This window comes from Gluconobacter morbifer G707 (genome assembly GCF_000234355.1).
GTDB classification, from domain to species: Bacteria; Pseudomonadota; Alphaproteobacteria; order Acetobacterales; family Acetobacteraceae; genus Gluconobacter; species Gluconobacter morbifer.
On the sequence record NZ_AGQV01000010.1, the window covers coordinates 57,672 to 173,014 of the forward strand.

General features: G+C 56.6%; 113 protein-coding genes (2 of these 113 cut by a window edge). 22 read left to right on the top strand and 91 right to left on the bottom strand.

Features of this window, described 5'->3' with window-relative positions; all coding sequences use genetic code 11:
- The 3 genes from GMO_RS10470 to GMO_RS10480 all read left to right on the top strand — a co-directional run.
- A protein-coding gene (locus GMO_RS10470; protein WP_008852369.1) for a DUF4159 domain-containing protein crosses the window boundary here: on the top strand, positions 1-1,845 show its 3' portion. 894 nt of this gene lie to the left of the window's left edge; the window shows 1,845 of its 2,739 coding nt (coding positions 895-2,739); its start codon lies off the left edge, out of view; the stop codon is at positions 1,843-1,845.
- On the top strand, positions 1,842-3,878 hold the full coding sequence (locus tag GMO_RS10475) for a hypothetical protein (protein WP_008852370.1): 2,037 nt from the start codon (positions 1,842-1,844) through the stop codon (positions 3,876-3,878). The genes GMO_RS10470 and GMO_RS10475 overlap by 4 nt, the downstream gene beginning before the upstream one ends.
- Before the next feature lie 76 nt (positions 3,879-3,954).
- Positions 3,955-4,575 carry an ankyrin repeat domain-containing protein gene (locus GMO_RS10480; protein ID WP_040509465.1) on the top strand — a complete coding sequence of 207 codons (621 nt, stop codon included), beginning with the start codon at positions 3,955-3,957 and terminating at the stop codon, positions 4,573-4,575.
- A 75-nt stretch (positions 4,576-4,650) separates the two neighbouring features.
- Here the strand turns inward: GMO_RS10480 and GMO_RS10485 are convergent, their stop codons facing one another.
- From GMO_RS10485 to GMO_RS10500, 4 genes are all read right to left on the bottom strand, one after another.
- The gene (locus GMO_RS10485; protein ID WP_008852372.1) at positions 4,651-5,736 is read right to left on the bottom strand and encodes a site-specific DNA-methyltransferase; all 1,086 of its coding nucleotides are present in this window, start codon (positions 5,734-5,736) and stop codon (positions 4,651-4,653) included.
- The gene (locus GMO_RS10490) at positions 5,733-6,356 is read right to left on the bottom strand and encodes a ribonuclease HII (protein WP_008852373.1); all 624 of its coding nucleotides are present in this window, start codon (positions 6,354-6,356) and stop codon (positions 5,733-5,735) included. The genes GMO_RS10485 and GMO_RS10490 overlap by 4 nt, the downstream gene beginning before the upstream one ends.
- Positions 6,357-6,504: 148 nt before the next feature.
- Positions 6,505-7,170 (bottom strand): DUF4339 domain-containing protein, encoded by a 666-nt coding sequence (locus tag GMO_RS10495; protein WP_245528478.1) that lies wholly within the window; start codon positions 7,168-7,170, stop codon positions 6,505-6,507.
- 24 nt (positions 7,171-7,194) lie between these two features.
- Positions 7,195-7,485: a CsbD family protein gene (locus tag GMO_RS10500; RefSeq protein ID WP_008852375.1), complete on the bottom strand. Its 291-nt coding sequence runs from the start codon at positions 7,483-7,485 to the stop codon at positions 7,195-7,197.
- Positions 7,486-7,765: 280 nt separating this feature from the next.
- Between GMO_RS10500 and GMO_RS10505 the strand changes: the two genes are divergently transcribed.
- From GMO_RS10505 to GMO_RS10520, 4 genes are read left to right on the top strand one after another with little or no spacing between them, the layout of a single operon-like run.
- Complete coding sequence (locus GMO_RS10505; protein WP_008852376.1) at positions 7,766-9,100, top strand: efflux RND transporter periplasmic adaptor subunit; 1,335 nt, start codon at positions 7,766-7,768, stop codon at positions 9,098-9,100.
- A gap of 24 nt (positions 9,101-9,124) precedes the next feature.
- Positions 9,125-12,310, top strand: a complete 3,186-nt coding sequence (locus GMO_RS10510; RefSeq protein WP_008852377.1) for an efflux RND transporter permease subunit — start codon at positions 9,125-9,127, stop codon at positions 12,308-12,310.
- Positions 12,307-15,588 (top strand): efflux RND transporter permease subunit, encoded by a 3,282-nt coding sequence (locus GMO_RS10515; RefSeq protein ID WP_008852378.1) that lies wholly within the window; start codon positions 12,307-12,309, stop codon positions 15,586-15,588. The genes GMO_RS10510 and GMO_RS10515 overlap by 4 nt, the downstream gene beginning before the upstream one ends.
- Positions 15,588-17,129, top strand: a complete 1,542-nt coding sequence (locus GMO_RS10520; RefSeq protein WP_008852379.1) for an efflux transporter outer membrane subunit — start codon at positions 15,588-15,590, stop codon at positions 17,127-17,129. Before GMO_RS10515 ends, GMO_RS10520 begins: the two co-directional genes overlap by 1 nt.
- Positions 17,130-17,190: 61 nt before the next feature.
- Here GMO_RS10520 and GMO_RS13970 read toward each other — a convergent pair whose 3' ends face one another.
- The 48 genes from GMO_RS13970 to fzlA form a co-directional block, all read right to left on the bottom strand.
- The gene (locus GMO_RS13970) at positions 17,191-17,361 is read right to left on the bottom strand and encodes a DUF1328 domain-containing protein (protein ID WP_008852380.1); all 171 of its coding nucleotides are present in this window, start codon (positions 17,359-17,361) and stop codon (positions 17,191-17,193) included.
- Between the two features lie 52 nt (positions 17,362-17,413).
- The gene (locus tag GMO_RS10530; RefSeq protein ID WP_040509263.1) at positions 17,414-17,647 is read right to left on the bottom strand and encodes a hypothetical protein; all 234 of its coding nucleotides are present in this window, start codon (positions 17,645-17,647) and stop codon (positions 17,414-17,416) included.
- Positions 17,648-17,744: 97 nt separating this feature from the next.
- Positions 17,745-19,055, bottom strand: a complete 1,311-nt coding sequence (locus GMO_RS10535; RefSeq protein ID WP_008852382.1) for an MFS transporter — start codon at positions 19,053-19,055, stop codon at positions 17,745-17,747.
- A gap of 343 nt (positions 19,056-19,398) precedes the next feature.
- Positions 19,399-19,821 carry a 50S ribosomal protein L17 gene (rplQ, locus tag GMO_RS10540; RefSeq protein WP_008852384.1) on the bottom strand — a complete coding sequence of 141 codons (423 nt, stop codon included), beginning with the start codon at positions 19,819-19,821 and terminating at the stop codon, positions 19,399-19,401.
- Positions 19,822-19,849: 28 nt separating this feature from the next.
- Positions 19,850-20,869: a DNA-directed RNA polymerase subunit alpha gene (locus GMO_RS10545; RefSeq protein ID WP_008852385.1), complete on the bottom strand. Its 1,020-nt coding sequence runs from the start codon at positions 20,867-20,869 to the stop codon at positions 19,850-19,852.
- A 129-nt stretch (positions 20,870-20,998) separates the two neighbouring features.
- The gene (gene rpsK, locus GMO_RS10550) at positions 20,999-21,391 is read right to left on the bottom strand and encodes a 30S ribosomal protein S11 (RefSeq protein ID WP_007282744.1); all 393 of its coding nucleotides are present in this window, start codon (positions 21,389-21,391) and stop codon (positions 20,999-21,001) included.
- Positions 21,392-21,449: 58 nt separating this feature from the next.
- The gene (gene rpsM, locus GMO_RS10555) at positions 21,450-21,827 is read right to left on the bottom strand and encodes a 30S ribosomal protein S13 (RefSeq protein ID WP_008852386.1); all 378 of its coding nucleotides are present in this window, start codon (positions 21,825-21,827) and stop codon (positions 21,450-21,452) included.
- A 220-nt stretch (positions 21,828-22,047) separates the two neighbouring features.
- A complete protein-coding gene (locus GMO_RS10560; protein ID WP_008852387.1) occupies positions 22,048-22,629 on the bottom strand; it encodes an adenylate kinase in 582 nt (193 codons plus the stop codon).
- A complete protein-coding gene (gene secY, locus GMO_RS10565) occupies positions 22,626-24,002 on the bottom strand; it encodes a preprotein translocase subunit SecY (protein ID WP_008852388.1) in 1,377 nt (458 codons plus the stop codon). The genes GMO_RS10560 and secY overlap by 4 nt, the downstream gene beginning before the upstream one ends.
- 97 nt (positions 24,003-24,099) lie before the next feature.
- Complete coding sequence (gene rplO, locus GMO_RS10570) at positions 24,100-24,588, bottom strand: 50S ribosomal protein L15 (protein WP_008852389.1); 489 nt, start codon at positions 24,586-24,588, stop codon at positions 24,100-24,102.
- Between the two features lies 1 nt (position 24,589).
- Positions 24,590-24,778 carry a 50S ribosomal protein L30 gene (gene rpmD, locus GMO_RS10575; protein WP_008852390.1) on the bottom strand — a complete coding sequence of 63 codons (189 nt, stop codon included), beginning with the start codon at positions 24,776-24,778 and terminating at the stop codon, positions 24,590-24,592.
- Positions 24,771-25,346 carry a 30S ribosomal protein S5 gene (gene rpsE, locus GMO_RS10580; RefSeq protein WP_008852391.1) on the bottom strand — a complete coding sequence of 192 codons (576 nt, stop codon included), beginning with the start codon at positions 25,344-25,346 and terminating at the stop codon, positions 24,771-24,773. The genes rpmD and rpsE overlap by 8 nt, the downstream gene beginning before the upstream one ends.
- 12 nt (positions 25,347-25,358) lie before the next feature.
- On the bottom strand, positions 25,359-25,721 hold the full coding sequence (gene rplR / locus GMO_RS10585; protein ID WP_008852392.1) for a 50S ribosomal protein L18: 363 nt from the start codon (positions 25,719-25,721) through the stop codon (positions 25,359-25,361).
- Positions 25,721-26,257: a 50S ribosomal protein L6 gene (gene rplF / locus GMO_RS10590; RefSeq protein WP_008852393.1), complete on the bottom strand. Its 537-nt coding sequence runs from the start codon at positions 26,255-26,257 to the stop codon at positions 25,721-25,723. The genes rplR and rplF overlap by 1 nt, the downstream gene beginning before the upstream one ends.
- A 10-nt stretch (positions 26,258-26,267) precedes the next feature.
- Positions 26,268-26,666, bottom strand: a complete 399-nt coding sequence (gene rpsH / locus GMO_RS10595) for a 30S ribosomal protein S8 (protein ID WP_008852394.1) — start codon at positions 26,664-26,666, stop codon at positions 26,268-26,270.
- A 12-nt stretch (positions 26,667-26,678) separates the two neighbouring features.
- On the bottom strand, positions 26,679-26,984 hold the full coding sequence (gene rpsN / locus GMO_RS10600; protein WP_040509274.1) for a 30S ribosomal protein S14: 306 nt from the start codon (positions 26,982-26,984) through the stop codon (positions 26,679-26,681).
- Between the two features lie 132 nt (positions 26,985-27,116).
- Positions 27,117-27,680, bottom strand: coding sequence for a 50S ribosomal protein L5 (rplE, locus tag GMO_RS10605; RefSeq protein ID WP_008852396.1), 564 nt, complete (start codon positions 27,678-27,680; stop codon positions 27,117-27,119).
- 11 nt (positions 27,681-27,691) lie between these two features.
- Entirely contained in the window at positions 27,692-28,012 is a 321-nt protein-coding gene (rplX, locus tag GMO_RS10610) for a 50S ribosomal protein L24 (RefSeq protein ID WP_008852397.1), read from the bottom strand.
- Complete coding sequence (gene rplN / locus GMO_RS10615) at positions 28,012-28,380, bottom strand: 50S ribosomal protein L14 (protein ID WP_008852398.1); 369 nt, start codon at positions 28,378-28,380, stop codon at positions 28,012-28,014. The genes rplX and rplN overlap by 1 nt, the downstream gene beginning before the upstream one ends.
- 12 nt (positions 28,381-28,392) lie before the next feature.
- Entirely contained in the window at positions 28,393-28,665 is a 273-nt protein-coding gene (gene rpsQ, locus GMO_RS10620) for a 30S ribosomal protein S17 (RefSeq protein WP_008852399.1), read from the bottom strand.
- A 13-nt stretch (positions 28,666-28,678) separates the two neighbouring features.
- The gene (gene rpmC / locus GMO_RS10625) at positions 28,679-28,912 is read right to left on the bottom strand and encodes a 50S ribosomal protein L29 (RefSeq protein WP_008852400.1); all 234 of its coding nucleotides are present in this window, start codon (positions 28,910-28,912) and stop codon (positions 28,679-28,681) included.
- A complete protein-coding gene (gene rplP, locus GMO_RS10630; protein ID WP_008852401.1) occupies positions 28,912-29,328 on the bottom strand; it encodes a 50S ribosomal protein L16 in 417 nt (138 codons plus the stop codon). The genes rpmC and rplP overlap by 1 nt, the downstream gene beginning before the upstream one ends.
- A gap of 55 nt (positions 29,329-29,383) precedes the next feature.
- Positions 29,384-30,061 (bottom strand): 30S ribosomal protein S3, encoded by a 678-nt coding sequence (gene rpsC, locus GMO_RS10635; RefSeq protein ID WP_040509280.1) that lies wholly within the window; start codon positions 30,059-30,061, stop codon positions 29,384-29,386.
- Positions 30,062-30,064: 3 nt separating this feature from the next.
- Entirely contained in the window at positions 30,065-30,490 is a 426-nt protein-coding gene (rplV, locus tag GMO_RS10640; RefSeq protein WP_008852403.1) for a 50S ribosomal protein L22, read from the bottom strand.
- 2 nt (positions 30,491-30,492) lie between these two features.
- Positions 30,493-30,771: a 30S ribosomal protein S19 gene (rpsS, locus tag GMO_RS10645; RefSeq protein WP_007282725.1), complete on the bottom strand. Its 279-nt coding sequence runs from the start codon at positions 30,769-30,771 to the stop codon at positions 30,493-30,495.
- A gap of 16 nt (positions 30,772-30,787) precedes the next feature.
- Complete coding sequence (gene rplB / locus GMO_RS10650) at positions 30,788-31,618, bottom strand: 50S ribosomal protein L2 (RefSeq protein WP_040509289.1); 831 nt, start codon at positions 31,616-31,618, stop codon at positions 30,788-30,790.
- A gap of 16 nt (positions 31,619-31,634) precedes the next feature.
- Positions 31,635-31,931 (bottom strand): 50S ribosomal protein L23, encoded by a 297-nt coding sequence (locus GMO_RS10655; RefSeq protein ID WP_175282619.1) that lies wholly within the window; start codon positions 31,929-31,931, stop codon positions 31,635-31,637.
- Between the two features lie 41 nt (positions 31,932-31,972).
- Positions 31,973-32,587, bottom strand: coding sequence for a 50S ribosomal protein L4 (rplD, locus tag GMO_RS10660; RefSeq protein WP_008852406.1), 615 nt, complete (start codon positions 32,585-32,587; stop codon positions 31,973-31,975).
- Positions 32,588-32,598: 11 nt separating this feature from the next.
- Positions 32,599-33,282, bottom strand: a complete 684-nt coding sequence (gene rplC, locus GMO_RS10665; protein WP_008852407.1) for a 50S ribosomal protein L3 — start codon at positions 33,280-33,282, stop codon at positions 32,599-32,601.
- Between the two features lie 10 nt (positions 33,283-33,292).
- On the bottom strand, positions 33,293-33,601 hold the full coding sequence (gene rpsJ, locus GMO_RS10670) for a 30S ribosomal protein S10 (protein ID WP_007282720.1): 309 nt from the start codon (positions 33,599-33,601) through the stop codon (positions 33,293-33,295).
- A gap of 115 nt (positions 33,602-33,716) precedes the next feature.
- On the bottom strand, positions 33,717-34,907 hold the full coding sequence (gene tuf / locus GMO_RS10675; RefSeq protein ID WP_008852409.1) for an elongation factor Tu: 1,191 nt from the start codon (positions 34,905-34,907) through the stop codon (positions 33,717-33,719).
- A 114-nt stretch (positions 34,908-35,021) separates the two neighbouring features.
- A complete protein-coding gene (gene rpsG, locus GMO_RS10680) occupies positions 35,022-35,498 on the bottom strand; it encodes a 30S ribosomal protein S7 (protein ID WP_008852410.1) in 477 nt (158 codons plus the stop codon).
- Positions 35,499-35,510: 12 nt separating this feature from the next.
- Positions 35,511-35,882 carry a 30S ribosomal protein S12 gene (gene rpsL, locus GMO_RS10685; RefSeq protein ID WP_010502158.1) on the bottom strand — a complete coding sequence of 124 codons (372 nt, stop codon included), beginning with the start codon at positions 35,880-35,882 and terminating at the stop codon, positions 35,511-35,513.
- A gap of 388 nt (positions 35,883-36,270) precedes the next feature.
- Positions 36,271-40,587 (bottom strand): DNA-directed RNA polymerase subunit beta', encoded by a 4,317-nt coding sequence (gene rpoC, locus GMO_RS10695; RefSeq protein ID WP_008852413.1) that lies wholly within the window; start codon positions 40,585-40,587, stop codon positions 36,271-36,273.
- An 80-nt stretch (positions 40,588-40,667) separates the two neighbouring features.
- Complete coding sequence (rpoB, locus tag GMO_RS10700) at positions 40,668-44,840, bottom strand: DNA-directed RNA polymerase subunit beta (RefSeq protein WP_008852414.1); 4,173 nt, start codon at positions 44,838-44,840, stop codon at positions 40,668-40,670.
- 246 nt (positions 44,841-45,086) lie between these two features.
- Positions 45,087-45,461, bottom strand: coding sequence for a 50S ribosomal protein L7/L12 (rplL, locus tag GMO_RS10705; protein ID WP_008852415.1), 375 nt, complete (start codon positions 45,459-45,461; stop codon positions 45,087-45,089).
- Positions 45,462-45,527: 66 nt separating this feature from the next.
- Positions 45,528-46,052: a 50S ribosomal protein L10 gene (rplJ, locus tag GMO_RS10710; RefSeq protein ID WP_008852416.1), complete on the bottom strand. Its 525-nt coding sequence runs from the start codon at positions 46,050-46,052 to the stop codon at positions 45,528-45,530.
- 304 nt (positions 46,053-46,356) lie between these two features.
- Positions 46,357-47,049, bottom strand: a complete 693-nt coding sequence (gene rplA, locus GMO_RS10715; RefSeq protein ID WP_008852417.1) for a 50S ribosomal protein L1 — start codon at positions 47,047-47,049, stop codon at positions 46,357-46,359.
- A gap of 4 nt (positions 47,050-47,053) precedes the next feature.
- Complete coding sequence (gene rplK, locus GMO_RS10720; RefSeq protein WP_008852418.1) at positions 47,054-47,488, bottom strand: 50S ribosomal protein L11; 435 nt, start codon at positions 47,486-47,488, stop codon at positions 47,054-47,056.
- Positions 47,489-47,594: 106 nt separating this feature from the next.
- Complete coding sequence (locus GMO_RS10725; RefSeq protein WP_008852419.1) at positions 47,595-49,169, bottom strand: efflux transporter outer membrane subunit; 1,575 nt, start codon at positions 49,167-49,169, stop codon at positions 47,595-47,597.
- Between the two features lie 71 nt (positions 49,170-49,240).
- Entirely contained in the window at positions 49,241-50,524 is a 1,284-nt protein-coding gene (locus GMO_RS10730; protein ID WP_008852420.1) for an efflux RND transporter periplasmic adaptor subunit, read from the bottom strand.
- Positions 50,525-50,532: 8 nt separating this feature from the next.
- Positions 50,533-53,700 carry an efflux RND transporter permease subunit gene (locus GMO_RS10735; RefSeq protein ID WP_008852421.1) on the bottom strand — a complete coding sequence of 1,056 codons (3,168 nt, stop codon included), beginning with the start codon at positions 53,698-53,700 and terminating at the stop codon, positions 50,533-50,535.
- A gap of 170 nt (positions 53,701-53,870) precedes the next feature.
- Positions 53,871-55,307 (bottom strand): sensor histidine kinase, encoded by a 1,437-nt coding sequence (locus GMO_RS10740; RefSeq protein WP_008852422.1) that lies wholly within the window; start codon positions 55,305-55,307, stop codon positions 53,871-53,873.
- Positions 55,294-56,025, bottom strand: coding sequence for a response regulator transcription factor (locus tag GMO_RS10745; RefSeq protein WP_008852423.1), 732 nt, complete (start codon positions 56,023-56,025; stop codon positions 55,294-55,296). The genes GMO_RS10740 and GMO_RS10745 overlap by 14 nt, the downstream gene beginning before the upstream one ends.
- 89 nt (positions 56,026-56,114) lie before the next feature.
- Positions 56,115-57,347 carry a DNA recombination protein RmuC gene (locus GMO_RS10750; protein ID WP_040509310.1) on the bottom strand — a complete coding sequence of 411 codons (1,233 nt, stop codon included), beginning with the start codon at positions 57,345-57,347 and terminating at the stop codon, positions 56,115-56,117.
- Positions 57,348-57,395: 48 nt separating this feature from the next.
- Positions 57,396-57,641: a hypothetical protein gene (locus GMO_RS10755; protein WP_040509468.1), complete on the bottom strand. Its 246-nt coding sequence runs from the start codon at positions 57,639-57,641 to the stop codon at positions 57,396-57,398.
- Positions 57,642-57,753: 112 nt separating this feature from the next.
- On the bottom strand, positions 57,754-58,920 hold the full coding sequence (locus GMO_RS10760; RefSeq protein WP_008852427.1) for a BaiN/RdsA family NAD(P)/FAD-dependent oxidoreductase: 1,167 nt from the start codon (positions 58,918-58,920) through the stop codon (positions 57,754-57,756).
- A gap of 10 nt (positions 58,921-58,930) precedes the next feature.
- Positions 58,931-59,599, bottom strand: a complete 669-nt coding sequence (gene fzlA / locus GMO_RS10765) for an FtsZ-binding protein FzlA (RefSeq protein ID WP_040509315.1) — start codon at positions 59,597-59,599, stop codon at positions 58,931-58,933.
- A 77-nt stretch (positions 59,600-59,676) separates the two neighbouring features.
- Here fzlA and minC point away from each other — a divergent pair, with 77 nt between their 5' ends.
- From minC to GMO_RS10785, 4 genes are all read left to right on the top strand, one after another.
- The gene (gene minC, locus GMO_RS10770) at positions 59,677-60,411 is read left to right on the top strand and encodes a septum site-determining protein MinC (protein WP_040509318.1); all 735 of its coding nucleotides are present in this window, start codon (positions 59,677-59,679) and stop codon (positions 60,409-60,411) included.
- A 146-nt stretch (positions 60,412-60,557) separates the two neighbouring features.
- Entirely contained in the window at positions 60,558-61,373 is an 816-nt protein-coding gene (gene minD, locus GMO_RS10775) for a septum site-determining protein MinD (protein ID WP_008852431.1), read from the top strand.
- Complete coding sequence (gene minE, locus GMO_RS10780) at positions 61,370-61,660, top strand: cell division topological specificity factor MinE (protein WP_008852432.1); 291 nt, start codon at positions 61,370-61,372, stop codon at positions 61,658-61,660. Before minD ends, minE begins: the two co-directional genes overlap by 4 nt.
- 58 nt (positions 61,661-61,718) lie before the next feature.
- Positions 61,719-62,078 carry a YidB family protein gene (locus GMO_RS10785; RefSeq protein WP_008852433.1) on the top strand — a complete coding sequence of 120 codons (360 nt, stop codon included), beginning with the start codon at positions 61,719-61,721 and terminating at the stop codon, positions 62,076-62,078.
- Between the two features lie 62 nt (positions 62,079-62,140).
- On the opposite strand, the gene GMO_RS10790 is transcribed toward GMO_RS10785, so the two are convergent.
- Entirely contained in the window at positions 62,141-63,334 is a 1,194-nt protein-coding gene (locus GMO_RS10790; RefSeq protein ID WP_008852434.1) for an SMP-30/gluconolactonase/LRE family protein, read from the bottom strand.
- Between the two features lie 262 nt (positions 63,335-63,596).
- On the opposite strand from GMO_RS10790, the gene GMO_RS10795 reads away from it, so the two are divergent.
- Positions 63,597-66,023 carry a TonB-dependent receptor plug domain-containing protein gene (locus GMO_RS10795; RefSeq protein WP_083813659.1) on the top strand — a complete coding sequence of 809 codons (2,427 nt, stop codon included), beginning with the start codon at positions 63,597-63,599 and terminating at the stop codon, positions 66,021-66,023.
- Between the two features lie 64 nt (positions 66,024-66,087).
- Here the strand turns inward: GMO_RS10795 and GMO_RS10800 are convergent, their stop codons facing one another.
- The 6 genes from GMO_RS10800 to GMO_RS10825 form a co-directional block, all read right to left on the bottom strand.
- On the bottom strand, positions 66,088-67,101 hold the full coding sequence (locus GMO_RS10800; protein ID WP_008852436.1) for an SDR family oxidoreductase: 1,014 nt from the start codon (positions 67,099-67,101) through the stop codon (positions 66,088-66,090).
- Positions 67,102-67,254: 153 nt separating this feature from the next.
- Positions 67,255-68,256, bottom strand: coding sequence for a DNA polymerase III subunit delta (holA, locus tag GMO_RS10805; RefSeq protein ID WP_008852437.1), 1,002 nt, complete (start codon positions 68,254-68,256; stop codon positions 67,255-67,257).
- Positions 68,256-68,915, bottom strand: a complete 660-nt coding sequence (locus tag GMO_RS10810) for a hypothetical protein (protein WP_008852438.1) — start codon at positions 68,913-68,915, stop codon at positions 68,256-68,258. Before GMO_RS10810 ends, holA begins: the two co-directional genes overlap by 1 nt.
- Positions 68,916-68,919: 4 nt before the next feature.
- Positions 68,920-71,517 carry a leucine--tRNA ligase gene (leuS, locus tag GMO_RS10815; RefSeq protein WP_008852439.1) on the bottom strand — a complete coding sequence of 866 codons (2,598 nt, stop codon included), beginning with the start codon at positions 71,515-71,517 and terminating at the stop codon, positions 68,920-68,922.
- A gap of 8 nt (positions 71,518-71,525) precedes the next feature.
- Positions 71,526-71,975: a DUF3576 domain-containing protein gene (locus tag GMO_RS10820; protein WP_008852440.1), complete on the bottom strand. Its 450-nt coding sequence runs from the start codon at positions 71,973-71,975 to the stop codon at positions 71,526-71,528.
- Between the two features lie 203 nt (positions 71,976-72,178).
- Entirely contained in the window at positions 72,179-74,299 is a 2,121-nt protein-coding gene (locus tag GMO_RS10825) for a hypothetical protein (RefSeq protein ID WP_139064445.1), read from the bottom strand.
- Here GMO_RS10825 and GMO_RS14230 point away from each other — a divergent pair.
- Positions 74,298-74,561: a hypothetical protein gene (locus GMO_RS14230; RefSeq protein ID WP_139064446.1), complete on the top strand. Its 264-nt coding sequence runs from the start codon at positions 74,298-74,300 to the stop codon at positions 74,559-74,561. The two genes, GMO_RS10825 and GMO_RS14230, sit on opposite strands and share 2 nt — an antisense overlap.
- 610 nt (positions 74,562-75,171) lie before the next feature.
- Here the strand turns inward: GMO_RS14230 and GMO_RS10830 are convergent.
- A complete protein-coding gene (locus GMO_RS10830) occupies positions 75,172-75,486 on the bottom strand; it encodes a hypothetical protein (protein ID WP_008852443.1) in 315 nt (104 codons plus the stop codon).
- Between the two features lie 164 nt (positions 75,487-75,650).
- On the opposite strand from GMO_RS10830, the gene GMO_RS10835 reads away from it, so the two are divergent.
- The 3 genes from GMO_RS10835 to GMO_RS10845 are packed head-to-tail and all read left to right on the top strand — an operon-like array spanning position 75,651 to position 78,064.
- Positions 75,651-76,637 (top strand): AEC family transporter, encoded by a 987-nt coding sequence (locus GMO_RS10835; protein ID WP_008852444.1) that lies wholly within the window; start codon positions 75,651-75,653, stop codon positions 76,635-76,637.
- Complete coding sequence (locus GMO_RS10840) at positions 76,634-77,107, top strand: low molecular weight protein-tyrosine-phosphatase (protein WP_008852445.1); 474 nt, start codon at positions 76,634-76,636, stop codon at positions 77,105-77,107. The genes GMO_RS10835 and GMO_RS10840 overlap by 4 nt, the downstream gene beginning before the upstream one ends.
- A gap of 24 nt (positions 77,108-77,131) precedes the next feature.
- On the top strand, positions 77,132-78,064 hold the full coding sequence (locus GMO_RS10845; RefSeq protein WP_008852446.1) for a 2-hydroxyacid dehydrogenase: 933 nt from the start codon (positions 77,132-77,134) through the stop codon (positions 78,062-78,064).
- Positions 78,065-78,072: 8 nt separating this feature from the next.
- Here GMO_RS10845 and GMO_RS10850 read toward each other — a convergent pair whose 3' ends face one another.
- The 15 genes from GMO_RS10850 to edd form a co-directional block, all read right to left on the bottom strand.
- Entirely contained in the window at positions 78,073-78,831 is a 759-nt protein-coding gene (locus GMO_RS10850; RefSeq protein ID WP_040509330.1) for an NAD kinase, read from the bottom strand.
- Between the two features lie 256 nt (positions 78,832-79,087).
- A complete protein-coding gene (fliN, locus tag GMO_RS10855; RefSeq protein ID WP_050801474.1) occupies positions 79,088-79,393 on the bottom strand; it encodes a flagellar motor switch protein FliN in 306 nt (101 codons plus the stop codon).
- A 19-nt stretch (positions 79,394-79,412) separates the two neighbouring features.
- Positions 79,413-79,994 carry a hypothetical protein gene (locus tag GMO_RS10860; RefSeq protein ID WP_008852448.1) on the bottom strand — a complete coding sequence of 194 codons (582 nt, stop codon included), beginning with the start codon at positions 79,992-79,994 and terminating at the stop codon, positions 79,413-79,415.
- A 91-nt stretch (positions 79,995-80,085) separates the two neighbouring features.
- Positions 80,086-81,099, bottom strand: a complete 1,014-nt coding sequence (locus GMO_RS10865) for a flagellar motor switch protein FliG (protein ID WP_040509471.1) — start codon at positions 81,097-81,099, stop codon at positions 80,086-80,088.
- On the bottom strand, positions 81,099-82,757 hold the full coding sequence (gene fliF, locus GMO_RS10870; RefSeq protein ID WP_008852450.1) for a flagellar basal-body MS-ring/collar protein FliF: 1,659 nt from the start codon (positions 82,755-82,757) through the stop codon (positions 81,099-81,101). Before fliF ends, GMO_RS10865 begins: the two co-directional genes overlap by 1 nt.
- A gap of 160 nt (positions 82,758-82,917) precedes the next feature.
- Complete coding sequence (locus GMO_RS10875; RefSeq protein WP_040509335.1) at positions 82,918-83,655, bottom strand: flagellar hook assembly protein FlgD; 738 nt, start codon at positions 83,653-83,655, stop codon at positions 82,918-82,920.
- Positions 83,656-83,667: 12 nt separating this feature from the next.
- The gene (locus tag GMO_RS14235; RefSeq protein ID WP_139064447.1) at positions 83,668-84,963 is read right to left on the bottom strand and encodes a hypothetical protein; all 1,296 of its coding nucleotides are present in this window, start codon (positions 84,961-84,963) and stop codon (positions 83,668-83,670) included.
- Between the two features lie 179 nt (positions 84,964-85,142).
- Positions 85,143-85,427, bottom strand: coding sequence for a hypothetical protein (locus GMO_RS10880; protein ID WP_245528479.1), 285 nt, complete (start codon positions 85,425-85,427; stop codon positions 85,143-85,145).
- A gap of 74 nt (positions 85,428-85,501) precedes the next feature.
- Complete coding sequence (purH, locus tag GMO_RS10885; RefSeq protein ID WP_008852454.1) at positions 85,502-87,079, bottom strand: bifunctional phosphoribosylaminoimidazolecarboxamide formyltransferase/IMP cyclohydrolase; 1,578 nt, start codon at positions 87,077-87,079, stop codon at positions 85,502-85,504.
- Positions 87,076-87,639: a metal-dependent hydrolase gene (locus GMO_RS10890; protein ID WP_008852455.1), complete on the bottom strand. Its 564-nt coding sequence runs from the start codon at positions 87,637-87,639 to the stop codon at positions 87,076-87,078. The genes purH and GMO_RS10890 overlap by 4 nt, the downstream gene beginning before the upstream one ends.
- Positions 87,636-89,084, bottom strand: a complete 1,449-nt coding sequence (locus GMO_RS10895; protein ID WP_008852456.1) for an efflux transporter outer membrane subunit — start codon at positions 89,082-89,084, stop codon at positions 87,636-87,638. Before GMO_RS10895 ends, GMO_RS10890 begins: the two co-directional genes overlap by 4 nt.
- Positions 89,081-90,184 carry an HlyD family secretion protein gene (locus GMO_RS10900; RefSeq protein ID WP_008852457.1) on the bottom strand — a complete coding sequence of 368 codons (1,104 nt, stop codon included), beginning with the start codon at positions 90,182-90,184 and terminating at the stop codon, positions 89,081-89,083. The genes GMO_RS10895 and GMO_RS10900 overlap by 4 nt, the downstream gene beginning before the upstream one ends.
- Before the next feature lie 24 nt (positions 90,185-90,208).
- Entirely contained in the window at positions 90,209-91,762 is a 1,554-nt protein-coding gene (locus GMO_RS10905) for an MFS transporter (protein WP_040509339.1), read from the bottom strand.
- Positions 91,763-91,955: 193 nt separating this feature from the next.
- Positions 91,956-92,582, bottom strand: coding sequence for a bifunctional 4-hydroxy-2-oxoglutarate aldolase/2-dehydro-3-deoxy-phosphogluconate aldolase (gene eda, locus GMO_RS10910; RefSeq protein ID WP_040509342.1), 627 nt, complete (start codon positions 92,580-92,582; stop codon positions 91,956-91,958).
- 12 nt (positions 92,583-92,594) lie between these two features.
- The gene (gene edd, locus GMO_RS10915) at positions 92,595-94,442 is read right to left on the bottom strand and encodes a phosphogluconate dehydratase (RefSeq protein ID WP_008852460.1); all 1,848 of its coding nucleotides are present in this window, start codon (positions 94,440-94,442) and stop codon (positions 92,595-92,597) included.
- Between the two features lie 414 nt (positions 94,443-94,856).
- Here edd and GMO_RS10920 point away from each other — a divergent pair, with 414 nt between their 5' ends.
- Entirely contained in the window at positions 94,857-95,540 is a 684-nt protein-coding gene (locus GMO_RS10920; protein WP_008852462.1) for a YfdX family protein, read from the top strand.
- Between the two features lie 141 nt (positions 95,541-95,681).
- Here the strand turns inward: GMO_RS10920 and GMO_RS10925 are convergent, their stop codons facing one another.
- The 4 genes from GMO_RS10925 to aroQ are packed head-to-tail and all read right to left on the bottom strand — an operon-like array spanning position 95,682 to position 98,506.
- Positions 95,682-96,251, bottom strand: coding sequence for an NIPSNAP family protein (locus GMO_RS10925; RefSeq protein WP_008852463.1), 570 nt, complete (start codon positions 96,249-96,251; stop codon positions 95,682-95,684).
- Between the two features lie 10 nt (positions 96,252-96,261).
- Complete coding sequence (gene accC / locus GMO_RS10930; RefSeq protein WP_008852464.1) at positions 96,262-97,614, bottom strand: acetyl-CoA carboxylase biotin carboxylase subunit; 1,353 nt, start codon at positions 97,612-97,614, stop codon at positions 96,262-96,264.
- Positions 97,614-98,060, bottom strand: a complete 447-nt coding sequence (locus GMO_RS10935; protein WP_040509346.1) for an acetyl-CoA carboxylase biotin carboxyl carrier protein — start codon at positions 98,058-98,060, stop codon at positions 97,614-97,616. The genes accC and GMO_RS10935 overlap by 1 nt, the downstream gene beginning before the upstream one ends.
- Positions 98,057-98,506 carry a type II 3-dehydroquinate dehydratase gene (gene aroQ / locus GMO_RS10940; RefSeq protein ID WP_008852466.1) on the bottom strand — a complete coding sequence of 150 codons (450 nt, stop codon included), beginning with the start codon at positions 98,504-98,506 and terminating at the stop codon, positions 98,057-98,059. The genes GMO_RS10935 and aroQ overlap by 4 nt, the downstream gene beginning before the upstream one ends.
- Before the next feature lie 153 nt (positions 98,507-98,659).
- On the opposite strand from aroQ, the gene GMO_RS10945 reads away from it, so the two are divergent.
- Entirely contained in the window at positions 98,660-99,277 is a 618-nt protein-coding gene (locus tag GMO_RS10945; RefSeq protein ID WP_008852467.1) for a septal ring lytic transglycosylase RlpA family protein, read from the top strand.
- A 37-nt stretch (positions 99,278-99,314) separates the two neighbouring features.
- Here GMO_RS10945 and GMO_RS10950 read toward each other — a convergent pair whose 3' ends face one another.
- A complete protein-coding gene (locus tag GMO_RS10950; RefSeq protein ID WP_040509350.1) occupies positions 99,315-100,481 on the bottom strand; it encodes a YihY/virulence factor BrkB family protein in 1,167 nt (388 codons plus the stop codon).
- 383 nt (positions 100,482-100,864) lie between these two features.
- Here GMO_RS10950 and GMO_RS10955 point away from each other — a divergent pair, with 383 nt between their 5' ends.
- The gene (locus GMO_RS10955; RefSeq protein ID WP_040509473.1) at positions 100,865-102,004 is read left to right on the top strand and encodes a type III PLP-dependent enzyme; all 1,140 of its coding nucleotides are present in this window, start codon (positions 100,865-100,867) and stop codon (positions 102,002-102,004) included.
- A gap of 91 nt (positions 102,005-102,095) precedes the next feature.
- On the opposite strand, the gene GMO_RS10960 is transcribed toward GMO_RS10955, so the two are convergent.
- The 7 genes from GMO_RS10960 to GMO_RS10990 all read right to left on the bottom strand — a co-directional run bounded on the left by GMO_RS10960 (position 102,096) and on the right by GMO_RS10990 (position 107,037).
- Positions 102,096-102,290: a hypothetical protein gene (locus tag GMO_RS10960; protein ID WP_008852473.1), complete on the bottom strand. Its 195-nt coding sequence runs from the start codon at positions 102,288-102,290 to the stop codon at positions 102,096-102,098.
- Positions 102,290-102,847 (bottom strand): hypothetical protein, encoded by a 558-nt coding sequence (locus tag GMO_RS10965; RefSeq protein ID WP_008852474.1) that lies wholly within the window; start codon positions 102,845-102,847, stop codon positions 102,290-102,292. Before GMO_RS10965 ends, GMO_RS10960 begins: the two co-directional genes overlap by 1 nt.
- Positions 102,848-103,011: 164 nt before the next feature.
- Complete coding sequence (locus tag GMO_RS10970) at positions 103,012-103,494, bottom strand: molybdenum cofactor biosynthesis protein MoaE (protein ID WP_008852475.1); 483 nt, start codon at positions 103,492-103,494, stop codon at positions 103,012-103,014.
- The gene (locus GMO_RS10975) at positions 103,491-104,318 is read right to left on the bottom strand and encodes an NTP transferase domain-containing protein (protein WP_008852476.1); all 828 of its coding nucleotides are present in this window, start codon (positions 104,316-104,318) and stop codon (positions 103,491-103,493) included. Before GMO_RS10975 ends, GMO_RS10970 begins: the two co-directional genes overlap by 4 nt.
- On the bottom strand, positions 104,315-104,797 hold the full coding sequence (moaC, locus tag GMO_RS10980) for a cyclic pyranopterin monophosphate synthase MoaC (RefSeq protein ID WP_008852477.1): 483 nt from the start codon (positions 104,795-104,797) through the stop codon (positions 104,315-104,317). Before moaC ends, GMO_RS10975 begins: the two co-directional genes overlap by 4 nt.
- 19 nt (positions 104,798-104,816) lie before the next feature.
- Complete coding sequence (gene moaA, locus GMO_RS10985) at positions 104,817-105,863, bottom strand: GTP 3',8-cyclase MoaA (protein ID WP_175282613.1); 1,047 nt, start codon at positions 105,861-105,863, stop codon at positions 104,817-104,819.
- Positions 105,841-107,037 carry a molybdopterin molybdotransferase MoeA gene (locus GMO_RS10990; protein ID WP_040509362.1) on the bottom strand — a complete coding sequence of 399 codons (1,197 nt, stop codon included), beginning with the start codon at positions 107,035-107,037 and terminating at the stop codon, positions 105,841-105,843. Before GMO_RS10990 ends, moaA begins: the two co-directional genes overlap by 23 nt.
- A gap of 145 nt (positions 107,038-107,182) precedes the next feature.
- On the opposite strand from GMO_RS10990, the gene GMO_RS10995 reads away from it, so the two are divergent.
- Together GMO_RS10995 and GMO_RS11000 are read left to right on the top strand one after the other, a co-directional pair.
- Entirely contained in the window at positions 107,183-108,148 is a 966-nt protein-coding gene (locus tag GMO_RS10995; protein WP_008852480.1) for an XdhC family protein, read from the top strand.
- Positions 108,145-108,729, top strand: a complete 585-nt coding sequence (locus tag GMO_RS11000; RefSeq protein WP_008852481.1) for a nucleotidyltransferase family protein — start codon at positions 108,145-108,147, stop codon at positions 108,727-108,729. Before GMO_RS10995 ends, GMO_RS11000 begins: the two co-directional genes overlap by 4 nt.
- 43 nt (positions 108,730-108,772) lie before the next feature.
- Here the strand turns inward: GMO_RS11000 and GMO_RS11005 are convergent, their stop codons facing one another.
- The gene (locus GMO_RS11005) at positions 108,773-110,194 is read right to left on the bottom strand and encodes a mannose-1-phosphate guanylyltransferase/mannose-6-phosphate isomerase (protein WP_040509366.1); all 1,422 of its coding nucleotides are present in this window, start codon (positions 110,192-110,194) and stop codon (positions 108,773-108,775) included.
- Positions 110,195-110,426: 232 nt separating this feature from the next.
- Positions 110,427-111,683, bottom strand: a complete 1,257-nt coding sequence (locus tag GMO_RS11010; RefSeq protein WP_008852483.1) for a hypothetical protein — start codon at positions 111,681-111,683, stop codon at positions 110,427-110,429.
- Between the two features lie 152 nt (positions 111,684-111,835).
- On the opposite strand from GMO_RS11010, the gene GMO_RS13615 reads away from it, so the two are divergent.
- Positions 111,836-113,980 (top strand): glycosyltransferase, encoded by a 2,145-nt coding sequence (locus tag GMO_RS13615; RefSeq protein WP_008852484.1) that lies wholly within the window; start codon positions 111,836-111,838, stop codon positions 113,978-113,980.
- Positions 113,981-114,046: 66 nt separating this feature from the next.
- Here the strand turns inward: GMO_RS13615 and GMO_RS11020 are convergent, their stop codons facing one another.
- Both GMO_RS11020 and GMO_RS11025 read right to left on the bottom strand, forming a co-directional pair.
- Positions 114,047-114,706, bottom strand: a complete 660-nt coding sequence (locus GMO_RS11020; RefSeq protein WP_040509372.1) for an ABC transporter ATP-binding protein — start codon at positions 114,704-114,706, stop codon at positions 114,047-114,049.
- Positions 114,703-115,343, bottom strand: the 3' portion of a protein-coding gene (locus tag GMO_RS11025; RefSeq protein WP_040509374.1) for an ABC transporter permease. The gene runs 148 nt beyond the window's last position; only the last 641 of its 789 coding nucleotides appear in the window; its start codon lies off the right edge, out of view; the stop codon is at positions 114,703-114,705. The genes GMO_RS11020 and GMO_RS11025 overlap by 4 nt, the downstream gene beginning before the upstream one ends.

The window sequence follows — 115,343 nt, forward strand, 5'->3', positions numbered from 1 at the left end:
GCTGACCGTCGCCGGCCCGTCGGCCTGCTTCAGACACCCGGCGACACAACCCCTCTCATCGGGTCCGCCTTCTTTCTCGACCGCGCTCTCCAGACCCTGTCAGACCTGCATTCCGGCGATGCATCTGCGCTGCTCTCTTCACCGCTTTCCGTCCTGATCGCCACAGATGGCGCACTGTCCGGCGAACAGACTCGCAGCCGTGTCCTGAACTGGGTCCGTCACGGTGGGATGCTGGTCCGTTTCGCAGGGCCGGGCCTTGCAGCCGAGCAGGCGCCGGACCAGAACACGCCTCCCGACGGGAGGCCGGATCCGCTTCTGCCGGTTCCGCTCATGAGTGGAATGCGTCAGTTGGGTGGTCCCATGTCCTGGGGTAAGCCGCAGGCCCTTGATGCTTTCCCTGACAGCTCTCCTTTTGCCGATCTCTCGATTCCCGCCGATGTGACCGTCTCCCGTCAGGTTCTGGCTCGCCCGGAAACCGGCCTGTCCGACCATGTCTGGGCCGCCTTGGCGGATGGAACCCCTCTCGTGACAGCCCGCAGCGAAGGAAGCGGCGAGATCGTACTGTTCCACGTCACGGCTTCACCAGACTGGTCGAATCTGCCGCTTTCAGGCCTCTTTCCCCAGATGCTGGAACGGCTGATTGAGCGTTCCGCCGGTGTGGCCGGTGGTGGCCCGGCGGAGCTGGCACCATGGCGCATCGCGGCAAGTGACGGCGGCCTTGTCATGCCCCCGCCCGCGGCCCGCTCCCTGCGTGTGGATGCGCTGGGCCATACGCCTGTCAGCGTGACCCATCCGGCAGGTCTTTACGGCCCGGCACATGGCACCCATGCGCTCAATCTTTCCGATGATGCCATGCCGCTTGAGGAAGAACCTCTGCTCGGAACGGCCCTGACACCGAACGGAGCCCATCCCGACCGTCCCATCGGCCCATGGCTTCTGGTGGCAGGGCTGGCGATACTGATGCTCGATTTTCTTCTTTCCCTGCGACGGCGTGGCCTTCTGGGCGTTATCATGATGCTTGGCGTCACGTCATCCGGACTTCGGGCGCAGACCACGCTGCCCCCCTTGCCGGCCAAGGTTCCCCAGGCCGCACTGGAGACACGTCTGGCCTATGTCCTGACAGGCCATGAGGATGTAGATGCGGTTTCCCGGGAAGGGCTTCAGGGCCTGTCCGATTACACGACAGCCCGTAGTTCCGCCACGCTCGGCCATCCAGACGGCGTCGTGCCGGGTCATGATGATCTGGCGTTCTATCCGCTGCTGTACTGGCCCATCACGGCCGACGCACAACCTGACGCCGCCCGCACGAAAGCCCTGAACAGCTTCATGGAACACGGCGGCATCCTCCTGATCGATGAGGAAGGCGCCGGAACAGACATGGATTCCGGATCAGGGGGAGCCGCCGTCCGGGCAGCCCTGAAGCGCGTCACGGATGGCCTTGTCGTGCCACCGCTCGCCACCCTGACCGACAGGCATGTCCTGGGGCACACGTTCTACCTTCTGCATGACGGCTTTCCAGGCCGCATCGCAGGCCAGCCCGTCTATGTCGCCCGAAACGGTGATGAAGCAAATGACGATGTCAGCCCCGTCATCATCGGCAATGGAGACTGGAACCATGCCTGGGCCGTGGATGCCTCCGGGAACCATCCCTATGCCGTCCTGCCCGGCGGCGAGGACCAGCGCACGCAGGCTTACCGCTTCGGGGTGAACATGGTGCTCTACGCCCTGACCGGAAACTACAAGAGCGACCAGGCCCATTACCCGGAAATGCTCCGCCGCCTTGGCGGGGCGGCTCCGACCGGAAACATGCCCGATGGCACTATGGATGAGGAGGACGCGCCATGAGGTTCGATCTCGCTCCCATGCTGCCACTCTGGGTTCTCGGCAGCATTGCAGTCCTTGTCATCATTGGCGCCCTTTATGGCGCAGTCCGTGGGGCACGTGGGCTGATCTGGCGGGCACTGGCCGTACTGGTTCTTCTGGGCTGGCTGGCCGGGCCGCGCTCCCTTCATCCTGTCCTGAAACCCGTCCCGCAGGATGCGCTCCTGCTCGTGGACCGTTCCGGCTCCATGCAGGTCGGCGCCCGCACTGGCATTGCCGACCGGACGGCCGATCACCTGATGCAGGAAGCCGCCCATCTTCCGGGCCTGACCCTGCACCGCGTCGATGTGACCGGCACTGGTCACGGCACACGCCTGTTCAGTGCCCTGGATCAGGCTGATCTTCCACAGGGACGTTTTGCGGGAGCCATTCTCGTGACGGATGGCATGGATCATGACGTTCCTGCCCGTCTGCCCACCCGTTTTCAGGATGCAGGACACCAGATATTACCTCTCCACCTTCTCCTGACCGCCCATGGAGAAGAAAAGGACCGCCATCTCCGCATCCTCAGCACACCGCCTTATGCCATCGTGGGACAGAACGCGACGATCCGCGTTCAGATCGATGACCTTGGCGCCACTGGCGCTTCAGAAGCGACCCTTACCGTCTGCTCCGGTGACGCACCTCCAGCCACGAGAACGGTCCGCACCGGTGAGCCACAGGACATCACGGTGGCGGTCCAGCACCCGGGCGAAACCCTTGTGGGCCTCTCTGTTTCATCGCTTGCGGGAGAAGCCTCCACGACCAACAACAGCGATGTCGTGCGCATCCGGGGAGTACGCGACCGCCTTCGGGTTCTGCTGGTTTCCGGCGTACCCAATCAGGGAGAGCGCGTCTGGCGCCGTCTTCTGAAGGCAGATCCTTCCGTTGATCTAGTTCACTTCACCATCCTGCGCTCCCCCAATACCGATGACGGCACGCCCCTCTCCGATCTGGCGCTAATTCCCTTTCCGATCCGGGAACTGTTCCAAGAAAAGATTCGCAGTTTCGACCTCATCATTCTGGATGGTTTCCGCAACAGCAACATCCTGCCGGAAGAATACCTGACCAACATCGCCGATTATGTCCGCAACGGTGGCGGCCTGCTGGTGACGGGTGGGCCGGAATTCCTGCAGGACGGCTCCCTTCAGGATACCACCCTGGCCCAGGTCTTTCCCGCGCATGTCCCACCGGGCGGCATCACGGTCCAGCCCTTCCGCCCCACCCTCACCGAACTGGGGAAGACCCACCCCGTCACGGCTGGCCTGAACCCGGACTGGGGACCATGGTACCGTGCCCTGCGCTCTGATACCTCCCATGGCGAGGATCTGATGCACGGACCAGATGGCTCTCCGCTCCTGCTTCTGGACCATGTCAGTCAGGGCCGCGTCGCGATGCTGCTCTCAGATCAGCTCTGGCTCTGGTCCCGCGGAGAAGGCGGTGGCGGTCCGCAAGCCGAACTCCTGCGCCGCCTCTCCCACTGGCTGATGAAAGAGCCGGACCTTGAGGAAAACCGCCTGACCGCCCGGATCGAGAACGGTGAACTCCTCGTTGAACGCCATGCCGCAGGGCAGACCGTCTCGCCCCAAGCCTTCGTGACAGCCCCCGATGGACAGAAACATCCGGTTTCCATGACCGGTGGCAAGGGTCTGTGGCACGGGAGCCTCCATGCAGGTGCACCGGGTATCTGGACGGTCCGTCAGGATGATCTCATTGCCTTCGCCAGTCCTGTGACCCATGATCCGCTGGAGCAGCAGGATCTGCGCGCAACCGCCACGGTCATGGGCGGCCTGAGCCATCTTTCAGGTGGTGGAACGGACTGGGTTGCGGATGGTGTGCCTCACCTGCGGCAGGTTTCAGCCGGACAGGCAATGGTCGGATCAGACTGGATCGGTCTGCCCGTCAGCACGGCACCGGTTTCAGGAGAAACACGCACACGGGATCTTTTCCCTGGAGCAGCGGCTCTTGTACTGGCGATGATTTTTCTTGCGTTCGGGTGGTGGCGTGAAGGACGCTGAATAAAGATCGTGACAACTTGCGGAAGGCGCGTCATGAGACTCGCCGAACCCTATGGATCGCAGTATATTGATGCCTATGCGACTGCTTTTGAACCTGCCCCGTTTCCTGCTGATTGCGGCGATAGCAACTACGCCGCTCATTCTTGTGCCCTTGCATCACGCCCACGCCCAGACGGCGGACGAGGCTGAGGCCGAACAGGAAGCCGAGGAAAATCAGAAAAAAGCCGAAGCCCGCAAGGCTGCCAAGCGCGCGGCCCCACCTTCGGCTCTGCCAGGTGCGGAAGGCAGCGACGATGACATGGGCCATGCCCGTGTGGACGTGAATCCGACGACCGCGCTTTTCGATGCGATCAACCGTGGTTCACTGAACGCCGCAAAGGAAGCCCTGAACCGTGGCGCTGACATGAGTGCCCATAACGTTCTGGATCAGACCCCGCTGGACATGGCCATTGATCTCAACCGCAACGAGATCATGTTCCTTCTGCTATCCATGCGGACCTACAATCCGGACGGACGCATCGAAAACAGCGTGAGCGACAGTGGCATAGACACGAAAGGCGGCAGCGGCCATCTGACCATTGGCGGGAAAGCAGCCACGACTGAACGTCCTGTGGCAAAAGCCGCCTCACCGCGCTTCGATACGCATGGCGGCACACCGGACCCGTCCATCGGTTTCCTAGGATTTGCGGGGCGTTGAGGCTTCTGGACTGAACGGGGGCCGATAAAAAAACACGGAGCGAGCCTGTTCTGCCCCGTGTCCCTGGAAAACCTGTTATCCGACGTTTCGCAGCGCCTGATTTTCCTGACGCAGGATATCAAGCTGTACGAACTGTCCGTCCCGTTCGAAATACCAGAATGTCCAGCCATTGCAGGATGGGGCATTGGTCAGTGCCGCACCCAGCTTGTGAATTGACCCCCGCTGCTTTCCGGAAACCAGTGTTCCATCAGGCGCCACTGTCGCCTTCAATCTTTTCTGCCGGTCATACAGGATGGTTCCGGCGGGAAGCGCTCCGGTTTCAACGAAACTTCCGAACGGAATACGAGGCATTTCCCGCTTTGCGGGCGTGATGGCCAACTGATCAGCCGGCAGGCGCTCCTCACGCTCCACCCGCTCCCGCGCAGCCTTGACGTAATCAGGGTGCCGCTCGATAGCGATGTAATGCCGCCCGAGACGCTTGGCGACGGCCGGCGTCGTGCCGCTGCCACAGAAAGGGTCGAGGACCACGTCTTCCGCATTGGTTGAAGCGACAATTACCCGATGCAACAGACTTTCCGGCTTCTGCGTCGGGTGCAGCTTGAGGCCATGTTCGTTTTTGAGTCGCTCATTGCCTGTGCAGAGCGGCAGATACCAGTCGGAGCGCATCTGCAGGTCATCATTCAGGGCTTTCATGGCCTGATAATTGAACCGATAGCGGCTTTGTGGACTTCTGGCCGCCCAGATCAGGGTTTCATGGGCGTTGGTAAAGCGGCGCCCCCGGAAATTCGGCATCGGGTTGGACTTGCGCCAGACAATGTCATTCAGGATCCAGAAGCCGAGATCCTGGAGAATGGCGCCCAGGCGGAACACATTATGATAGGAGCCGATTACCCAGATCGTCCCGTCCTTGTGCAGGATGCGGCGCGCTTCGCTCAGCCATTCGCGCGTGAAATTGTCATAGGTGGCGTAATCGTCAAACTTGTCCCAGGCATCATCAACACCATCGACAACCGTTTCATCCGGACGCCGCAATTCCCCTCGGAGTTGCAGATTATACGGTGGATCGGCGAAGATGCAGTCCACGCTGCCATCCGCCAGTGTCCTCATGGTTTCGATACATTCGCCACGCAGAATCTGGTCTAGGGGAATTTCACCGGTCATGCTGCGTGCACCTCTGCTTCAATCATGTTTCGGATGGGCGCAAATCCGCGCCTGTGATGAGGGGTTACACCCCGGCTCTTCAGGCCTTGCATATGCGCTGCCGTGCCGTAACCGGCATTGCGTTCCCAGCCATAGGCATCGTGACGGGTGGCAAGCCGTGACATGAGCCTGTCCCGGGTTACCTTGGCGATAATGGATGCCGCGGCGATGGACAAGCTGATCCCGTCTCCGCCAATAACCATTCTGAGAGGGCAATCCAGTTTCGGGGCGTGCTTTCCGTCCACCAGGGCGAGATCAGGCCTGGCACCAAGACGATCTAGCGCCCGTCGCATGGCCAGATGGCAGGCCTGCGCAATATTGATCCGCTCGATTTCAGTCACGGATGCCGCTCCAAGGCCAATCAGTACATCCGGCTCTTCCATCAGGGCGACGTAAGCGGCGAGGCGTCGCTTTGCGCTCAGTTTCTTGGAATCATCCAGAAGGTCCGAAATGGCATCGGAAGGGACGCGACGGAATGCCACGGCAGCGGCTACAACCGGACCAGCCAGAGGACCTCGCCCTACTTCGTCGATCCCGACGACCAGCCCGCCATGAGCGGTTTCAAGGGCATAATCTGGCATTCTTTGTCTGCTCCCCGGCCGATCTGGCTCATCACGTGATCTCCGAATCGGTTTTGAATCATGGCGACTCGTAAGGGAAGCCCAAAAATTACTTCTGATCGAGATTACACTGTCAAGTGTGATCTCGAAGACTCGTTCTTACAGACTATTACAACTCTTCGCGCTGCTCATCCGCCCCCGAAGCCGGATGTGAAGAGACCTGCTTATGTTGCAGAATCTGAATATTTTTTTGAATCTGTGGCCATTGCTGGATGTTTTCAGCCACGTTGAAAGTCAGCATCATCACGCTCACCAGAAACAGCGTCGTGCCACTTCGTACGATGCGCCGGCGTTTCCAGAAATAACCCGGCAGGAAAAGCCACCACCAGAAGCCCGGAGGCTTGGCCCCGCTTTCCCTGATCGCGTTCCGATCCAGCATGAAGGCCGTCAGGAATAGGACAAGCGACATCAGCCCCACGAGTGAAAGCGTATTGAGACGCTGAATATCCGCTACATGTCGCCAGTTGAGGATCAGGAGTGTTGCCCGCTGCATCAGCCAGGGACCAACCAGCACAACCCACGCCCAGTGTTCCGGTATCCCGGCTGAAAAGCGCAGCAGCCCCGTCAACGGAGACACCAGCCCCGAACCGGCTGCCGGCCGCCATGACGATCCGAAGGACGCCGTCCAGACGAGCGTCTCCGGTCGGATCCGCTGCTGCATGATCAGGCGCAGCATTTCCTCCCGGGATACCGGGCCGATCTGCTGGCCGTTGTTCTCGTAGAACCATTCCATACGAAAAAAGCCTCCCGGAGTGTTCCGGGAGGCTTCTAGCATAAAGAGTCCTGTCTGCGTGAAGCTTCAGGAACTCTTGCGACCGAAGAAAAGGCCACCGATAATCGCACCGACAATTGTCGCAATCGCGAGGGAGATCAGGGGACGATCCTGAACGAAGGCCGTCGCAGCTTCGAGCTTCGTCTCGCCTTCATCATACAGGTCAGCGAATTCCTGCTGAGCCATACCGGAAAGCTGGTCAAACTTGCCTTCGGCCTGGGCCTTGGCGTCTCCAGTCAGACCGCCGATGCCATCCTTGACGCGCCCTTTGGCTTCATCAAGCAGGCCTTCAACCTTCTTTTCAGTCGTGTCAGCCATTTATTCTCTCCTGTATCCGCGTAGAATCCGATCCCGCAACAACGTCGTCAATCAGATCCGGTTCCCAGACGATATGATGTCTCATTAAGCCTCGAACAAGAGCCACTCAACCGTAACGGAATGTTTCGATTTTGAAATTCCAGCCCTTCGGTCAAAAACTGAACAGGATTTAAGGTGCCGTCATGGCAGGATGGAAAAGCCTGTCTTATAGGTAGAACAAAGGAAGGGAAGCTGCATCAGATGCTTCTCTCTTCAGTCGCACGGGAAAGACAGAACAACCATGAATCAGCAGACGGCCGGCTCCAGCGACCGCCTTACGGACAGCAGCCATCAGGCTGCTCCACCTGCCCCCCGCAAACGGTGGATCATCCGCGGGGTTGTCGGACTGGTTATCCTGCTGGTTCTTTTCGCCATTTTCCGCCCCCAGACCTATCTGGGAAACCGGCACAAGACCAAAGCGACAGGTGACGTACAGCCCGTCGCCGTAGCGTCCGCCCATACGGGAGACATGCCTGTCATCCTGCAACTGCTGGGTACCGTAGTTCCAATCACCAACGTCACCATTACGCCACGCGTGAACGGACATATACTCGCCGTCTATTATCAGGAAGGCCAGCACGTTCATAAGGGTGACGAACTGGAACTGATCGATCCGCGCCCCTATGAGGCCACCCTGGCCCAGTATCGTGGTACTCTCGCCGCAGATAAGGCCCAGCTTGAGAAAGCCCGCGTTGACAATGCCCGTTATCAGCGCCTGATCCGGCAGGATTCAACATCCGCCATGACCGCGCGGGACCAGGAATTCACTGTCCAGCAGCTTGAAGGCACCGTGAAGTTCGATGAAGCGAATGTCCGTAATGCCGAATTGAACGTCATGTACTGCCATATCGTGGCACCTGTAGACGGACGCGTCGGTATCCGCGTTCTCGACGCAGGCAACTACGTCACGGCGGGACAGTCCGGTGGCCTGACCATCCTGACTCAGATGCAGCCCATCTCCGTGATCTTCACGGTCCCACAAAACCAGCTTGGTGCCGTAGCTGATCATCTCCGCATGGATGGCGAACTACCCGTCGAGGCATGGAACAGCGACAACACACAGAAGATCGCGACCGGTACCGTCAAGGCGCTGGACAGCCAGATCGACACGGCAACAGGTACGGTCCGTATGCGTGGTATCTTCACGAACGAGGACGAACGTCTTTTCCCGAATGAATTCGTGAACGCTCATCTGAAGGTCACGACCCTGAAAAACGTCATTCTCGTGCCTGGAAACGCCCTTCAGACCGGTCCGGACGGCCAATTCGTCTATCGCGTCAAACCGGATATGACGGTAGAGACGATCAAGGTGCAGGTCGGAGAGACGGACAACATGAACGCCGTCATCCTGTCCGGTCTGAACGCTGGCGACCGGATCGTGACGGATGGCGTCAGCCATCTGCGCCCCGGCCAGAAAGTGTCCATCCCTGACACTTCCACGCCTGCCACACAGAACACGAAGGCCGAGCAGGCAAGCAGCCAGCAGGCCCGGCATCAGCGTAACGGTCAGCAGAGCACTGATGCGCCCCGCAAGGACAACGATCCGGCCTCCTCCGCCACGCCCGGCAACCACTGACCGCTCACAGGGAACAGCAAGACCGTGAATCCGTCCCGCCTGTTCATCGAGCGCCCGGTTGCCACCAGCCTCCTGATGTTCGCCATCCTGCTGAGCGGTCTGCTTGGCTATCATTTTCTGGCAGTCTCCGCGCTGCCTCAGGTCGAATACCCGACGATCACCGTCTCGACCTATTATCCAGGCGCTGGCCCCGACGTGATGAGCACGTCGGTCACGGCTCCGCTGGAAACGCAACTTGGCCAGATGGCGGGCCTCGACCAGATGACGTCACAGTCCTCCGGTGGCGCCTCGGTCGTGACCCTGCGTTTCGGGCTGGACATGTCCATGGATGTGGCAGAGCAGGAAGTTCAGGCCGCGATCAACAACGCCAACTCGCTGCTCCCGACCGATCTGCCCGCTCCACCGATCTATGCGAAGGTCAATCCGGCCGACACCCCTGTCCTGACGCTCGGGATCACGTCGAAAACGATGCCGCTGCCGGAGGTTGAGGATTACGTCAACACGCGCCTTCAGCAGAAGATCAGCCAGATTTCCGGCGTTGGCCTCGTGACGCTGTCAGGCGGTAACCGCAAGGCCTACCGTATTCAGGTCAACATCCCGAAGCTGACCTCCTACGGCATCGCAATCGATACGCTCCGCACCATCATCAGTACGGTCAACGTCAACTCCCCGACCGGTACCTTCGACGGTCCGAAACGCTCGACCTCCCTGCGGATCGACGGGCAGATCCAGTCTGTCGCACAACTGATGAACCAGGTCATTGCTTACCAGAACGATGGTCCCATCCGCGTCCGTGACGTAGCGACCGTTGTGGAAGGAGCCGAGAACGCCCAGCTTGCGGCATGGTCCAACAACACGCCGGCCCTGATCCTGAACGTGCAGCGACAGCCCGGCGCGAACGTGATCGGCGTGGTGGACAATGTTCTGCGCGTCCTGCCACAGCTGAAACTCGACCTGCCGCCTGGGATCGACATCACCCCCCTGACGGACAGGACAACCACAATCCGCGCCTCGGTCCGTGACGTCGAATATGACCTCGCACTGGCCATGCTGCTGGTCGTGGGCGTGATCTTCGTCTTCCTGCGCAACCTGCCCGCCACGATCATTCCCAGCCTGTCTGTCCCGCTCTCCCTGATCGGCACGCTGGCGGCCATGTATCTGCTGGGCTTCTCGCTCGACAATCTGTCCCTGATGTCCCTGACAATCGCGACCGGTTTTGTGGTCGATGACGCCATCGTCGTCATCGAGAACATTGCCCGTTACGTCGAGGCTGGAGAAGACCGCTACACTGCTGCCCTGAAGGGCTCGGAAGAAATCGGCTTCACGATCATCTCGCTGACCGTCTCCCTGATCGCGGTGCTGATTCCCCTGCTGTTCATGAAGGATGTCGTGGGGCGTCTGTTCCATGAATTCGCCATGACCCTGTCAATCACGATCGTCCTGTCCGCGATCGTGTCCCTGACGCTCGTGCCCATGATGTGCGCCCGCCTCCTGTCGGACACACATGCCCCGTCCCGCAGCAGTGGTCTATGGGGCCGCATCTCCAATGGCACGGAACACGCCATCAACAGCCTGATCGCCGGTTACGGACGCTGGCTCGACGTGGTGCTGCGGTTCCGTGTAACGACCCTGCTCGTAACGGTCGGGACCATCGTCCTGACCGGCGTTCTGGCCTGGACCATCCCCAAGGGTTTCTTCCCCGTACAGGATACCGGCGTCATACAGGGCATCTCCGTCATGTCACAGGCGATTTCCTTCGAGGGCATGAAAGCGAAGCAGGCCGAACTGGGCGCGGTAATCCTGAAGGACCCAGATGTCGTCAGCCTGTCCTCCTTCGTGGGTATTGACGGCCAGAACATGACGCTGAATGTCGGCCGTTTCCTCATCAATCTCAAACCGCGCGAACAGCGGAGCGATGATCTCCAGACCATTATGCGCCGCCTCTCCCGGCTCGGAGAGCAGGTCACGGGGACGCAACTTTTCGTGCAGCCCATTCAGGACCTGTCCCTGGATTCCTCCATTTCAGCCACTCAGTACCAGTTTATGCTGGAGAACCCGGATTACGACACCTTCAAGACATGGGTGCCGAAGTTCGTGGACGAACTGAAAAAGGAGCCTTCCCTGTCGGATGTCACATCCGACCTCCAGGCCGAGGGACTGGTAGCGCAGCTGACGCTCGATCGTCCGACCGGCGCGCGTTATTCCATCACGCCCCAAACGATCGACAACCTGCTGTATGACAGTTACGGACAGCGCCAGATCACCACGGTCTACACCCAGTCCAACCAGTATCGCGTCATTCTGGAAGCCGACCCGAAACTCCAGACGGACCTGATGTCCCTCAACCAGCTCTATTTGCCGGGGATTTCCTCCGAAGCAGGTGGCAGCACCTCCGGCCCGACCCGTCAGCCAACCTCCGGCCTCGTTCCCCTGAATCAGGTCACGACGGTCTCGCATGCCCTCGCGCCGCTTCTCATCAGCCATTACGGTCAGTTCCCGGCCACGACGGTTTCCTTCAACGTCACAAAAGGATACTCGCTTGGACAGGCCACCAACGCGATCGAACGTGCGGAAAAGCAGATCAAACTGCCGCCTGCCTTCCAGACAGCCTTCCAAGGCACGGCGGCGGCTTTCCGCTCCTCCCTGTCCAATGAGGCCTGGCTGGTCATGGCCGCCGTCATCGCGGTCTATATCGTTCTGGGAATCCTGTACGAAAGCTACATCCATCCCATCACGATCCTCTCCACCCTTCCTTCCGCCGCCATCGGTGCCCTGCTTGGGCTCTATGTATTCGGGATGGATCTCGACATCATGGGGATCATCGGCATCGTCCTGCTGATCGGCATCGTGAAGAAGAACGCCATCATGATGATCGACTTTGCCCTGGAAGCCGAACGTCTGGAGGGGCATACCCCGCTGGAATCCATCAAGCGGGCGGCCCAGTTGCGCTTCCGTCCGATCCTGATGACAACCCTTGCCGCCCTTTTCGGTGCCCTGCCTCTGCTGCTGGGTTCAGGGGTCGGTTCCGAGCTACGTCGTCCACTCGGTGTGGCGATCGTTTTCGGCCTGATGCTCTCTCAGCTCCTGACTCTGTTCACCACGCCAGTCATCTATCTTTTCATGGATGAACTGGGACAGAAGGGCCGCGCCTTTCTGAGCCGTCGCCACCGGGGGACATCTTCTTCCCATAGCCAGACTGGCGCTTCGTGAACCTGATCCGCCTTTTCGTCCTGCGTCCGGTCGGCACCACCCTGCTGGCTGTCGCCCTCGTTCTGGGCGGAATCATGGGCTATTTCAATCTGCCTGTGGCCGATCTGCCAAATGTGGATTTCCCCGTCATCATGGTGACGGCCAATCAGCCCGGTGGCTCTCCCTCCGAAATCGCCAGTACGGTCGCGGAGCCGCTTGAGCGCCATCTGGGGGCCATTTCCGGCGTAACGGAAATGACCTCGCAGTCGACGGTCAACCAGACGAACATTACACTCCAGTTCGATCTCTCGCGCGACATCAACGGCGCCGCACGGGACGTAGAGGCCGCTCTCCAGGGCGCACGGCAGGATCTGCCCAGCACTCTGCGCACGAACCCGACCTACATGAAGGCCAATTCGAACGGGCCGCCGGTTCTCGCCCTGACGCTCTCCTCAAACACCCGCACCCCGCAGGAACTCTACGATTTTGCCAGCAATATCCTGATCCCGCAGCTTAGCCAGATCGAGGGCGTGGGAGACGTAGACATTCGCGGCGCGTCCCTGCCCGCCGTTCGTGTCGAGATCAATCCACTGCGGATGTTCAGCTACGGGATCGGGTTCGAGGATCTTCGTGCCGCCCTTGCCTCCGCCAATGCCCACACGCCGAAGGGCTTTCTGGATGCACGGGGACAGCGCATGATGCTGTCCACCAACGATCAGGCGACAAAAGCTGAAGAATACCGCGATCTCGTCATTGCCTACCGCAACAGCCAGCCCGTGCGGCTGACTGACATGGCCGAGGTCAATGACAGCGTGGAAGACCTGCGTCAGGCCGGCTTCCTGAATGGCCAGCGGGCGATTATCTGCACCGTCTTCACGCAGGGAGGCGCCAACGTCATCAAGACGATCGACGGCATCCGCAGCCGCCTGCCCGTTCTGCGTACCGCCCTGCCCGGCAATACTGACATCAGCATCCTGATCGACCGCTCCAAGACGATCCGCGCGTCCCTTGACGACACAAAACAGACCCTTGTCATCGCGGTGGTGCTGGTGGTGGGAGTGGTGCTGCTGTTCCTGCGCAGCCTGACCGCCATCCTGATCCCGGCCATTGTCGTGCCAGTCTCCATCATCGGGACATTCGGCGTCATGTCCCTGATGGGCTATCAGCTCGACAACATGTCCCTGATGGCCCTGACGATCTCCACCGGTTTCGTGGTCGATGACGCCATTGTGGTTCTGGAGAACATCGCCCGCTACATGGAAATGGGTTATTCGCGGCAGGAGGCGTCGATCAGGGGGACGGGAGAAGTGGCCTTTACGGTCGTGTCCATAACCGTCTCGCTAATCGTGGTGTTCGCCCCCATCATGCTGATGGGCGGTATCGCCGGGCGCCTGTTCCACGAATTCGCCATGACGATGGTCATCACGCTCTGCATTTCCATGGTCCTGTCGCTGTCCCTGACACCCATGATCAGCGCACAGCTTCTCAGCCATGCAGCCAATGGCGGCCCGGGTTTCTGGGGCCGGATTGGCGGCTTTCTGGAACGAATGCTCAACGCTGTCACGCACGGATATGGACAGTCCCTGCAATGGGCCCTGCGTCACCATTTCCTTGTCGTACTCTCTCTGCCCGCCACGCTGATCCTGGCTGGCATCCTGTTCGTAAAAATGCCGAAGGGTTTTTTCCCCTCCGAGGATACGGGGCAGATCATGGGCCGCGTGGTGGCGGACCAGTCCATTTCCTTTCACGCTCTTCAGAAGCTCGTCGTCCAGGCTCAGGAGGTCATCAAACGTGACAGGGATGTCGTAGGTGTCATGGGTGGCGTCGGGGGACGGTCGGCCAATTCCGCAACGATCTTTATCGCGCTGAAACCGAAATCCGAACGCAAAGACGATCTGGCTACCACCATCAGGCGCCTGACAGCCCGTTTCTCTCATACGCCTGGCGCCCAGCTTCGCCTGATGGCTCCTGGCAGCGTCCGCACAGGCGCGCGAAGCGGAGACGGCGCTTACCAGTACTCGCTGGAAGGCCCCTCGGCGGAGGAGCTGTATGAATGGACGCCAAAAATCATGGCGGCCTTCGCGAAAATTCCTTCAATCATGGATGTCCATTCGGATGTCGAACAGGGCGGACAGGCCATCAACATCGCTCTCAACCGCGATACGGAAGCCCGGTATTCCCTGACACCACAGCTTGTCTCCAACGTATTGTACGACGCCTTTGGGCAACGCTCCGCATCCGTGATCTACGGCAATCTCAACCAGTACCGGGTCGTGATGGAAGCCGCCCCGCAGTACTGGCAGGACCCTGATATGCTGAAACAGATGTGGATCAGCATATCAGGCGGAACAGCTGCCGGCGGTACGGCATCAAACAATCTGCGCGTCCGGGCCGCCACCACAACGACAACACTCTCACAAAGTGAGCAGTCATACGAAAACTCGGTGGCGAACTCCTTGGCCGGAGGCAAATCCGCATCCAGCGGTTCCGCTGTCACGACCAGCGCCGAGACCATGGTCCCTCTTTCTGTTGTTGCGGGACAGCGCCATACGAACACGGCACTTTCGGTCAACCATCAGGGACAGTTCGTCGCTACGACCATTTCCTTCAACTTGGCGCCCGGAGCTTCGCTCGGCCCGACCGTGGACGCGATACAGGCCGCCATGGTCAATCTGCATGTTCCCAACACCCTGCACGGCGGATTTGCCGGCAATGCGGCAGCCTTCCAGAAATCTGTCGGAGACGAACCTCTCCTGATCGTCGCTGCCCTTGCCGCGGTCTACATCGTTCTGGGTATTCTCTACGAAAGCCTGATCCATCCCCTGACGATCCTGTCCACTCTCCCGTCCGCAGGGGTAGGCGCCCTGCTGGCGCTTCAGGTCTGTGGACAGGAATTTTCCCTCATGGCCATGATCGGAGTGATCCTGCTGATCGGTATCGTCAAGAAAAACGCCATCATGCTGATCGATTTCGCCCTCGTCGCACAGCGGGAGGGCCTCTCCGCCGTAGAGGCCATCAGCAAGGCCAGTCACCTCCGCTTCCGTCCCATTCTCATGACATCCCTGGCGGCGGCCTTCGGTGCGGTTCCCCTGATCATCGGCAATGGTTACGGATGTGAACTGCGCCGTCCCCTTGGGATCTCCATTCTCGGCGGCCTGATCGTCAGCCAGCTTCTGACGCTATACAGCACACCCGTCGTCTTTCTCTATCTGGATCGGTTCGGTAACGCGCTCCGTAGCTTCCGCGCCCGTCTCGCCACCATGCTCCATCTCTCTTCTACCCGGGAAAGCCAGTCCTGATGACCGCCCTTCGCAATCCGTCCCTGCGTCTTCTTCTGCTGGGAGCAGTCACCATCCCCTTCCTGAGCGGCTGCATGGTCGGCATGGTTGGCCCCAACTACCATCGCCCCAAAGCCATCATTTCCACAAAATTCAAGGAAGCCGCTCCTCCTCCCGGATGGCAGAAAGTCCAGCCTGACCTGTCGAAAATGCCCAAAGGCGACTGGTGGACCGTCTTCAACGATCCGACGCTGAACGATCTTGAGGAACGCATCGCGACGTCCAACCAGTCTCTCAAGGAATATGAGGCACAGTATCGTAAGGCGGCTGCAACGGTTGATTCCATCCGCGCCAACCTATTCCCCACCCTGAACGGCACTTTCAGCTTCAACCGTAATTCACAGGGCAGCCAGGCCACCAGCACGAGCGGTAGCTTCACCTATACGTCCACCCAGTCCTACACCACTAACACATGGAATACCGGGCCTTCCGCAAGCTGGACGGTGGACCTTTGGGGTCGTATCCGCCGCCAGATCCAAGAACAGGTCACAGCCACACAGGGCGACGCCGCGCTGGTCGCCAACATGCGCCTGTCCTACCAGCTTCAGTTGGCACAGGATTATTTCGACATGCGGTATCAGGACAGCCTGATTGATCTCTACAGCCGTAATGTCGGCCTCTATCAGCACAATCTTCAGATCCTGCAGAACCAGCTCGAGGCCGGGGTCGCGGATCCGACAAGCGTGCTTCAGGCGCGCTATCTTCTTCAGTCCACACAGGCCAGTCTGGCTAACGCCCATATTGCCCGCTCACAGTATGAACACGCCATCGCCATGCTGACGGGACGCGCACCGGCGGATGTCACCCTTGCCCCGGCCCCGCTGGCACAAGACATTCCCGCAGCTCCCGTTGCCGTACCCGCAATGCTTCTCGAACGTCGTCCGGACGTGGCTGAAGCAGAACGCAACATGGAAGCCTATAACGCTGAAATCGGCTATGAAATCGGTGCCTTCTTCCCGGAGGTCACCCTGTCAGCCTCCTATGGATATAGTGGCAACCCTCTTCAGCAACTGATCCAGACCGCAACACGGACCTGGTCCTTGGGTGCTGCTGCAAGTGAAACCATCTTCCAGGGTGGCGCCCGCTCGGCCGCTGTCCGTGAAGCGGAAGCAGATTACGACAATGCCGTTGCGACATATCGTCAGACCGTTCTTGCTGCCATGCAGGACACGGAAGACCAGATGTCCAATCTCAGATATCTGGATCAGCAGCTGAAACTTCAAAACCAAGCCGTCCATAGCGCGGAAGCTGCTGTTGCCGTCTCCATGAACGAATATCTGGCAGGAACACAGATCTATACGACTGTCATCACCGCCCAGCAGACCGCCCTTCAATACGAAGAGACCCAGTTGAGCGTCCGTCAGCAGCAGTTTCTGTCAGAAGTCGCCTTGCTGACCGATCTGGGTGGTGGCTGGACTGTACGCGACCTTCCGACCAAAAGGTCACTTCAACTGGATAATCCGATCCTCCCGTCCTTCATTCAGAGAGATCGGAACGGCTGACACGAAAAAAGGCGGGGCTCTGAGGCACCCGCCTTTTTTCATGCTTAAAAACTGAACAGTCTCAGAGAGCGTGCAAACCTGCGACACCGGCCAGAATAGCAAGAACCGCCAGTACAAGGAAAACGATGAAGAACAGCTTGGCAATACCGGCTGTCGCAGCAGAAATACCGCTAAAGCCCAGAACACCAGCAATGATGGAAATGATAAAGAAAACAATAGCGTAATGCAGCATGACCTAAAAACCTCGTCCAAGAGTTCGTGGTCATGTCGAAACGTTAGGATGGCTAAGAAGTTTTTCTTCCCGTCAAAATATATCTGCTCAAAAACGCGCCAGCTGCAAAAGCGACCGAGAGCCATAAGAAGGGTTGATCCACCCACAGGTCACTAGCCAGATCCCGGCTTTCCTTCGACAGGTCACAGATTTTTTCCTGAAACCTGCACCGACTGAACGAGCAGCCAGCACCATCCTGAAGGCGGCCTACTCCCTCCTCAAGATACCCTTCCAGATCAGCATTCATTATTTTCTCTCCTGATGTTTCTTCCGTCATAACCACGAAAAAGGGCAGCCCGCTACCGGACTGCCCTCTTCTTTTTCCATTCTATTAAAGCAGATGATCAGTGACCCACTGCCGTCGTGGTGTCACCCCGTGCAGCCGCGTCCTCGTTGTAACGGCGAGCTTCGGGAGAAATGGTCAGAGCCATCGTCATACCAGCGGAAATCAGATAGATCACGGCAAATGCCCAAATCACATATTCCAGCCCCGGACCGAAAACTGCACCACAGGCAGCCACAATAGCAGGACCAACCCAGGTCGATGCGCCAGCCCCCAGACCCAGAATGGACAGGGCTGCCGCTTTCTCACGCGGACAAATCTGCGGCATCAGGCCAGAAAGCGGCACAAAGGCAGCAACAGTCGCACCGTAGAAAATGCCTACGACAGCCGCAGCCCAGAAGTTCCCCGGGAACCACAGCGGGACATAATAAAACAGCGGAATGGACACGAACCCACCAATTCCACCAAAGACAGCAACAACCAGACGATGCCCCAGCGTATCAGCGATCATGCCGGAAACAAGGTTGAACAGAATGTTGCTGAGGAAGATCAGAGACAGAAGATTAAGCCACTGTTCCAGCGTGAAACCCAGATGATCGACAAAGAATGCCGGCATAATTGCAAGGAAAGCATATTCGGAAGACGTATCCACGACACGAACAATACCGGCGATCAGTGTTTTCGGCTCACGCCACATGATGCTCAGCGAACCAAAGAAAATGTCCTTCGTAGGAACATGATCAGGCAGCAGACGCTTTTTCCCCGTCGGCTCATGCGTAAAGAGCAGTGCCACGAGACCACCGAAAATCACCAGACCCAGCGAGCACCAGAAGGTCCTGAGTTCACCGATCTGCGGGATCGTATAGCGTGCAAACTGGGAACCAAGAGTAGGTAGACCGGCCGAAAAGGAAAACCAGAACCAACCGGCAGCAGAACCCAGCATGGAGGTCGGGGTGGCCGCAGCGATCCAGACGAGGAAGCCGTAAGCAAACAGCGGGTAAGCAAAACCACGAAGCGTATAGAACAGCAGGATCATCGATCCATTGTTCGGTCCAAGTCCCAGGGACAGGAAGCCTACTTCGAGTACCGCCCACAGGATCAGACCACACCACATGACCTTTTTGGGGCCAAGAAGATCGGAAAGAGGCCCGGAAAACCAGGCAGCGATCATCACCGTGATGCCATAAAAGGTGAACAGCTCGTTCACGAAACCCTGTGTATGGCCATGATGCAGCATGTAGGTATCGAGGTAACCTGCCTCCACACCATCACCTACCATGAACAGCAAAAGGCCAACGAAAGCCCAGAAAAGGGATCTGGGAATACCCAGAATTTCCGCTAATCCGCGCTTTCCAGCGGAAGTTTCAGACATTGAATGCTCTCCAGACAGAGGCGCACCACGAACCTGATCCGACCTCATTGCCGAACCGGATATGGGATGCGTCGTTGCAGGTCCTACGAGAGTGCTCGAACCTGTTTTTCAAAATGATGCAGAAGCCGCAACCAGAGCCACGGACAATGTGGCGAATGTGGTAACGCCCGATCCGCTGTTGGGATCAGGAAAAAAATCCGGGCCACCCTGAGAACAGATGGCCATTGCCCTGCAATGAATAGGTGTTACCTATCACGAAACTTCGCGTAAGGGGAACCATTTTATATAAAAAAAGCCGGCACATCGCTGCGCCGGCTTTTTCAAACGCTCTGGAGAGCAGAACTCAGGCAGCTTCAGCCTCTTCCGAAGACATCTGCTTGGGGCCGCTATCCTGTCCCTTGGCAGAGACGTCACGATCCACCAGTTCAATGATGGCCATGTCGGCATTGTCACCGTAGCGAACGCCAGCCCTCAGGACACGGGAATACCCGCCCGTGCGCGCCTTGTACCGGTCAGCAACCGTCGAGAACAGCTTGGAGACGATGGTCGCGTCACGCAGCTGAGCGAAAGCCTGACGACGGGCGTGCAGGTCGCCGCGCTTGCCAAGAGTGATCAGCTTCTCGACCACCGGGCGAAGTTCCTTTGCCTTGGGCAGCGTCGTAGTGATCTGCTCGTGCTTGATGAGTGCGACGGCCATGTTGCGGAACATGGCAGCGCGGTGAGAAGAGGTGACGTTGAGCTTACGCCCGCTCACACCATGACGCATTGCTAGTTTTCCTTACCCTTAGAAGTTCTCAGAACGTCTCGTCGAGACGCTTGGCCAGATCCTCGATGTTCTCGGGCGGCCAGGCCGGGACGCTCATGCCGAGCGACAGCCCCATACCGGTGAGAACTTCCTTGATCTCGTTGAGCGACTTACGCCCGAAGTTTGGCGTACGGAGCATTTCCTGTTCGGATTTCTGCACCAGATCGCCGATATAAACAATGTTGTCGTTCTTGAGGCAGTTGGCACTACGCACCGAAAGCTCAAGTTCGTCCACCTTGCGAAGAAGATTGCGATTGAACGGCAGGTCATCCTGCGGCTCTTCATGCTGAACCGGACGCGGCTCATCAAAGTTGATGAAGAGCTGAAGCTGATCCTGAAGAATCCGGGCTGCTAGAGCCAGACTGTCTTCCGGCGTAACCGCACCATTGGTTTCCACAGTGAGCAGCAGTTTGTCGTAATCAGTCACCTGACCGACACGCGTCTGCTCCACCTTGTAGGACACACGACGCACAGGCGAGTAGATCGCATCGATCGGGATCAGTCCGATCGGAGCATCTTCCGGGCGGTTTGCTGCAGCTGCAACATAACCCTTGCCCATGTTGACGGTAAATTCCATGCCAAGCTTCACGCCGTCATCCAGCGTGCAGATGACCAGATCCGGATTCATGATTTCAATGTCATGTCCAGCCTGGATCTGTCCTGCGGTGACTTCCCCCGGCCCCGTGGCCGTAAGGATCATGCGCTTCGGACCTTCCCCATGCATCCGCAGGGCAAGCTGCTTGACGTTCAGAACGATGTCCGTGACATCTTCACGAACACCAGGCACGGCGGAGAACTCATGCAGAACGCCATCGATTTGGATGGCCGTCACAGCGGCACCCTGAAGCGAAGACAGCAGAATACGACGGAGCGCGTTACCGAGCGTCATGCCAAAACCGCGTTCCAGCGGCTCGGCCACGACGGTGGCGATACGCGAGGCAACAGGGCCGGGCTCGACTTCAAGCTTCTCCGGCTTGATGAGGGACTGCCAGTTTTTCTGGAGAACCAAGGTCGTGGCCTTTCAAACAACGAAGCCCGCCAACGCGAATTGGGGGCACCTGGCCCGCACCGGAGGTGCGGTAGGAGATGCAATCACTGACATCCGCCATGCGCCACATGACACATGGCGGAGCATCACTTAGACGCGGCGACGCTTCCGCGGACGGCAGCCGTTATGGGGAACGGGCGTCATGTCACGGATGGACGTAATCGTGAAACCAACAGCCTGAAGGGCACGCAGCGCGCTCTCACGTCCCGAACCCGGGCCAGACACTTCGATCTCAAGCGTTTCCATGCCGTGCTCGCGAGCCTTGCGGCCTGCATCTTCTGCAGCCACCTGCGCGGCATACGGCGTGGATTTACGCGAGCCCTTGAAGCCCTGCGCACCCGAGGACGACCAGGCAATCGCGTTACCTTGGGCATCGGAGATAGTGATCATGGTGTTGTTGAACGTGGACAGCACGTGAGCAACACCGGAAATGATATTCTTGCGCTCTTTTTTACGGATACGCGGAGCTGCGGCCTTGGCCATGATAGAGGTCGTCCTGATAAATTAGCGAAAAGCGTCGAAAGGAGAAGTCAGCTACGACTTAGCGCGTAGCCTTCTTCTTGCCGGCAATCGCCACGGCCTTGCCCTTGCGAGTACGGGCGTTCGTGTGAGTACGCTGACCGCGAACCGGAAGACCGCGACGATGACGGAGACCGCGATAGCAGCCCAGATCCATCAGACGCTTGATGTTCATGGCCGTTTCACGACGCAGATCACCTTCCACGCGATATTCGGAATCAATAAGCTCGCGGATCTTGACGATTTCGTCGTCAGACAGCTCGTTCACGCGCTTCTCAGCGGGGATACCCAGCTTGCTGCAGATTGCCTGTGCCGTCGACGGGCCGATGCCGTAGACATAGCGCAGGCTGATGACCACCCGCTTGTTGGTCGGAATGTTTACGCCGGCAATACGTGCCACGCCAATTACTCCCATTGGTACGGTCTTCAAACGCGTACCAGCCTGTTTCTTGCCTGGCCGTAGCCAAGTCGATGATATCGCAGCTGACTGCCCTCCCAGCACCGATTCCGGCAGGCGGGTTGGTCATCAGGCTGCACCTATGTCGAGGGCGCGCAATATACCGAGCACCCTATATGAGTCAAATGATAAATATCACTTTTTCGTGATCTTTATCATTTCATCATTTCTCTCCGGATGCCTGAAGCAGTGCATCAATCTCTGCCCCGACTTCTTCTACGGATTTCATGCCGTTCACACGCTTCAGACGTCCAGCCTTCTCATAATAAGGAAGGATTGGTGCCGTCTGTCTGCGATACACGTCCAACCGGGAACGGACAACTTCAGGTTCATCGTCTGGACGACGTGTCCCATCAGCTGTCACCCGATTGGCGATCCGATCAACCAGTTCATCTTCTGCAACCTCCAGAAGAATGACAGCATCAATCGTCAGACCAAGCGGCGCCAGCATCTGATCAAGAGCTTCCGCCTGACTTTCCGTCCGCGGAAAACCATCCAGAATGAAACCACGCTTGCAGTCGGGTTGTGTGATCCGGTTACGGATCATGGCAACAATGACCGGATCAGGGACAAACTGTCCCTTTTCCATGATGGCTTTCGCCTCTTTCCCGATCTCGCTTCCAGCCGCCACTTCCGCACGCAGCATATCGCCGGTAGAGATCTGCGTCAGACCATGCTGTTTTTCAAGACGCTTGGCCTGTGTCCCCTTGCCTGCTCCCGGCGGCCCGAGAAGAATAATATTCATCGCCGGTTCAGAACTCCCTGTGATGCATTGGTCCGCATGCTGCGACGACGCTGCTTACCGATCAGCCCCTGATACTGATGAGCCACCAGATGGGACTGCACCTGCGTGACCGTATCAATCGTAACGGACACAATGATGATGAGACTGGTCCCGCCAAAATAGAACGGCACATTATATTTGCTGATCAGGATCTGCGGCAGAAGGCAGACCACAACTAGGTAAAGCGCACCGATCGTCGTTAGGCGGGAGAGGATCTTGTCAAAATAGGCTGCCGTATTGGCACCAGGACGAATACCCGGAATAAAACCGCCCTGCTTTCTCAGGTTCTCCGCCGTTTCCTCCGGATTGAAGGTCACTGCAGCATAGAAATACGAGAAGAACATGATCATTGCCGCGTAAAACAGCATGTACAATGGCTGCCCCTGCCCAAGTTGCTGACCTAGTACAGAAAGCCAGCCAGGCATGGAATGGCCATTCATGAAGCCCGAAATCGTAACAGGTATCAGCAGAACAGAAGACGCAAAGATTGGCGGAATTACACCGGCCGTATTGACCTTGAGCGGCATGTGGGTGGAATCCCCTCCGAACATGCGGTTCCCGACCTGCCGTTTCGGATACTGGATGACCACACGCCTCTGGGCCTGCTCCATGAAGACAATGAAAGCAAGGACGCCAACTGCCAGGATCAGGAAAACAAGCACGAAGACCGGCGATAGTGCGCCAGTACGACCCAGTTCAAAAAGGCTAGCCATCGCATTGGGAAGATTTGCGACAATACCCGCAAAAATGATGAGGGAAATACCATTTCCGACACCACGGGATGTAATCTGCTCACCCAGCCACATCAGAAACATGGTACCGCCGACAAGCGTCACCACACATGACAGAATGAAGAACAATCCGGGAGCCACCACAGCGCTTGCCCCATGCGCCGTCATGTTTTCCAGCCCGACAGCGATGCCATAGGCCTGAAACAACGCGATAAAAACCGTCAGATACCGCGTATACTGATTCAGTTTCTTGCGCCCTGCCTCACCTTCTTTCTTCATCGCCTCCATAGACGGCAGTGCCGTGGAGAGAAGCTGAATGATGATGGACGCACTGATGTAGGGCATGATGTTCAATGCGAACACGGTCATGCGTCCAAGCGCACCACCCGTGAACATGTCGAACATGCCTAGAATGCCGCCCTGATGCTGGGCCAGAAGCTGTCCCATCACGGTTGCATCCACACCCGGAACCGGAATGTAAGTCCCCAGTCGGTAAACGATCAGGGCACCCAGTGTGAACCAGATACGCTTTTTGAGTTCGGTCGCTTTGGAAAACGAACTCATGCTGAGATTGGCGGCGAGCTGCTCTGCTGCGGAAGCCATCCACCTGTCCTTTCATGAAAACAGCGTCACCGCACATAAAGCACGGGACGCTGTTCACTATCTAACCATACCCCAAACAAAGTTGGGAGAGGAAGAATCAGGCTTCAGCCTGGGTTTCCTTCTTTGCGGCCAGTACCTTCACCGTTCCGCCAGCTTTTTCAACAGCTGCAATAGCAGCTGCGGAGGCACCAGCGACCTCGAAGGTCAGACCATGAGAAAGCTCACCTTTTGCCAGTAGGCGCACACCTGCGACCTTACGGCCATTGATGACGCCCGCTTTGCGCAGACTTTCTTCCGTCACGGCAGAAGCTTTATCCAGCTTACCGCTTTCAATGGCCTTGGATACTGCCCCCAGATTGACCGAAGCATATTCCTTGCGGAAGATGTTCACAAAGCCACGCTTAGGCATACGGCGATACAGCGGAAGCTGACCACCCTCGAAACCATTGAGGGAAACGCCTTCACGGGCTTTCTGCCCTTTGACGCCACGACCGGAGGTCTTTCCCTTACCGGAACCGATACCGCGTCCAAGACGCTTTTTGCGATAACGAGAACCTTCGTTGTCGCGCAGTTCGTTGAGGTTCATATCAACCCTCCACCTTGATGAGGTGGGCAACCTTACGAATCATGCCACGAACAGCTGGCGTATCTTCCAGCGTTCGGGTCGATCCAATTCCACGCAGCCCCAGCCCGGTAATGGTCTCAGCCTGCCCAGGCTTGCGACCGATGACCGAAGCGACCTGCGTTACCTGAACGGTTTTACCATTCTCAGCCATTTGCAGTCTCCGCTTCCGTAGCGGCCTGCTCGCGCTTACCGAAAAGATCCGCTGCCTTCTTGCCACGACGCGACGCGACGTGACGGGGGCTGCTAGCCTTTTCCAGAGCGGCAAAAGTCGCCTTGATCATGTTATGCGGATTACGCGTACCGAGGCTCTTGGCCACGACATCATTAACGCCCAAGCTTTCGAACACTGCACGCATGGGACCACCCGCAATGATACCCGTACCGGCTTCAGCCGCCCGAACCACCACTTTACCCGCACCATAATGACCGAACGTATCATGATGAAGGGTACGCCCTTCTTTCATGGGAACACGAATCATGGTGCGCTTGGCGCGCTCGGTTGCCTTGCGAATGGCTTCCGGGACTTCCCGGGCCTTGCCGGCACCATAACCGACGCGTCCCTTCTGATCACCGACTACCACCAGGGCAGCAAACGCAAAGCGGCGACCACCCTTAACAACCTTGGCAACACGGTTAATGGTTACGAGCTTGTCGACCAGATCATCGCCCTGCTCGCGCTCACGACCACCACGGCCGCCTTCTCTTGGCTCACGTGCCATGTGTGATCCTCCTTAGAACGAGAGCCCGCCCTCGCGGGCAGCCTCTGCCAGGGCCTTGACCCGGCCATGATACAGATAAGCGCCACGGTCGAATACGACGGTCTTGACGCCAGCCGCCACGCCACGCTCTGCGATCAGCTTGCCAATAGCAGATGCTGCTGCGACATCGGCGCCGGTCTTGCCATTTTCCCGAACCGTCTTCTCCAGCGTGGATGCGCTGGCAAGTGTGCGGCCCTGGGCATCGTCGATGATCTGGGCATGAATGTGCTTGCTGGAACGGAAGACCGACAAACGCGGCCGGCCGCCGCTCTTGCGACGAAGCTGGAAGCGCAGCCGCTGACGGCGACGTTCCTGCAATCCTTGCTGCGATGCCATTACTTCTTCTTACCTTCCTTACGACGCAGAACTTCGGTCTCGTAACGGACGCCCTTGCCCTTGTAAGGCTCAGGCTTGCGGAAGCTGCGGATATCAAGAGCAACCTGCCCAACACGCTGCTTGTCATTACCCTCAACAACAATCGCAGTTGGACGTGGCGTCGTGATCTTGATGCCTTCCGGAATCGGATAAACGACATCATGAGAGAAACCGAGGTTCATGACCAGGTTGGAGCCCTGAACAGCAGCACGAAAACCCGTTCCCTGGATCTCCAGCCCTTTGGTGAACCCTTCGGAAACACCCTTGACCACGTTGGCGATCACCGCACGTGTGGTGCCCCACATTGTCCAGTTATCACGGGAACGACGTCCGAGAGGAGCCACCGCAACGTGATTGCCATCAATCTTGACTTCGACATGCCGGGACAGCGACACGCTCAGCTCACCGCGGCTTCCCTTGGCAGTGAAAACACCATCCGCCAGAGAGACCTTTACGCCAGCCGGAACTTCGACAGGATATTTACCTATGCGAGACATGCGACCCTCCTTAGAAGACGCGGCAGAGGACCTCGCCACCAACGTTGGCAGCGCGAGCCTCGACGTCCGAAAGGACGCCACGCGGGGTGGACAGGATCGACACACCAAGGCCCGCATACACGCGCGGAAGTTCCTTGATCTTCGAGTAAACGCGACGGCCCGGTTTGGAAACACGATGGATTTCCTTGATGACCGGCTGGCCTTCAACGTACTTCAGTTCGATGCGAAGCTGAGCAATACCCTTACGCAGTTCTTCGGTAGAAAAACCACGGATATAACCTTCACGCTTCAGCGCTTCCAGCACATTCGCACGCAGCTTGGAAGCTGGCGCAACACAAACAGCATGACGAGCACGCTGCGCATTGCGGATCCGGGTCAGCATATCACCCAGCGGATCAGACAAAGACATTCGTTCTATCCCTTACCAGCTCGACTTGACCATGCCAGGGATCTGGCCGGCGGAGGCAAGATCCCGCAGAGCAATACGGCTCAGCTCAAACTTGCGATAGTTGGCGCGGGGACGACCGGAAAGCTTGCAGCGCAGACGAACACGCGTCGGAGATCCGTTACGCGGCATCTGGGCCAGTTTAAGAGTCGCATCAAAACGGTCTTCGACCGACAGAGAGCGATCCTTGATGATGTTTTTAAGAGCGGTCCGCTTTTCCTTATCGCGCTTCACAAGAGCTGCGCGATGGTTATTACGGTTTACCGCTGAGATCTTCGCCATCTCGAATTTTCTCCCGGAACCTGTCAGGCCAATCCCGACGGTTTTCCAATCAGCGTGTCTATAAAGGAAAGCGGCCTCCCGATGGAAGGCCGAATCCCTATTTTTAATCGCGATCGGTCTGAAAAATAGCAATCAGCCGTTGAACGGCAGATCAAAAGCCTTCAGCAGAGCTTTCGCTTCAGCATCAGTTTCCGCAGAGGTCACGAAAATGATATCCATGCCACGAACGGCATCAATCTTGTCATATTCGATTTCCGGGAAAACAATCTGCTCCTTGAGGCCCATGGCAAAGTTACCATGACCATCGAAGCCCTTGTTTGCCGGAAGACCACGGAAATCTCTGATACGCGGCATGGCAATGGTTACCAGGCGATCAAGAAATTCATACATCCGCGTACGACGAAGAGTGACCTTGCAGCCGATCGGCAGACCTTCACGGATCTTGAAGCCTGCAATAGCTTTGCGAGCAAGCGTCTTGACAGGCTTCTGACCCGAAATGACAGCCATTTCCGCAACTGCGGCATCAAGCTTTTTCTGATCCCCCGCAGCTTCGCCAACGCCCATGTTCAGGACAATTTTCTCGAGCTTTGGAATCTGAAGCGGATTCTTGTAATCGAACTGCTCACGAAGCTGCTGCTTCAGAGTGTCTTCATAGCGCTGCTGCAGACGCGGCAAAGCGTTTTTTGTTTCGCTCATTGATGCGCTCCTCAGCCTTCGATCACTTCGCCGGTTGCCTTGGCAACACGAACCTTGCGACCGCCTTCCAGAATGCGGAAACCAACGCGGGTCGGCTTGCCACTTTTCGGATCAACCAGCTTCAGGTTGGAAAGATGGATGGGCATTTCACGTTCAATAATGCCTCCCTCACTTCCAGTACGGTTGGGCTTCGTATGACGCTTGGCAATAGCTACGCCACGGACAACAGCCTTTTCAGCAGCCGGCGACACGGAGAGAACCTCCCCACGAACGCCACGCGACTTGCCGGAAAGAACCAGAACCTGATCGCCTTTTTTAATACGAGCAGCCATTACAGCACCTCCGGCGCCAGCGAGATGATCTTCATGAACTTGCGGGCACGCAGCTCACGAACAACGGGGCCAAAGATACGTGTACCAATCGGCTCCTGCTGCTTATTGATCAGGACAGCCGCATTCTTGTCGAAGCGGATGGCAGATCCGTCAGCACGGCGCACAGGATAGGAGGTCCGAACGATAACGGCCTGATGCACGTCACCTTTCTTGACCTTGCCGCGGGGGATGGCTTCCTTGACAGACACGACAATGACGTCGCCGACCGAGGCAGTTTTCCGCTTGGAACCACCCAGCACCTTGATGCACTGCACCCGACGCGCACCGGAATTATCGGCGACGTCCAGGTTGGTCTCGGGATGAATCATGTGTCTTCCCCCTTACGCGGTTGCAGAAGAGGAAGCAGCAACCAGTTCCTCTCCGTTGCGCGCGATGACAGCCCAGGTCTTGCGCTTGGAAATGGGCGCACACTCTTCAATGCGAACCACATCACCGATCTGGCAAGTATTGGCTTCATCATGAGCCGCATATTTCTTGGAGCGGCGGATAAACTTCTTATAGAGCGGGTGCATGACGCGACGATCGACAAGAACGGTAACCGTCTTGTCCATCTTGTCGCTCGTGACCCGCCCTGTCAGGACGCGCCTTGGCATCGTCCGTCTCCTCTCAGGACTTGGCGGCGGACGTTTGGGCGCCCGCACGGTTCTTCGATTGATGTGCCAGCGTCTTGATACGTGCAATAGCGCGACGTACCGTCTTGACACGGCTGGTGTTCTCCGACTGCCCTGTGGCAGCCGAAAAACGCTGGTTGATCTGCTCACGCTTCAGATCGAGAAGAAGAGCCTTGCGCTCGTCCTCGCTCTTAGCCCGCAGATCGGCAGGCTTGTACGTGTCGGCCATTATGCGTCTCCGATACGCTGAACGAACTTGGTCTTGATTGGGAGCTTTGCAGCTCCCAGGCTCAGAGCCAGACGAGCGACCTCAGGCGGAACACCTTCGATCTCAAACAGGATACGACCTGGCTTGACACGGGCCGCCCAGTATTCGGGCGATCCCTTACCGGAGCCCATACGCACTTCTGCGGGCTTTGTCGAGACCGGAGTATCCGGAAAAATACGAATCCACACACGACCGGCACGCTTCATCGCACGCGTGATCGCACGACGGGACGCTTCGATCTGACGCGCCGTGATGCGCTCTGGCTCCAGAGCCTTCAGGCCGTACGCACCGAAGTTCAGTTGTGTGCCGCCCTTGGCAAGGCCATGAATACGGCCTTTATGGGCCTTACGAAACTTTGTCCGCTTTGGGGAAAGCATGTTGTTAAATCCTCAATCAGCACCAGCAAGGGAACTGCAGGCTTACGCCTGCAGTTCAACGTTGTGGAGCCTGCTCCGCGGCACGACGGTCCTGTGCCAAGGGGTCATGTGCCAGGATCTCACCCTTGAAGATCCAGACCTTCACGCCGCAGGTTCCATAAGTCGTCTTGGCCGTTGCTGTGCCATAATCAATATCGGCACGCAGCGTATGCAGAGGCACACGACCTTCACGATACTTCTCGGCACGAGCGATTTCAGCTCCACCCAGACGACCGCTGCAGGTAATGCGGATACCCTGTGCACCAAGGCGCATTGCTGACTGAATTGCACGCTTCATGGCACGACGGAACGCAACGCGACGCTCAAGCTGCTGGGCAATATTCTCAGCAACTAGCGTAGCGTCGATTTCCGGCTTGCGGATCTCGACGATGTTCAGCGCGACGTCGGTCTTGGCCATACGGCTCAGTTCCTTGCGCAGAGCGTCAATATCCTGACCTTTTTTGCCGATCACAACGCCGGGACGAGCCGCGTAGATCGTTACGCGCGGCTTCTTGGCCGGACGCTCGATCACTACACGGGATACGCCTGCCCCAGACAGCTTGCGACGCAGGAAAGCACGAAGCTTCAAATCTTCATGCAGAAGGCGTGCATAGTCCTGTCCAGCGTACCAGCGACTATCCCAGGTACGGTTGACACCGAGCCGAAGCCCGATTGGATTGACCTTATGTCCCATAGTTCAGGCTGCCTTCTGCTCTTTGTTGGTTCCGCGAGACGTCGTCTCTTCAGGTGCTTCCGCACGTTCGGCTACAACAATCTTCAGGTGGCTGAAGAACTTTTCCACCCGGGCAGAACGACCACGGCCACGAGCATGGAAACGCTTCATGACAATGGACTTGCCGACCTCGGCAGTTTTGACCACCAGCTGATCGACATCAAGCTGATGATTGTTCTCAGCATTGGCTACGGCGCTTTCCAGCGTCTTCTTGACCTGCTGCGCGATACGGCGGCGCGAGAACGTCAGAGCGGCGATCGCCTTGTCAGCCGGCTGGTTGCGGATCATGGCCGCAACCAGGTTCAGCTTGCGAGGGCTGACACGGATGTTGCGCGTAATCGCCTGCGCTTCCGTATCAGCGAGCGTGCGGATATGCTTCGGCTTGCTCATTTTCAGCCCCGCTTCGACTTCTTGTCAGAGCCATGACCGGTATAGGTCCGTGTCGGCGAGAATTCGCCGAACTTATGACCAACCATGTTCTCCGTTACCTGCACCGGCAGGAACTTGTGACCATTATAAACGCCGAACGTAAGCCCGACGAACTGCGGAAGAATGGTGGAACGACGCGACCAGATCTTGATCACTTCATTACGCCCCGAAGCGCGAGCCGCTTCAGCCTTACCGAACAGATACCCGTCAACGAACGGGCCCTTCCAGACGGAACGTGCCATCTCTGTTTGCCCCCTCTTACTTGCCGGACTTACGACGACGGATAATCAGGCTATCCGTCTTCTTGTTAACGCGTGTCTTGTAACCCTTTGTCGGCACACCCCAAGGCGTTACCGGATGACGGCCACCAGAGGTCCGCCCTTCACCACCACCATGCGGATGGTCAACTGGGTTCATGACAACGCCACGGTTATGCGGACGACGCCCCAGCCAGCGGCTGCGCCCGGCTTTGCCCATATGCTGGTTCATGTTGTCCGGATTGGACACTGCACCGACAGTCGCCATGCATTCACCGCGAACAAGACGCAGTTCACCGGACTGCAGCTTGATCTGGGCATACCCGGCGTCCTTGCCGACCAGCTGTGCATAGGTCCCAGCGGAACGGGCAAGCTTACCACCAGCGCCCTGCTTCAGCTCAATGTTATGCACGATTGTACCGACAGGCATCGCACCCAGAGGCATGGCATTGCCGGGCTTGACGTCGGTGTGCGCGCCAGAGATTACACGATCGCCAGCCTTGATACGCTGCGGTGCCAGGATATAGGCCAGCTCGCCATCATCATACTTGATGAGCGCGATGAAAGCCGTACGGTTAGGATCGTATTCCAGACGCTCGACCGTAGCGCCAACATCAAACTTGCGACGCTTAAAATCGACATAACGATAGGACTGCTTGTGCCCGCCGCCACGGAAACGAACAGTCGTGCGGCCGTGGTTATTACGACCACCGGACTTGTTCTTACCTTCCGTCAGCTGCTTGACCGGCTTGCCCTTCCAGAGCTCGTTACGATCAATCAGCACGGTGCCGCGTGTGCTCGGCGTCGTGGGATTAAAGTGCTTCAGTGCCATGGTAGTTTACCCCGCGTCAGCCCAGCTTTGCCGTAAGGTCAATGGACTGACCTTCAGCAAGCTGCACATACGCCTTCTTGATGTCCGAGCGACGGCCAGGGCGTCCCTTGACGCGCTTGACCTTACCCTTCTGGACAAGCGTATTTACGCCCGTCACCTTGACGTTGAAGAGTTTCTCGACGGCTGCCTTGATCTGCGGCTTCGTTGCAGTCGGCGCAACCTTGAACACGACTTGGTTACGCTCGGACAGAAGCGTAGCCTTTTCAGTGATCAGAGGGGCGCGAACCACATCGTACAGAGCTTCCTGCGACAGGTTGGCGGCAACCTTACGTGCGTTCATGACGATACTCGTGGTCATGCCAGACGCTCCTTGATGCCCTCAAGACCAGCGCGGGTAATAACCAGCACGTCATGGTTGAGGATGTCATAAACGTTCGCACCAATGGTCGGCAGAACGTCGATCTTCGGCAGGTTCGCCACCGCACGGGCAAACTGCTCGTCAACGGCACCATCAACGATCAGGGCAGAAGACCAGCCCAGAGCCTTGAGCTTTGCTGCCGCTTCGCGTGTCTTGGTAACGCCACTGGCCGTTTCAAGAACGATCAGTTTGCCTTCCGTCGCTTTCTGGGAAAGAGCAGAAATCAGGCCAAGACGGCGCACCTTCTTGGGAAGGTCGTAGCCGTGATCACGGACAACCGGACCATGAACTACGCCACCCGTCCGAAACTGCGGAGCACGAAGCGAGCCCTGCCGTGCAGATCCCGTGCCTTTCTGGCGATAGGGCTTCTTGGTCGTGCCGGAAATCTCGCCCATCCCCTTGGTGCGATGCGTACCGGCACGACGCTTTGCGAGCTGCCAGTGAACAACGCGGGCCATGAGGTCCGCACGCGGAGAAACCGCGAAAATCTCTTCCGGAAGCGCGACAGTGCCTGCGCTACCGTTATCGAGGGTCTTGATATCGTATTCCATGCCCCTCGTCCTCAACCGGCGGCCGCCACAGTTGCAGCCGGATACGGCGCATCGGCATGGCGTGCCTTTTTGATTGCATCGCGAATCAGCACAACGCTGTTTTTCGCACCCGGAACCGCTCCCCTGATCATGATCAGGTTGCGCTCTTCATCTATGGCAGCCACTTCGAGGTTCAGCGTTGTCACACGCTCATCACCCATATGACCAGCCATTTTCTTACCCTTGAAGACCTTGCCAGGATCTTGGCGCTGGCCTGTCGAACCATGGGAACGGTGGCTGATGGAGACGCCGTGGGTCGCTTCAAGGCCAGCGAAGTTATGACGCTTCATAACACCCGCAAAACCCTTACCCTTACTCTGTCCCGTGACATCAACTTTCTGCCCGACCAGAAAGTGGCTGGCGGACAGCTTTGTGCCAGCCTCAAGCAGAGCATCATCCGCAACGCGGAACTCCACGAGGCGCTTTTTCGGCTCAACCTTGGCACGGGCGAAATGCCCGCGATTAGCCTTGGTGACATTTTTCACCTTGGCCTTTCCAAGACCGAGCTGCACTGCTGTATAGCCGTCGCGCTCGTTGGTACGGGCGTCTACAACCTCGACATCGTCGAGATGCAGAACCGTCACAGGCACATGAGTGCCATCTTCCTTGAACAGCCGGGACATTCCCAGCTTTTTTGCAATCAATCCGGTACGCATCGTCTGGACCTTAGAGTTTGATCTCGACGTCAACGCCAGCGGCGAGGTCGAGCTTCATGAGGGCGTCCACGGTCTGCGGGGTCGGCTCGACAATGTCGAGCAGCCGGCGGTGAGTCCGAATTTCGAACTGCTCGCGGCTTTTCTTATCCACGTGTGGGGAACGGTTCACTGTGAACCGTTCGATATGCGTCGGCAGCGGGATCGGACCCCGAACCCGCGCACCCGTACGCTTCGCCGTGTTTACAATCTCCTTGGTGCTATTGTCCAGCACGCGGTGATCGTACGCCTTGAGGCGAATGCGGATGTTCTGGTTGTCCATAGTCTTATTCGTCCAACTCGAAAATTCGGGTCTCTCCTACTGCCATTGCATGTGAAAGAGAACCCCGGCCGGAAGAAATCCGACCGGGGCTTCCAATCCAACGGCCCCGCAGGAATTAGGCGCTGATCGAAGCGACCACGCCTGCACCCACCGTACGGCCACCTTCGCGAATAGCGAAACGCAGACCTTCATCCATGGCAATCGGAGCAATCAGCTCGACATCCATGGCAACGTTATCACCTGGCATCACCATTTCCGTACCTTCCGGCAGGTGAACCACGCCCGTAACGTCAGTCGTACGGAAGTAGAACTGCGGACGGTAGTTGGTGAAGAACGGTGTATGACGCCCGCCTTCTTCCTTTGTCAGGATATAGGCTTCAGCCTTGAACTTCTTGTGCGGCGTGATGGAACCGGGCTTGGCCAGAACCTGACCACGCTCAACATCTTCACGCTTCGTGCCACGCAGCAGCGCACCGATGTTGTCACCAGCTTCACCGCGATCAAGCAGCTTGCGGAACATCTCAACGCCCGTAACGGTCGTCTTGACGGTGTCCTTGAGACCAACGATCTCGATTTCGTCACCGACGTTAACTGCGCCACGCTCGACACGACCCGTAACCACCGTACCACGGCCAGAGATCGAGAACACGTCTTCGATCGGCATCAGGAACGGACGATCGATCGGACGCTCCGGCTGCGGGATGTATGTGTCAACAGCCTGCATCAGCTCCAGAACGCGGTCTTCGCCAATGGCCGGATCACCGTCCTCGAGGGTAACCAGAGCGGAACCCTTGATGATGGGAATATCGTCGCCCGGGAACTGATAGGAAGAGAGAAGTTCACGAACTTCCATTTCCACCAGCTCGAGCAGTTCCGGATCATCAACCTGATCAACCTTGTTCAGGAACACGACCAGTGCCGGAACGCCAACCTGACGGGCCAGCAGGATGTGCTCGCGGGTCTGCGGCATCGGACCGTCAGCAGCGGACACAACCAAGATCGCGCCGTCCATCTGCGCTGCACCGGTGATCATGTTCTTCACGTAGTCAGCATGACCCGGGCAATCGACGTGAGCATAATGACGGTCGGCCGTCTCATACTCAACGTGAGCCGTGGAAATGGTGATACCACGGGCGCGCTCTTCCGGAGCCTTGTCGATCTGGTCGTACGCGCTGTACGTTGCGCCGCCCGTCTTGGCCAGCGTCTTGGTGATTGCAGCAGTCAGCGAGGTCTTGCCGTGATCGACGTGACCGATGGTGCCGATGTTGCAGTGCGGCTTATTCCGCTCGAATTTAGCCTTTGCCATCGTCTCTCTCCAAAACCCTACCTCAATGGAGACAGGGGTAAGACTGAAAGTTCTTTATCAGCTGGCATTCCGATCAAATCAGGATGCCGCCGAAAGCCCTTTAACCGGTTCTGATTACCAGCGATAGTGGCTGAATGCCTTATTGGCTTCAGCCATACGGTGCGTGTCTTCGCGCTTCTTGACAGCAGAACCGCGATTGTTGACTGCGTCCATCAGTTCGTTGGACAGACGGTCCTGCATCGTGTTCTCGCCACGCTTGCGGGACGCATCGATCAGCCAACGGATTGCTAAAGCCTGCCGACGCTCGGCTCGCACTTCAACAGGCACCTGATAGGTAGCACCACCCACACGACGCGAACGGACTTCTACAGCCGGCTTCACGTTGTCCAGTGCCGAGTGGAACATGGCTACCGGATCAGCGGCAGCGCCACCACGGCGACGCAGGACCTCGAGCGCACCATAGACGATGCCCTCGGCGGTGGATTTCTTTCCATCGTACATCAGCGCATTCATGAAACGCGTAATGACGATGTCTCCGAACTTCGGATCGGGAAGGATCTCGCGCTTTACAGCGCGGTGACGGCGACTCATTCCAACTACCTCTTACTTCGGACGCTTCGCGCCATACAGCGAACGACGCTGACGACGCTTTGCAATGCCCTGCGTGTCGAGCACGCCGCGCAGGATGTGATAACGCACACCGGGAAGGTCCTTTACGCGCCCACCGCGGATCAGCACGACACTATGCTCCTGAAGGTTGTGCCCCTCACCTGGAATATAGCTCACAACCTCATACCCGTTGGTCAGACGCACCTTGGCGACTTTACGCAGAGCGGAGTTCGGCTTTTTCGGCGTAACGGTATAAACGCGTGTGCAGACGCCGCGCTTCTGCGGGCATCCCTGCAGCGCGGGGACCTTGTTCCGCTTTGCGGCCGGCTCACGGCCGTTCGCGATCAACTGGTTGATGGTCGGCATGCGCCCTTCCCAATCCTCGTCTTATTTTCGCAGACAGCACCTGACGGATACTGTCATGACATTCGTTCAAACCGACATGCGGCTGAACCGCCTGCCTTTCCCACATTCAGAAAAGGAAACAGCCAAAGCCATTCCCTCTTCTTTCCAGCCTGTGGCCTTGGCATTCCATTCGCGCTGCGAGGAAAGCGGCACCACATGCGATTCTTTAATCTTCAGCGGCCTTTCATTGCCTACGAAGGCAGTCAGAGCCGAGGGCGCGGAACCTACGAAGGGATCAGCACCAAGTCAAGTCTTTCAGCCGGAAATCGCCGATTCCGAGGAAATTTGCTCTCCGGAATCGGCTGGACCAACCATCTGTCTTCCTCAGAATGCCAGGAAGACAGATAAATCATTCAGCGGCATCTTCCACTTCAGCTGCGGAACTGGTGACACGCTGACGATCCTGACTTGCAGCGATATTCCGCAGACGGTTCATCATACTGCCTGTACCAGCGGGGATCAGACGTCCCACAATGACGTTTTCCTTCAGGCCATTGAGGGTATCGACCTTGCCGGAGGTAGCAGCATCCGTGAGGACACGTGTTGTCTCCTGGAAGGATGCTGCCGAGATGAACGACTGCGTCTGCAGCGATGCCTTGGTGATGCCCTGCAGGACGGGCATAGCCTTCGCAGGCTCATCCCCGTTCTCCAGAAGACGCTGACAGTCAGCCTCATATTCGATCCGGTCAACTGTCTCACCGATCAGATAAGTCGAATCGCCCGGCTCCAGGATCTCCACCTTCTGCAGCATCTGACGAACAATGACTTCGATATGCTTGTCATTGATTTTCACGCCCTGCAGACGATAGACATCCTGGATTTCGTTGACGAGATAATCCGAAAGCGCCTCGACACCCATGACTTTCAGGATATCATGCGGCACGCGCGGACCATCGACCAGCGGATCACCTTTCTGGACGAAATCGCCTTCCTGTACAGAAACATGCTTTCCCTTCGGGATCAGATACTGCGTCTCTTCGCCCGTCTCGTCATTCTTGACGATCACACAGCGCTTCGACTTGTAATCCTTGCCGAATTCGATGCGGCCATCACCCTCAGCAATGATGGCATGGTCCTTCGGACGACGCGCCTCAAACAGTTCGGCAACCCGTGGCAGACCACCGGTAATATCACGAGTCTTGGAACCTTCACGAGGGATACGTGCCAGAACGTCGCCAGCATGAACCTGAGCCCCGTTCTCCACCGACAGGATACTGTCAGGAGAGAGAAAGTAACGGGCATCGTTACCATTGGCCAGCTTCACTACCCCGCCATTGGCATCCTTGAGCTGAAGCCTTGGCCGCAGATCCACACCCTTGGCAGCCTGCTTGTAGTCGACCACAACCTTGGAACTGAGACCAGTGACCTCGTCCATACGCTCGACAAGCGTAATGCTGTCGATCAGGTCAAGGTATTCGACAGTACCAGCCTGCTCAGTAATGATCGGCAGGGTGTACGGGTCCCATTCGGCCATTTTCTGGGCACGGGTAACCCCCTGCCCTTCAGATACCATCAGGCGCGCACCGTAAGGCACACGATACCGCGCACGCTCCACACCGTTCTCGTCGGTCAGTAGGATCTCGCAGTTACGCGACATCACAACCGGAACCTTCTGGGAATTTTCAACGACGTTACGGTTCTTGATCGCTACCACGCCGTCCCGCGATGCTTCCACCATGGACTGCTCGGCACCACGTGTCGCTGCGCCACCAATATGGAAGGTACGCATCGTAAGCTGGGTCCCGGGCTCACCAATGGACTGCGCAGCAATAACACCGACGGCCTCACCAATATTGACCGGCGTACCTCGGGCAAGGTCTCGGCCATAGCAATGGGCACAGATACCTACCCGGCTGTCACAGGTCAGAACCGAACGGATCTCAACACTCTCAACGCCTGCCTTCTCGATTGCTTCCGCCAGGGCTTCATCGATCAGCGTATTACGCGGAACAATGATTTCCTGCGTCGCCGGATCAGCAATATCCTTGGAAGCTGTACGCCCCAGAATACGCTCGGACAGCGATGCAACAACTTCGCCGCTATCCATGACCGCACGCACCGTCAGGCCGCGCTCCGTACCACAATCAGGCTCAACGATGATGCAATCCTGCGCCACGTCAACCAGACGGCGGGTCAGATAACCGGAGTTCGCGGTCTTCAGAGCCGTATCAGCAAGACCCTTACGCGCGCCATGGCTAGACGTGAAGTAATCAAGAACCGAGAGGCCTTCCTTGAAGTTCGCAATAATCGGCTGCTCGATGATTTCACCCGAAGGCTTCACCATCAGACCACGCATACCGGCAAGCTGCTTCATCTGGGCTGGCGACCCACGGGCACCGGAGTGGCTCATCATCCAGACAGAATTGGTCGGTTTACCAATAACCTGCTTGGAAATTTCCTTCAGCATGGCGGCCTGCACTTCGTCCGTGCAACGCGACCAAGCGTCAACCACCTTGTTGTAACGCTCGCCAGCCGTGATCAAACCATCCTGATACTGCTGTTCGAATTCCTTGACTTCCTCAGAAGTCTTGCCAACCAGCGTTGCCTTCTCGGCTGGAATGATCATGTCATCCTTGCCGAAAGAAATGCCAGCCCGCGCAGCATGGCGGAAACCAAGACCCATCAGGCGGTCACAGAAAATTACTGCTTCCTTCTGTCCACAGTGACGATAGACCGTATCGATAACATCGGACACATTCTTCTTCGTCAGCTGCTTGTTGATCAGGCTGAACGGAATCGCTGGATGTTTCGGCAGGATCTGAGCAATCAGCGCGCGCCCCGGTGTCGTCAGGATCGTCTGCCGGATCGGCTTACCCTCTGCATTAACTGTAGGCAGACGCAGGCGGATCTTGTCGTGCAGCTTGAGAGAACCTGCCAGCATGGCACTTTCGATTTCCGCTACATCCGAATAGGCCGGAGGTGCAGCCTTGACGACCTTGCCATCCTTGATGACAGCATCATCCGGTGTCTCACGATATTCCGGCACCTCAAGACTCAGGTAATAGAGACCCAGAACGATATCCTGAGACGGCACGATGATTGGCTTGCCGTTCGCGGGGCTGAGGATATTGTTCGTGGACATCATCAACACGCGCGCTTCCAGCTGCGCTTCAAGCGACAGCGGAACATGCACGGCCATCTGGTCACCGTCGAAGTCCGCATTGAACGCGGTGCAGACCAGCGGATGGAGCTGAATGGCCTTACCTTCGATCAGCGTCGGCTCGAAGGCCTGGATACCAAGGCGATGAAGCGTCGGCGCACGGTTCAGCATGACCGGATGCTCGCGGATCACCTCTTCGAGGATATCCCAAACTTCCGGACGCTCCTTTTCCACCATGCGCTTCGCAGCCTTGATGGTGGTGGCATGACCATACTTCTCAAGCTTGGAATAGATGAACGGCTTGAAAAGTTCGAGTGCCATCTTCTTCGGCAGACCGCACTGATGCAGCTTCAGTTCAGGACCAACCACAATGACCGAACGGCCAGAGTAGTCAACACGCTTGCCGAGAAGGTTCTGACGGAAACGGCCCTGCTTGCCCTTGAGCATGTCGGACAGGGACTTCAGCGGACGCTTGTTGGCACCCGTGATCGCACGGCCACGACGGCCGTTGTCGAACAGCGCATCAACAGCTTCCTGCAGCATACGCTTTTCGTTGCGGACAATGATGTCCGGCGCACGCAGTTCGATCAGACGCTTCAGACGGTTATTACGGTTGATAACGCGACGATACAGGTCATTCAGATCGGAGGTCGCGAAACGACCGCCATCCAGCGGCACCAAAGGACGCAGTTCCGGCGGAATGACCGGAACAATATCCATGATCATCCAGTCAGGGCGCGATCCGCTCTCGACGAATGCCTCAACCAGCTTCAGACGCTTGACCAGCTTCTTGCGGGCAGCTTCCGAAGTCGCCTTACGCAGCTTCTTGCGCATGATCGTCTTTTCGGAATCGCCTTCCATGACTTCTGCGTCATAGTCAAACGGATCGGGACGCCCAGCTGCTTTGGCGGCGAGACTCAGATCCCGTTCCTGCGCGTTTGGAATGCCCCAGTCATAGGTGGACAGAGCACGTTTGATCGCTTCAGCACCGATCCCGACTTCAATGCCAGCATCCGGATATTCATCCAGCAAGTCTTCACAGCGAATCTCGTCCAGCAGATACTGGTCGCGCTTCTTGCCGTTCCGATAGGAATCAATCTGATCAGAGTCACAGACGCCCTTGTCGAGCACCAAGAACTTCTCAAAATAAAGGACCGGTTCCACATCCTTCAGTGGCAGATCCAGCATCGTGGCGATGCGGCTCGGCAGGGATTTCAGGAACCAGATGTGCGCAACCGGGGAAGCCAGTTCGATATGCCCCATGCGCTCACGGCGCACTTTGGCCAAAGTGACTTCCACGCCGCATTTTTCACAGACAATACCGCGAAACTTCATCCGCTTGTACTTACCGCACAGGCATTCATAGTCCTTGATCGGACCAAAAATACGAGCACAGAACAGACCGTCACGTTCCGGTTTGAACGTCCGGTAGTTAATGGTCTCCGGCTTCTTGATTTCGCCGTAGGACCAGGAGCGGATCTGCTCGCTGGAAGCAAGCTGGATCTTGATCTGATCAAAGGTCACGGACTGACCGTTCTGACCCAAAATCTTCATGAGTTCGTTCATGCGCCGAAACCCCAATGTGTACCGCGGCGTCCCGCGGACACCTTAAAAATGAACCGTGGCGAAAGGGATAGAGAGGGCAATTAAAGCCCGCTCTGCTCGAGTTCGACATTCAGGCCAAGAGACTTCAGTTCCTTGATCAGAACGTTGAAGCTCTCGGGAATGCCTGCCTCAAAGTCATCCTGCTCGCGTACGATTGCCTCATAGACCTTGGTACGGCCGGACACATCATCCGACTTCACCGTAAGCATTTCCTGCAGCGTGTAGGCAGCACCATAAGCCTCCAGCGCCCAGACTTCCATTTCACCAAAGCGCTGACCACCAAACTGCGCCTTACCACCCAGCGGCTGCTGGGTCACAAGCGAATAAGGCCCGATGGAACGTGCATGGATCTTGTCATCAACAAGATGATGCAGTTTCAGCATGTAGATGTAGCCAACCGTTGTCTTACGCTCGAATGGCTCACCCGTCCGTCCGTCGATTAGCTGTGACTGACCGGATTTATCAACCCCGGCCTTCTCCAGCATGTTTTCGATATCCGGGATCGACGCACCATCGAAAACCGGGGTAGCGATCGGTAGGCCCTTACGAAGATTGTTGGCCAGTTCAACAAGCTGTTCGTTCGGCAGGGTCGCAATATCTTCTTCGAAGATCTTGTCACCGTACACATCCCGAAGACGATCGAGCAGTTCCTGCTTGCGCTCCCCATTTCGCTGGTATTCGTCGACCATGTCGCCAATGCTCGCACCGATATTGGCACAGGCCCAGCCAAGGTGGGTTTCAAGAATCTGACCGATATTCATACGAGATGGCACACCGAGCGGATTAAGGACGATATCCACTGCCTGGCCATTTTCGAGGAACGGCATGTCTTCCACAGGGACAACGCGAGACACGACACCCTTGTTTCCGTGACGGCCAGCCATCTTGTCACCCGGCTGAAGCTTGCGCTTCACGGCGACAAAAACCTTGACCATCTTCATCACACCCGGAGGAAGCTCGTCACCACGCTGCAGCTTCTCGACCTTACTGTCAAAACGGGCATTGATGCGACCAGTCGCTTCCCTGAACTCCGCCCGAAGCGTTTCCAGTTCCGCCATGACCTCATCAGCAGTTACAGTCATATTAGCCCAGACTGCACGCGGATGCTCATCCAGAACCTCGGCCGTAATCGGCGTCCCTGCCCGCACGCCCTTGAAACCGGACCCTGCTGTCTGGCCGATCAGACGTTCTCGCAGACGGTTGTAGAAGCTGCGTTCCTGAATGGCGCGCTCGTCATCGCGGTCCTTGGTCAGACGCTCGATCTCGGCACGCTCGATCGCCATTGCACGCTCGTCCTTATCCACCCCTCGGCGGGAGAAAACGCGGACGTCAACAATCGTTCCACTCGTTCCAGGCGGCAGCTTCAGGGACGTATCCCGGACATCAGACGCTTTTTCACCGAAGATGGCACGCAGCAGCTTTTCTTCCGGGGTCATCGGGCTTTCGCCTTTCGGCGTCACCTTCCCCACCAGGATATCGCCCGGATTGACCTCGGCACCAACATAGACAATCCCGGCCTCGTCAAGGTTCCGAAGAGCCTCTTCACCGACGTTGGGAATGTCCCGCGTGATTTCTTCCTGACCCAGCTTCGTATCACGCGCCATGACTTCAAATTCTTCGATATGGATCGAAGTGAAGACATCATCGCGGGCAATACGCTCGGAAATCAGAATGGAATCTTCGAAGTTGTAACCGTTCCAAGGCATGAAAGCCACGAGGACGTTACGCCCCAGAGCCAGTTCACCAAGTTCCGTGGACGGACCATCAGCGATGATATCACCGGCATGAACCGTATCACCGACCTTCACTAGAGGACGCTGGTTGATGCAGGTGGACTGATTGGACCGCATGTATTTGCGCAGACGGTAAATATCGACACCCTGCGTAGCGCCAGCTTCATCCGTTGCACGCACAACAATACGCGCGCCATCAATCTGATCGATAATACCGCGACGCTTGGCCACAATGGTCGCACCGGAGTCATGAGCAACTGCGGCTTCCATGCCCGTACCAACCAGCGGCGCGTCGGCCTTCACCAGCGGCACAGCCTGACGCTGCATGTTCGCTCCCATCAGAGCGCGGTTAGCATCATCGTTCTCAAGGAAGGGAATCAAAGCCGCGGCTACAGACACGAGCTGCTTCGGAGACACGTCACAGGCGGTCACCTGATCCGGCGCAACCATCCGGAAATCACCAGACTTACGCACGGATACAGCGTCATCCGTCAGATGACCTTCGCTGTCCTGCCCGGCATCAGCCTGCGCCACAACCAGCTTCTCTTCCTCCATGGCGGACAGATACTTCCAGCCATCCTGAAGAGTTCCTTCCTCCACGAGGCGATACGGCGTCTCGATGAAGCCGTATTTGTTCACCTTCGCATAAGTCGCCAGAGAATTGATCAGACCGATATTTGGCCCCTCAGGCGTTTCGATAGGGCAGATACGACCATAATGCGTCGGATGAACGTCACGAACCTCGAAGCCCGCCCGCTCACGCGTCAGGCCACCTGGGCCAAGCGCGGAGAGACGGCGCTTGTGCGTCACTTCGGACAATGGGTTGGTCTGATCCATGAACTGGCTCAGCTGCGACGAGCCAAAGAATTCACGAACCGCAGCCGCAGCCGGCTTGGCGTTGATAAGGTCATGCGGCATGACCGTATCGATATCAACAGACCCCATGCGCTCGCGGATTGCACGCTCCATACGGAGCAGCCCGACGCGGTACTGGTTCTCCATCAGTTCGCCGACAGAGCGAACACGACGGTTTCCAAGATTATCGATATCATCGATCTGACCACGACCGTCCTTCAGGTCGCACATGATTTTGATGGTGCGCAGGATATCTTCCTTGCGCAGTGTACGCAGCGTATCCGGCGCATCAACATCAAGACGCATGTTCATCTTCACACGTCCGACTGCTGACAGGTCATAGCGGTCAGGCGCAAAGAAGAGACCATGGAACATGGCTTCCGCAGTTTCCTTCGTCGGCGGCTCGCCTGGTCGCATGATGCGATAGATGTCGATCAGCGCTTCGTCACGACAGGTATTCTTATCTGCCGCCAGCGTATTGCGGATCCAAGGACCATGAGCCCCATCCACTCCGAGCGTCGGCAATTCCGTGAGACCAGCTTCCTCAAGCGCAAGCAGACGGTCTTCGGTCAGTTCCTCGCCAGCCTCCCCGTAGATCTCACCCGTCTGCTCATTGACCAAATCATAGGCAAGGAAACGACCCAGCACATCCAGACGCCCGACGCGGACGATACGCGTCTTCTCTGCGATCTTACGCACGAGACGGCTTGTCAGCTTCGTGTCGGCTTCCGCAACGATTTCACCCGTATCGGCATCCACCAGCGGACTCAGCAGCTTCAGGCCACGGAAAGCATCTGGCTCGAACGGACGGGCCCACTCGTCACCCAGCCGGGTGAAAGGCACCATGTCATAGAAATAGGATAGGATCTCGTCCTGATCCATACCACGGATATCGAGGCTATCAACATCGCCCCCTTCAGCGAGCTTCTCCTCGCGCTGCGCGAGATAGTTCGCACCCTGCAGGGCGTAGAGAAGGGTTGTGACCGGCAGCTTGCGCTTACGGTCGATACGGACGTAGATCAGATCCTTGGCATCAAATTCGAAATCGAGCCATGAACCGCGATAAGGAATAACCCGTGCGGCAAAAAGATACTTGCCGGACGAATGGGTCTTGCCCTTGTCGTGATCGAAGAAAACGCCGGGACTACGGTGCATCTGGGAAACGATGACACGCTCGGTTCCATTGATGATAAATGTACCGTTATCCGTCATGAGCGGCATATCGCCCATGTAGACCGGCTGTTCCTTCAGGTCGTGAATGGAGCGGGAACCCGTGTCTTCGTCGATATCCCATGTCGTCAGACGCAGAATGACCTTCAAAGGTGCCGCATAGGTCAGCCCACGCTGAATGCATTCTTCAACGTCGTATTTTGGCTCCTCGAACTCGTAAGACATGAAATCCAGACGACCACGACCCGCGAAGTCATTGATCGGAAAAACGGAGCGGAAAACTTCCTGCAGGCCGGAATTATGACGGCTATCAGGGCTCACGTTCATCTGCAGGAACGCTTCATAGGAAGCGCGCTGCACATCAATCAGATTGGGCATCGGCGCAATTTCGGGAATGCGCCCGAAGCTTTTGCGGATCCTCTTGCGTCCCGTGAACGATTTGGTGATCGCGTTCATCTATCCTGCCCTCTGCACCAGACCTTCGAGTCGTCCGAACACCAGCTTCGAGCCTTGTGGCCTGAACCCTGCGGACGACCGGAACGTCCGGCCTGCAATTATCTTAATTAACGTGGCGAGCCGCGTACTATACTTCGAATTTCCGCCAACGGCAAATCGGGCGGGAACCGCATGCGATCCCCGCCCCATCTGTCTGCCAGGCAGAGGTCTTTTCCCTTCTGAAGGGAAAAGACCATCATCAAGTGATTACTTGACTTCGACCTTGGCGCCGGCGTCTTCAAGAGCCTTCTTGATCTTGGCGGCATCGTCCTTGGACACGCCTTCCTTAACGGTCTTGGGCGCACCCTCGACCAGATCCTTGGCTTCCTTCAGACCCAGACCCGTGATGCCACGGATTTCCTTAATCACATTGATCTTCTTGTCGCCAGCGGCGGCCAGAACAACGGTGAACTCGGTCTGCTCTTCAGCAGGAGCAGCAGCAGCGCCACCGGCAGCAGCAGCAACAGCAACCGGAGCAGCAGCGGAAACGCCCCACTTTTCTTCGAGCATCTTGGAGAGCTCAGCAGCTTCCAGAACGGTCAGAGCGGACAGTTCGTCAACAATCTTTGCCAGATCGGCCATGGTTTTATCCTACGTGATGTACTGTGTGTTCAGATTCAAGCCTGCGCCGTAGCACAGACCTTGCTTTCAGGCGGCTTCTGTTTCGCCGGTCTTGGCATAGGCGCCAAAAACGCGAGCAAGCTGGCCGGCCGGCGCCTGGACAACACCTGCGATACGCGTTGCGGGGGTATTGATCATACCAACCAGCTTCGCACGCAGTTCGTCCAGCGACGGCAGTTCGGCAAGCGCCTTGACCCCGTCGACGTCAAGCGTCTGGGAACCAAGGGAGCCACCGAGGACTACCAACTTGTCATTCGTCTTGGCGAACTCGACGATTGCTTTGGCAACCGCAGCCGGGTCATCAGACCATGCAAGAGCCGTCGGCCCTTTCAGCAGCGGCGCAATGCCGTCGAATTGGGTCCCATCCAGAGCGCGGCTGGCCAGCCGGTTCTTCGCAACCTTATACGTCGCTCCTGCCGCACGAACGCGTCGCCGCAGCTCCGTCACATCAGCAACCGTCAGACCCTTGTTCTCGGTGACGACTACCATGGACGTGCTGTTGAACACGTCGGCGAGGAACTCGACAAAGGCCCGTTTTTCCGTACGGTCCAAAACCTGTCTCCTCGTCAGTCCGATTTACACCGGACCAGGTTACCCATGAGATGGCTCTTTACAGAACCATCCCGCTCGCCTGTCCACAGAAGTGAGCAAACCCAGCACATCGCGGCATAACCGCAAAAACTGGCGCCCCGTCTGCCGCTCGCGCCCCCAAAAGAAGCCTTAAAACACCCTGCGGCGTTACGTGCGGTCTTGGACAGGTTTGGAAGCGATCATTGAAAATAATCGCCCCTACGCCGTCACGCCGAAACGTGACGTCATCTCGTGGAGGCTTTCTAGTTGAAAGACTCCTTTAAAATCAAGCCTCGAAGCTTGCAACGTCCAGACGAACACCTGGGCCCATCGTGGAAGACAGGGCTGCCTTCTTGAGATAGGTCCCCTTGGCACCAGATGGACGGGCCTTCTGAACCGCATCGACGAGAGCGTTGATGTTTTCGATCAGCTTGGCTTCATCGAAAGACGCCTTGCCAACACCAGCATGAATGATGCCAGCCTTCTCGGCACGATATTCGACCTGACCGGACTTGGCTGCCGTGATGGCACCCTTGACGTCCATGGTCACCGTACCAAGACGGGGGTTCGGCATAAGGCCTCGCGGGCCGAGGATCTTACCCAGACGACCAACGAGAGCCATCATATCCGGCGTTGCAATGCAGCGATCGAAATCGATCTCGCCAGCCTGTACTTTCTCCGCCAGATCTTCAGCACCGACAACTTCTGCACCCGCAGCCTTGGCTTCCTCAGCCTTCGGACCACGTGCAAACACACCGACGCGCAGGGTCTTGCCGGTACCGTTCGGCAGGGAAATCAGGCCACGGACCATCTGGTCAGCGTGACGCGGATCAATGCCGAGGTTGAGGGACAGCTCGACCGTTTCGTCGAACTTCGCCGTAGCATTGCCCTTCACCAGAGCAACAGCCTCAGCCAGAGCATAGGGCTTGTTGCGCTCGACCTTGGCCTGAGCGGCCTTCAGACGCTTGTTCTTGGCCATGATATCAGCCCTCCACCACGTTCAGACCCATCGACTTCGCGGAACCGGCGAGCATGCGCACGGCGCCGTCGATGTCGTTGGCATTCATGTCCTTGAACTTCGTCTCAGCGATTTCGCGCAGCTGAGCCGTTGTCACGGAACCGACAGCAGCCGACTTCCCGACCGTCTGACTGCCCTTGGAAATCTTGGCGGCCTTCAGGAGAAAATACGTATTCGGCGGCGTCTTCGTGATGAAGGAGAACGTCCGGTCAGCATAAGCAGTGATGACGACCGGAATCGGCATGCCGGGCTCAAGCTGCTGTGTCTTGGCGTTGAACTCCTTGCAGAACTGCATGATGTTCAGGCCGCGCTGACCCAGAGCCGGACCAACCGGCGGAGAAGGATTGGCTTTACCAGCCGGAATCTGAAGCTTGATGTAGCCAACAACTTTTTTGGCCATATCCGGGACTCCCTTTTCTGTCGTTCCCGAACCGCGGTAGCAACGGAGTCGGCAGACGCCCCTCCTCCCGCGTTCGAAGTGAGGCGGTCCCCTAGACCACTTTATATCAGTTCGTCAACCCCTTGCCGGCGCCTGGTCCAACCCGGTCACCGCGCAGATCATCATTTCGGGGAGAGACATTGCTGTCGATACCCGCAACGGGCTTGGGATTATGGAGATTTTCGTACTGAAGCGGACCAAAGGGGTCGATCTGCTTGACTGTTGGCAGATCGCTAGCGTTCCATCCACCACCAAGAGCACGAACAAGCCGGATGGTGGCCTGAATCTGGGCCGTCTGGACGTCCACTTCCGCCAGACGGGCCTGAAGCGCGTATTGCTGAGCGACCAGCGCATCAAGGTAATTGGAAAGGCCCCCCGTATAGAGCGCCATGGTCATGCCCTGCGTCCGCAACGCGGCCTCGACAGCCCTCTGCTGCTGATCCTGTGCAACCTTGTACTGACCGCTCTGAGTCAGGCCATTCTCAACATCCTGGAAAGCTCCGAGAACGACACTTCTGTAATTATCCACGGATTCCCGGTACTGCGACCAGGCCCGCTGCAACGCGGCACGACGCAGTCCACCTGTAAATACCGGCTCCACCGCCTGCACGGCAATTGTCCAGAAAGCCCGTGAGATACTGGCCAGATCAAAGCCACCGTCTTCAAAACCACCAGTCGCACTGAAGGTAAAACGCGGATAGAACGCCGCGCGGGAAACGCCGATGGCTCTGGATGCAGCAGCCATGCTCCGTTCGGCCTCAGCGATGTCAGGCCGACGTTCCAAAAGAGTGGATGGCAGACCGGCATTCACCTTCACTGCTCCGAAATGCATTTTCACATCATGCATGGGCGCAATATGAAAGCCAGCAGGTGCCGTATTCAACAGCACGGCAATGGCATTTTCCATTACCCGGCGGTCGGCGATTAGACGGCTTTTGGCCGCCTGTGCGGAATAAAGCTGATTTTCAGCCCGCGAAACATCCAGCCCAGCACCGATGGCTCCCGCTTGCCGCAATTCGGTAATTTCAACGGCAGCCCTGAAGTACCGGATCGAGTCATCATAGACCGCATTCTGCGCGTCCAGACCGCGCAGCGCGATATAATCCGTTGCAAGTTCCGCCTCAAGCGTCAGACGTGAGAGAGCAAAGTCAGCAGCACTCGCCTGCGCCATATTTTTCTGCATCCGCGTCGTATTACGAATGTAATCCCAGAAATCCGGCTCCCAGGTCGCCGCTCCGCTGTAACCCTGATTGGACTCATAGACATAGCTGGACGTATGGGCCGCATTCAGAAACAGCCGCCCCAGTGAGCCCTTGTTGTCGCTCATGTGAGCAGAGCCGGTGACCTGAGGGTAAAGCCGGCTTTCAGTCTCACGCGCTATGTCACGCGACTGAGTGAAGGCTTCTGCCGAAGCCTGGAGATCAGGATTGACGGCAAGCATCCGCGTCTCGAGATCATTGAGAACCGGATCCTGCAGCATCGTCCACCAGTTACTGCGCACCGTGTCATCCGCTGGATGAGCATCGGTCATGACGCCTTTGCCTTCCCATCCGTTAGGATAGAGGAATTTCTGGGGATGGTACTGCGGCGCAAGATCACATGATGTCAGACCGACACAGAGAGCACATGCCAGTGCAGTCATACTCTGGAAGTGACCTGAACGACGGCTTCCCGACCGACGCCCGGCCATGAGACGGATGTTTTTAAGATTCATCAGCGCGATCCGGCCTCGTCAGGATTGGCATCATGCTGACGAACGGCTTTCTGGTCCTCTTCCTGCTGGGTTTTGGTCGGCGTGTTGTATCCCGGGGTCGTGGGAACAACCTTGACCTCATCCCCTTCCAGCAGATCAGCCGTCGGATTGGCAATAAGCTGGTCGCTCTTTGTAATACCGCTCAGAACCTGCACAGTAGTTCCGAAGTTGATACCAACCGTCACATTGACCAGGTGAACGTGATTGTTGATGACCTTGGCAACCTGACTACCTTGCGCCCGGAAAACGATCGCGCCTTCTGGAAGAATCAGGATATTCGGATTTCCCGGCGCAGTGATATGGGCCGTAGCGTAGGAATTGGGCCAAAGCAGATTGTCCGCATTCCCCAACGTCAACTCCGTTGTCACGGTACGCGTGGATGCATTGAAAGCGTTGGCCGTAGCGAGGAACGTGGCCTTGAAACGGCGGTCCGGATACTGCGGAACAGTCAGTTCAGCCGTAATCTTCGGGGAAATGACACTGGCGAAATCCTGCGGTACGGAAACGAAGACACGCATCCGATGCACATCGGCAACAGAAAACAGTTCAGATGCCGATCCGCGTGAATTGACGTTTCCACCACCCGCATTCACGTAGTCACCTACGTTCACAAGACGCGACGTAACAATACCATCGAATGGCGCGACGATTTTCTTGAAGTCTTCCAGCGCCTGGAAACGATCCACCTCATGGGCCGCGGCTTCAAGCTCCGCTTTCTGCGCCGCTGCGTTCGCCGCTTGCACGTCCACTTCCTGCCGGGAAACGGCCTGCGTGCTCTTGAGGGCCGTCCAGCGTTTGGTCGTGATAAGCGCCAGATTATACCGGGCCAGGATCACGTTATAATGCGCCTTGGCCGCCGCATACTGGGCATCGATGCTTGGCGTGCTGATTTCCGCGAGGATGTCGCCCTGTTTTACATGAGCACCATAGTCCTTATACCACATCTTCACATAGCCCGAGACCTGCGCATAGATCGGCGCCTCATACCAGGCTGCCAGATTGGCTGGCAGATCAACCTCGCGGGTCTTTGGTCCCGGCTGTGGCGTAATCAGCGTAACAGGCGGAATGGCAGCATCTTCGGTACGCCCGTCCAGGGAGTGGAAATGCGTTCCCCGCTTCACGATCCCCCACGCCGCCAGAGCTATGGCCACCAGTACGACAGCGAGGAGGATTACCTTCCCGCGGGCACTCGAACCACCACCATGTTCAGGATGGTTTCCCTGAGGCATCTGCCCCTGTTCCATCGAGTGATTCACGCGTGGTCTCCTTCAGGCCCGGCAGGGTGCCTGTAATGTATCAGTGCAAAAACGCAGGGCACAAACAAGAGCGTCGCCACGGTCGCGATCAGCAGTCCCCCGATGACCGCCTTGCCCAGCGGAGCATTGTCCGAGTTGCTGATCGACATCGGGATCATGCCGATCATCATGGCCAGAGCCGTCATCATGACAGGGCGGATACGCTCATACCCCGCTTCGATAGCCGCAGTAATCGCATCGCCATGATGGTCCATCCGCTCTCGGGCAAAAGCCACGACCAGAATGGCATTTGCCGTCGCCGTCCCCATGCACATGATGGCTCCCGTCAGGGCAGGAACTGACATGGCCGTATTGGTCAGGAACAGGCTCCAGGAAATACCGCCAAGGGCTCCCGGCAGCGCCGTGATGATGACGAAGGGGTCAAGCCAAGACTGGAAGTTCACGACGATGATCAGATAGACCAGTACGATTGACAGCGCGAGACCGCCAATCAGCTGGACATAGGCATCGTTCATCGTCACGGCCTGACCGCGCACCACCATGCTGGACCCATGCGGCAGCTTGTGGCGCTCCTCATTGACAATGCGGTCCACAGCCCGTGAAACCGTTCCCAGATCGATATCTTCAGGTGCGGCATAGATATCGAACACTGGCATGATGTTGTAATGCGCCACTTCAGCCGGAGTACCGGTCATCACGAATTCACTCAGTCCACCAAGAAGCTGAGGATTCTGATTGTTAGGATTTCCGTCTCCCTTGTCGATGGGCAGGATTTCCAGATCATTCATGGTCTGGAGATAATTGGCCGGCGTCTGCACATCGATCAGCTGAGACGTACCTTGCGCATTCAGATAGTAGGTCTGACCCACCTGCCCGCTTCCCGATAGGGTTACGAGAGCATTGAGCGCCACATCACGCTCGGTAATGCCCGTTCCCATCGCGAAACTGCGCCGGTTGTTGACCATGACCGTAGGCTGGGTCATCGGCTCCTGGACGTTCACGTCCGCAATACCCGTGACCCGCCGCAGCTTCTGGGCAAGCTCGTTTGCGAACTGGAAGTTCTCCTGAAGATTCCGTCCCACGATCTGCACATCCAGCGGCGATGGAAGACCGAAGTTCAGGATCTTTGCCGTCAGATCGCCCGGCTGGAACGTAAAGATCGTTCCGGGGAAAGCATCTGTTAATCCCTTGCGCAGGATACGCCGGTATTCCGGAATAGGGCTTTCGGAATCCTTAAGCTGGATGGTGATGTCACAATCCTGTGATCCGGTTGTCGGAGACGGAATCATCGCCTGGTTGAGCTGACTGAACGGCAGGCCGCAGTTGTTCACGACATTCACGATCTGGCCATGCAGAAGCTGACGGGCCTTCTTCTCGGCCAGACCGGCAATCTTGCCGGTCTCCTCGATACGGCTGCCAATCGGCGCACGCATGTGCATCTGGAGTGTACCAGACCGGATTTCCGGGAAGAAATCCTGCCCCACGAACAGCAGGAGCGCCATGGACGAGATGGCCGCCAGCATGAACATCGCCACAAACCGTCCCCGGATGCCAAGCAACGCGATCAGGGCTTCTTTGTAATGCTCCCGGAAACTGGAGAATCGCGCTTCGAACCCCCGCTGGAAGCGCCCGAAGAAACCAGGTTTGCGATTCTGCCATGCCGGATCGCGATGCATCGCCACCTGGGCCGCCAGCAGCCAGTTCGCCATGGTCGGCACCAGCGTCCGAGACAGGATGAAGGACGCGATCATGGCAAAGATGATGGCTTCGGCCATTGGCATGAACAGCCAGCCGGAAATGCCCGTCAGTTCGAACAGCGGCAGCCACACGATGCAGATACAGGTCGTGGAAACGAAAGTCGGAATGACGATCTGGTTGGCTGCATCAATGATGGCGTCTTCCAGGTTCTTCCCCGTATCCAGATGGGCGTCGATGTTCTCGATCATGACCGTGGCATCATCAACAAGGATACCCACGGCAAGTGCCAGTCCGCCCAGCGTCATGACATTGATGGACTGCCCGGCGACACTCAGCCCGATAATGGAACACAGCATCGCCAGCGGAATGGATGTCGCCACAATAACGGTGGAACGCCAGGATCCGAGAAACAGAAGAACCGTAAGACTGGTCAGGATCGCGGCCGTGATCATCTCACGTACCACGTCCACAACGGATTCCTTCACGAAGCTGGATGCATCGGTCAGGACTTTCATGGTCGTCCCGGCCGGGAGGGTCGCTTCAACAGACGGCAGCAGCTTCTTGATGCCGCTCACGACATCCAGCGTCGAGGCATTGCCGCTCTTGAGGATGACGATCAGAACCGCCTGCTGCCCCTTCACGAGAACCGCGTTGATCTGCGGCGGCCCTCCCCGGTGGACCCATGCCACATCGCGCAGATAGATCACCGAATTCCCGACCTGCTTGAGCGGCATCCGGTTGAAGACGGACAGATCAAGAGGCGTGGAATTTGTTTTCACCATCCAGTCAAGCTGGCCGATTTTCTGATCACCAGCCGGCAGAACGATATTCTGCCGGTTCAGCGCGGCCGCCACATCCTCCGGGGACAGGCGGTGTGCCAGCAGTTTGATGGGATCGATATCCACCATGATGTCGGGCGCAAGACCGCCATACGGATTGGGGATAGCCGCCCCGGGCACCGATACGAGCTCCGGCCGGATCAGGTTGGACGCCATATTGTAGATCTCCGACCCGGACATGGTCGGATTATTCACCTGAAGCGTCAGGACCGGCACGGATGAGGCATCGAGCGCCAGGATCAGTGGTGGGGTCGAACCGTTGGGAAGCTGTTTGATGATCGTCTGGGAAACGGAGGTGATCTGTGTCTGGGCAACAGCCGTATTCGTGCCCGGCTGGAAGAAGATCTTCACAATGCCGCGACCGTAATAGGACGAACTCTCGATATGCTCGATATTGCTGACCGTCGCCGTCAGGGATCGTTCGTAATAGTAAACGATACGCCCCGACATATCTTCCGGCATCAGGCCAGTATAGGACCAGATCACCGCCACAATCGGAATCTTGATGGATGGAAAGACGTCCGTCGGCGTTGAAACGATGGCCTTGACCCCGAAAATCAGGATCATGATGGACAGAACGACAAACGTGTAAGGCCGCTTGAGTGCGGTAACGACAATGGCATTCATACGGCCATGTCACTCCTGCCAGCGATCAGGATGGCCCTGCCGGCGGCTTCAGTTTCTGTCATTCTCAACGGGCGTCCCCTCGTAATTTGATCAGAGTCATATCGGACAGAGATCAGGCGACAAGCAAAATTCTGTTTAAGAAACCACGAATATGCCCTGTTCTGACAACATCATGTAACATTCGCGTCTCCCTCATGGGCCGCTTTTGCCCCAAAACGAATCTCGAACACCGACCCCGGCCTCTCATGCCCTTCCTGGAATGTCCCGATACTGATCGTGGCGCCATGAAGACGCAGAATGGCCGAAACCAGACTCAGGCCGAGGCCGCTTCCCGGAACATGACGGCTCTTGTCCGACCGGTAAAACCGCCCGAGAACAGCACCACGCTCATCTGCCGCAATTCCAATTCCGGTATCGTAAATCCGAAGCCAGACCTCTCCACTGGGATCCTGCCCGGCGCACAACCCCACTTCTCCGCCCTCAGGTGTGAATTTGATGGCGTTATCGACCAGATTGGCCAGAACCTCGTTCAGAAGATCGGTATCTCCGTAGAGTGGAATGGGTTCGCGCACGCCGTCAACATGCAATGACAGTCCTTCCGTCTCTGCAATAGGCTCATAAAGGTCCACCACCCCGGCGATGAGTTGGCTGAGGTCCATCATGCCGAATCCTGCCCGGCGGCGTCCATTCTCGATCTCTCCGATCCTGAGCAGCGCCGTAATGACGGAAAAGCACTGCTCCAGATCCAACGTCGCCTGCTGGATGGCGCTTCTAAGAATCGCAGGATCAGTGGAAACAGCCGCGACACGCTCCAACCGTGCCCTGACCCTGGCCAGAGGTGTCCGCAGATCGTGGGCAATATCGTTTCCGACATTCCGGATCTCATCCAGAAGATGCTCCAGCCGGTCCAGCATCCTGTTCACGGAGCCTGCCAGCCGCTCGATGTCATCGCGCTCCCGGCCGACCGGAAGCCGTTCGTGCAGGTCTCCATCCATGATCCGGTCAATGGCGCGGTGCATTTCCTTGACGCGCGCCAGCGCCCGGTGGCTCAGGAATATGCCGGCCAGAAGGGCGAACAGCACAACCGGCACGACGGACATAAGGGCCGCGCGCTTGGTGATGTAGCGCAGTTCATCCGCCATGTGCATCGAGCGCGCCAGCACTAGGATACGGTCCCTGTTCCCGTGCGGCCCCTTCACCTCCACAGCCAGATAGCGCATTTCATAAGGTGTATCGCCAGGCGGTGTATCCCACAGCCGCTGGGTCTTGGCCGAGACCTCCAGCCCTTCCGGCCAGTGCCTGATGTCCCCGGCAATCAGCTGCCGATCCATGTCGAAGAGGGCGGCACCATTCAGGATCACACGCAGATCGGTCTTGCTGCGTTCCCGGACTTCGTACTCAAGCTGCTGGGGCGTCTCATTGACCAGCAGCGCAGCCTCCCGCTGAAGCAGATCCGTGGACCGCTGCTGTTCATAGGTGTTCATCTGCCCGTAAACGAGCGCGAACTGAAGCAGCATCCCGGCAATGATGGCCACGACGAAGGCCAGTGTGAGACGGAAAGTGGCTGTCCTGAAAAGATCTGCCCGGAAGAGCTCAAACCGGAACACGCAGACTGAACCCGGCGCCACGGATGCTCTGGATCAAAGGCGCCTCGCCCGGCAGGTCGATCTTTCGCCGCAGCTTTCCAATATGCACATCCACGAGATTGGTCTGCGGCACGAACCGGTAATTCCAGACATCTTCCAGCAGCATTGTCCGGGTCAGAACCGTATCGGGACGGCGCATCATGTATTCCAGAAGCCGGAATTCACGCGGAAGGAGTTCGATCTCCCGCCCCTGACGGAAGACCCTGCGTTCAATCAGGTCCATTTCCAGCGGTCCGACGCGCAGGATGGTCACGCGACTGTCCGTGGGTCGTCTCCGGAGGGCTTCAAGCCGGGCCGCGAGTTCCTCCATCGCGAACGGTTTGGTCAGGTAATCATCCCCTCCCGCCTTGAGGCCATTTACCCGGTCATCGACCGCCGAAAGCGCGGACAGCACCAGAACAGGCAGTGCCACGCCCTGCCCACGCAGAAGTTCGATCACGGTCAGACCATCCATCTCCGGCAGCATACGGTCCACGATCATCAGATCGAACCGCCCGCTCTTGGCTGCTTCCAGACCAGATGGTCCCGTCGCGGCATGATGGACGTCGTAACCTCTTACACGCAGTTCTTCGGAAACCTCGGTAGCGATCTGCTCATCATCCTCGATCAGCAGAAGCCGCGGGACAGCGTCTTTCTGTCGCGGAGCCGGATCCCGGTCAGGGGTTGATGTCATGTTCATTTCTCACACATGGGCCAGGATGTGCCGTCATCCCATTAAAATCACTCTTAAGCTTTGCATCCTGCCGCGGTATGGCCAACGCTTCAGGTTCATGAAAGGTCCACCCCTTCCTCAAGGGCCTCTTCCGGCTCCGGCATACCGTCCAGATCCCTCAGCCGTCGCCCAAGCACGCGCGTCCGCCTTCGCGCTTCCTCAATGGTATTTCCCATCGTGCCGGCATTGCGTTGGAGCCGGTCCAGCACCTGATCCATTCGCAGCATTTCCTGCCGCGTTGTTCCCAGCAAGGCTGCGATAGCCTCGGTCCGCTCTTCCAGAGCAAGCGTCACATACCCTAGATGTACGGTCCTGAGCATCGCGGGCAGCAGCGAAGGCCCCATGACGATCACCCGGTACAGCCTACCGATTTCATCGATCACACCCGGCATCCGGGCAATTTCCGCGTACAGGCCATCCGTGGGCAGATAGAGGACGGCAAATTCCACAGTCTGGGGAGGACGGATATATTTGGAGGCAATTTTCTTTGCCTCTGCCTTCACAACCGTTTCCAGCTCCCGCCGGGCGGACCGCTCCACCCTCCCGTCTCCGGCCTCCGCCGCGTCCAGAAGCCGTTCATAGGCTTCAGTCGGAAATTTGCTGTCGATGGCAAGGCGGGGTGCCGTTCCACCCCGCACCGGCATTTTCACGGCGAACTCGACGTTTTCTCCGCCTTCGCCCAGCCGGTAATTGATCTCGTAGCTTCCCTCGGGCAGAACGTCGTCCAGTATGGCCCGGCACTGTGCCTCTCCCCATCCTCCACGCGTCTTGACATTGGAGAACAGGCGCCTGAGATCGCCGATCTGCGCCGTTACGCTTGTGACCTCTCCCAACGCTTTCTGCATGGCGCTGAACTGTTCCACGACACGCTGGAAACTGGTCTGCATCTGCTTTTCGACCGCACCATGCAACTGCTCGTTGACAGTGGCACGGATGCGTTCGATCTGCTCGTTCTGATTCCGGGCCATTTCTCCAAGCGCCTCGGACAGCAGAAGCCGTCCATCCGCCTGTTCCTGCCCAAGACGCCGGACCAGCTCTCCCAGCCGCTCACTGGTCTCCAGCCTGAACTGATCCAGCCGACCGGACAGGGCGCGCTCAACGTCAGCCAGATGCGCGCTCTGATACCGCGCCTCCTGAGCCCGCTCCTGGGTATCCCGCTCCAAAAGGGCTTCAATTTTTCCCATGGCTGGACTTTCGCCACGCAGAAGCGTCAGGACTGCCACGGCCAGCGCGAGCCCCGCCACAATCCAAGGAAGAAACGGCATCATACTGGGAAATCCATCCTGCATGATGCGCAGTCTAGCCCCTCAACCCGGACCGGCCAATGTCAGACACTTTTATGGCTGGTGGATATTACCATAACTCGCCGCACCAAGCCCGGGGCAGGAGCACGGAGCCCCAAGCGGCACCTGCGTCGGCATCTTGCAGGTATAGATCCCGGCCTTGCAGGTATAACCGTATCCGGCAACCGGCGTCCCCTTCGGGATCGGGCCGGGAGCAGCCGTCCCGACACAGGCGGCCAGCCCCAGCAGGGACAGACCCGCACCAGCCCGCAGACCGGAACGGCAGAAGAAACGACGCATGAACATCATCCTCTCAGACATGAAACACGGTGGGACGGAAACGGCATGAACCCTTTCCGGTTGCCGCCTGATCCGACGGCGATATGGCAATCCTGTGGCGATATACCCAGTTTCATGCCACGGCAGCCAGTCCGGCTGCCACACCACTCGACCACGCCCACTGAAAATTGTGTCCGCCCAGCCAGCCCGTCACGTCCACAGCTTCCCCGATGACGTAAAGGCCGGGCACATCCAGGGCCTCCATGGTCTGGGACGACAGGCCGCGCGTATCAACTCCGCCCCGCATGACCTCAGCCTTGGCGTAACCTTCCGTCCCGTCTGGCGTAACCTTCCAGCAGGACAACCGCTCCGCCAGTGCCCGCAGTTTACGATCCGGCTGATTGGCCAGCATCGTATCCCCCAGATCCGCCACGAGAACCTTTGCCAACCGCGCAGGAAGCATCTCCAGCAAACGCGGCGGCAAGGCACGCGGACGGTCCTGCTTGGTCCGCCGCAGGGCATCCAGCACATTGCTTCCAGGAAGAAGATCAACCTGAAAGCTTTCCCCGGCCTGCAGGTAGGATGAGATCTGGAGAATTGCCGGTCCTGACAGACCACGGTGGGTAAAGACCATCCCGTCCTCAAAACGCGGCCCTTTCTTCCCAATCCGCGTCACGACTGTCAGGGAAACCCCTGCCAGCTCGGGATCGGCATCCGGCAGAACCAGCGGAACAAGCGCCGGAGCGGTCGGAACAATCCGCAACCCGAACTGTCGTGCAAGCCTCAGGGAAAGGTCGGAAGCGCCCAGCTTCGGGATGGAGAGGCCGCCCGTCGCCAGAATGACCTTGCGGGACTGGACATCCCCCCGCCCTGTCCGGATGACAAATCCGTCCCCTTCCCGCCGCATATCCGTGATCCGCGTTTCTATCCGCAGTTCACAGCCACCCGTCAGGCATTCACTGACGAGCATGTCCACGATCTGCCGGGCCGATCCGTCACAGAAAAGCTGACCTTTCGCTTTCTCATGCCAGGCAATGCGGTGGCGCTCCACCAGCGAAAGGAAATTCTGTGGGGTGTATCGCGCCAGAGCCGAACGGGCGAAATGCCGGTTGTCGGATAGGAAGCAGTTCGGTCCTGTCTCCAGATGCGTGAAGTTGCATCGTCCGCCACCGGAGACAAGGATCTTGCGTCCCGGTTCAGGCCCATGATCCAGAACCAGAACGCGCGCTCCGTTCCGGCCAGCTGTGGCAGCGGCCATGAGACCAGCCGCACCAGCCCCGAGAACCACCACATCCCACATCACAGCGCCCTCAGAAGTCGAGGTTGGCGTAATGGGCCGGCGGTGTCACACCGCTCACCCGGTCGGACAGGAGCCCACGGAAACAGGGCCGTGACTTGACACGCGCATACCAATCCTTGGCAGCCGGCGCCTTGGACCAGTTCACGTCTCCGATAAAATCAAGAGAGGAAAGATGCGCGGCCGCAGCGAAATCCGCCATCGAAAGGTAAGGGCCCGCCAGCCAGGAGCGTGTTTCGGCCAGCCAACCGATATAATCGAGATGGAAACGCATGTTGGCGTAACCGGCGCGCAGGGCGTTCCCGTCCGGATGCCCCCGTCCGTAAAGCCGTTTGTCCACCTTCTCACCCAGAAGATTTCGCGTGACCTCACTGGCAAACCGCGTCTCGAACCAGTCCACGAGGCGGCGCGTCTCGACACGCTCGGCCAGCGTCCGGCCCATCAGGGGCGTATCCGGATAGGCTTCGTCCAGATATTCGCAGATGACACGGCCACCGGGCACAGCCAGCCCATTCTCTTCGACCAGGACGGGCACTTCTCCCGCCGGGTTGAGACGCAGGAACTCCTCACGCTCTTCCCAGACGCGTTCAATGACCGGTTCATAAGGAAGTCTCTTCTCGCCGAGGACAAGCCGTACAAGACGGCATTGCGGAGAAAGTGGCAGGTGATGCAGAATACGCATGACCACTTTCTTAGGTCAGCCGATACCGGCTCACAAGAGCTTCCCCGACCGCCAGATACAGGTTCGACGAATTCCGCATGTCCGACACCGTTCCCGCTTCCCGTGCCACGTCTCCCATGCGCATCCGGGCCCGAGGCCGTTCATTCCTTGCCCTCGTTCTTTCCCCGGAAAGCCCGCTTGACCTGTGGCTGGAGGGACTGGACGGGCAGATCGCCCGCTCGGGCATTCTGTTCAGCGGCAAGCCGGTCATTCTCGACCTCGGCCTCCTGAACGCCGACACGCCCGGCCTGTCTAGCCTGCTGGATGACATCCGTCAGCGTGGCGTGCGAATCATCGGGATCGAGGGCGGCGACCGCCGCTGGCCTACCGTAGCCCACTGGGACTGGCCAGACTCGTTCGATGGCGGACGCCCCTCCGGTGAAGTTGAACTTCCCGAAAGCAATGCATCTCCGGCCGTGACGGCCGTCCCTGTCTCAGGCGGCAACACACTGTTCATCGAGGACAGTATCCGCTCCGGCCAGAGCATTCAGCACATGCAGGGAGACATCATCATCCTCGGCTCTGTCTCGTCGGGTGCGGAAATCGTGGCGGCTGGTTCCATCCATGTCTATGGTACGCTGCGGGGGCGGGCAATCGCCGGTGTTGGCGGACAGTCCCAGGCCCGTATTTTTGCCAGCCGGATGCAGGCCGAACTTCTGGCCCTCGATGGTTACTATACCGTGACGGAAGATATCGATCCCGCCGTTTTTGGACAGGCCGCACAGGCAAGGCTCGATGAAGACCGTGTCAGGGTCGTTCCGCTTGCTTCATAACACCCTCTGAAAACACGACCATCATGAAACGGCCTTTATTCCCGTGTTGCCGGAATAGATAAAAGTTTCATAGGATAAGACCCACCACGCGGGAACGTCAGAACAGAATGTTTCGTGTTCCCGCCAGAAGACATTTTGGAGTATTCATGGCCAAGGTTCTGGTTGTCACCTCAGGCAAGGGTGGCGTCGGCAAGACGACATCGACTGCCGCACTCGGCGCCGCACTTGCCCAGAGCGGACAGAACGTCGTGGTCGTTGATTTCGACGTTGGGCTTCGGAACCTTGATCTCGTCATGGGCGCGGAACGCCGGGTCGTCTTCGACCTCATCAACGTCGTCCAGGGTGATGCCCGCCTGTCCCAGGCGCTTATCCGCGACAAGCGCTGCGAAACGCTTTCCATCCTTCCCGCATCCCAGACCCGGGACAAGGACGCTCTGACAGCAGAAGGCGTGGCGAAGGTCATGGACGAGCTCCGGGAAAAATTCGACTGGGTGATCTGCGACAGCCCGGCCGGCATCGAACGCGGCGCCCAGCTCGCCATGTACCATGCCGATGCCGCTGTCATCGTCACCAATCCGGAAGTCAGCTCCGTCCGTGACTCGGATCGCATCATCGGCCTGCTCGACAGCAAGACCCAGAAGGCCGAACGCGGGGAGAAGATGGAAAAGCATCTTCTCCTGACCCGCTACGATCCCGCCCGCGCCGCCCGCAAGGAAATGCTGAGCGTCGAGGACGTACTGGAAATCCTTTCCATTCCGCTGGTCGGAATCGTTCCGGAAAGCGAAGACGTCCTGAAAGCGTCCAACGTTGGCGCCCCCGTTACGCTCGCCGAACCGACGAGCCTCGCCGCGCGGGCCTATTTCGAGGCCGCCCGGCGCCTGAGCGGCGAGAAGATTGATGTTTCCGTTCCCGTGGAGAAACGGGGCTTCTTTGACTGGCTCTTCAAGAAGAGGGACGCATGAGTTTTCTTGCCAACCTTTTTTCGCGACGCCAGCAGTCCAGCACGGTCGCCCGGGACCGTCTGCAGATCCTGCTTGCTCATGAACGCAGCGCCGGAGAGGACGGAGATTCCGACCTGATCCGCAAGCTTCAGCAGGAGATCATGGAAGTCATCGCCCGTCACGTCGCTGTCGATCAGGAAAAGGTCCAGATCAAGGTGGACCGGGGCAGCGGGTGTTCCATGCTGGAAATCGACGTCGAGGTCCCGCAGAAGCTTGAACAGAAGCCTGAAAAGAAACAACGCAGCTAGAAATCCGTTCTGTCCGGCGACAGCACGTTTTCACTGATTTGGAAAAGATACGACTGACATGAGCGGTTTTCTCGGCAACATCATGAACCAGGCCATGGGTGCCCTCGGCGGGCAGCTCGGTGACAAGCTGGGCGGCAGTTTCGGGGAGTTCCTGAAGGGCGACGGTCTGACCACGCTTCTCAACCAGGCACGCAGCGCCGGTCTGGAAGACAAGATCCGGTCATGGATCGGAAACGGGGAAAACCTTCCCATCAGCGCGAATGAACTGCGCAGCCTGATGACGGACCAGCAGATCCAGATGCTGGTTTCCAAGACGGGCCTTCCGGCCAGCACTATTTTGCCTGCCCTTGCCCAGCTTCTCCCCACTGCCGTGGACAAGCACACACCGGATGGACAGGTGCCCTCCCAGAACGCCTGATCAATACACCCGCGAAACGTCGCTTCTGAAAGGCAGAAGCGACGTTTCGCGTTCTGGCCGTTTCAGCCCTGCTGCCCCGGGATGGCATCGTAAGGCGCAGAAGCCTCAATCGGAAAGCGAACCAGTAAATAGGGCGGCACACGACGATCGTGTCCGTCATTAAAAGAGGCTAACCGGTTCCACTGCCCGAACGTGCAATAGACATAGTCCGCCGCCGCGAAAATTCCGTCTGGTGAGAGCGCTCTCGGATCTCTCAGCATAAGTTTGAATGACCCATCCGGATCACGACGCAGAATGCAGTCATGCTCATAATTTGTCGTGTAAAGACGATCATGGGCATCAAAATCCAGCCCGTCGGCAACGCCTTTTTCCCCCTCGTCACGCATGGCTGCGGCGAGCCTGTCATCTCCGGCTGACGGGTCGGCCAGCAGGTCCGTTGGCAGGCTGTAGAGACGACGACTGGTCAGGGCTGAAAAATACAGCCGTTTCTCGTCTTTCGTGATCGCGATACCGTCCACGCCGCCCGAGACCATCTGCGGATGTTTAGGAAGATAACGCCGGGGCTCTCCCTCCACGATGGCCATGAAACCGGGTTCTGCCAGGATCGCGGGATGCTTAGTAAGCACGCGCCGTGCATTGCCCGTCGCCACATCCACGATCACCAGTCCAGGCTGCGTTCCGAAAGAAGAATCTGTCACGAAAACCGTGCCTTGTGTCCCGAGTGAGAGAGCAACACGCAGATCATTCATGTGGCTGTCCTGTAAAAGAACAGGCGCCTTGAGAATAATACGATGAACAATCGTATTGGATTTCGGATCAATACAGATGATCTTTGCCACGCCGGGCTGAAGAGGATGCCCTGCCTGTTTGCCATCATCAATCGCCCAGAGCCGTCCCCGCTCATCGACGGTCATGCCATGAATGGATACCAGACGTTCAGCCGGTGAACTGCTGCCGGGTAGGCTTTCCGCTGCGGAGGGATACGGCACAACGCGCCCCCTGACCAGTTCTCCCAGTGTCGCACCAGGATGGTTATCCGCATGACGCGGAAACCCCACGAAAATCCTCCCGTCAGGCAGAACCGCAATACCGGACGGACCAGGCCCTGTAAAACGGGCGACGATGTCCATCTCTCCCTTAGGCGTCGTCCCTGTGTCTGCATTTCCGTCTGCAAATGCAGGCGAAGCCCCCGCAGACAGGGCCGCCAGCGATACCGGCGTGGCTGAAAGGCTCCGAAGAAAGTGCCGCCGCTTCATACGTGTTCTCCTGCTGATATCTGAATATCTCCGATTTCCATAAGGCACGTCATGTGTCGGAAACACCACAGGCACAAGGAAAGTTGACGTCTTTATCATCAGATCGAAAAATACAATTGTTCGACACAAAAACGTGATTTAAAATTAACACTAAATCTTTCGTACATATTTTGAGGTATTTGTGACTGTGTCAGTCCGTCTCCCCCTTCGGCACGTGACCCTGCTGGGTACCTCTTTCTTCGGTTTGTCCCTTTTCGTTCCAATGGATGAAATTCGCGCGGCTACAGCGTCCGTTGCGGCACCAGCAGCTTCCCCAGCCAAGACGAAAAAGGCCCCGCCCCCGACAAGCCGGCACCATACCACCCACCATGCCCCGACGGAGGTCTCGGGTGGCAGTGAAGCCGTGGTCGTGACCGGAACGCGTGAATTCGGCAAGAAAGCGCGCGATTCCATTTCTCCGATTGACGTTGTTACCAACCGGCAGATCACCGCTACCGGTCAGCCGTCCCTCCGGGACTCCCTGGCGCTCCTGCTTCCATCCCTGACGGTTCCTACCGGGGGATTTGACGCCGGTGCCCTGACGGACACCATTGCCCTACGCGGCCTGAACCCAAACGAAACGCTTGTCCTTGTAGATGGCAAGCGTCGGCACACTACGGCCAACATCTACGCGGATCCCGGCCCCTCACAGGGATCAACGCCCGTCGATATCGACATGATCCCCATGTCCATGATCGATCATATCGAAGTCCTGCGCGACGGTGCGTCCGCCCAGTACGGCTCCGACGCCATCGCCGGCGTGGTTAACATCATCCTCAAGAAGCAGGCCCACGGGCTGAGCATGCGCTCCAATACCGGCATCACGAGTGAAGGTGACGGTTTTCAGCAGGGCGTCTATATCGATGGCGGATTGAATCTCAACAACCGTGGTTTTGTCCATATCGGCGGTGATTTCGTCCATCAGGATCACACCATGCGCTCAGGCCGTGACAACCGGACCGGACTATACAACAACCAGATCCTCGGTCAGCCGGAACAGACCCGAGAAAGCGTGGCCATCAACGCAGGGTATGACATCACCGATGACGTACAGGCCTATGCTTCTGCCACTTACGCCCATCGTCATGCGGAATCCTACCAGAATTACCGCCTGCCTTCTTCCCTGTCGTCCTACCCAGCCTACCAGGCCATCTATCCGAACGGCTATTCGCCCGTCATGGGACTGGAAGAGAACGATTACGAACTGAAAGCCGGTTTCAAAGGCCGTTTTGCCGGCTGGAACTGGGACATATCGACTATTTATGGTCGTGACTATGACCGTTTTGATGCGCTCAACACGATCAACGGCACAGTCTATCAGGAAACCGGCCGCACCCCGACAAACTTCTTCAATGCGCAGGGCTATAACAATTCCCAGTGGACCAACAGCTTCGACATTTCCCGTAAGTTCGACTTCTCGTTCTGGCCGCATAGCGTCAATATCTCCGGCGGAACAGCCTACCGCTATGAGTCCTATTCAATGGGCACCGGCACAGTGGACAGCACCGCAGGTTCCGGCGCGGATGGCATCCCGGGTACCAGCAGTTACAACGCCGGCAACTGGTCGCGGGATGTAACTTCCGGCTACACCGATATCTCGACCCATCTGATGAAACACTGGCAGCTAGATCTGGCAGGTCGCGTCGAGCATTACCCCGATGTCGGGGATGCCAAGACGGGCAAGGTCTCCACACGCTACGACTTCAGCCCCCGATTTGCCATCCGCGGAACATTCAGCAACGGGTTTCATGCTCCCACTCTCGCTCAGGAGCACTACTCCGCGCTAGCTGTCTCACCGACAGCGGCACGCGGCCTGATTGCTGTCAATTCTCCCGGTGCACTGGCCAATGGCGCTTCAGCCCTCAAGCCGGAATCCGCAACCAGCGCCGAAGGTGGTATCATTGTCGAACCTGTTCGGAAGCTGCACGTTAACGTTGACGTGTATCAGGTCGACCTGCGGGACCGTATCCAGCCAGGTGGTAATGTTTATGGCGAAAATGCCTATAATGCGCTTTTCATCAACGGCTTCCCCCTGACGGACGCCATGAAAGGCTGGAAGAGCGATCAGCTTTCTGCCCACTGGTTTGCCAATGTCGCCACCACCCGGACCCAGGGCCTCGACCTGACCGCTACCTATCCGAGTGAATTCGGCCGGTTCGGGCATGTGGACTGGGATGTTTCGCTCAACCTGAACCGGACACGCCTGCGTCATCAGGCTGATGATTCACAGGGCAACCCGCTGCTGAACGCGCAATACATCGCCTACCTGACCACAGCGTACCCACGCAGCAAGATCATTTTCGGTGGCCGCTGGCATTCACCCGCCAACAAGTGGGCCATCGCCATCCATGAGATCCGGTACGGCCAGACCACCTCCGAACTCACCTACTATACAGGGCCGAACGCCTTTTCCAGCACTTCCTATCTGGAGTTCCAGAACGTTCCGAAATGGACCACGAACGCCTCTGTCACGTACAATATCAACCGCCGCTGGAGCGCGACAATCGGCGGGAACAACATTTTCGCCAAGTTCCCATCCGCTGTCCCAGAGGCAAACCGTTATCTTGGCGCTCCGAAATATTACATGAGCACCAATCAGCTCGGCATGAATGGCGGCTATTACTACCTCGACGTCTCCGCCCGCTTCTGAGCAGCCACACGCCCGGGCAGGCATTCAATTGCCTGCCCATCTTGTCAAAAAACCACCTGTTTGATCAGCCCGGAATGCCGGTGCCACCGGTAATGCCAAATATCTGACCTGTCAGATAACTGCCATCCGTGCTGGCAAGCTGAACATAGAGAGGCGCGATCTCAGCCGGTTGTCCCGGGCGCTTAAGTGGCACGGTCGAACCAAATTTCTCGATATTCTCCTTGGTCTGCCCCCCGCTGACCTGCAGGGCCGTCCAGAAGGGACCAGGAGCCACGGCATTGACGCGGATCCCTTTCGGAACAAGCTGCTTCGCAAGACTTTTCGTCATATCGGCAATACCAGCTTTCGTCAGACTGTAATCCACGAGGATGTCTGACGGATTATACGCATTCGTGGAACTCGTGTTCACAATGGAACTTCCCGGCGGCATATGCGGAATTGCCGCCTTGATGATCCAGAACAAAGCATAAAGATTGGTCTTGAGCGTCCAGTCGAAGTCCTCGGTGGTCAGGTCCAGAATGCTCTCATGATAATGTTGGCGACCAGCGCAGTTGATCAGACAGTCCAGCCCACCCAGTCCGTTCACGGCATCGGAGACCAGCTTCTGACAGAAGTGTTCGTTGCGGATATCTCCTGGCAGGGCAACCGCCTTGCGTCCTGCAGCCCGGATCAGGTCCATAACCTCGCGTGCGTCCTCTTCTTCCGCAGGAAGGTAGGAAATGGCAACATCCGCGCCTTCCCGGGCAAGCGCGATTGTCGCTGCACGTCCGAGACCCGAATCACCCCCCGTCACCAGAGCCTTTCGTCCGGCCATGCGGCCGCTGCCCTTGTAGGATTTTTCACCATGGTCAGGACGTGGCGTCATCCGGGACGCCAGCCCCGGCCAAGGCTGTGACTGGGAACTGAACGGCCCTGCCGTGTAGAGTTTGGCCGGATCAGAAAGAGGAGGAGCGGTGCCTTGGCCCATGCTCCCCTGCTCCGCAGCTCTTGCACGGCCTCCTGCCGCTGCGGCGGCGAGGCCGAGAGCAGCCCCTTTCAGAACCTTGCGACGGGCGTCATCTGAATCGTTTCTGCTCATTGTCCATCTCCACACTGACCATCACATTTCGCCCAATGGGCTCTGGGGTGATGATTTCATGAAGACGGAAAGGGCCAGCCCCCACCCGAAGTTTCCATAAAAATCGCTTTCCTTCGGGACTGATCCTTTCTGGAAACGAAAACAGAAGTAGCTTCAGGACTTCCAGATGGAACAAAGGGAGGCAATATAACGCCGACAAAGTGCGAGATCCGGTGCCCCGCTCTGCTTACAGGCCAGTTCAAAAGCCTGTGTTTCCCGGCTGGCGCGCTCCAGACTTCCCAACGGCCAGCGATCCAGCGCCTGATTGAAAACAGCGGTCCGCTTGAAAAAGACCGGCGGACGAAGAGCTTTCATGGCCTCCATACGGGACTGGCCCGCTTTCTGGGCCAGAGCGACCCGTTCCAGACGCACGAGAACATTCAGCACGGTACGCGCCACCGCGACCGAATTGGCTCCGTCCGCCAGCGCTCGTTCAAGAGCCTGATCAGCCACAGCCCGGTTTCCGGTCAAAGCGGCAAAAACCGCATCTTCCAGTGAATTACCGCCTGCATCCCCCACGCAATCCTGAACGGCATCCAGATCAAGCCGTCCATTCTGACCCGCGTAAAGAACAAGCTTCTCGATTTCACCCCGAACACCGGTCCGATCCGCGCCCAGTCGACTCAGCAGCCAGGCCAGAGCATCCCGGTCAATGGAAATCCCGGCCTGCTCCAGCGCATCCGTGACCGTCTGCGAGAGGGCGCGTCCCTCTTCCGGATAACAGGCAATGGAGGCAACCTCCTTTCGCCCTTCAGCGAAGGCCCGAAGCTTTGAACGCGCCGTCAGACCTGGCGCCTCAATCACGATCAATGTATCTGTCGGCGTTTCGAGAGCACGGGTCAGAAAAGAGGCAAGACTATCCTGCCCTTCCCGCACCCAGACAACGCGACGTCCTCCGATCAGGGAAAGTGCCGTCACTTCCTCTTCAAGGCGATCCTGCGTTTCGCGATCAAGCTGAGAGACCCGGAAGGGATCGTCCAGCGTCTCCGCAACCCTGCGGACAGCCTGTCGGGCCCGTTCCCGGATCAGTCCGGCATCCTCCCCATAAAGCAGGATCGCTCGCCAGGCCCCCGCATCGGCAAGAGCACGCCCGATATTCCGGGCCTCGATCTTCATTAGTGGGACACCGTACTCCGCGACAGACGCCCCGTCGCAGAAGCCGGGAAACCATCCACGCCAGCTCGATCCGTCGGGCTCGTCCCGGTATCATCCGGCATGGCATCGGTGTTAATATAGCGCGGAAGATCCTCATCCGAGGCTTTCTCGGGGGTATTGTGCGTCCGAAACCAGATGGCCACCTGCTGTGTCACATTCTGGGCCAGGGTCTGTGCCACGCGTCCCTGAAGGCTCTCATCATTCAGCGTCTGGGCAAAATACTGCTCGAACGTCGTGTTAAAGCCATCGAGCGTTGTCGCATCACCCTGCGCAACAAGCTGTGGCGAAGGCGCAACCGTGAAGAGCTGCCAGTGTGCTACGCCTGTGCTTCTGGTCCGCCCGGACGTATTGTCCTCATGGATGTCCACGGCTTCTTCATTTGCAGCAGAACTGACATGCAGCACGTAACGCTGTGGATTCTCCGGCCCTGAGCCGGCCAAATCCTTCTGAAGAGCCAGCCGCAGTTCCTGTCCGTAACGTCCGGTGATATTGGCGACGTAAACCTGCGCCAGTTCCGACGAGACATCGCTTTTGGAACCGAGCTTCCCATAGAGCGGCGTGAAACCACACCCCGCCGTCATCAGAAGCGAGCACAGGACAAGGGAACTGCGAAAGGTCACGATCTTAGCCCGCCACCACAAAATTGACGATCCGGTTCGGAACGTGGATTTCCTTGACTACACGCTTGCCTTCCAGAAGCCGCGCTACGTTCGGCTCCTGGCGGGCGGCAGCGAGAACATCATTCCTGGGCGCATCAGGCGGAACCTTAATGGTGCCCCGCAGCTTGCCCAGAATCTGTACTCCGATCGTGACACTCTGGACCGCAAGCCATTCTGCCTGTGCTTCCGGCCATGACCGCTCGACAACGAGCGCTTCGCCCGGCTCCAGTATGCCTATCATGTCTTCCGCCAGATGCGGCATCATCGGCGCACAGAGCAGACACAGAACCTGCGCCGCTTCACGCCGCGCCGCCGCCAGACCTGGCGCATCCCTGCGCTCCGCATCCGCCAGTGCAGAAGTCAGCTCATGCAGCCGCGCCACCGCTACGTTGGGAGTAAAGGCTTCCAGAGCCTCTGTCACGGCTAAAATCGTCCGATGCGTCATACGACGCAGGTCATCCCCTCCGGACGCATGTGTGCTGTCGGCCGGATCCGCGGCCGCCACGGCAGAAACCAGACGATGCAGACGCTGACCGAAACGGGCCGCTGCCGCCACACCGGCCGCAGTCCACTCCATGTCGCGTTCTGGCGGACTGTCCGAGAGTACGAACCAGCGGGCAGTGTCCGCTCCGTACTGCTCGATGATCTCAACCGGAGACACCGTGTTCCGTTTGGATTTGGACATCTTCTCGGAGCGTCCGACCTCTACCGGGGCCCCTGTGTCACGACGCACGACTTCCGAACCACGACGCTCCACATCATCTGGATATAGCCAGCCGCTGCTGTCACGGTAACTCTCATGCGTCACCATGCCCTGCGTAAAAAGACCGGCGAAAGGCTCGTCCAGATCCAGATGCCCGGTCTCATGCATCGCCCGCGTAAAGAACCGGGCATACAGGAGATGGAGGATCGCATGCTCGATCCCGCCAATATACTGATCGACCGGCAGCCAGCCATTCGCAGCAGCAGGGACAGTCGGGGTCGGTGCATGCGGACTGGTGAAACGTGCGAAGTACCACGAGCTGTCCACGAACGTATCAAACGTATCCGTCTCGCGAGTAGCAGGAGAGCCGCATTTTGGGCATGACACATGCTTCCATGTCGGATGCCGGTCCAGCGGATTCCCGGGGTGGTCGAATATCACATCTTCCGGCAGCACGACCGGCAGCTGCTCATCCGGAACGGGAACGACACCACACTGCGCGCAGTGAATGATCGGGATGGGGCAGCCCCAGTACCGCTGTCGGGAAATCCCCCAGTCACGCAGACGCCAGTTCACAACGCCTTTCCCGGCTCCCATGTCCTCGAGACGCCGGATAACAGTCTTCTTTGCTTCCGCTGTATCCAGGCCATCCAGAAAGCCTGAATTGTACAGGACGGCATCTCCCGTGACGGCCTTTTTCCCCAGCGTGAACGTCTCTGCATCCGCGCCAGTCGGCAGAAGAACCTGCGGAACAGGGAGAGCGTATTTCCGGGCGAAATCCAGATCCCGCTGGTCCCCGCACGGACAACCGAACACAGCGCCGGTGCCATAATCCATGAGGACAAAATTGGCGATCCAGACAGGTGCTGTCTTCTCGGGATCAAGCGGATTTGCAACGCGCAGGCCGGTATCGAAACCCCGCTTCTCAGCGGCTTCAATGACTTCCTCAGACGTCCCGAGACGACGGCACTCCTCGATGAAAGCCGCAGCCTCGGCATTCTGTGCAGCCACTTTCCGGGCCAGTGGGTGTTCGGCGGAAATTCCTATGAAGCTGAGACCGAACAACGTATCCGGCCGCGTCGTGAAGACTTCAATACTGTCAAGATCAGCATCATAGGCAGCAGGAGCCTCATGCAGCGGGAAACGCACTCGCGCACCTTCGGAACGCCCGATCCAGCGTTCCTGCATGACCCGGACACGCTCCGGCCACCGGTCAAGCGTCTTCAGATTTTCCAGCAATGGTTCAGCGAATTTCGTGATCTTCAGAAACCACTGGGAGAGGATCTTCTTCTCAATCAGTGCCCCCGAACGCCAGCCTCGTCCATCCACAACCTGCTCATTGGCCAGGACTGTCTCATCGACAGGATCCCAGTTAACTGAAGAATCCCGTCGCTCGACAAGGCCATCGGCCAGCATGTCAAGGAACAGCTTCTGCTGCTTGCCATAGTATTCCGGAAGACAGGTCGCGATCTCGCGGTCCCAATCCAGCGAGAACCCCAGACGCTGAAGCGTGCCCCGCATGGTGGCGATGTTTTCCATCGTCCATTTCCCGGGATGGACGTTACGCTCACGCGCGGCATTTTCCGCCGGAAGTCCAAACGCATCCCAACCCATGGGGTGAAGGACCGCAAACCCCCTGGCCCGCTTGTAACGCGCGACAACATCACCCAGCGTGTAGTTCCGGACATGACCGACATGCAGTTGGCCGGATGGATACGGGAACATCTCCAGCACATAATATTTTGGCCGGTCGGCAGGCGGAACATCCGGGACAGAAAAAATGTTCCGCCGCTTCCATTCTGCCTGCCAGAATGGTTCGCGGGCATGAAAATCGAACGCAGGTGTCGCAGTATCACTCATGTCTAGACTCAGTTGTCCCGGTTACCGTTTTCCGCACGCAACTGGCGGGCGCGGGCCAGAATTCGAGTCGTGATGTCGGAAGTCGTTGTCGCCGCTACAGGCGTATCCTGCCACTGACCATCCTGCAGAACCTGCCGGAACACAGAGACACGCAGCGCATCCGAACGCAGGCGACGATCGAGGACATACGCTGCGATCTTGAAACGCTCGTTCTGGCTGGCGGAAGGCTGGTACCAGTCCGTCAGGATCACCCCGCCCACGGCATCGGCGGAAGACAGCGGCATGAAGGAAAGGGTATCAATCGCGCCACGCCACAGATAAGCGTTCACTCCGCCCCGCAACTGATCGGCGCCTCCTTCTGCGCCACGATCCACCCCAATGAGGTGATTGCGAGGTGTCGTCAGGGTGCTGGGATCACGGGAACTGCCACAGGCAGAAACCATTCCCAGAGCCAGCATACCCAAGGCAAGCCGGACTGGAGGCCGGCGAAAGGATCGGAAAGCGGTCATCTGCGTAAGAGACATGTCGTGGGTCCTGCGGGCCGCGCCAGGGCCGGTCACAAGCTGAAATGCAGACTGGCGAGGCCTGCAGCTGGCAACTTCGTTTCACGTGTTCATATCGCGCCCGCCCGACAAGGCCAAGCACCTGAAACGAGGAACTCTCAGCCAGCAGCCAAACCACCCTTCAGCAGCCCCTGTTCCAGCACTTTGTGATGCCCGGTTGGAAAGTTGGACAGATGCGCCAGAATCTTGCGTACTGTCAGTCCCGGAACGAGCCGGAGCAAATGGTTCCTGACCTGCGCGATCTCCGCTGCTTTTCCACCTTCTTCCACCAGTGCGATCAGATAATAAACCAGCGTAACAGGATAATTCGGATACAACCCGGCCATCAAACGACCGAGGGAAATGACCTCCTGATAATCTCCCGCAAACAGCAGTACCTTCATGATGCAGGGCTTCAGCAGTTCCACGAACGGAGAACGGTACGGATTGCGAAGCAGATCACGGGCAATCACGGCGGCACTGGCAAAGTCATTCTCTGTCAGATGGTAAGTCATGCGCCAGATACACAGATGCGATGAAGGCGCTATACTTTCCTGCTCTTCCTGCGCACTCAGGACAGCTTGGGCAATCGAGACCGCAAAAGGCCGCATATCTGGCGCAAGTAGCAGACACGCGGCCAACAGTAGATTACTCCCCGCCCCAACCGGTTGCAGGACAAGCTTTGCCCGCGCCGCTTCGATCCCGCGTTGCAGATGAACACGCTCGGCATTGTCCCACTCATTCAGATGCCAGAAGTAACAGTGAAGACTGTAAAGAAAGGTGATGAAATCGTTATCGGGCGCTTTTTCAACTGCCTTTTCAAGCAGTTTTCCAGTTCCTGGGAAAAGACGCACATCATAGCGGGAAAAAAGCAGAAAGGCTCTCAACGTCCATCCCAGTGGAGAAAGATCATCCTCAGCCCGCGTGGCCGTTCTCCTTGCCTCCACAAGCAGAATTCCCCATTGCATGGCTTCAGCAGGAGAGGCCAGTCCTTCTGCGGCAGCCAGCAGTTCATCTAGCGGGAAATCATAATGCGTGCCCCAGACGATTCCCCCTCCGCCCCTGATGTCCATGATCCTTAGCACGAGGCGGCCAGTACCGCCGTTCCGTCCTCTCAGAACACCACTGATAACATAATCCGCTCCCAGCGCCCGATATGCGGCCACCGCATTCAGGGGATCAGGAGAAAAGTCTTCAGGCCAGGCAATGACATTGAAGACGTCCATCTGCACAAAGAACTCTTCCAACTGGTCTCCCAGAAGGAAGCCCATTTCCTGCCCTGGCGTCTCCACTTCGCCAAACGGCGAAAGGATCAGTACTGAAATTCGCTGTTCAAGCGGAAAAACCGACTTTCCTTCAAATTGAAGCGGGGGCCTTAACAGTGGATCGGGACGCTGATTGGCTGTCTCAAAGAGAGAGCCGGGTCCCGGAAGCGGTACACCTGTCTCAGAAAACACTTCTGGCGAAATATCATCTTTTGTCTGATGCTGTTCGTTTTTCGGGAAAATACTTGCCACAAGCGCACAGGTCGCAGGCGCGAGCATCTGCTCATAAGCCTTGTCGCCGCATCTCTCCAAAAGCTGTTCGGCAATATACGTTGCCCGGGCCTGTTCACCTTTCTGCAGAGCAGTCTGAATCCGGACGCGCCATGCTGCTTCGTTATGCTCATCAAGTTTCAGCAGGCGATTGGCCACTTCCTCCGCCTGTTCCAGGTCATTGCAATCCCGCAGGAAAGCCTCGTGAAGCATATGCAGATGCTGCGTCAGCCTGTGCCGCTGCTCTTCCAGCCAGTCATCAAAAGCCGGATCCAGACCAGTAAGCTCTCCCAACAGGATCTCATCAGGAGACGGTAGGTTTTCCAGAGACCGGGAAGTCGAATTCAGAACACGCTCAGTATCGACAGATGTCAGAGCCGGCTTCAGGGCAAGTGAATGTCGCTGGACGTCAATGACCTCCACCCCCAACGGACTGAGAACATCCTGAAGGCGGTGAATTTCCTGGCGCAGCGATGCCCGGGCCATCTCATCCGGGCGCCGGCTCCACAGAAGCTCCGCCAGACGCGACCGAAGAACGGGCTTGCGATCAGAAAGGGCAAGTATGGCCAGCAGGGCTCTGGTCTTGCCACCGACAGGAAGGACACTTTCCCCACCGAGAGTTCGGGCTTCCATCTGTCCGAACAGTTTCAGGCGCAAAAGGGTCGGATCAGCTTCCCGGGCAGAACGCGCAGAATGCTCTGACATGGTCGATACCTTCATCTTCTCTGTTCGCATGCCTTGGCCCCGGACGGAAGCCGCTTCCGCAAAAGATGGCATGGTTTTCATCGGAAACGGGTCCCATACCTCCCTTCACGATAACGTCTTTTCCAGACGATGCCCGGAACATCGTGGCATGCACCTGATCAGGGTGTTTACATACACTTCCCACATTCCCGACCAATCGCAGGATCAAAATATCTCCTATTGGTTATTAGAAAATAAACGAAAACCGGCATTTAACAACTGATCCACAGCGCTTCTGCCAAAGAAAGGGACTTACTGAAGACTATTAACCAGAAAAATTCTGTTATTATCAGCACTTTTCCAGAATACCGATATCACGGTCTGAACAGCACTGTTTTCATTTCCAGAGGAACCAGAGAAAGATGTCTGTATCATGCTCTTGTGCAGGATTTTCATTCGGAGTAACAAAACAGCGTTGTGTCCGCGTAGCTCAGCAGGATAGAGCACAGGATTCCTAAGTCTGAATTGGGCGCTGCAACGGGAAACCGTGCAGTGGATTCGCTCAAATTCGGGGAACGCTCTGGCCTTTCAGGTCGTGCCAATCCCGAGCCAAGCTTTCTGCTTCCTGTGGAAAGAAGGTGTAGAGACTGTACGGGTGACGCCTTGACGGATCGTCATGGCGAAGAGACAGTCCAGACCACGAACATGCTCTTGCATAGAAGCAAGGACATGGCGGTGAAAACCGAAGTGGTATGAATCCTGGGGCCGGGGGTTCGAATCCCTCCGCGGACACCACACCTTTCTTCTCGTCACAAAAGATCTTTATCCGTCTCCCGGACAGAATTCTTGGTCCCGGAAGATATCTAACTGGCATGCAGGAAACAGGAATGGCATCAGAAAGAAAGCGTTCCTCCGGATGGCGTCTGGAAAGGCTGGGGTACCTGATGTGGTAATCCGATGATGGCATGCAGGAAATAGACCAGAAGCGCCGCTAACAGAAGAACGACGAAAAGCTTTCCGAATACGCGTAGCGTAAGGCCTAGAAGCCCCAGCAGAAGAAGCAGCAGTACGATTGTCTGGGCGGCGCCTTGCACGCCAATCGACTGCAAGCCTTGGCGCACCAGCATTTCAACGAAAGCAACACCGAACACGATGAAGCCAAGAAGGGCCAGGATAAAATTGCATAGCGTATTAAAAATGGCTTCCATTTACGGCCTTCACACCTAAAAGCGGACAGGAACGATCCAGAAAGCCATTCTCCCATGCCGCCGTCAATCCAGATCATTGCACGCGAAGGGATAGACGCGCGGATACGCGACCGTTACGAACAGAAGACCAATACGCACAGGCGCCCTACATCCATGAGCATTCCATGAATAATTCCACAGCTCTGTTGCTGACAATCGTGCAGTCGATCCTGCCTATTCTAGTGACGCTGGGCTTCGGATATTTCGCAGCCTATCGACGCGATTTTGACGCAAAACAGGCTGGTGTTCTGACGCGGCTGGTCATGCTGTACGCATTACCGCTTGAACTTCTCGTATCCATTCTCAGCACCCCCCGCTCACAGGTCTTTGCTGCCGGCCCGGTCGCGGCTCTTATCCTACTCGCAATGGTGGGAGGATACCTCATCTTCTTTCTGCTTTACCGGACTGTCCTGAAAAGGCGGCTGAGCGAAGCCGCCTTGATTGCCATGACCATTACGGGACCGTCCGTTCCATTCATCGGTATTCCGGTTCTCGGACAGATTTTTGGAGCGGCCAGTTCTCTGCCGATTTCCATCGCAGCCCTGGCCATGAATTTGATCCAGCTCCCCATAACGCTGATCCTGATGGGACATGATCAGGGGCGGCAGCCCTCAACCCCAGCGGAACGCTCTGCAGAACATAGGAATGAATTTCGCGAACTTCTGGGACATCTAATCCATTCCTGTCGTGAGCCAGTCGTCTGGGTCCCTCTGATGGCCCTGTTCATGGTCATGATAGGGGCATTTCTCCCGCCCTTTCTGAAAGGATCGCTGCTTCTGCTGGGCCGCACAACAGGCGGAGCGGCACTCTTTGCCTCTGGCGTCGTGCTTTATACGCGTCAGGTCAAACTGAGCGGTCTCGTCGCAACGATTGTCAGCATTCGCAACATTGTTATCCCTGGGACCATCTACGCCCTCGCCAGATTATGGCATCTTCCCTTGCCTGCCTTGCAGGAGAGTGTACTGACGATGGCGATCCCCAGCGCGTCGATCAATGTCATTCTTGCCATGCGATATCACGTTCTGGAACGCGAAATTGCATCCGTTCTTTTCTTCGGCACCCTGAGCTCAATCGGAACCATGGCATTCTTCATCTGGCTGACTGGCGCATGAACAGCTTTCTTTTTGTATGCACCGGCAATATCTGCAGATCCCCTCTTGCAGAACTCGCCATGAAACAGGAAGCCAAGAAACGGGGGCTTTCCCTCGATATCGATTCTGCGGCAATCGGCCACTGGCATCTCGGCTACCCACCTGACCCTAGGGCTGCAGACGTTGCTCGGCAACACGGCCTAGACACAACGGGCCTGACAGCCCGGCTCGTTCAGCCAGAAGATTTCGACCGCTTTGATCACATCATTGCCATGGACCGTACACATCTGGCAGCACTCACGCACATGAAACCACGAAAGAGAAAAGCCAGGATAACGCTCATGATGGATCATCTTCCCGGACGGGAAGGAGAGGAAGTTGCTGATCCCTATTATGGGCCGGACAGTGGATTTCTGACAACATGGGAAGACGTATCAGCAGCTTGTCATGCCCTTGCCTGCAAGGAACTCGACCCCGCTTCCGGACATTAATATTTTCGAAATAGGAGAGTCATAATGTCATCACGTCCTGATATCCTGGCTATCGACGCCTTTCCTTCTCCCATTCTGGAAAGACTGAAAGAACGTTTTACCCTGCACCCCTATAAGGGCGTTGCTGACCTTAAGGTTTTTGCGGATAAAATTCGTGGTATTGTTACAGGCGGCGGCTCTGGCGTAAAACCTGAAATCATGAATGCCCTTCCCAATCTTGGGGTTATCTCCGTCAACGGTGTGGGCACGGACCAGATCGACCTTGAAGAAGCACGCCGTCGCGGCATCAAGGTTGCAACAACGCAGAACACCCTGACAGACGATGTCGCCGATATGGCCATGGCTCTGACGCTCGCCGTAATGCGGGATATTGTCAGAAACGATAAATTTGTCCGTGCCGGAGAGTGGCCCAGCCGGCCCCTGACCCTCTCCCGATCAATGACCAGAAAACGGATGGGCATTGCCGGATTTGGACATATTGGTCAGGCCATTGCACATCGTGCTGCGGCGTTTGGCATGGAACTCGCCTACTTCAATTCCCGTCCACGCCTAGAAAGCAATTGCAAATTCGAGCCGGATTTCCAGAAGCTCGCTGAATGGAGCGACGTTCTGGTCTTGGCCGTATCTGGCGGCCCCCGTTCCGCCAACATGGTTAACGCAGACATCCTGAAAGCACTGGGACCACAAGGCGTACTGATCAACATCGCCAGAGGCTCTGTCGTAGATGAGATTGCTCTGATCACCGCCTTGAAAGAAAAGCAGATTGCTGGCGCCGGACTGGATGTTTTCCAGAATGAACCCAACATCAATCCTGAGTTTTTCGCTCTGGAAAATACGGTACTTCAGGCCCATCAGGCATCAGCAACGATCGAGACCCGCACTGCGATGGGCAACCTGATGATCGACAATCTGATTGCCTATTTTGAAGGTCGCCCCCTACTCACCCCTGTCGTTTGATTTTAAAATCATTCGACAAACTGTTCGGCAATGATCCGCTCTGAAAGGCCATGATCAGGGTCGAACAGGATAGTGGCATGGCGCTTTCGATCTTCTTTGACAACAACCTCTGCAACGTCGCGAATTTCCTTGAAATCTGCGACCGCAGCAGTAGGGCGTTTCTCCATGTCCAGCAAAGTCAGCTTGACGACTGCACTGGATGGTAGAAGCGCCCCACGCCACCGGCGCGGCCGAAAGGCTGAAATCGGTGTTAGAGGAAGAATATTGGCGCTTAACGGCACAATAGGCCCATGCGCAGAGAGATTGTAGGCCGTTGAACCTGCGGGGGTCGCCACAATAACTCCATCGCAGATCAGTTCTTCCAGACGCACTCTACCATCAATTTCTATTCGAATTCTGGATGTCTGACGGGTCTGACGGAAGAGAAAGACATCATTGAAAGCCAGTCCTTCCTTCACTTCGCCTTCTGCCGTTGTCGCGATCATATGCAGGGGATGAAGCAGAGAAGGCTGCGCACCAGCCAGACGCGCTGGAAGGTCTTCCTCGTCCGGCGTATTCATGAGAAAGCCGATAGTCCCGTAGTTCATACCGTATACGGCAATATCAAGGTCCAAAACCCGATGGAGTGTTTCAAGCATGAAACCATCTCCCCCAAGACAAACCACAACATCCGCATTCTCGATCGGGACACTACCATAGCGGCGAGAAAGTACCCGAATTGCTGCTTGGGCAGATTCAGTTGCCGCCGCCACAAAAGCTATCTTCATCAAAGTCCCCAAGTCAGAAGCAGGAAAACAGGCCGACCATAGCAAAACTTCGTTAGACGTCAGCCAACCTTTTGGGCTCCTCATCAGGACCTACAAAGAGCATTAAATTACTGGACAGACACTAGCAACTGCATGCAAATTATAAGCCAACAAAGTGGTTTTTGAATGATCTCATAAGGCGTAAAAAATTAAATATGTTAAATATCATTCCCTATATTTTTATCAAAAAGAAATATTCTGTAGGAATTTTACAAAATTATCCATTATTTTTTATTTTGTCAGATTTTATTATTTCCGTCATTGTTACACCGAGTCTTGTATCATCAACCATGACCACTTCTCCACGTGCTACAAGCCTATTGTTAACCAAAATATCTATTGGATCTCCGATTTTTCGATCAAGTTCCACAACCGCCCCACGCCCCAACCGCAGCAATTGATTGACCTGCATCGTTGCACGCCCCAAAACCGCGCTCACAACGACGGGAATGTCGTAAATAGCTTCCAGATCATGAGAAATTTTCGACGAAAAATCCTCTTTCTGGCTGAGAGTTTCGTTCATATCCTCAACTTCAAAGTTATCACTCATCATGATTGTCCTTTTTCATTGACTGTCCTTTTTCATTAATTTTCTGAAACTTTTGGATTACTTGATGGCAGGCTTTTTCCACTTCGGCATAAGCTTCACCATCTTGCCATAAAATTTCAATATCTTCTCCTTTTGTATCTTCAAAAAAAGAAAATTTTACACTATTATTACTTTCTAAAAGAATATTTTTGATAATACCATATTTTTCTTTATTACATTTTATTTTGAAATTTTTGTTATTTTCAATAACCAAAAAAATATTCGACAAAAATTCGTTTTCCAAACAAGAAATATTTTCCTGACTTGTAAAAAAAAACTTGGAAATAATTGAAAAAACTAGACTGCTTGTTTCTTTCATTGCTTCCTTGGAAAATTTATCAAATCTATCCGACAGCCCTGCTGTAAATAATTCGATTTTTTTCCGAAGAATTTCATTCTGCTCAAAACAATATTTTTTCTCCGATTCTTGCTCTTCTTTTCTTTTTTCTAGACCCATTTTATATTTTTTTTCGCATTCGGCATTCATTTCCTGCTGACTATATATTTTTTCATTTTTGGCTTTCTCTTGAATCACGGGAAGTTTTTTTCTTTCAAAAAAACTGGCTCAAAATCTTCGTTATATAACCCATGTTCTGGAAACATGGTTACTACAGTTCTATTATCCATCAAGATATGACTTCATTTTCTGGATGTTCTTGATCAACAATATCGATCTCTCCCTTGTCGATCATAGATTTTGCTATATTAATAATATTATTTTGTGCTGCATCGACATCTTTTACACGCACCGGCCCCAGGCTTTCGATTTCATCCAACAAAATACGTCCAGCACGCTCAGACATCACTGATAAAAATGCTTTCCGAAGTGTTTCAGATGCACCTTTCAATGCCATTGGCAAACTCTCCCTCGGAATTCGGTTAAGGAGCATAATCAACCCTTCAGCCGGAACATGAGCCAGTTCCTCAAAGGTGAACATGAGGCCTTTAATCTGCTCTGCATCTGCATAACTTCGTGCTTCCAAAGCAGTCATGAACTGCCCTTCCAAGCGACGGTCGAAACTATTGAAAATATCCGCCAAAACTTCGTGACTGTCTCGATGAGATCCCCTCGGCAAATTGGAGACAAATTCCGAACGAAGTGTACTTTCAATACTATGCAGAACTTCTTTCTGAACATTCTCCATCTTCAGCATACGCATCATGACATCCAGAGCAAAGTCTTCCGGAAAAATAGAAATAACTTTCGCAGCATGAGACGGTTTTATCCTGCTCAGAATTACTGATACTGTTTGCGGATATTCGCTTCTCAAATAGTTAGCAAGAACCTCTTCAGGAACATTTCCTAGTTTGTCCCACATTGTCCTTCCTGCAGGACCACGAATTTCTTCCATGATTGATGCCGCACGACCTGCGGGAAGAGTATTTTTCAGAAGACGTTCCGTTGTCTCAATATCACCAATGACTCCTTCTGCGCTTCCCAAACTGCGGCTAAATTCATGACACACAGCTTCTACTGTTTCAGAAGGTACAACCCCGAGCTGAGACATGGCTGCCGATATTTCACGAATTTCTTCCTCATGCATTTGTTCAAATAAGCGTCCACAATTCTCTTCTCCCAGCGCCATCATGAGAATGGCAGCTTTCTGGACACCTTTAGTTATTTTTTCAGCCCCAGGCATCATTGCCTCCCTTGCTGAGGGAGTAACCATCCCCGAATAAGGGCAATGCTCTCTGCTGGGTGATTTTCAACCAAATCTATAATTTTCTGAACTGACGATACTTTAACCCGCCCTTGGACTCCATTTACTGATACAGTATCTTGTCTACCCAAATCTTTTTCTTCTTCGTTATTTGGCGATATCAACGCCCCAGAATTCTGTTCATTGGCAAGCGCAAGAATTTTTGGTGAAAGTAGCTCTTTTTTATCGGAATCTTCATTTTCTAACATATTACGGAGCCCTGCTTCACCAACAGGCGCCAATAATGGGCGTACTACAAAGAAAAGAACCATGAGAAGGCAGCATACAAACAATACAAACTTTAGGATTTCCATACTGTCAGATTTTGACAACAGAGAATTTATAACCCCTTTGTCTTTTTCAACAGAATTTACATCAAAATCAGCAAATTTCATTGAGACTGCTGTAACAATATCACCCCTTTGTTGATCAAAGCCGATTGCGCTTTTGGTCAAGGCCGTCAAACGGGCCAGTTCTTCCTGACTCCGTGGTTGCCAAATGAGGTGACCTTGCTTGTCAGTGGAACTGATACCATCCACCATGACAGCCATACTGATTTTAGAAATCCTCGGCTGATCCTGCACTAATGTTCTAACGGTTTTGCCGATTTCATAATTATCAACTTGTTCCTGTTGGCTATTTTGATTTCCACTTTGTGGCTGACCAGCATTAGCATTGGGCAGATTATTTGAAACTGTTGTATTTGAAATGCTCTGAGTATTGACGCTTTTCTGGTTTTTGCTCTTCTGAGAACGCAAGACCTGTTGGTCCGGATTGTACATCTCTTGTGTTTCGCGGACACGGTCATTGTTCATGGCCACATTGGCTTCAACCCGGATATGACCTGTTCCTACGGAAGAAGCCAGCATATCTTCTACTGCACGGGCCAGCCTCTGTTCCAAAACCAAACGACGTTCTTCATCCGTCTGTGGGCCATTAATATTATTTGTACCTTCTTTTAAAAGGACATGACCGTGGTTATCGATAAGAGAAATATTATGAATATCCAGACCAGGCACGGCTGCAGCCACAAGATTAACAACAGCAGAAATACTTTCGTCGTTTAATCTGCGACCATTTTCCATGGAAAGAAGAACGCTTGCCTGTGCATTCTGCTCATCAGTCGAGAATAACTCCCGATGCCTAAGCACCAGATGAACACGCGAATTACGTACACCATGGATAAGGCGAATTGAACGTTCCAACTCACCTTCGAGTGCACGAGTTTCATTAATAGTCTGTTCAAATTGGGTAGCAGTAAAACTATTGCTTTTATCGAAAATTTCGTAGCCTACGGATCCACCGGAAGGAAGACCATTCCTGGCCAAAAGCAAACGTGCGCGCGCGACTTCGCTTTCTGCAACCATGATTGTCGTACCGTCTCCCTCAAGACGATAGTCAATATGGGACTTCGAAAGTGCTTCAACGATCTCTCCCGCTTCACGCGGATCAAGATCACGATAAAGCAAACCATTAGTAGCATTTACACTATGCATGACCAGCACGCCCAGCAGCACGACCATGGCTACTGCCACACCGCCCAATGCTGCCAGGCGAGGCAGTCCGAGTTGTTTCAGGTTTTCGAGAAAAACTTTCACTGGTGTTTTATCCAGTTTTAGCGCTTCTGAAACTTAACCAGTCGCCCAGCCCGCGTTTCTCCTGCATAGGTACTTGCCTCTCGTTCAAATCCAGTAAAGGCAAGTATGGAATTGTAATGGTTAATTTTCGCCTAAGAGAAAGCCATTCCGGGCAAAAATTCTAAGTGCTTGAGAAACCGGACAGATCATCCAGATCTATGGACGTATCGCCCATTTTAGCCTGCACACCGGATGCGCTCCGTGTGAAGCCAGTCACGGTTCCACTCACAACAGGGCTGATTGAAACATTTGTCCCATCCGTGGATGTTCCCTCTATCGCCACGGAATAAGATCCATCTGCAAGCTGTTTTCCGCTATTATCCACTCCATCCCAAGCCCAGCTATTGCTACCTGCAGAAGCATTGACAGTGTCTGTCTTTACAACCGTTCCACTACTGTTGGTGACTGCAATAACCACATCTCCTGCCTGCGGTGCCGTATAGGAAAGGGAAGCCGAACCATTCTGCAAAGGTAAAGTGGAGGTTTCAGCTGTGGTTGTCTTGCCAATCAGACTTGAGGCAGATGTCAGTTCATTGTCCTGCGTAGCACTGATCAATGTTCCCAGGTTCGTATTGGTTTCAACCTGCTGCTGGACCCCAGCAAACTGAGCCAGCTCGGATGTAAAGCTGTCTGTGCTAGTTGGATTGCTGGGATCCTGATGTTGAAGCTGAGCTGTCAGTAGTACCAGAAACTGATTGAAGTTTCCTGCCAGCGAAGACAAGGCACTACTACCTACAGAACTCGCAGTTGATGACGCTGAATCAGCGGTCGCCGAAGCAGTGTTATTTTGAGAATTTTTTATAGCCTGGTCCAGGATGGATGTAGATCCACTTCCAGAAGACGCGACGGAGGATACCATCTTTTTTACCTCTTATACTGTAAGATCTATAGCACTAGGGAGAAATGTTCTCCGATATGTCCCATTTTTACTATTTGTCGCTAACGTATCGCCACGTTCCTCCGAAGCAACTGTCCCCTTTTGCTTGGGGATCATTGCCGAGTTCTTTAGAGGCAGATCAGAAAGAAGGCTGGAAGAAAAATGAAGTGTTACGTCTGCCATTGCATCCGACTGCATGCTCGCAAGAGGTGTGGAGGATTGTGTCAATGATGATATCAGATCAGAGTGACCGGACTGCATTTTATCAAAAATATCCTGATTAATAACGTTAACATGAATATTGTTATGAAAATCATTCCCATCAATTTTGATATGGATTTTTCCAATTTTTCCCATATTCATTTCAAATATTGTGATAGTTTTCTCTCTATTTTTGTAAATATCCACAGACGATTGGCATGAATTTAAATGCTCGTTGTCACCAGTTTTTGCTTCCTGTGTTGTCAGATTATTTTTTGGAATTTTCCCTTTGGTAGGATTTTCCAACGGAGAAGAGTCTTCCGAAACTTTCGGAGATCCAGCTTCCGGAACCGTTATATCCTGAATAACATTATTCGTTTCTTTATCATAATATTTTTGCACTGACGAAGAAAGCAGGTTTTCTGGCGAAGGACTTTCAGCGTCATAGCCACGATCCGAAGTCACAGAGCATTCATTTTGTTCATTCCCAGTGACAGTCGATGCATCATCTACAGTAACTGGGCCCTGATTTTGAAGAACTCGTTCGTCAGAAGAACAATTTTTGATCTTAGAGATCTCTGGAAGATTCTGCTCTCTCTCAGTCGATTTTATAGCCACGTTTTTCTGCATTGTCTTTGATTGCACTGACTGCCCACCAGTCCGGACAGGTGCAATAGAACTGCCAGAATCCCCTACCCTGCCATTACCACTCTGTTGCGCTCGAAGAGCAGTTTTTCCATTCATCTGCGGCTCCTGCTCTGAAGAAACGCGCCGGACATCATGCATGAGCGACGGATTGGCAGTCTTGGCCAACGGTAGATTTGGCTTCTGCTGCACATTCTGTGTCGATTTCATATCGCCCTGCTTGATCGCGACTGTCGATAATTTTTTCTGGGTCGATGGCGTTACAGCATGTTCGACCTTCGCATGCTGTTCCACCTGCCGTGCTGGGCTCGCAACAGGCTTGGAATGCGTATAACTTTCCAGAAAATCCTGAAATCGTTCTGTAGAGTGTTGCTGTATTTCGAGACTGGTTATCCCGGGCTTTGCCAAATCCTGTGAAGAGACAGGGGCCATGATCTGTGACACTGAAACAAGCTCCCCTGATGCCTGCCATAGGCGACACAGGCGAACGTGCCATAGCAACCGTAAAGAAAGCGTTTACGTATCCGTCAGGACATCAGCGTCAGTCACGGCAATAAAAAAGGCCGTCTGGTGGGGATTTCTCCCCCACCAGACGGCCTGTTCCATGTAATCAGTGGGACAATCTATTCCCGTACGCTATCATGGATGGTGTCATAGGCAGCTGAGCCTGCAAACGGTCCACGGGAAACCACCGGGGAGGTCGGGCAGACAGGCGGATGACCATCAAGGGCAAACGCCCGGACTGTATGGGTTGTGGGAGAGACCAGTCCCCGGACAGCCAGCTTCTGGTTCAGGCGCACGGCAGTCAGAAGCTCGTCGGGCAGAATGATTGTTGTCCCGTCGCGCAGAAGGACGCCTGTGGGCGCAATGCGCGAGACGGTCCCCTGCGTTACGGGCAGGGGCGACATATCATACAGACAGGGAGCAGCTTCGACTGCAGGAACGGATACGGCCAGCAGAAGACTGGCTAATATTAGGGTTTTCAATGCCGGAAATGCCTCATGCCGGTGAAGACCATGGCGATTCCCGCTGCATCGGCAGCATCGATCACCTCCTGATCACGTATGGATCCGCCTGGCTGGATAACAGCCACAGCCCCGGCGGCCACCACGCTTTCAAGTCCGTCTGCGAAGGGGAAGAACGCATCGGACGCGGCGACAGAACCTGCCGTAAGAGGCTTGTTTTCACCTGCTTCCTGGGCCGCGTCCTCGCTCTTGCGCGCGGCAATTCGCGCACTATCCACACGAGACATCTGGCCAGCACCGATACCGACCGTTGCCCCGTTCTTCGCATAAATAACCGCATTGGATTTCACATGCTTGGCAACACGGAAAGCAAACAGCAGATCCTTCATTTCCTGAAGCGTTGGCGCACGCTTCGTTACAACGTGCAGATCTGCTTCATTCACGCAGCCGGCATCCCGGCTCTGCGCGAGAAAACCGCCCGCGACTGAACGGAAATCCAGCCCCTCTGCCGCAGGATCGGGCATCCCGCCCGTCAGAAGGAGCCGCAGATTCTTTTTACGTGACAGAATGGCGATCGCTTTTTCATCCGCATCAGGCGCAACGATCACTTCCGTGAAAATTGTGCTGATACGTTGCGCCGTTGCCGCATCCAGTGTGCCGTTCAGAGCCACAATTCCTCCGAAAGCAGACACCGGGTCACAGCGCAGAGCAGCAATCCAGGCCTGTTCCATCGTCTCGGCTGAAGCGACACCACAGGGATTGGCGTGTTTGACGATAACAACGGACGGGGCTTCAAATTCGGCAACAGCCTCGAACGCTGCATTGGTATCGTTGATATTGTTGTAGCTCAGGGCCTTGCCCTGAACCTGGCGGGCCGTCGCAATTCCCGGGCGAGTGTTCCCATCCCGATAGAACGCTGCCTTCTGATGGGGATTTTCGCCATACCGCAGCAGTTCGCGTCGCTCCCCGCTCAGGGTCAGAACAGGCGGCAGCAGTTCACCGGCCTGCGTGGCGAACCAGCGCGCAATCATGGAATCGTAAGCAGCCGTGTGGGCATAGGCTGAACCCGCATAGGCCCGGCGCTCGGAAAGAACGGTCCCGCCCTGCTCCAGCCCTCTAATCAGCCCCTCATACTGATGAGGATCCGTCAGGATGACCACATGAGCGAAGTTTTTGGCTGCCGCCCGGATCATGGCCGGGCCGCCAATGTCAATGTTCTCGATGCAGTCCTCGTCCCCTGCTCCAGACGCCACCGTTGCGGCAAAGGGGTACAGGTTCACACAGACCAGATCGATTGGAGCAATACCATGTTCATTCATCTGCGACACATGCGCTGGCAGATCACGCCGACCGAGAATGCCACCATGAACCTGTGGAACAAGGGTTTTGACCCGTCCATCCAGAATTTCGGGGAAGCCGGTATGATCCGACACGTCCCGGACGGTCAGGCCTGCTTCCCGCAGCGCCTTTGCCGAGCCGCCGGTAGAGAGCAGCTCCGCTCCCTGGGCGGCAAGGGCACGCCCCAGTTCGATCAGTCCCGTTTTGTCAGAAACGGAAAGCAGGGCGCGACGGACAGGGAGTCGGGTCTCAGTCATGATGAAAATGAAATATCCTTCAAAGCATGTCCTTGCAACCGGGTGTGATGCATGACTGACGCTGGATGACAGACCAAACCGTTCAGACCTCTCATTCCACCCCACCCCAGAAGCAGCAGCGCAGGCAACAGAAGCATGATTTCTCCCAGACCGCCCGTTCTGGCATAAGGCCAGAAAGAAAGCCGCGACCGGCTCAGTGGTGCCAGGACCTGGCACCCGCCTGTAGGCAGATCGGCAGCGATATGCGTCGCTGCTCCCAGCAGGCAGGCTCCTGCCGGTCCGCGGAGTGCAATTTCTCCTCCCACCGCATTCACTACGACAGCCATTGCCAGAAGTATGACAGCGGAATGCGTGAGACCGCGATGCCCGAGTGTGCGGGCCAGAAAGCGGGAGAGGAAACGGACACGACTCCCTAGGATGGAGCGTTCGGTATCGATGTCCGGCAGGAGACTGCCGAGGAGGCCGGTACAGAAAGAAAAGGGGTCAGGCGTCAGGACGTGCCAGCGCATGGCACAAAGCACCGCAAAACCACCAAGCAGAAGATGCGAACGTCCGGTCACGCGCCCTTATGAGCTGATTCGTTCGCTTCCGCAAACTGCCACCCACCACCAAGCGCCCGATACAGCGAAACAAGCGCCGTTCCGATCTGCGTCTGCGTGGCAGCCAGAGCCGTCTCACTGGAAAGAAGTGCCCCTTCTGCCGCATCGACCTCTAGAAACGTGACGGCTCCAGCCACATAACGCTGGCGAGCAGCCTGAAGTGCGAGACGGTTCTGGCGAACAGCCTCTGCGACCTGATCATGTCGCTTCTGAACCTGTGCATAGGCTGTCATGGCGTCATCAACATCCCGCCAGGCATTCAGAATAGTCCTGCGATAGTCCAGCGCGGCCTCCTTCTGCTGAGCCTTGCGCAGACGCAGCGTCCCCCGCAAACGTCCACCTTCGAAAATGGGAACGTTCAGTGTAGGGCCCAGCGTGAAATACTTGGCCGCGGGCATGAAGAAATCGCTGGCAGACAGGGACTGCGTGCCGATGTTTCCGGTCAGGGTAATATCTGGATAGAACGCCGCATCCGCAGCGGCAACCCGAGCCGTGGCAGCATGAAGCCGCGCATCTGCCATCATGAGGTCGGGCCTGCGCTCCGCAAGCTGGGAGGGGAACCCAACAGGAATAGCCGCCGGGGGCTGTGGCTGCGGACCAATTGGCAGAAGCTCCTTCTCAAGCATCCGGGGTGGCAGAGCTAGCAGGAACCCGATGGCATTGATCAGGGCTGCCTGCGAGTTCTGCAGGGGCGGCAGATCACTCTCCGTCGTTGCGACCCGTGCCCGCGCCTGCGCAAGATCCAGCGATGTGGCCGCACCATCACGTGCCCTGTCCTGTACCAGAGACAGGTCATGACGCGCCAGTGCCAGATCCCGTTCCGTCAGGACAATCTGCGCCTGCGTGCCCCGAAGCTGAAGATAGGACGTCACCAGACTGGACAGTGTCGTCAACGCCACTCCGCGCCGTGCTGCCTGCGTCTGCACAACGGTCGCCCGCTGCGCCTCAACAGTACGCCGAATCATGCCGAATAGATCCAGATCCCAGGATGAACTCAGAATATTGGTATAATAATTGTATTGCAGGTTGGCGCCCGGCTTGGGTTCTGCCAGTGACAGAAAGCCCTTCTCGCTCTGCTGTGTCCATGTATAGCCGGGTTGCCAGTTGATATTCGGCATCCCCTGGGCAGCGGCGATGTGGGTTTGTCCCCGGGCCTGCTCGATACGACTCATGGCCTCCTGAAGATCCAGGTTCTGCTTTCCGAGGCGCCCGATCAGACTGTCCAGTTCCCTGTCGTGAAAACCGGACCACCATGAAATCTCGATCGCACCGGCATAGGTCATGCTGGGTGTAGCCGGTTCACCGCCCCAGTGCTCCGGCCCTGCCACATGTGGACGATGATAATTCGGTCCCACTGCACAACCTGTCAGCAGCAGGGTACTGACCAGAAGACAGAGACGCCTCATCGGGCCGTCACCGGGGTCTGTGTATGCTGCTGATCAGCCGCGACATTTTCAAACCCTGTATCCACGGACGTCTCCACCGAGAACCCCATGCGCAGGAGTGCAGCCAGTTTCTGCCCCGGCCGGACTGTGATTTTCACCGGTAGACGCTGAACGATTTTCGTAAAATTCCCGGTCGCATTTTCCGGCGCCAGAGGCGCGAACGCTGCCCCCGAGGCCGGCGGCACACTGTCCACCACCCCCTGAAGATCAATGTCGTAGGCATCCACGTGAATGACAACAGGCTGACCTGGCCGCATATGCCGCAAGGCAAGTTCCCTATAATTCGCTTCGATCCAGAGCTGATCCATGGGTACGACCGCCATTAGTGCGGCTCCCGGCGCCACATAGTTTCCGGCCTGGACACTCCGCTCTCCCACCATGCCGTCAAAGGGCGCGCGAACCCGGGTATAGGATAGGTTCAGTTCCGCCTGATGCAGCCGGGCGCGATCCATGTCCAGCGTATGCAGCGCCGCTTCATGACGAGCCTGAAGAATCGGAAGCTGCGCCTGCGTCGCCGCAGCATCCGCCTGCGCTCCCTGCACAGACGCCTCCAGTTCTCCGACCTGCGCGGTGTATTGCTGATTGCTTTCGGTGCTGCCTGCGCCGGTCTTCGCCAGATCCCCATATCGGCGGGCATTCTGCCGCGCGAATACAAGCTGCGATCTGAGCCGTGCCACATTGGCCTGAGCCTGCTGGATCAGGGACGGCTGCCGGTTGACGGCTGCCTTCGCATCCATGACCAGCGCCTGGTCATGGTCCAGCGTTGCCAGCGCCTGGTCAACGGAGGTGCGATAATCACGATCATCCAGCGTCACGAGAACCTGACCGGTCCGGACCATCTGGTTGTCGTCCACCGCAACCGTTTCCACCTGCCCTGAAATTCGGGGCGCAATGGTGGAGTAATGCGCGGTCACGTAGGCATCATCCGTCCAGACACGGCGGCTAGGCACAAAAATGATGGCCAGAACCACGGCAATGAACCCGACGATGATGACAGCCGCCAGAACGAACGGCCATCTGGCGTTCGGCTTGCCGTCATCGTCGTTCGTCTGGTCAGCCATAAGACATAACTTCCTGTTTCCTGATCATTTTTTTGCCAGGACAATACGGGGCGGATAGGTGCGCACAGGCAGGGTGAGCAGAAGCATCATCAGAAACGCCACCAGTCCGAGAATGATGAAGAACAGATCGCTCACCATCAGCGTCGCCGTCTGCCGCGCAAGCTGGGAGGAGAGCATTCCAACGCTGTCAGGCGTACGCGGCAGACCATTGGGCAGAAACGGTGGCGGCTCCTGAAGGGCCGGGCTGTTCCCCTGATACAGGCGGAAACGGTTCCGGCCCAGCAGATCGGTCAGACGATCGGAGTGAAGCGAACCGCGATAGCGGTGAACCAGTTGGATCAGCCAGACCGAGACCGTCTGCGCCACGCCACGCGGGCAGTTCACCAGCGCGGACGCGAACGGTCCTTCGGCCGGCGTCACCATGTTGGTGGACATCATCAGAAGCGGCATGACGATCATGGCCGCGCCCAAGCCCTGAAAGAACTGCCACAGGTAAAACTCGTTGCGGTTCCACACGGACGTCACGAACGTGTCGCCGATACAGCCCGTCAGGATACAGCACAGCCCACAGAGGCTGACCACCCGGCTGTCCACCCACTCCTGATTGAGTACGACAGCCATCAGAGGCAGCAGGACAAGCTGCATGCAGGCGATTTCTGCCGTGACCAGATAAGCCTGTTCCGGCCGGTAACCGGCAACAGTGGTCAGGAAACTCGCTGGAATGGTGGAAGATGAAATCGAAATCACCACGAAGGTCAGAAGGGTCGTTGCGCCATAAGCGAAGTTCCGCCGCTTCAGAAGCTGGAACTTGAACAGCGGAAGCGGATGGGACCACTCATTCACCACAAAAAGCGGAAGCGTCACGGCGGACACCAGCGCCATAACGCAGATGGCTTTCGAATTGAACCAGTCCAGTCTGTCTCCTTGCTGAAGCATGGTAGTCAGGGCCGAAAACCCGAAGAAAATCAGCAGCATTCCCCGCCAATCGATGATTTTGAAACGTTCATATTTCGGCTCATCAACCGGCATGCCGTACCACACCAGCAGTCCCGCCAGAGTACAGAACGGAATCGTTTGCCAGAACACGAACTGCCATCCGACAAGATCGCTCCATAGCCCGGCGAAGGTACCACTCAGATAGGGGAAGAAAGTCGCCGTCGAGGCATAGGCCGCCAGGCCGTACAGCCGGATGGGGGGCGCAAGAACCCGCAGGGCCGTCGTCATCAGCAGCGGCACGGCAAAACCACCCGCCAGCCCCTGAAGCATCCGGAGAATGTAAAGCAGAGAAAGTTCTGACGTGAACGGAATGAACACACTGGAAACGAGTGCCAGTCCGACAACGAAGAACGCAAAACGGCGCAGGCTGAACGTCACCGCCAGCCAGGGTGCAAACGCCATCCCGATGACCTCGGCCGTTCCATACAGGCTGGTGAACCACGTCCCGGCATCATGGCTGAAACCCAGTCCACCCATGATGTCACGCAACGTCTGAGCGGAAACCTGCTCATTCAGTTCAGTCGCCATGGCCAGACCAATGATCCCCGCCAGCCCGACAAGAGGCTTTTTCCGGGGATCCATCAGTGCGTCATGCCTGACACCAGACATCCTGACCGAACATGGCAAAAGGGCATTTCAGATTCGAAAGGAACAGGCCGCTGCATGCTCCCTTAAAGCATGATGGCGAAGGCTGTTCCCCACATGCAGGAATTTTAATGACAAATCTTGTCCAGCGGACAGGATCGCAGAGGCAATCTCTCCTGCCAGACGGTCGTCAGTTCTGCTGAAGCAGGGCAGCAGCCGTGGCGCGCTGCCGGACCTTCTCCGCATCGAACTCCCCTGCCGTCACCCAGGAACCCCCAACACAAGAAACCGTCGGCAGAGCCAGCCAGTCCGCTGCGGTCTGTTCGGTGATGCCACCCGTCGGGCAGAAACGGACATTCGTTCCAAAAACGCTGGCGAGACTCTTGAGAGCGGGAATGCCTCCATTGGTCACAGCCGGGAAAAACTTGAAGCGTGACAACCCCAGATCCAGTCCGCGCATGATGTCTCCGGCATTGGCCACCCCCGGCAGGAACGGTACATCATGCGCCTTGGCCGCCTGAGCCAGTGGTGCGGTCAGACCCGGGCTGACGATGAACTGGGAGCCCGCTTTCACGGCCCTCTCCAGATCATCCGGGTTCAGCACGGTCCCAGCCCCGACCAGCGCGCCCTCGACCTTCGACATTTCCTGAATGACTTCCAGGGCGCAGGGCGTGCGCAGCGTGACTTCCAGCGTCGAAAGCCCTCCAGCCACCAGCGCCTCTGCCATCGGTCGTGCCAGCGAGACGTCCTTGACGACCAGTACGGGCATCACTGGACAGCGGCTCATGACGGCATCAAGTCGGGTAGTATCAAGCATGAAAATCAGTCCTCAATGAATGTCATCGCCGACAGTTTCGATCACCCGGTCCATCTGGGCCAGCATGGCCGAACCGCCTGCCTCGGCCGGATCATGCACCGAACGCATCAGGGCGAACAACTCACGACCCGTACCCAGCCCCGGAGGCGGTGGAGAGGCGAGCTCCCGTGTAGCCCATTCACCCGGATCAACCAGCGCTTCGATCTGCCCGGTCACGGCACAGACACGAATCCGGTCACCATCCCTGATTTTCGCAATCGGACCACCATTCTGTGCTTCGGGTCCGACATGGATGGCGGCCGGAACCTTTCCGCTGGCACCAGACATCCGGCCATCCGTCAGAAGCGCGACCTTGAAACCACGGTCCTGCAGAACGCTGAGCGTCGGTGTGAGCTTGTGGAGTTCCGGCATGCCATTGGCTTCCGGCCCCTGAAAGCGGACGACGACGACGACATCCTGTTCAAGCTCCCCGTCACGGAACGCGGCAAGAACGTCATTCTGGTCATGAAACACCCGTGCCGGGGCCTCGACGGTCAGATGCTCCGGTGCGATGGCACTGCTCTTATAGATGGCTCGGCCGATATTACCGGTCATGAGGCGCATCCCGCCATCCGGCCGGAACGGAACACTGATGTCACGCAGGATATCCGGATCCGTCGAATGGCCGGCACGGCTATAGACGACCTCGTCCCCGTCCAGGGAGGCACGCCGGGCATAATCGGAGAAGCCACCTCGGGAAACCGTCAGGATATCCTTGTGGAGTAGGCCCGCCCGAGACAATTCGGCAATCACGGTCGGCATGCCGCCAACACGGTTGAATGCATTCACGTCCTCGGACCCGCTCGGGTAAACGCGCGTGATGAGAGGCACCACGGACGACAGGCGGCTGAGATCTTCCCAGTCAATGACGATACCCGCGGCCCGGGCAATAGCGGGAAGATGGATGGAGTGATTGGTGGACCCCCCTGTCGCCAGCAGACCGACAGCGGCATTGACGATGGCTTTCTCATCCACACACTGCGACAGCGGACGGACATCCTCACCATTGAGCCCGATTTCCGCCAGCCGGTGAATCCCGGCGCGCGTCATGGCCTGACGCAGTTTGGTGTTCGGATTGATGAAAGAGGAGTCAGGCATCATCAGGCCCATGATCTCCACCATCATCTGGTTCGTGTTGGCCGTACCGTAAAAGGTGCAGGTTCCCGGGCTGTGGTAGGAAGCGTTTTCCGCTTCCATCAGCTTGTCCTGACCAATCTTGCCCTGCACGTAAAGCTGACGGATGCGCTGCTTTTCCTTGTTCGGCAGACCGGACGGCATGGGGCCGGCGGGAATGAGCATGGCCGGCAGATGACCGAAGCGCAGGGCTCCCATCAGCAGACCCGGCACGATCTTGTCACATATCCCCAGCAGGGCCACGCCCTCGAACATGCCGTGGCTCAGCCCGACCGCCGTGGACATGGCGATGACATCACGGGAAAACAGCGAAAGCTCCATTCCCTCCTGTCCCTGCGTCACGCCATCGCACATTGCGGGCGCGCCGCCGGCCACCTGTGCGGTCGCTCCCACTTCCCGGGCAAACAGCTTGATCTGTTCGGGATAACGGCCATAGGGCTGATGGGCGGACAGCATGTCGTTATAGGACGTGATGATGCCGATATTGGTCCCGGTAGGCATCATGAGTTCCGGCTTGTCCGGAGCGGAAGCGGCAATGGCATGCGCGATGTTCCCGCAGGCCAGTCGCGGACGGGACACACCCTTGGCCCGATTGCGCTCCATCAGGGCGAGATAACGACGGCGAGAGACCTTCGAACGCTCGATGATACGGGCTGTCACGCTCTCGACGACGGAATTCAGGGACATTGGACACTCGCTGCTCAACTGGGCGCGTCATCAGGCCAGTGGAAAGAGCTTCAACTTCCCATTGAAAAGACACGCTCCCGTGATAATGGCCTCGTTCATAAGGAAAGCCATGCCAGACGGCAAGCCATCGAAAGGGAGGTTTTTTACCCTCCAGGGCACTATTTGTTTTTATTTTCACCCAGATCCTTTCCGGATCATTCCAAAAATCATCAGATTACGAAACAAATAGTCCTGCCTTTTCCGTCATCTTTTGGAAAAGTCATAATTTTATATCCACGCCCTCCCGGTATCCATCAGTAAAAAGGACTGTTTTTGTAGGATTTATAAAAGACTCTTAATGATCTTTAAGTTGCTGGTAAGGAAACGATGCAATACCTATATCAGTCATCTGTGAATAAAAATGGATTGTCTACAATGCGTCTTCTTCCTCTCGCTGCGCTTGCTCTTCTCGTTTCTGCCCCGGCTTTTGCGCAGCCTTCAAAACTTCGTACAGACTGGGAAAAGTTCAAGGCTCACCGTGCCTTCCATCATCTGTCCGCCGATGGCCAGAAAGCCTTCACTGACATTCTGAAAGCCCGCGACATCCTCCAGTCCGGCCAGACCGATGCTGCCATCCCTCTCCTCTATGATGCCCAGAAGCGCCTGGCTGCCGCCCAGAAGGCTGATGGCAAATTCCAGGCAGCGGAAAGCGACCTGCACCCTGCTCCGCAGCACCCCCTCTCTTCCAATCACACACCGACAACCGGCCAGATGGACTGGCTGCCCGTCGGCGGTGAGTTCATCGTGAGCGAGACCGTCGCACCGGAAAAGAAAGCTGCCGTAGCGACCGCCAACGCCCAGCTGAAGACCGGCAATACGAATCAGGCTGCCCAGACGATGCAGGTCGTTGGTGAAGATGCTACCTTCATTGTCGCGCTGGCTCCCCTGCCGCCCACGACAGGCGCTGTGAACCGGGCCACCGTCTTCACGGAAGGCCGGCAGCCCCAGCAGGCGGTAAGCGCTCTGAACGACGTTCTGGATTCACTGGTCTTCGTGACCGAAGACGCCGTCGCCACGCCTGCTTCCGCACCTGCACAGCCGGCCCCACCACAGAAATAAGCAATCTGATGGTCTTTCCGGTAACTGTTCCGAATAGGGCAGTCACCGGGAAAAACCGTCACGAACGGCAAATGCCGTGCAAGGCACAAAAAAGCCCGATCCTTACCGGATCGGGCTTTTTCATTCAGAGCCTACAGGCTTTTAATGCCAGATGGACGCCTCGAGAGGCAGAAGGATCTCGCTTTGCATACTGGACAGTGTATGCGCCATCCGCGGAGGCCATGTCCCGCTCGCCACAGCTTCTGCCCGGATTGCAGCCCGACTGTTCAGATCCGCATAGGGCCAGACATGAGCAATACGCGGTGTGCCTTCAATTGAAACTAGGGCACAGAACAGCGACGACAGCTCCAGCCGCTTTGGCAGCGCGGCTAGAAAACTGAGTTCCGCCTCCCCCATCTGCCCGGGACGGGCCTCATAGCAGCGCCATTCATAGACGCCGCCATGCGACCCCGGAGCCAGAACGGGACAAATCACCCGCCAGCCCGTCACCTCGATCCGTTCGAGATGGGCCTTTGGCAGGCTTTCCAGAAGCGCGGGCCGTCCTGCCAAAAGCGCTTCGAAAGAGTCAGCCGTCCGGAAGAGCGTGATACGGTTGAGATAACCGATTTCTGTCGCCCACATCCCCACATCCTGCAGACCGGACAGCGCGGAAACCACAGCGGGAGCATGTCCGAACTGAACGTCGAGAATAATGGTTTCCGCGTAGCTCATGCTCTCTTCCTCAGTCTTGACCCTGCTGGGACGCCACAAAATTTTCCAGCCAGTGAATGGTGTAATCACCCTTCTGGAAGGACGGATCTGCCAGAATTTTCCGGTGAAGAGGGATTACGGTCTGGACACCGTCCACCACACATTCGTCCAGTGCACGCTGCATCCGCGCGATGGCTTCGGCACGGGTCGGTGCATGAACGATCAGCTTGGCGATCATGCTGTCGTAGTAAGGCGGTATACGGTAGCCGGCATAGATTGCACTGTCCATGCGCACACCCAGGCCACCCGGAGCATGGAAGACCTTGATCGTACCGGGACTGGGCAGGAACGTCTCCGGATTCTCGGCATTGATCCGGCATTCGATCGCATGACCGGACATGTGGATGTCGTTCTGGGCGTAGCCGAGAGGCTCACCAGCAGCGATGCGGATCTGCTCGCGGACAAGATCCACATTGCAGACCATTTCCGTCACCGGATGCTCAACCTGGAGGCGGGTGTTCATCTCGATGAAGCAGAACTGCCCGTCCTGATACAGGAATTCGAGCGTCCCGGCATTACGATACTTCATCCGGGCCAGTGCTTCGGTCGCTGTGCGACCGATTTCCAGCCGTTCAGCGTCCGTCAGGGCCGGTGAACCGGCTTCTTCCAGAAGCTTCTGGTGACGACGCTGAAGGGAGCAGTCACGCTCGCCGAAATGCACGACATTTCCGTGCGCGTCGCCGAGGATCTGAAGTTCGATATGGCGGGGACGGTCGAGATACTTCTCGAGATAGACCTCATCATTCCCGAAGGCCGCACGCGCTTCCGTACGCGCGACCGTCCAGGCTTCCTCAATCTCGTCAGCCGTGCGGGCGACCTTCATGCCCCGGCCACCGCCACCGGCGGCGGCCTTGATGAGCACCGGATAACCGACATGCTCCGCCACTTCACGGGCGGAAGCCAGATCCGGCAGGGCGCCATCGGAACCCGGCACCAGCGGAACGCCAAGCTCACGCATGGTGGTCTTGGCGGTGATCTTGTCACCCATCATGCGGATGTGCTGCGCCGTCGGGCCAATGAAGACCAGGCCATGCTCTTCCACCGTTTCGGCGAAATCGGCATTTTCCGACAGGAAGCCATATCCCGGGTGGATGGCTTCCGCCCCCGTGATCATGGCGGCGGACAGGATGGCTGCCACGTTCAGGTAGGAATCGCGGGAGCTCGGCGGCCCGATGCATACGGCCTCGTCCGCCAGACGCACATGCATAGCGTCGGCATCCGCAGTGGAATGCACGGCGACGGTCTTGATGCCCATCTCACGGCAAGCGCGCTGGATACGCAGCGCGATTTCACCACGATTGGCAATGAGGATTTTGGAAAACATTACTCGATGATCGCCAGCGGCTCGTTGAATTCAACCGGCTGCCCGGATTCGACAAGGAATTTCACGAGCGTACCGGAGCGCGGGGCCTTGATCTGGTTGAAGGTCTTCATGGCCTCGATGAGCATGATGGTCTGCCCGGCGGAAACCGGCTGACCTTCCTGCGCGAAAGGCGGCGAAGCCGGGTCCGGCGTCAGGTAGGCGACACCGACCATCGGGCTGGGCACTGCGCCCGGATGCTTGGCCGGATCGACTGGAGCCGGGGTGGCCGGGGCAGCGGTGGCCGGTGCTGCGGGAGCGGCCACGGGTGCCGGCTGGACCACGTTGACGGTGCGGGCCACGCGAATCCGGCTGTCCGCTTCGGAAATCTCGATTTCGGTCAGGCCGGTTTCCGTCAGAATATCGGCCAATGCCCGAATGGCATCCTTGTCCACGAGCATACGGCTCATCCTTCGTCTTCGATCATGTCGGTTATTGCCTGAAGCGCATGTGCGTATCCCCTGACGCCGAGGCCGCAGATCACGCCGATGGCGGCCTGCGAGACGTAGGTGTGATGACGGAACGGCTCCCGACGGTGGATATTGGAAATATGAACCTCGACCACAGGCAGCTCGACGGCCAGAAGCGCATCCAGCAGGGCGATCGACGTATGCCCGTAGGCAGCGGGATTGATCACGATTCCGTCTGCACGGCCGCGACATTCCTGCACCCAGGACACAAGTTCACCCTCCCCGTTCGTCTGGCGGAAATCAATGGCCACGTCCAGCCGCTCGGCGGCCTGGATGCACACCTGCTCGACATCATCGAGCGTGGCGTGACCATAGATCCCTGGCTGGCGAAGACCCAGCATGTTGAGGTTCGGGCCGTTCAGAACGGCTATCAGAGGGCGTTTCATCTGGCCGCGCGATAGCACTTTCGGAAGAGTCATGAAAGCGTCATGGCCTTATTCCTGCCCTCTTCAGGGCGTCAAAAAGGGGACAGGGCCGGTTTTCTGTGTTATCCGCAGCAGATCAAGCCCTTTTCGTCCACTGGAGAAGATCCCGGTATAGTGCCCTGCAAACGCCCTGCTTTCTCTTCCCCATTCCATTGGGTTTCGCTGCGCGGCCTGACTTTCATAGTCGCGCTGGCAGGCATGACAGGAGGCTCAGCCGCCCGCGCGGCCGACGATTCTCCGGATCAGTCCGGTGGGTTGGTCAGGACGAGCTGGGCCGCCTCGGTCCGCGACGCGCTGGCGCACCGCGCCCATGAAGCCGCCACCTGGACACAGCACGGCATGGCCAGCTGGTACGGGCGTCACTTCCACGGTCGCCGCACCAGCAGCGGTGCGACATTCGACACAAACGCCCTGACCGCCGCCCATCCTTCCCTGCCTCTCGGCACAAAACTGCTGGTGACATCGCAGGATACCGGCCGCTCCGTCGTGGTAACGGTCAATGACCGCGGCCCCTTCAACAGCCGAATCATCGACCTCTCTCACGCCGCGGCCGCAAAGATCGGCATGCTGAACAGCGGTACGGCCCATGTGACGATCGCACGGATGGAAGACGTCCCGGCGGAAACGGAAGTTGCCGAAGCCGATCCCTCCGACACCACGGCGCAGGCCGTACAGGTTGCAGCCTCCCCTCAGGCGACGGCCCATACCCGCAGGCACCGCCGCCGTTCCTGATCCGGGAACGGGAGCGGAGCGCCTGTCCTGAACAGGATCAGGACTTTCGCGCAGCGTCCCCGGCTACGGCTTTGGCGATGATCGGGTCTGGACGGGGCTGCCCCGTGATCCGGGGCTGACGTCCCCGGGCGCGATCTTCGAGACTGGCGTTCAGTTCAGCACCGAACAGGACGACGTAGGCGCTCACGAAAAACCACATCATGATGGCCGCGACGGCGCCGAGAGGCCCGTAGGTGGCACCGTAGCTGGCAAAATGCGCGACATACCATGAAAACCCGAGCGATGTGATGACCCAGAGCAGGGTCGAGACGGCTGAGCCCGGAAAGATCCAGCGCCACTTCGTATGCTGACGGCACGGTGCGAAGCGGTAGAGCAGCGTCACAGCCAGGAAAACGAAGAGCAGCATCAGAAGCGGTGCCACGGTATGCACGACCATGGGCGCACCGTAGGACACGAACAGGTCGAAGGGCGGTGGCAGCTTTTTCAGACCCAGATATTTGGGAAGATAATCGACCAGCGCCGGAGCCGCGACCATCAGGGCCAGCGTCAGCGCGGCACCAACGATGGCCATGAGCGTCGTGCTCAGGGCAACTGCCTGGAAGCGCAGGAAGCTGCGTGTTTCCTGCGCGTTATAGGCCATGTTTAGCGCGGCGAGAATGGATTTCGTACTGGCCGAGGCCGACCACAGCGCCACCGACAGTGAGAAGATCAGGCCGATCGTCAGGGAGGAATGAGGCTGGGAAATCAGCTCGTGAATCCGGTTCCCGATCAGATCGTAAGCGGCAGGCGGCAGAAGGTTGCGCAGGACCTGAAGCTGCGGTTCGACCGTCTGGAGATCGAATGCCAGCCCGTAAAGCGAGATCAGGCTGGACATGGCTGGAAACAGGGACAGCGTCGCATAGAACGCGCACCCTGCGGCCGAAAGTGATGTCTGGCTGGACCCGACTTCGGAGAAAACCTGCTGCAGCACGAGTTTCCACCCCGCACGGGACATGGCCCACGGACCACGTGCGCCAGTGCCCGGGGCATCAGGCCCCAGCGTCCGGGCTTCCCGGATCTGGCTTTCATCGGGGACGGGTCTCAGTTCCTTCGCGCGTTCCATGTCCTGCGCGATGGTTTCCTGATCCGGTTCCGAAGGTGCGGCATTCGACCGCGTGCCGGCAGACCGGTCAGGCGGTGTCGCAGAATCGGACATTAAACTCACGCAGGGTCATCCTTACAGAGGGTTCCAGTGACGGGCAGCAGACATGTGCGGATCATGTCCGCAACAGGACAGCTCTGGTCATGCCTACGCGGAAAACATCTTCCACGTTCCGAATTCGCCCTGATCCGGCTTTGTTTATTTGCAAACACGCTGTAATGCAAAATCAGGAGTTGCAAGCGGCGACGTTTGGCCCCATATGGCCCGTCACGCAGCAACGCACGTGCCACTGGCCCACTAGAGGTTACGCAACGACGTCAAGCGTTCTGGCCTTCAGGCCTCCGGCTTTCCGGAGTCCCGCTATTCGCCGGTCCGTTCGACCGTTTCGCAACACACTCGCAAGGATTCACTTTTCCTGACGAGTCCTGGTTCTGGGAATGAGTGTCATGACTCCCAAAATCACCCGATTCCTTGCCGAGCAGCAGCCGGCAACCCCTTGCCTTGTCGTGGATCTCGACGTGGTGGCCGCGCATTATGACGCGCTGCATACCGCTCTTCCCGAAGGCCGGATCTATTACGCCATCAAGGCCAATCCGGCCCCGGCCATCCTGCGCCTTCTTGAAAAGCGCGGCGCATCCTTCGATGCTGCCTCGCTGGAAGAAGTCCGGATGTGCCTCGCCGCTGGCGCCACGCCCGACCGCATTTCCTATGGCAACACGCTGAAGAAGGCGTCTGCCATCCGGGAAGCACACGCCTTGGGCATTACCCTGTTCGTGTTCGACAGCGTGGAAGAGCTGGAGAAAATCGCGGCCAATGCACCGGGCGCACGGGTTTTCTGCCGCCTGGCCGTGGAAAACGAAGGCGCGGACTGGCCCCTGTCCCGCAAGTTCGGAACGACCCTGGCCAATGCCCGGACCCTGATGCTGCGTGCACAGGAACTGGGGCTGGATCCGTATGGTCTGTCCTTCCATGTGGGCAGCCAGCAGACCGGAATCGCTGCCTATCAGCACGCCATTGCCCGCGCCGCCGCTCTCTATCACGACCTGCGCGCAGAGGGGCTGAATCTGCGGATGCTCAATCTGGGTGGGGGCTTTCCGACCCGCTACCGTGAGAACATCCCTTCCGTTCAGGATTTTGCGGACGCCATCCAGAAGGCTCTGGCCGAGCATTTCCCGGAGGCTGCTCCTGAAATCCTGCTGGAACCGGGGCGTTACATGGTGGGCCAGGCCGGAGTCGTGTCCAGTGAGGTCATTCTCGTCAGCCGTCGCGGCGGTGCGGCTACAGACCCGCGCTGGGTCTATCTGGATATCGGGCGCTTTGGCGGGCTGGCCGAGACGGAGGGCGAAGCCATCCGCTACACGTTCCGCACACCCCATGATGACCGGAATGGAACCCGCTCACCCTGCGTCGTGGCCGGACCAAGCTGCGATGGTGTGGATATTCTCTACGAGAAAAACCGCATTCCGCTTCCCGACTCCCTGCAATGCGGCGACAGGATCGAACTCCTCGCCACAGGGGCCTATGTTTCCACCTATTGCTCCACGGGCTTCAACGGCTTTCCTCCACTGACAGAGCATTACATCTGAGGTTCCGTCCCCGGGCCGGCCATGACCGGTCCTTACCGGGGGTTCTGTTCTCTCAAGCCTGCTTTCCTGCGGTTCTGGAAGCCGGAAAGCGTCATTCCAGAAAGGCCACGTGGATATCGTTTCCATATCCCAGCGCCGTCAGGATATCGTCCAGCGAAACCTCCAGGCTGACACAGGCCAGCCAGCAGAAGCACACCACCCCGAGCGCCAGAAAGAGCAGGCAGAAGGTCATGCTTTCCATGCCCGTCACTTTTCTCTGCGCCGGAACGCGCTCGGCCGGGCGCATCAGTGCAGGGTCTGCTGACAGGCGGAGTCATGCTCGCGCGGCCATAAAATCCGCATTTCTGCCGGATTAACGGATTTCCAGCGCGTGAGGGTGGCCAGCGCTCCGGCTCCTGCCGTGGATTTTTCGTGTTCTGGCAACCAGTGTCCGGCTCCGGCCATGCAATCCGCGATCAGTGTCAGAGCAGTTGCAACACAGCCCTGAACCAGACGGTCTGGAACACAGCCGGCCAGCAACACGAAGGTCGCTTTCTGTCCCTCATTCTGGGCGATCTGGATTCCACGGATGAAACGCTCTTCCGTCTGTGAAAGCTGAAGCGCGCCAGGTGCGTTGATTTCCAGCTCCGGGAGCCCTGTTTCACGCAGATGATCGGCCGCATCCATGAAGGCCTGCTCAGCGGCATCCAGAGCAGGCCGGAAACAGGACGGGAACATCCCATCCGTCGTTTTCGTCTCCGGACAATATGGAAGACGGTAATGCCTGACGAGACAGCGGATACTCCAGAGCGCCAGCCGCTCGCAGCAGCAGAGATCAGACAGGGAAAGCAGGGTCCGTCGCATGGTGAATCTCCGAATCAGCAGAACCGGAGTCACCTTAATTGAGAACAATTCTCACTTGCAAAGCAAAAATTCTGTGAGCCCGGTTATTTCAGTACGGGCATCACAAAAAGAAGCATCATTCCGCGCCAGTCCGTTCCTTTCCCGAATGAAGGAAAAGATCCTGCTCAGTGGTGATGCCCGCAGTCCCTGTCCAGAGCCGGCTCCTGCGCGGCTGCGGCAGTCTGACACTGATGACAGGCCACCCATTCCGCCTCCCCTGTCAGGTAATGCTCTTTTTTCCAGACCGGGACGCGGGCCTTGATTTCATCGATGATGTAGCGACAGGCCCGGAATGCCGCATCCCGATGAGGCGCCGAGACCCCGATCCAGACCGCCATCTCCCCGATCTTCAGCGTTCCTGTCCGGTGCATGGCGACAGCATTGCTAATGTCGAACTTTTCCATCGCTTCGGACAGGATGCGTTCTCCTTCCCGGTTCGCCAAGGCCTCATAGGCCTCATATTCAAGGCCATCGACCGCCCGGCCCTCATTGCGGTTACGGACCCAGCCTTCAAAGGTACAAAATCCACCCGCTTCCGGCAGGTGCAGGCCCTCTCGCAGACTTTCCAGTCCAACCGGATGGGCTGACATCTGAAAACGCATGCTCATCCTCCCGTTACCGGCGGAATGAACACAATCTGATCTCCGTCCTTCAAAGGCTGCGTCCATAGAGCAAAATCTCCGTTGATGGCCACGCGCAGCCGCGATGCGTCAAAAGGGAAACCGTGCAGATCGCGCAGTTCCTCATAAAGGGGTTCGGCACTGGTGCTGACCGTGCTGATCACCTCGGTCCGGTGCCCGGCGATCTCCCGCATCTGTGCGAAATATTCCACCGTAACCTGAATCATCGTCCCTCCGATTCTCTTTTGCGCGGCTTCGCGTTCCTGGGGTGTATTGATATTGTCGAGCGCTCCCGCCGTCCGTGGTTCGAGGAGGCGTATTTCCTTATCCGCAAGCAGTTTGCGCAGACCGATCTGTCCGCGCTCCACCTGCCGCACCAGTTCATCCAGAGCTTCAGGTTCCCAGATGGTGCAGAGCGGTTCAGGCAGGCCGTCATGCTCACTGCGACAGGCAACGGCGATGTGCCTGTCGTCGCGTTCCGCGATCAAGGTCTTCAGTGTCGTTTCATCCAGAAACGGCAGGTCACAGGCCACCACCAGAAACGCACGGTCAGGATAAGCCTCGTGAGCCGCCAGAATTCCTGCTGCCGGCCCTCTCAGCTCTCCTCTGTCTTCGATCCGGGGGAAGCGCGCCCGCAGGGGATCAGCGGTCTGGTCAGGCCGAACGGAAACGAAACATTTCTCCACAAGCGGGGCCATCGCCTCATACGCCGCCTGAAGCTGGGGAATGCCCTGATAGGACAGGAAAGCCTTGTCCTGCCCCATCCGGGTACTGCTTCCACCGGCAAGAATCAGGCCATAGAGCTGATTCATCCCTCTATCCGCTGGAAATCACGCTTGCCGCCTGCTTTGCCCATAAGCTGGACATCCCTGATCACCATGTCATGAGACATGGCCTTGCACATGTCATAGATCGTCAGCGCCGCCACGGAAGCGCCGGTCAGGGCTTCCATTTCCACGCCGGTCCGCCCCTCACAGGAGACGCGGCAGTCAATCACGGCTTCATTGTCCACGATGGTGATATCTACCCGGCATCCACTCAGGGACAGGGGATGGCACAGAGGAATCAACTGGGAAGTAGATTTCACGCCCATGACACCGGCAATCTGCGCCACCGTCAGAACGGCGCCCTTCTTGGTTATGAAACCGGCTTCCGTCAGCGCCCTTGCAACCTCGGGAGGGAAAACGAGCCGGGCCTGTGCATGGGCGTTCCGCTCCGTCACAGCCTTGCCGCTGACATCCACCATGCGCGGATCTTCACCACGCTCGTTGACATGCGTGAGGGTTTTCATAGCTTTCGGTCTCCCGGTCCTAGCCGCCGATGTAATTCATCTCGATACGGCGTCGCGCCGGCGCTTCGTCATGCGCCGCACGTTCCTCACTATACCGGTCCGACCGCACACGCCACACCTGCGCCAGGACCTCTTTCAGGCGGTCATCATCCGTTCCGTCGCGCAGGATGGACCGGATATCCGTCCCTTCCGATGCGAACAGGCAGGTGTACAGTTTCCCTTCCGAAGACAGACGCGCTCTCGAACAGTTCCCGCAGAACGGGGCCGTCACAGAAGATATGAAACCGATTTCCCCTGCTCCGTCCTGATAGCGGTAGCGCTGTGCGACTTCTCCCCGGTAATGCGGCCCGACAGGATCCAGAGGCCAGCGGGCATCAATCTGTTCCCGCAACTCCCGCGATGGAACCACTTCTCCCAGTTCCCACTGGTTCCGGGTTCCGACATCCATATATTCAATGAACCGCAGAACCACGCCAGTATGCCGGAAGCGCTCAGCCATTTCGAGAACGCCGTCATCGTTCACGCCGCGCTGCACGACAGTATTGAGTTTGACGCCGCCCCGGAAACCCAGTGCCGAGGCTGACTCAATTGCCGCCAGAACGGGTTCAAGCTGCGCCCGTCCGCCACTCATCCGGGCGAACACTGCCGGATCCACGCTATCCAGACTGACCGTCACCCGTCCCAGTCCCGCATCGCGCAAGGCCTGGGCATGACGCTCAAGCAGGACGCCATTTGTGGTCAGGGCCACATCCTGAACATCTTCGATCGCGACAAGCCGAGCCACGAGTTCCGCCAGGTTCGGACGCAGCAGAGGCTCCCCTCCCGTCAGGCGCAGCTTGGTCACACCGAGCGAGACTGCCACTCGCGCCACACGTTCGATTTCATCGAAACTCAGACGCTGCTTCGGCTCCAGAAACCGGAAATGTTCATGATATGTGGCTTCCGGCATGCAATACGGGCAGCGGAAATTGCACCTGTCCATGACCGAAATCCGAAGGTCATGGAGTGGCCGGTCATAAGTATCCCTGATGCTGCTGGTCTGTTTACCACCCATGAAACACCGCATGCGTTCCTGCTGCGGCAACGCCTTCGCCCCGCGGCAGTTCGACAAATCCGTCCGTACCGGCCAGAAAACTGAAATCCCCCGATGTCGGCATCGGGCAGGGCGTCGCAAGAGCGCATCCACTGGCATCATGCCGGATCCGGACCGGCAGGAAACGAACGAGGGTTGCGCTCTGTTCGGTTTCTGCATCCAGTTCAACCATGTAAGGCTCGGGCCGACTCAGCCCCTGCCCTGCCAGAAGCATCGGCATGACGTAGCGTATCGCGCAACTGACGGCGGAGACCGGATTGCCCGGCAGGCCGAAAACGCGCTGTCCTTCTGACCCGACCCCAAACCAGAGCGGCTTGCCAGGGCGCTGCGCCACCTTGTGAAACACTTTTTCCACGCCACTCCTGGACAGGGCTTTCGGCACATGATCGAACGCTCCCATCGACACGCCGCCGCTTAGCACCAGTACGTCATGACGCTGAAGCTGTTCGCGCAGGGCCACGATCGTCTCGGCCAGATCGTCGGAAACAACCGACTGCTCGATCCTATTGAACCTCCGGGAAGTCAGAGCCCCTATGATGGCATATTCATTGGAACGGCGGATCTGCCAGTCCTGCACCGGCCCTTCAACATCTGCCAGTTCATCACCCGTGGATACGATACCGATTGAGGGAATGCGGGAAACCTCGACCTCCGCATAACCATTGCAGGCCAGCACGGCGAGAGCCGGCCCGTTCAGGCGCAGACCCGGCAGCAGAAGTTCCGTTCCTGCCGCACAGTCAGAGCCACGCCGATGAATGAACTGTCCGGCATGAGGCTGATATCCCGCCTCGAAGGTGATCTGTCTGCCATCACGGACAAGGCGCTCCACAGGCACAACCGTATCGGTCCCTTCAGGGAGCACGGCTCCGGTCATGACTTCCAGACAGGCGTTGCCTTCCGGAAGCGGCTGCCCGGGCGCTCCGGCACGCTGCGTTCCATGCACCACCAGAACCGGTCCGCTTCCAGAGCGAAAGGCAATTCCATCCATCATAACCCTGTCATAAGGAGGCTGCGCCCGCTCGGCACGTACGACCTGCTGAAGGATCCGGCCGCCCGCCTCGGCGAGGGGAATCCGCTCGGTGCCGAAATTACCTGCATATTCCAGCACCAGGTCCACGGCCTGTGCAACGCTCAGCAGATTGTCCATCTTCACTCCAGTGGTCTCTATGCGGCGGGCGATACCATGCCGATATAGGCCTGTGGCGGTCCGGATCAACATCCGGCTCCATCAGACTATGTCACAAAAGCATTTGGCGTTACTCTTCCGCCACGATCACTGGGAGAATCTTTTCATGGCAGGGACAGACAGACTGGCCCCACTTCCCGAATGGCCGGAATATGGCCTGACGGAAGATCTCCTGCCCACCCTGTCCGACTGGGCCAGACGCGGCAAGAAAGTCGCACTGGCAACGCTGGTTCATATTACCGGTTCTTCCCCGCGTCCACTGGGCAGTGAAATGATCATCTCCGAAGAGGGAGAGGTTCAGGGATACGTGTCAGGCGGCTGTGTCGAGGCTGCCGTGGCTGCAGAAGCGCAGGAATGCCTCAGGGACGGCACATCCCGCATGCTGGATTACGGTGCTGGCAGTCCTGTCCTTGATATCCAGCTGACCTGCGGGGGGCGCATCGGAATTTTTGTCAGGCCGCTTCAGGAACTGGATCGTTTCGTCGCGCTCCGCCAGGACGCCCGGACGAAACGTCATCCCGTCTACTCCGAAACGGACCTCTGCACCGGTAGCATGCAGTACACGTCTTCTGCACCGTTCTCCCGGGAGAACATCTTCATCAAGGCCTATCTTCCCCCCTTGCAACTGATTGTCGCGGGCAGTGATCCTGTCACCCTTGCGCTCATCTGCCTGGCACCGCAGTTCGGGCTCCAGCCCTTTCTTCTCAAGCCACTTGGTCCCCGTCAGCCTCCCGCCTCCCTTCCTCATGAACGTTATGATCGTCGCTCCCTAAAAGATGCGCTCCCGGACCTGACACTTGACCGATGGACCAGCGTATACGCACTGACACATAATGCGCAGATCGATATGGCCGTTACGGAATACGCGCTGAAATCAGAGGCTTTCTGTGTTGGTATTCTGGGAAGTCGGCGCAAGATTGACGGAAGGATCCGGACTTTGCGGACGGCAGGCCTCTCGGAGGAGGCATTGAAACGTCTTCATCTGCCAGCCGGACTAGAAATCGGAGCAAAAACGCCCCACGAAATCGCTCTTTCCATCCTGGCGCAGATCATAAAGCAGTATTACGCATGAGTGCGCACACGGCCATCCTGCTTGCTGCTGGCGGGAGCAGGCGACTTGGTCAGCCCAAACAGCTGCTCACCATTCAGGGTGTTCCGCTTGTCCGTCACATGGCGCAGCTTCTTCTGGCGACACAGCCAGAGGAGCTCGTGGTCGTAACCGGAGGCGCCAGACAGGCCGTCGAAGACGCGCTGGCTGGTCTCAATGTCGTTCGTGTCCATAACCCGTTATGGGAGAATGGTCTTTCGACGTCTTTGCAGACCGCCGCCCACAGCATGGGCCCCTTATCCTTGCCGACCCTGATCAGCGCGACGGATCAGCCTGCCCTCACCGTTGATCATCTCCTGAACCTCCTGAAAACAGGCCATCAGACAGAAACGGATATTCTTACAAGATATTCGGAAGATGCGGTCGGTATCCCCGCCTGCCTGCTCCCCTCCACTCTTCAGAAAGTCGATCAGCTCAAAGGCGATCAGGGCTTTCGGAAAATTCTGGGGCGGCAGACAGAGACCCTGTACAATCCTGCTCTGGAACAGGACATCGACACGCCGGAGAGTCTTTTGCTGGCGCGGAATTACGGAAACATCGACTGATGAGATGCCCGAACCGAGAAGAATGGTCCGGGCATCCGGCCGCTTAATTCCGTGCGTAAATGTCCTCGATGCGGACGATGTCGTCTTCACCCAGATAAGGGCCTGACTGGACCTCGATCAGGGTCAGAGGAATCTTGCCGGGATTTTCCAGTCGGTGTACGCATCCGAGAGGCAGGTAAATGCTCTCGTTTTCACGAACCATGACCTTGTCTTCATCCCGGGTCACAAGTGCCGTTCCACCAACGACCACCCAATGTTCAGCACGGTGAAAATGCTTCTGCAGAGAAAGCTTTTCACCCGGTTCGACAACGATGCGCTTCACCTGGAAGCGGTCAGCCTGGATCAGGCTCTCATAGAAGCCCCACGGACGATAGCAGCGGTTATGCGTCAGCGCTTCCTTGCGGCCCGACTTCTTGAGCCGCTCGACCATATGCTTGACATCTTGGGCACGGTCACGATGCGAAACCATGACAGCATCCTGGGTCACGACGACAATCAGGTCTTCAACGCCGGCAACCGTAGCGACAATTCCATCCGACCGGACATAACAGTTTCTGGCCTGGTCAAGGAAAACATCCCCGAAGGTTGCGTTTCCTGCCTTATCCTTGGCTGACAGATCCCAGAGCGCGTCCCAGCTTCCGATATCGGACCATCCAAAATTGCCCGGAACAACAGCGGCAAGTTTGGTACGCTCAGCGATCGCATAATCGACGGAAATATCCGGCGCAGAACCGAAACTCTGAGCTTCAAGCCGCTCGAAATCCATATCCGTCTGACGGTTCTGGACCGAATGACGGACGCGCTCGTAGACCTGGGGCTCGTACGTCTCTACTTCCGAAAGGAAAACGCCTGCGCGCGCCACGAACATTCCGGAATTCCAGAGATAATGTCCGTCCTGCACGAATTCCGCCGCTTTTTCGGCGCTGGGCTTTTCAACGAAGCGTGCGACTTCATAGACCCCCGGAATACCGGGTAGTTCGGCACCGCTTTCAATATAGCCATATCCGGTCTCAGGGCGGGTAGGCTTCATACCGAAGGTTACGATACGATCCTGAGCCGCAGCCTGCACCGCATGTTCCAAAGCGACCTTCAGGGCCTCTTCATGCGTGATGGCAGCATCAGCCGCCATGATCCACAGGATTGCATCCGGATTGGTTTCCGCGACCAGAAAAGCCGCAGCGGCAATCGCGGGGGCCGAATTTCGACCCACCGGCTCCAGCACGACACGCGCATTATGGATACCGACATCACGAAGCTGTTCTGCCACTATGAAACGGTGTTCAGCGTTGCAAACCACAATCGGGTCCGCAAACTCGCTACCTTCACCGCGCAGAACCGTTTCCTGAATAAGAGTGCGCTCATTGAGCAGAGGCCAGAACTGCTTGGGATAGCTACTACGCGAAACCGGCCACAGTCGGCTACCAGAGCCTCCCGAAAGAATGACTGGCACAATCTGTTGGGTCATGAACAACACACACTCAATTGTCAGAAAGATAGGTACAGGGGAAACTAACGCAAGCTTCAGAGCAAGGCCATAGGGTCATTTGTATTTAAGTTCTTCAGTTACTTTTGCCATACAAAAACCCCAATCAGAGCCAGCCCTTCTGAACGCCTGTCGCCCCTTTTGATGCCGCAAACAAAAATACTAAAGTTTCTTTACGGCAACATTTCTTAATAGTCCTGTTGTATTCATAAGCTTAACGCTTGTCGGGTGTAGGCCAGAACAAATCTGTTCCCTCTCCAGAAGACGGAACGAACTTCTGCCGGGGAGCCGAAATAATTGCAGGTTCCATGGCTACAAAAAACTGATTGACTGCTCCCTTCTGGTCACAGCGCCTGGAATTCACAAGAGAAGCTACCGGCGCAGACGAACGACTGAAATCGCTCAACAAGCCCGAAATCCGGATATTACTGCAATTCGATGGACTGTTGATTGTCAGAAAAGAGCGATCTATCAGCCGTGCCTCGACTTGTCCCAGCAGAAGAGATGCCTGTCCATTGATCTGGATTGCATCGGAAGCAGGAAGAGGATGTCCGGAGGCTATTCCTTCCTGACCGAACTGCCGCATCTCATCGACCATGGCCGTTACGCCTACAGCATCGATCCGGGCACAATGGGCAACACTGTCACATTCGAATTTTCCGACCTGAATGCCGGTTGCCACCCCTCCGTCATTACCACGCTTCATCAACATGCCCGTGCGGGCAGCATACGCAAAAACATTATCAATAAAGGCGCCATCCACACGTCCCATGATGATGGTATCGAGATTTTTCTGCTGATAGGCGATAATCAGGGGATTATCTGACCAGTACGGCCAAGAATGAACCTGATTGACACGGGATATATCCATTTCTCCATCAAGCAACACAGCATTCTGGAAAAACTGTCCATAAAGACCATCAATAGTGGTCCGTCCGCCATTCTGACTTTCAATTCCACTATAAATACGATGCATATATATATTTCTTATATATGTGTACCCTCTGACATCCTTGATAAAAATGACGGGGGCAAATTTGACCGGTTGCCAGAACGACGCATTATGAGCCGGCAGAGTCTGCAAAGGTTCATCAAAACCTATGGCTCGAATGGATGCACCTTTCGAGCCATCAACAAAGGATATCGCTGGCTGGGACTGCTCCTCGATGCTCAGCCATGTTCCTCCGATATGAGTGGCCTGAGGCCCTTCCTGCCATCCTTCCCCTGTAATGTTCATGGCACAGGGAACGTGTACTCCAGTGTGAAGATGGTAAATTCCGGCCTTGAGATGCAACTCTCCACCACCAGCATGACAAATCCGGTCAATACTGCTTTGTATAGACAAAGATGCATCATTTTCTTGATTTGAAGGAGGATTCATACCTTCGCTTCCAGAAGCGGCAGAAGCTACGTTCGCCACTCCAAAAACGAGAACCAATACAAGAAAACGAATATATGGGAAGAAATTCATTTAAATTTCGCCTCGTTTGAAAATCTTGTTGCAGGATATCAGGGTTCTCCACTCCAAATTCATAATCTGAAAAAGAGTTCCCTCATCCCGTTGTGCTTGTTAACGCTACGCGGCATTCATAAGGCATATGTGCCCCAAACCTTGGTAGGATTATGAAGATTTTTCAGAAGAACTCCAAAACCAGTTCCTCGCTGGCACAGGCAGATGCTGCCCGCGACGGAGGAATGCCTGCCAAAGCAGCAGAACTGTACGACAAATATCTGACCGAAAACCCGAAAAACGCAGATATCTGGGTTCAGGCCGGTAACGCCTACAAGGACGCAGGCGCTTACAAAGACGCTATGGAACGCTACTCGAAGGCATTGGAATTAAAACCAGAAGAATCAGACACATATGTTCAGCGGGGACATCTTCTGAAGCTGATGCAACGCCAGATGGAAGCAGTCGAGTCTTACAAGCTTGCCCTGAAACACAATCCGGCCAATCAGGATGCCTTGAAAGAACTTGCTGCCGCCGATGCTTTAGAAGGCGTGTTCAAACAGGAAGCCACGACCCTGTCCTCTGCACCTACTATCTGGCTCGATATAACGGACCTGATGGTCTATGTTGAACACAACGGAAGTTTGACTGGAATTCAGCGTGTCGTAGCAAATCTTATCTTACATGTAGAAAAAGGAATATTTGGCGCATACAGAGTAATTCCGGTAATACCTGATTACGGAAACAAACGCATCTTCGCTGCCAATTCCGCAGCCTTGCTTATGCTCGTAAAGCTTTTTGACGAACCCGTCGTAGATCGGAACCTTCTTAATAAAGCCATCCAAGCCGTACATCAGTCCAAAAGAGAAGTCTGGCCGCAAAAAGGCGATATATTTTCTGTTGCTGGGGCTTTCTGGATTTATCCTAATTACGATATTATTCGGGAATTACGTGAAAATGGCATGCGTTTTTGCGTTTTCATCCACGATCTGATTCAAATATCAAATCCTGAGTACGTAGCTAAGGATGCTTTAGTACAATTCCAAACTCAACTTATTGATGTCTTATCTTGTTGCGATTTCGTTTTAACAAACTCACATTTCGTAGCCGGTGACGTAGAAAAATACATTGCTCAAAACCTGAATTATACACTTCCTGTAAAAGCAGTTCCTCTCCCCACGGAACTCCGTAAAAAATCCGGTCCTCAATTGATTACGGACCGCCGGATTTTGGGAATGCGTAATGAAGAATACGTTCTCAGCGTTTCGACGATCGAAATCCGAAAAAATCACATGTTCCTTATCAGAACATGGGAAAAACTCATTCGGGAATACGGCGAGGAAAATGTTCCGAAACTTGTGTTTGTTGGAAAATGGGGCTGGCAAATCGACGAACTCCGCAATTACCTGGAGTCAAAAGGATATATTGGAGATTGGCTTTACATCTTTAATGGCATTAGTGACGATGAGCTAGAATTCCTCTATAAGAACTCTCTCTTTACAGCCTATACAAGTTTTGCGGAAGGCTTTGGTCTTCCGATTGGCGAAAGTCTCGTCTACGGCAAACCTTGCATCGCATCCAACACAACCTCCATGCCCGAAGTTGGTGGTCGCTTTGTGCGCTACATTGACCCCTATAATGTAGAAGGCGGTTATGAGGTTTTCCGCAAGCCGATCATGGACCGCAAAGATCTGTCGCAATGGGAAAAAGATATTCGTCTCAATTTCCGCCCCAAGACCTGGGCAGAATTCTGTGATGAATTCTTTTCTGACGCAATTTCCTATGCTGAACAGCTCGGTGATCGCCCCGCTTCCCTCAACTGTCTGCTACCACCCGGACAATTAATTCAGGGCGGTACAACAGCGCTTTTGCGTTTGGCATTCAAAAAGAAGCCTATCATCACGTTTCGGGCCGCCCGCAGTCGCGGATGGTATTATATGGAAAACTGGGGCGCATGGAGCGCGGAACGTCGTTCGCAACTGCTTTTCGATACCCCTTTGAAAGAGGGGAATGAGGTGCGAATTTACCTTAATATCTGCTGCCCACCAGGAAGCGCCGAGCCGGAAGTTATTGCAAAAGCAGGCTCAGAGCACACATCCCATACACTTTCTGAACAACCTGGCTTCTTCGCGTTCAAGGGGATCGTCGGTCCTGACGGACAGATTAAGATCGATTTGCTAGCACGCGGTAAGTTCGGACCTACCGGCCATCGTTCGTGCTATATTGGACTTCAGGCAATTGGTTATTCCCTGAATAACGATCCCCTCACGCGTATGGATCTTATTGAGCAGATAACCACATATCAAAATCTGATGTGAAAAAATTTTGGAAGAGCAGTATTTATCTGCTCTTCCAAAATCAATCAGCATAGATCTAAACCAAATTTATAAGCTGTTATAAGCTTCAATAGCAGCGTCTACGCTCGGATATTCATGATAGTGATGATCGTGTATCAGAGCGCCGCGTGTACAATGCTCTTGAATAAAACCCATATCATGGGAAACAATAATGAGTGTCCTGTCTATGCGCTTTCCAAAAAGTTCATCTTGGCATCTTTGTAAGAAACGCTTGTCTCCTACCATGATGACTTCATCAATCAGATAGCAATCAAATTCAATAACAATAGACAATGCAAATGCCAGCCTGGCGCGCATTCCAGAGGAATACGTTTTAACGGGTTCCCCCAACTGCGATCCCAGTTCGGCAAAATTATCCACGAATTCTCTCGTAGAGACATAATCAAGATTATAAACACGGCAAATAAAACGCAGGTTATCCAACCCGCTCAGGCTCCCTTGGAAAGCGCCGCCAAAAGCCAGCGGCCAGGAAACCGTAATGGTTCGTTCGATACGTCCCCGGGTAGGAAGCTCTACGCCGCCAATAATCCGGATAAGCGTGGATTTCCCAGCGCCATTACGCCCTAAAATTCCCAGCTTTTCTCCTTGAGGAAGTTCAAAGCTTATTCCGTCAAGAACGCGCCTTCGTCCACCTGGTACATGATAATCTTTGACAATATTCACACACCTGAGAAAACCATTACTCATTGAACAACCAGATATTTCCGCACACGCAGGGTAAGAAAAAGTCCTACCACGATCATGACAAGGCAAGCAGCAAAGTCATATGAAATATCATAGTGTGCATGTGCACGATAACCAAACTGCCCTTCTCGAATCATCTCAACATTGTTGACACTTGGGGAAAGCAGCAAAATCCAGCGATAATGCGGTTTGATCCAGTCAACCATCGTAAATGCCCCTGACAAGGGCAAGGAAAGATATCCAAGAACTCCAACAAGTTTTTCAAGATAGTCGGACATCTCCGAAAGAGGAGCGGCAATCAGAGAAGTCCCCAAACAGAACAACATATGGAGAAAAATACCAAGGTAAAGAATTTCATAATTAACAGGGGCCTTCATGAAACCCAATCCAATGGCTCCTAAAGTTACTAAAAGCCCTGCAATTAAGGTACCTATAACTTCGAGGATATACCGTCCTAAGAGAATATCTAATGGAGTAACTTGCCGATGGAATAATAAGCTCCCATTGGCTTCAAAAGCCTTGATAGAACGCGCCAGACAGTGTCGCCACATTGTCAGCGGAACATATCCCGTAATAACGATCGCGGTTGTAGGCAGACCATGCTCATGTGCTGGGCGTATCGCAGTCCAGACTATCGAGA

Coding starts and splice junctions, on each gene's coding strand:
- rpsL (WP_010502158.1), bottom strand. CDS start 35,882: ATGCCGACCATCAACCAGTTGATCGCGAACGGCCGTGAGCCGGCCGCA.
- rplF (WP_008852393.1), bottom strand. CDS start 26,257: ATGTCTCGCATAGGTAAATATCCTGTCGAAGTTCCGGCTGGCGTAAAG.
- rpsJ (WP_007282720.1), bottom strand. CDS start 33,601: ATGGACAACCAGAACATCCGCATTCGCCTCAAGGCGTACGATCACCGC.
- moaA (WP_175282613.1), bottom strand. CDS start 105,863: ATGCGGTGTTTCATGGGTGGTAAACAGACCAGCAGCATCAGGGATACT.
- rplR (WP_008852392.1), bottom strand. CDS start 25,721: ATGGCATCGCAGCAAGGATTGCAGGAACGTCGCCGTCAGCGGCTGCGC.
- fliN (WP_050801474.1), bottom strand. CDS start 79,393: ATGAACGAAACTCTCAGCCAGAAAGAGGATTTTTCGTCGAAAATTTCT.
- rpsC (WP_040509280.1), bottom strand. CDS start 30,061: ATGGGACATAAGGTCAATCCAATCGGGCTTCGGCTCGGTGTCAACCGT.
- rplC (WP_008852407.1), bottom strand. CDS start 33,282: ATGCGTACCGGATTGATTGCAAAAAAGCTGGGAATGTCCCGGCTGTTC.
- GMO_RS10835 (WP_008852444.1), top strand. CDS start 75,651: ATGAATAATTCCACAGCTCTGTTGCTGACAATCGTGCAGTCGATCCTG.
- GMO_RS10900 (WP_008852457.1), bottom strand. CDS start 90,184: ATGGCTGACCAGACGAACGACGATGACGGCAAGCCGAACGCCAGATGG.
- GMO_RS10500 (WP_008852375.1), bottom strand. CDS start 7,485: ATGGCTGACACGACTGAAAAGAAGGTTGAAGGCCTGCTTGATGAAGCC.
- accC (WP_008852464.1), bottom strand. CDS start 97,614: ATGTTTTCCAAAATCCTCATTGCCAATCGTGGTGAAATCGCGCTGCGT.
- rpsG (WP_008852410.1), bottom strand. CDS start 35,498: ATGAGTCGCCGTCACCGCGCTGTAAAGCGCGAGATCCTTCCCGATCCG.
- rplO (WP_008852389.1), bottom strand. CDS start 24,588: ATGAACCTCAACGAACTGCGCGACAACGAAGGTTCTCGTTATCGCAAA.
- GMO_RS11020 (WP_040509372.1), bottom strand. CDS start 114,706: ATGAGTAATGGTTTTCTCAGGTGTGTGAATATTGTCAAAGATTATCAT.
- GMO_RS10920 (WP_008852462.1), top strand. CDS start 94,857: ATGCGTCTTCTTCCTCTCGCTGCGCTTGCTCTTCTCGTTTCTGCCCCG.
- rplN (WP_008852398.1), bottom strand. CDS start 28,380: ATGATTCATCCCGAGACCAACCTGGACGTCGCCGATAATTCCGGTGCG.
- GMO_RS10750 (WP_040509310.1), bottom strand. CDS start 57,347: ATGCAGGATGGATTTCCCAGTATGATGCCGTTTCTTCCTTGGATTGTG.
- rplD (WP_008852406.1), bottom strand. CDS start 32,587: ATGGAATACGATATCAAGACCCTCGATAACGGTAGCGCAGGCACTGTC.
- rpsS (WP_007282725.1), bottom strand. CDS start 30,771: ATGGCACGTTCCGTCTGGAAGGGCCCGTTCGTTGACGGGTATCTGTTC.
- GMO_RS10955 (WP_040509473.1), top strand. CDS start 100,865: ATGACTCCCAAAATCACCCGATTCCTTGCCGAGCAGCAGCCGGCAACC.
- GMO_RS10825 (WP_139064445.1), bottom strand. CDS start 74,299: ATGTCAGAGCATTCTGCGCGTTCTGCCCGGGAAGCTGATCCGACCCTT.
- GMO_RS10760 (WP_008852427.1), bottom strand. CDS start 58,920: ATGTGGGATGTGGTGGTTCTCGGGGCTGGTGCGGCTGGTCTCATGGCC.
- rpoB (WP_008852414.1), bottom strand. CDS start 44,840: ATGAACGCGATCACCAAATCGTTCACGGGACGCAAGAGGATCCGCAAA.
- purH (WP_008852454.1), bottom strand. CDS start 87,079: ATGACTGAGACCCGACTCCCTGTCCGTCGCGCCCTGCTTTCCGTTTCT.
- rpmC (WP_008852400.1), bottom strand. CDS start 28,912: ATGGCCGACACGTACAAGCCTGCCGATCTGCGGGCTAAGAGCGAGGAC.
- GMO_RS10925 (WP_008852463.1), bottom strand. CDS start 96,251: ATGAGCTACGCGGAAACCATTATTCTCGACGTTCAGTTCGGACATGCT.
- rpsN (WP_040509274.1), bottom strand. CDS start 26,984: ATGGCGAAGATCTCAGCGGTAAACCGTAATAACCATCGCGCAGCTCTT.
- minC (WP_040509318.1), top strand. CDS start 59,677: ATGTCCGACACCGTTCCCGCTTCCCGTGCCACGTCTCCCATGCGCATC.
- GMO_RS10935 (WP_040509346.1), bottom strand. CDS start 98,060: ATGAGCCGTATGCTCGTGGACAAGGATGCCATTCGGGCATTGGCCGAT.
- GMO_RS10730 (WP_008852420.1), bottom strand. CDS start 50,524: ATGGAACAGGGGCAGATGCCTCAGGGAAACCATCCTGAACATGGTGGT.
- holA (WP_008852437.1), bottom strand. CDS start 68,256: ATGAAGATCGAGGCCCGGAATATCGGGCGTGCTCTTGCCGATGCGGGG.
- GMO_RS10725 (WP_008852419.1), bottom strand. CDS start 49,169: ATGACTGCACTGGCATGTGCTCTCTGTGTCGGTCTGACATCATGTGAT.
- GMO_RS10535 (WP_008852382.1), bottom strand. CDS start 19,055: ATGTCTGAAACTTCCGCTGGAAAGCGCGGATTAGCGGAAATTCTGGGT.
- GMO_RS10755 (WP_040509468.1), bottom strand. CDS start 57,641: ATGCGTCGTTTCTTCTGCCGTTCCGGTCTGCGGGCTGGTGCGGGTCTG.
- leuS (WP_008852439.1), bottom strand. CDS start 71,517: ATGAGTGATACTGCGACACCTGCGTTCGATTTTCATGCCCGCGAACCA.
- rpsQ (WP_008852399.1), bottom strand. CDS start 28,665: ATGCCAAGGCGCGTCCTGACAGGGCGGGTCACGAGCGACAAGATGGAC.
- GMO_RS10845 (WP_008852446.1), top strand. CDS start 77,132: ATGTCATCACGTCCTGATATCCTGGCTATCGACGCCTTTCCTTCTCCC.
- minD (WP_008852431.1), top strand. CDS start 60,558: ATGGCCAAGGTTCTGGTTGTCACCTCAGGCAAGGGTGGCGTCGGCAAG.
- rplQ (WP_008852384.1), bottom strand. CDS start 19,821: ATGCGTCATGGTGTGAGCGGGCGTAAGCTCAACGTCACCTCTTCTCAC.
- rpsH (WP_008852394.1), bottom strand. CDS start 26,666: ATGTCTTTGTCTGATCCGCTGGGTGATATGCTGACCCGGATCCGCAAT.
- eda (WP_040509342.1), bottom strand. CDS start 92,582: ATGCTTGATACTACCCGACTTGATGCCGTCATGAGCCGCTGTCCAGTG.
- GMO_RS10960 (WP_008852473.1), bottom strand. CDS start 102,290: ATGCGCCCGGCCGAGCGCGTTCCGGCGCAGAGAAAAGTGACGGGCATG.
- GMO_RS10990 (WP_040509362.1), bottom strand. CDS start 107,037: ATGGACAATCTGCTGAGCGTTGCACAGGCCGTGGACCTGGTGCTGGAA.
- GMO_RS10480 (WP_040509465.1), top strand. CDS start 3,955: ATGCGACTGCTTTTGAACCTGCCCCGTTTCCTGCTGATTGCGGCGATA.
- GMO_RS10975 (WP_008852476.1), bottom strand. CDS start 104,318: ATGAATCAGCTCTATGGCCTGATTCTTGCCGGTGGAAGCAGTACCCGG.
- rplE (WP_008852396.1), bottom strand. CDS start 27,680: ATGAGCGAAACAAAAAACGCTTTGCCGCGTCTGCAGCAGCGCTATGAA.
- GMO_RS10995 (WP_008852480.1), top strand. CDS start 107,183: ATGGCAGGGACAGACAGACTGGCCCCACTTCCCGAATGGCCGGAATAT.
- GMO_RS10505 (WP_008852376.1), top strand. CDS start 7,766: ATGAATCAGCAGACGGCCGGCTCCAGCGACCGCCTTACGGACAGCAGC.
- rplB (WP_040509289.1), bottom strand. CDS start 31,618: ATGGCACTGAAGCACTTTAATCCCACGACGCCGAGCACACGCGGCACC.
- GMO_RS10790 (WP_008852434.1), bottom strand. CDS start 63,334: ATGAAGCGGCGGCACTTTCTTCGGAGCCTTTCAGCCACGCCGGTATCG.
- moaC (WP_008852477.1), bottom strand. CDS start 104,797: ATGAAAACCCTCACGCATGTCAACGAGCGTGGTGAAGATCCGCGCATG.
- GMO_RS10800 (WP_008852436.1), bottom strand. CDS start 67,101: ATGAGCAGAAACGATTCAGATGACGCCCGTCGCAAGGTTCTGAAAGGG.
- rplL (WP_008852415.1), bottom strand. CDS start 45,461: ATGGCCGATCTGGCAAAGATTGTTGACGAACTGTCCGCTCTGACCGTT.
- rplX (WP_008852397.1), bottom strand. CDS start 28,012: ATGGCTGCTCGTATTAAAAAAGGCGATCAGGTTCTGGTTCTTTCCGGC.
- GMO_RS14230 (WP_139064446.1), top strand. CDS start 74,298: ATGGTCGATACCTTCATCTTCTCTGTTCGCATGCCTTGGCCCCGGACG.
- GMO_RS10560 (WP_008852387.1), bottom strand. CDS start 22,629: ATGAATATTATTCTTCTCGGGCCGCCGGGAGCAGGCAAGGGGACACAG.
- GMO_RS10785 (WP_008852433.1), top strand. CDS start 61,719: ATGAGCGGTTTTCTCGGCAACATCATGAACCAGGCCATGGGTGCCCTC.
- fzlA (WP_040509315.1), bottom strand. CDS start 59,599: ATGCGTATTCTGCATCACCTGCCACTTTCTCCGCAATGCCGTCTTGTA.
- rpoC (WP_008852413.1), bottom strand. CDS start 40,587: ATGAACGAACTCATGAAGATTTTGGGTCAGAACGGTCAGTCCGTGACC.
- rplV (WP_008852403.1), bottom strand. CDS start 30,490: ATGAGCAAGCCGAAGCATATCCGCACGCTCGCTGATACGGAAGCGCAG.
- GMO_RS10520 (WP_008852379.1), top strand. CDS start 15,588: ATGACCGCCCTTCGCAATCCGTCCCTGCGTCTTCTTCTGCTGGGAGCA.
- GMO_RS11000 (WP_008852481.1), top strand. CDS start 108,145: ATGAGTGCGCACACGGCCATCCTGCTTGCTGCTGGCGGGAGCAGGCGA.
- GMO_RS10495 (WP_245528478.1), bottom strand. CDS start 7,170: ATGCTAGAAGCCTCCCGGAACACTCCGGGAGGCTTTTTTCGTATGGAA.
- aroQ (WP_008852466.1), bottom strand. CDS start 98,506: ATGAAACGCCCTCTGATAGCCGTTCTGAACGGCCCGAACCTCAACATG.
- rpmD (WP_008852390.1), bottom strand. CDS start 24,778: ATGGCTGAGAATGGTAAAACCGTTCAGGTAACGCAGGTCGCTTCGGTC.
- GMO_RS10850 (WP_040509330.1), bottom strand. CDS start 78,831: ATGAAGATAGCTTTTGTGGCGGCGGCAACTGAATCTGCCCAAGCAGCA.
- tuf (WP_008852409.1), bottom strand. CDS start 34,907: ATGGCAAAGGCTAAATTCGAGCGGAATAAGCCGCACTGCAACATCGGC.
- GMO_RS10880 (WP_245528479.1), bottom strand. CDS start 85,427: ATGTCGCCCCTGCCCGTAACGCAGGGGACCGTCTCGCGCATTGCGCCC.
- rplA (WP_008852417.1), bottom strand. CDS start 47,049: ATGGCCAAGAACAAGCGTCTGAAGGCCGCTCAGGCCAAGGTCGAGCGC.
- minE (WP_008852432.1), top strand. CDS start 61,370: ATGAGTTTTCTTGCCAACCTTTTTTCGCGACGCCAGCAGTCCAGCACG.
- GMO_RS10735 (WP_008852421.1), bottom strand. CDS start 53,700: ATGAATGCCATTGTCGTTACCGCACTCAAGCGGCCTTACACGTTTGTC.
- rpsK (WP_007282744.1), bottom strand. CDS start 21,391: ATGGCCAAGGCCGCAGCTCCGCGTATCCGTAAAAAAGAGCGCAAGAAT.
- GMO_RS10795 (WP_083813659.1), top strand. CDS start 63,597: ATGGATGAAATTCGCGCGGCTACAGCGTCCGTTGCGGCACCAGCAGCT.
- GMO_RS10820 (WP_008852440.1), bottom strand. CDS start 71,975: ATGCTGGCTCTGGGAATGGTTTCTGCCTGTGGCAGTTCCCGTGATCCC.
- GMO_RS13615 (WP_008852484.1), top strand. CDS start 111,836: ATGAAGATTTTTCAGAAGAACTCCAAAACCAGTTCCTCGCTGGCACAG.
- edd (WP_008852460.1), bottom strand. CDS start 94,442: ATGTCCCTGAATTCCGTCGTCGAGAGCGTGACAGCCCGTATCATCGAG.
- rplK (WP_008852418.1), bottom strand. CDS start 47,488: ATGGCCAAAAAAGTTGTTGGCTACATCAAGCTTCAGATTCCGGCTGGT.
- GMO_RS10745 (WP_008852423.1), bottom strand. CDS start 56,025: ATGAACATGACATCAACCCCTGACCGGGATCCGGCTCCGCGACAGAAA.
- GMO_RS10485 (WP_008852372.1), bottom strand. CDS start 5,736: ATGACCGGTGAAATTCCCCTAGACCAGATTCTGCGTGGCGAATGTATC.
- secY (WP_008852388.1), bottom strand. CDS start 24,002: ATGGCTTCCGCAGCAGAGCAGCTCGCCGCCAATCTCAGCATGAGTTCG.
- GMO_RS10970 (WP_008852475.1), bottom strand. CDS start 103,494: ATGAGCATGCGTTTTCAGATGTCAGCCCATCCGGTTGGACTGGAAAGT.
- GMO_RS10865 (WP_040509471.1), bottom strand. CDS start 81,099: ATGCCTGGGGCTGAAAAAATAACTAAAGGTGTCCAGAAAGCTGCCATT.
- GMO_RS10840 (WP_008852445.1), top strand. CDS start 76,634: ATGAACAGCTTTCTTTTTGTATGCACCGGCAATATCTGCAGATCCCCT.
- rpsE (WP_008852391.1), bottom strand. CDS start 25,346: ATGGCACGTGAGCCAAGAGAAGGCGGCCGTGGTGGTCGTGAGCGCGAG.
- GMO_RS10830 (WP_008852443.1), bottom strand. CDS start 75,486: ATGGAAGCCATTTTTAATACGCTATGCAATTTTATCCTGGCCCTTCTT.
- GMO_RS10475 (WP_008852370.1), top strand. CDS start 1,842: ATGAGGTTCGATCTCGCTCCCATGCTGCCACTCTGGGTTCTCGGCAGC.
- GMO_RS10965 (WP_008852474.1), bottom strand. CDS start 102,847: ATGCGACGGACCCTGCTTTCCCTGTCTGATCTCTGCTGCTGCGAGCGG.
- GMO_RS10895 (WP_008852456.1), bottom strand. CDS start 89,084: ATGAGGCGTCTCTGTCTTCTGGTCAGTACCCTGCTGCTGACAGGTTGT.
- GMO_RS10490 (WP_008852373.1), bottom strand. CDS start 6,356: ATGCCAGATTATGCCCTTGAAACCGCTCATGGCGGGCTGGTCGTCGGG.
- GMO_RS10875 (WP_040509335.1), bottom strand. CDS start 83,655: ATGGTATCCTCCGTCGCGTCTTCTGGAAGTGGATCTACATCCATCCTG.
- GMO_RS11010 (WP_008852483.1), bottom strand. CDS start 111,683: ATGAATTTCTTCCCATATATTCGTTTTCTTGTATTGGTTCTCGTTTTT.
- rplP (WP_008852401.1), bottom strand. CDS start 29,328: ATGCTTTCCCCAAAGCGGACAAAGTTTCGTAAGGCCCATAAAGGCCGT.
- GMO_RS13970 (WP_008852380.1), bottom strand. CDS start 17,361: ATGCTGCATTACGCTATTGTTTTCTTTATCATTTCCATCATTGCTGGT.
- GMO_RS11005 (WP_040509366.1), bottom strand. CDS start 110,194: ATGACCCAACAGATTGTGCCAGTCATTCTTTCGGGAGGCTCTGGTAGC.
- GMO_RS10905 (WP_040509339.1), bottom strand. CDS start 91,762: ATGGATCCCCGGAAAAAGCCTCTTGTCGGGCTGGCGGGGATCATTGGT.
- GMO_RS10530 (WP_040509263.1), bottom strand. CDS start 17,647: ATGAATGCTGATCTGGAAGGGTATCTTGAGGAGGGAGTAGGCCGCCTT.